The organism is Blautia sp. MSK17_66, assembly GCF_020538025.1.
Taxonomy (GTDB): Bacteria; Bacillota; Clostridia; order Lachnospirales; family Lachnospiraceae; genus Blautia_A.
In genome coordinates this window covers 1-115,343 of record NZ_JAJBNQ010000001.1, presented here as the reverse complement: position 1 = coordinate 115,343, position 115,343 = coordinate 1, and the positions used below count along the sequence as shown (strand labels likewise).

The window sequence follows — 115,343 nt, the reverse complement described above, 5'->3', positions numbered from 1 at the left end:
TGGCTCAGACGTGCTGATAACACGATGCAGCAGCTTACAGATTTTGGTTATGCAGATTTTAAAGAAAGACTTGGAAGTCGCAAATAGCGACTTCCTTTTTTGGTGGAATACATGTATATAGTTCATTACAAATCTCATAAAGTATTATAAGAGCAGAGTAGAAAATCTTCCGTTTTATAGGCAGAGAGGACGCAGATGGTTACAATCAGTCTTTGCATGATCGTAAAAAATGAGGAGAGAGTGCTTGGTAGATGTCTGGAATCTGTGCAGGAGATTGCAGATGAGATTATCATAGTTGATACGGGTTCTGAAGACCGGACGAAAGAGATCGCAGAAAAATATCATGCCAGAGTATTTGAACAGGAATGGCAGGATGATTTTTCAAGAGCAAGGAACTATTCATTTTCTCAGGCAGAGATGGACTACTGTATGTGGCTTGATGCAGATGATATTATTACGAAAAGTGAAGTGCTGAAACTGAAGCGATGGAAAGAAAAAACAGACGGATCATCAGATGTGATAATGATCCGATATGTGGCAGGCTTTGATGAAAAAAGAAATCCGACATTAGTCTATTATCGTGAAAGAATAGTAAAAAGAAATAAGGATTTTCAGTGGCAGGGACGGGTGCATGAGACGTTAGCCGTCAGAGGCAGGACGGAATACCTGGACTGTGAGATAGAGCATCACAGCATAAAAACGGAATACTCAAGAAGAAATCTCGAGATATATCAAAAGATGGAATCAGATGGAGAAGTGTTATCGGCAAGAGACAGATTCTATTATGGACGAGAGTTGTTTTATCACAGGGAGTATGTGGAGGCGGTGGATAACCTCCTGAAATTTCTGCAATTACCGGAGGGCTTTGTGGAAAACCAGGCGGAGGCATGCAGAGTGGCAGCACGATGCTGTTATGAACTGAAACAAAATGGAATGGCACTGGAGTTTCTGTACAGGGGACTGACATACCGGACACCGTCGGGAGAACTATGCTGTGATATAGGCAAACATTTCTTTGACAGAAAGAAATGGGAACAGGCGGCATTCTGGTACAGAAATGCACTGCAGGTATCTGAAAATGCAAAGACAGGAGGTTTTGTGGAAAAAGAGTGCTATGGCTATATTCCATGCATTCAGCTGAGTGTCTGCTGGTATTATCTTGGCGATATTGAAAAAGCGTTTCAGTATCATTGTCAGGCGGGCACGTATAAACCTTACGGGAGAGAATTTCTGAAAAATCAGCAGTATTTTATCTCAGTCAAACAGTAAATACAGATTACCGATGTACATCTGACTATTGTTGTCTGAAGTAAAGGGAACAGGAAAGACTGACTGCGCATATCCTAAAGAGAGAAATATTTTAGCAGGGAGCAACAGATGGATTTTTTCAGAAAAAACAGAGAAGCTGACTGTCAGAGTCAGGGCTGCTGCAACTGTGGATGTCCAGGTCCGACCGGTCCTATGGGACCAAGAGGATGTCCTGGTGCAACTGGTCCCCAGGGACCACAGGGATTACAGGGAATCCAGGGACCAACCGGAGCAATCGGACCAACCGGAGCAACTGGAGCCACCGGATTGCAGGGACCACAGGGAATTCAGGGTCCGGCCGGAGTCCAGGGAGCAACAGGACCGCAGGGAATCCAGGGACCAATTGGTGTGACGGGAGCAACAGGCCCAGCCGGGCCACAGGGGATTCCAGGTCCAACCGGTCCGGTGGGTGCAGATGGACCAGTAGGAGCAACCGGTCCAACCGGCCCTGCAGGTACCATAACTCCTGCGGCAGCGGTCGCAAATGCGACAAGTGCGGAAGATGTGGTAAATCAGTTTAATCTTCTGCTTGCAAATATGCGGGCGGCAGGATTACTGGCAGAATAGGACAGAGTAACGTAACTGTCCACAGTAACTAAAAAACATGGTATGACAGAGTATTTCTGTTGTACTGTGTTTTTTTCTTTATAAAGATATATATATATGGAATATGTCTGGCATAAAAAGGAATAGATTAATATCCCCCCACAGGGCTTATAGAAGACAGCCCGTTTTGGTATCATTGAGTAAGTTACCAAATGAAAAAAAGCGAGGGAACAGAAGAATGAAAAAGGGACTTTTAACAATGGCCGGAATGCTTCTGACTGTATCACTGGTCAGCGCCGGAACCACAGTGCCTGTACTGGCAGACGAAGAAACAACACTGGTATATGGAAGCGGAGATTATACCAGAATCAACCCGGCTATGGACGAACATGGCGAGATCAATATTCTGATCTTCAACGGATTAACTGCACATGACGGAGACAATCAGGTAGTTCCGGGACTGGCAGAAAGCTGGGATTTTGATGATGCAACAAACACCTACACATTCCATATGGCAGAAGATGCTAAGTGGCAGGATGGCGAACCTGTTACAGCAGACGATGTTAAATTTACCATCGAGGCTATCATGGATCCGGAAAATGCTTCTGAGAATGCACCGAACTACGAGGACGTAGAAGAGATCAATGTGATTGATGACCATACAGTTGCATTCAAAATTGAGGACAAGAACGTTGCATTCCTTGACTATATGACAATGGCAGTTCTTCCTAAGCATCTGCTTGAGGGAGAGGATATGCAGACTTCTGATTTCTTCCGTAACCCGGTAGGAACAGGCCCATACAAAATTGAATCCTGGGATGAAGGACAGGCTATCACACTGGTTAAAAATGAAGATTATTTCAAAGGTGAGCCTTCCATCGACAAAATCGTATTCAAGATTGTACCGGATGATAATGCAAAAGCTCTTCAGTTAAAATCCGGAGAACTGGATATGGCTCTTCTGACACCGAAGGATGCAGTTTCTTTTGCTGATGATGACGCATACACATGTTATGATATGAAGACAGCTGATTATCGTGGAATCATGTTCAACTTTGGAAACGAATACTGGCAGAAAAACCGTGATCTGATCCCGGCAGTATGCTACGGACTTGACCGTCAGGCAATCATTGATGCAGTTATCCTGGGACAGGGAATGCCTGCTTATGGTCCTCTTCAGAGAAATATTTACAACTGTGAAGATGTTGAACACTATGATTACAATCCGGAAAAATCAAAAGAGATCCTTGAAGCAGCCGGATGTGAAATGGGTGATGACGGATTCTACTACCGCGATGGCGAAAAAGTTGGTTTTGTTATCAGCGTAAGTGCCGGAGATCAGGTACGTATTGATATGGCTCAGATCGCAGCACAGGAACTGAAAGAAATCGGCATGGATGTATCTGTGGATATTCCCGCACAGACAGACTGGGCCGGACAGATGGCATTCCTGATCGGATGGGGAAGCCCGTTTGATGCTGACGACCACACATACAAAGTATTCGGAACAGATAAGGGAGCAAACTACTCCAGTTACTCTAATGAAGAAGTAGACAAGTATCTGACAGAAGCAAGACAGTCAGCTGATCCGGAAGTTCGTAAAGAAGCTTATGCTAATTTCCAGAAAGTTCTGGCAGAAGATCCGGCTTATGCAATGATCTGCTATATCGATGCTAACTACGTAGCTGACAGTAACATTAAGGGAATCGATCCTGATACCATTATGGGACATCACGGAGTAGGTATTTTCTGGAATGTTGCAGACTGGACAATCGAATAATAAGAAATGGGTTGTGATGGGGGCACTCGGAGTGCCCCCATTTTTACACGAGCGGAAAAAGGGTTAAAAATGGAACATTTATTAGAGGTCAAAAATCTTTCGGTTACTATAGATGGTTTCTCGGGAGAGGTTCAGGCAGTGAGAGACGTCTCTTTTTCATTAAAGAAGGGAGAAGTGCTGGCTATAGTTGGAGAATCCGGATGTGGAAAGAGTGTGCTCTGCAAAAGTATCATGAAGCTTTTGCCGCCAAGCGCAAAGATAAAAGAGGGCAGTATCTGTGTTAATGGACAGGACATTACCTGTTACAGGGAGAAGGAGATGCAAAAACTGCGTGGAAAAGTTTTTTCCATGATTTTTCAGGATCCTATGACTTCTCTGAATCCAACTATTAAAATTGGAAAACAAATCGCGGAAGCAGTGATCATTCACAATAAGAATTATACAAAAGATCAGGTAGATCAGAAGGTACTTGAACTTATGGAACTGGTTGGTATTTCGCATCCTAAGGAACGCTATCATCAGTATCCCTGGCAGTTCTCCGGTGGGATGCGCCAGAGATGCGTTATGGCGATCGCACTTGCATCAGATCCGGATATTTTATTTGCAGATGAGCCGACGACTGCACTGGATGTGACCATACAGGCACAGATTCTGGATCTTCTGCGCGAAATACAGATGAAACTGGGAACAGCTACCATACTGGTATCCCATGATCTGGGAGTTGTTGCCCGGGTAGCGGATCGGGTAGCGGTAATGTATGCGGGCAAGATTGTAGAGATCGGTACAGCTGAGGAAGTCTATTATGATCCGAGGCATCCATATACATGGGGGTTGATGAGATCACTTCCGGCATTTGCGAACGGAAAAGAAAGTCTGTATACGATTCCGGGTATGCCGCCGACTTTGATCGATCCACCAAAGGGTGATGCTTTTGCATGTCGAAATGAATATGCCTTAAATATTGACTATGAAGAAATGCCGCCTATGTTTAAGATCACAGATACGCATTATGCGGCAACCTGGCTGCTAGATCCAAGGGCTCCACAGATCAAATCACCTATGGGAGGTCAGCACAGTGAGTAAAGAAGTATTATTAGATGTCAGGCATCTGACCCAGCAGTTTCATCTGACAAAAGAGATCAAAGTAAAGGCTGTGGATGATGTATCATTTCAGATCCATAAAGGTGAGATCTTTGGTCTGGTAGGAGAATCTGGCTCCGGAAAATCCACAGTAGCCAGATGTCTGATGAATATTTATCAGCCTGCACAGGGCGAAATCTGGTACAAGGGTGTCAATATCTGTGACAAAAAGGAATTCAAAAAGTATAAAAAGATGCTGCAGACCAGACGCCAGATGATCTTTCAGGATTCCGCATCCAGTCTGAATCAGAAAATGAAAGTATCCGATATCATTACGGAACCTATGAGGATCCAGCATATCACATCTCCGAGAGGAAGCTTTGTGAAAGAAGCAGCCTTTCAGATGGAGTATGTAGGACTTGAGAAGAGTTTCCTGGATCGTTATCCGTCCGAGTTATCCGGCGGGCAGAGACAGAGAGTGGCAATAGCCAGATCTCTTTGTATGGAACCGGAATTTCTGGTTGCGGATGAACCGATCGCTTCTCTGGATGTGTCTATACAGGCACAGATCGTGAATCTGTTCCGACATTTGCAGGAGGATCATGGATTTACATTTTTATTTATCGCTCATGACCTGGCCATGGTCGAGTATCTTTGTGACCGTGTCGGAGTCATGTATCATGGAAAACTGGTAGAACTGGCACCGTCAGAAGAACTGTATTCTAATCCGGTGCACCCTTATACAAAAACATTGCTGTCTGCGATTCCTGTTCCGGATCCCATCAGAGAAAGACAAAGAGTACTTAAATATTATGATGGTGAAGGAATGGAAAACAGTGTGTGGACAGAAGTGTCACCGGGACATTTTGCGATGCTTCCAGATGGCAGAAAGGGGTGCAGCATATAATGAGACAAAAAAAGTTAGTCTACTATGGTAAAAAATGCCTGATATTTCTGATTTCAGTATTTATATTGTCTGTTGTAGTATTTTATGTAGCACGTCTGGCACCGGGCGATCCGTTGATTTCCTATTATGGTGATCGTACAGAGAAGATGAGTCCGGAAGAACGTGAATGGGCTATGGAAAAACTGGGTCTGAATGAACCGATTTCTGTACAGTATGTGAAGTGGGTAAAAAATGCTTTTCATGGAGAGTTTGGTATTTCATTTAAATACAAACAGGATGTATTAGAAGTGATCGGTGGCCGTATCGGCAATACACTTCTGCTGGGAGGAATCGGATTTATCATTATGTTCGCGGGAGCATTGCTTCTGGGAATCCTATGTGCCTGGTACGAAAACCGGCTGGCAGATCGGATTTTATGTAAATTGGGTACGATATCCAGCTGTATTCCTGAGTTCTGGATGGCGTTGGTGCTGATCCTTATTTTCTCCGTAAATCTCAAGATCCTGCCAAGTAGTGGTGCTTACAGTACCGGAAAGGCAGGAGATGTTGGAGACAGGGTGATTCATCTGATCATGCCATTGACGATCGTAGTTCTTGAGCATCTGTGGTACTATGCTTACATGATCCGAAATAAAATCCTTGAAGAAGTTCGTGCAGATTACGTGCTTCTGGCGAAGGCCAAGGGACTGGATAAGAAAAAGCTTATGTTCAGACATTGCGTTCGAAACGTGATGCCTGCTTACTTAAGTATCATGGCTATTGCAGTTCCTCATGTACTTGGTGGAACCTATGTTGTAGAAAGTGTATTCTCGTATCCTGGAATTGGAGCTCTGTCTTATGAGAGTGCCAGATATCATGATTACAATCTGCTGATGTTGCTTTGTATGATGTCAGGAATCCTGGTTATTTTCTGTAATATCGTCAGCCAGACTATCAATGAACAGATTGATCCTCGTATGAAGGATGAAGTAATAACCGAGAAATCGGAGGTAGTAGAAGGATGACAAATCATTTATTTGAACTGGCAGGAAACAGAAAGACAGAGACAGTAGTTCCGAGAGCAAAGAAAAAATGGTACGAGGGTAAACCGATAGTTTCTGCTATCATATTGATTCTTATTGTTCTTGGATGTTTGTGTGCAGAACTGATCATGACAAAGGATCCTGCATACATGGATCTGCTGAACTATAACAAAGCACCGGATAAGGAGTTCCTCTTTGGTACGGATACTATGGGAAGAGACATTTTTTCCATGATATGGTATGGAGGAAGAATTTCACTTCTGATCGGTGGATTAGCTACGGTCATTTCTACTTTTATTGCAGTGGTAGTTGGCGCATTCAGTGGTGTGGCACCGGCATGGCTTGATGAACTGATCATGAGATTTACAGAAGTTTTTCTGAGCATACCAACCTTGCTTCTTATTATTTTGCTTCAGGCTATTCTGGGAAATGCAAATATCCTCAGTCTGTCGTTCGTAATTGGCGTGACCAGCTGGACCAGTATTGCGAAAGTGGTACGTACCGAGGTTCGACAGATCCGAAACAGTGAGTACATCATCGCAGCAAAATGTATGGGAGCAGGTTTCTTCCGCGTTTTGTGGAAGCATCTGGTGCCGAACTTTTTCTCATCCATTATGTTTATGGTGGTCATGAATGTGCGAACAGCAATGATTTCTGAGGCTACTCTGAGTTTTATGGGAATTGGTCTTCCGATAGAGGTCATCACATGGGGAAGTATGTTATCACTGTCAGATAAAGCTCTGATGACAGGATCCTGGTGGATCATTCTGATCCCGGGTCTTTTTCTGATCGCTACAGTACTTTGCCTGACCAATATAGGAAATGCCTGCAGAGAGCAGACAAACAGAAAAGAAAGTAACTTTTAGGATAATGAGGTCGCGGATCGCGGCCTTATTTTTGTGAAAAAACTGTTTGAGGTTTGAGACAGAGGGAAAGGAGTATACTTGCCTGGAAAGGGATATATTGATATAATGTAACTATTGTTCTCTGAAAATTCTGACGATGATTTTTTCAGAACAAAAAAGGTAACTGTAAATGCAGCTATCAAAGGAGGAAAAAGTAAATGAAAAAAGGAAAGGCAAAAGTATTCCTGACATTTCTGGTAATTCTGATCGCAGGTATCTATTATTATGTGACGATACCGGCGATCAACATTCATGCTTCCGGTTTCTGGACATTTATTCTGAGCGTGATCGTTTTATTATTGGCAGCTTACGGGATAAAGATGCGGTTCACCAGCTTTCAGGAAGCAAAAAGAAGCAAGGTGTTCAGAATCGGCGGCATTCTGTTTGTAGCATTGGTGATTGTTTTTGCAGTGGGAAGTATTTTATCCTCACCAATTGTAAATGCAAAAAAATATCGAAATCTTCTTACAATTGAGGAACGTGATTTTTCAAAAGATATCCAGCCGGTGAATTTCAGTCAGATTCCATTGCTGGATAAAGACAGTGCAGCGATTCTGGGAAACAGAAAGATGGGCAGCATGGTTGATATGGTGTCTCAGTTTGAGGTCAGCGATCTGTATTCCCAGATCAATTATCAGGAAAAACCGATCCGTGTCACTCCATTGGTGTATGCGAGTCCGGTGAAATGGCTGACAAACCAGTCGCAGGGAATTCCGGCATATATTATGATCGATATGACAACTCAGGATACCAGTCTTGTAAAACTGGATAAACCGATTCGATATTCTGAGGCGGAATACCTGAACAGAAATATTTACCGTCACTTACGTTTCAAGTATCCGACATATATTTTTGACCAGCTGAGCTTTGAAATTGATGATGAAGGAGTTCCTTACTGGATCTGTCCGGTACGGGATTATACCATCGGTTTATTTGGCGGTGCGACCATAGGAAGAGTTGTCATTTGCAATGCACAGACAGGAGAATGTCAGGATTATGCGCTGAAAGACTGTCCGGAATGGGTGGACCGTGCCAATCCGGCTGATCTTTTGATCCAGCAGTATAATTATTATGGAACTCTGGTAAATGGATATATCAACAGTATTTTTGGACAGAAGGGATGTCTGAAGTCCACAGATGGATATAATTATATGGCTATGGAAGATGATGTGTGGGTATATACCGGCGTGACTTCTGTAAGTGGGGATCAGTCTAATGTAGGATTTGTTCTGATGAATCAGAGAACCCGGGAAACCCGCTACTATAAAGTAAATGGTGCAGAAGAATATTCAGCTATGGGATCTGCAGAAGGACAGGTACAGAACCTCGGATATCAGGCTACTTTCCCGATTCTTTTGAATATTTCAAATGAACCGACATACTTTATGGCATTAAAGGACAGTGCAGGACTTGTAAAAAAATATGCGATGGTCAATATTCAGAAATATCAGAATGTTGCGATCGGAGATACGGTATCAGCCTGCCAGGATGCATATATAAAACTGTTGAATACCAGTGGTATTACATCAGGGAATACAGGTGATTCCAAAAAGATGACAGGTACGATCCGGAGAATCGCACAGAGTGTTCTCGATGGAAACTCTCATTTCTATCTGGTGCTGAATGATCATGAAGAAATTTTTGATGTGCCGGTTCAGGACTTCCTTCAGGTGGTAACACTTCAGGAAGGTGACAAGGTCACGGTTGAATATCTGGAAGGTACACCAGTGTGTACGGTTTTGAATATTGAGTAATAGAAGAAAAAGATCTGACTTCATCAGAAGTCAGATCTTTTTTGGTCCGGCAGTACTGTTGCGTTCTATGATATCATAAGGGAATAATATCTTTACATGTTTTGAATGGCCGCCTTCGATGCGGTCGATCAGTATTTTGGCTGCCATCTGCCCCATTTCATCAAGAGGAATATGTGTAGTTGTTAATGAAGGAGTCAGGTACTGCGCGGTATCAATATCATCAATGCTGGCAACTGATACGTCTTCGGGAATGCGAAGACCATGTTCTTTGATTGCCTTCATTGCACCGATAGCGGTTATATCATCAGCACAGAAGAAAGCGGTTGCGTCACAGCCGTTGGCAAGAAGAGCACGGACGCCGTTATATCCTTCTTCTGTGGATTGAACAATATTCGTAACATATTCCGGATTAATGGAAATGCCGGCTTTTTCCAGAGCAGAGCAATATCCGATATAACGATTCTCGTTTTGCGATTCGCCGATGTAGGCGATCTTGTTATGTCCCTGTTCTATAAGACGAGAGACCACAGCATGACTGATCTCTGCACCATCGCATATGATCTGGTCATATTTTGCATCCAGATTATTCAATCCTGAGTAGACAACATACTGGAAATGTTTCTTCAGAAATTTCAGAAGATCCTTATCACAGCGTCCAAGAACAGCAATGCCGTCAATATCATTAGTGGCAATCAACTGTAAAGTAGAGGGATCATCAATATCAAAGGCAGAAAATGTATATTTCAAAATATAGTTGTGACGAAATGCTTCCTGTTCAATGCTTTTGGCGAGCGTAGAGAAAAAATAATCAGATGCACCATCCGGAACTCTTGCAAAAAGACAGGCAATAGAATGTAATTGTTTTGCAGGAGATGAGTCGGATGCTTCAGCAGTACCTTTTTTTGCATGTTTTGGAACATAATTGGTACGTTTTGCTATTTCCAGTATACGCTCCTTAACCTCTTTACTGACAGGACTGTTGGCATTTTGGTTGATCACACGTGAAACTGTTGAAATCGATACACCTGCTTCTGCTGCAATTTCTTTCAGTGTCATGGGAGAACTCCTTTCCTGTTGCGGGATTTGTGACGGCACAGGAGTGCCGTTTTGTTACATTATTTTACTGAAATCAGTATAACTGATTTGTATGCAAAAAAACAGATATAATATAGGAAATATAAAGAAATATAGAGCAAACGTTTGCTGATAAACAGAATGATTTTTTTATGGTACATGATAAGATAAAATCAGAGATTAAAATATATTGGAAATGGGGGAAGCAAAATGAAAGAAGAACCAAAAAGTAAAGGATATGTACTGCGAAAGTTGTTTTTTGCATGTTTGTATCTTAGTACATTTACTTTTGGCGGCGGTTATGTGATCGTTACTTTGCTAAAAGAAAAATTCGTAGATCAATATCATTGGATTGAAGAAGATGAAATGCTGGATCTGGTTGCAATTGCTCAGTCTTCACCGGGAGCAATCGCAGTAAACGGAGCTATCATTGTCGGATATAAGCTTGCAGGAATACCTGGAATGCTGGTATCTGTTATAGGGGCAATCATCCCTCCGATGGTAATTTTATCAGTTATTTCTGTATTTTATGATGCATTTTGTTCTAATTATTACATTGCGGCATTATTAAAAGGCATGACTGCAGGGGTTGGAGCTGTTATTATGTCTGTAGTGTATGATATGGGAAAAAATGTTGTAAAATCAAAAGACTGGATTAATGTAGTAATTATGATCATTAGTTTTTGTCTCAGTTATTTCCTGAATATTAATATCATCTATATAATACTCTCAGTTGCCGCATTTGGAATGGTACGGACAATAGTAAAAGGAGGCAGGGAAAAATGATATATATTCAGCTCTTTTTAAGTTTTCTTCAGGTTGGAGCATTGAGTTTTGGTGGGGGATACGCCGCAATGCCGTTGATACAGGAACAGGTGGTGAATTTACATGGATGGCTTTCCATGAGCGAATTTACAAACCTGATTACGATTGCTGAAATGACACCGGGACCGATCGCCGTAAATTCAGCAACTTTTGTGGGAATGCAGATATCTGGTATTTTGGGTGCTGTAATTGCCACACTGGGATGTATTCTTCCATCCTGCATTATTGTAACCCTGCTTGCATATGTCTATATGAAATATCGGAATATGTCATTACTTCAGGGTACATTGTCATCACTTCGTCCGGCAGTTGTGGCCATGATCGCCAAAGCCGGAGTGACGATTCTGATTTCAGCATTTTTCCTGGACGGAACAGTCAATCTTATCCGCCAGAATGTATGTGCACAGATGATCGTATTCTTTGTGATCGCGATGGTACTGCTTCGTAAATTTAAATTGAATCCTATACTGGCAATGGTTCTGTGTGGTGTGGCAAATGTGATTCTGAGTGCTGTGCAGAGAGCATAGCCGCAGGAATGCCGGGGCATTTTGTAATGTCAAGACAAAAGCAAACGTTTGAGTAATCTTAAATTGCAAATACATAAAAAAATGATTATTATAGGCTCAAACAAAATAATAGCAATGACCAACAACGAGGTTGAAAAGATTAAATTCTTTTTGACCTCTTTTTTTTCTTTCTATCTTGTAAAAATACACAAAAAACAAAGGGATAAATTATACAAAATATATAGACAACGTTTTCATTAATTGTGCTTTTGTTTTTGCGTCAATATGTTAAGATAAGACTACAAAGTAAAAAGTGAATAAAACACATTCATGAAAAACAAAAAGTTTATTGTAAAATGCACAATAGACAACAGAAAGGAAAGCGGAATATGTCACAAAATGTATTAGTGGTACATGGTGGTGGACCTACAGCAGTCATTAATGCATCCCTTTATGGTGTGATTGAAGAAGCGAAACGAAATCCGGAGGTTGGAAAGGTTTACGGTGCTATTGGAGGAACCGGAGCAATTTTTTCAGAAACTTTCATTGATTTAACTTCGTTTAATGATGAAAAATTAAAGCTTCTTTTGCATACACCTGCTTCGGCAATTGGCTCTTCAAGATATCCTTTGTATGAAAAAGATTATGAAAAGATGGTGGATATCTTTAAGAAGCATGATATTAAATATGTCCTTCTGAATGGTGGAAACGGAACCATGGATGCATGCGGTCATATTTATGAAGTCTGTAAGGATCAGGATATCAAAGTGGTGGGAATTCCAAAGACTATTGACAATGATATCGCGATGACAGACCACTCGCCGGGATATGGAAGTGCAGCAAGATTCATTGCAGCTTCTACCCAGGAGGTTGGCGAAGATGTAAAATCTCTTCCTATCCATGTATGTATTATGGAAGCCATGGGAAGAAATGCCGGATGGATCACAGCAGCGTCTGCACTGGCAAGAAGAAAACAGGGAGATGCTCCTCATCTGATCTATCTGCCGGAACGAAATTTCAACGAAGATGAGTTCCTTGAAGATGTGGCAGCACTTCAGAAAAAACAAGGCGGAGTGGTAGTTCTGGTAACTGAAGGACTTCATGATAAAAATGGAGAATCTATCGTTCCTCCGATCTTCAAATCAGAAAGAGCTGTCTACTATGGAGATGTAAGTTCTCATCTGGCGAACCTGGTAGTCAAGAAACTTGGAATTAAGGCAAGAAGTGAGAAACCTGGTCTTTGCGGAAGAGCTTCTGTAGCACTTCAGTCGTCAGTGGACAGAGAAGAGGCAAGACAGGCAGGTGCAGCTGCATTAAAAAGTGCAGTAGAAGGACACAGCGGAGTGATGGTTGGATTTGAAAGAGTTCCGGGAACTGTGTACCAGATGAAAACCAAACTTGTTCCTATCAAAGAGGTTATGCTTTATGAGAGAAAGATGCCTGACAGTTTCATAAATGAAAGAGGTAATGATGTGACACAGGAATTTGTAGACTGGTGTCGTCCGCTGATCGGAGAGCCGCTTCCGGAATTCCTGAATTTCAAGGATTACCTTTAAAAACGAAATAAAAATGAATATGTTCCATTGAAAGGAGAGTAACTATGGACAAAAAGAAAAAAGGAGCACTGCAGTCTATCCCGGGATGGACATGGGTACTGATTTCCCTTGCAGTAGCTGTTCTGTTATGGTTTGCATTATCTATCAACCCGAAGACAGCACGAAGCTTCCCATTTATCCCGGCAATTCTTGAGGCGGCCAAAAAAATGGTCGATAACGGTGCACTTGCACAGGACTTCTGCAGTTCTATGATTTCAATTCTGGCTGGTTTTGCACTTGGATTTGTGACAGCAGTTCCGGTCGCATTCCTGATGGCATGGTATTTACCGGTAAGAGGAATCCTGGAACCATGGATCCAGTTTATTCGTAACATCCCGCCTCTTGCTTATGTACCGCTGGTTGTTATCACAGCAGGTGTCGGAAGAAAACCACAGATCATCGTTATCTGGATTGCAACATTCCTGATTATGACAGTTACAATCTATCAGGGTGTAAGAAACATTGATAACACACTTGTAAAAGCAGCCAAAGTTCTTGGTGCAAAAGACAGAGATATCTTTGTTAAAGTAATTTTCCCGGCTACAACACCTTTTATTTTAACTGCCGTACGTCTTGGTATTTCTGTTGCGCTGACAACACTGATCGCAGCAGAAACAACAGGAGCAACTGCTGGTCTGGGAATGAGAATCCGTTCTCTGGCAAACAGTTTTGAGACAGCAGGTATGCTGATGTACATCATCATCATCGGTATCATTGGTCTGGTTATGGAAAAAATCATTAAATACTTAGAAAGAAGGGTAACAGGATGGCAGGAGAAGAGAGATTGACAAAACTTAAGATTGATAACGTTAAAAAGGTTTATCAGACCCGTAATGGTGAGATGACTGCATTAAACGGAGTAAATCTTGATATTAAAGAAAATGAGTTTATCTGTGTGGTAGGACCTTCTGGATGTGGTAAATCTACATTACTGAACATTATTGCCGGTCTGGATACCCCAACCAGTGGAGCTGTTTATATTGATGGCAAGAAAATTGAAGGAACCGGTACAGAGAGAGGCGTTGTATTCCAGCAGTATGCACTGTTCCCATGGCTGACAGTTCTGAAGAATGTTATGTTTGGACTGAAGTTGCAGGGAAAAAGCGATGCAGAAGCAAAAGAGATAGCAATGAAATATATCAAGATGGTACAGCTTGAAGATTTCGTAAATCATTATCCGAAGGAACTTTCCGGTGGTATGAAACAGCGTGTTGCTATTGCAAGAGCCTATGCAGTAAAACCTGAAGTTCTTCTTATGGATGAACCGTTTGGTGCGCTGGATGCCCAGACAAGAACTCAGCTTCAGACAGAACTTCTGAAAACCTGGGAAAGTGAAAGAAAAACATGCTTCTTTATCACACATGATGTTGATGAGGCTATTATTCTGGCTCAGAAAGTTATCGTTATGAGTGCAAGACCGGGACGTATTAAAGAAATCGTAGATATTGATATTCCGTATCCGCGTGATCAGGAAACAAAAATGAGCCCAAGATTTATGGAGCTTAAGAATCATATCTGGAGTCAGGTATATCAGGAATATCTGGAAGTAAGAAAATAATAAATTTTGACCGTTTTCAATCCGGAACGGTTCGGAATAAACGTAATCACTAAATACTACCCAAAAAAGAAAGGAAGTAAGAAAATGAAGAAAACATGGAAGAAGTTAGCAGCAATAGCAGTAACCGCATCTATGGCAATCTGTGGCGGAGTAATGAGCGTAAGTGCAGCAGCGGAAGAAACACCGGAAAAAGTAACGGTAAACGTAGCTTACATGCCTGACTATGCGAGCTTAAATGGTCTGATCTCAGCAGTTGAGCTTGGATATTTTGAAGATGAGAACATTGATGTGCAGCTTACAGAATTCGCAGATGGCCCGACAATCATTCAGGCTATGGAGTCCGGCTCTATCGATGTTGGTTATATCGGACAGGGTGCTCACAAACTCTGCATCAATGGTAAAGCAGATATCTTTGCACTTGCACACGTATCCAACGGTGATGCTGTGATCGGAAGCAAAGAAAAAGGAACAGATACAATTGAAGGCTTAAAAGGAAAAACAATCGCATATTCTTCAGGAACATCCAGTGAAGATATCCTGAAAAAGACCCTTGCAAAAGGTGATATGACAATGGACGATATCACAGCAATGGATATGGATGCAACAAACATTGTAACAGCGATGCTTTCCGGAAGTGTTGATGCCTGCGCAACATGGGTACCGAACTCTCTGAAGGTTCTTCAGGAACTTGGCGATGATGGTGTACAGCTGACAGATAACAAGACATTTATTGATCAGACTGTATCTCTTGCAAGCTGGATCGCAATGCCGAAATATGCAGAAGAAAACCATGACGTACTCGTAAGATTTGCAAAAGCTCTTTACAAAGGATTTGACTATCGTGCAGATCACAGCCATGATGACGAAGTTTGCGGATGGATCGCTGACAAGATCAAACTTGACAAACAGACTCTTCTTGATCAGGTAAATGTAGCTGACTGGACAACAAGTGAATTCGTAAGAAACAATATGGATGATATCAAAGGCTACTATGAACTGCAGCAGAAAACATTCATTGAAAGCGGTGACTGTGAAGAAACACCAGTTGACGATTATGTTCTCTTCGATGTAATGGAAGAAGCATGTGCTGAATAATTAATATAACCTTCAGATTACACAGGCAGTAATGTCTGTGTAATCTTTAAAAAGAATATACACACGTGTGTACACAGGGAGGAAGAAATGAAAAACACATGGAAAAAATTAGCGGTAATGGTAGTGACCGCATCTATGGTAATCTGTGGCGGAGCAATGAGTGTAAGTGCAGCAGCAGAAACACCGGAAAAAGTAACGGTAAATGTAGCTTATATGCCGGATTATTCAAGCTTGAATGGTCTGATCTCAGCAGTTGAACTGGGTTACTTTGAAGATGAAAATATTGATGTAGAACTTACAGAATTTGCAGATGGCCCTACTGTTATTCAGGCTATGGAGTCCGGCTCTATTGATATTGGATATATCGGACAGGGCGCTCATAAACTCTGCATCAATGGCAGAGCAGATATCTTTGCACTTGCACACGTATCCAACAGTGATGGTGTGATCGGAAGCAAAGAAAAAGGAACAGATACGATCGAAGGCCTGAAAGGTAAAAAAATTGCATATTCTTCAGGAACATCCAGTGAAGATATCCTGAAAAAGACCCTTGCCAAGGGTGGTATGACAATGGATGATATTACGGCTATTGATATGGATGCAACTAATATTGTAACAGCAATGATTTCAGGAAGTGTTGATGCCTGTGCAACATGGGTACCAAACTCTTTGAAGGTTCTTCAGGAAGTGGATGATGCTATACAGCTGACAGACAACAAAACATTCCGTGCAGATACAGTATCTCTTGACAGCTGGATCGTAATGAAAAAATATTCAGAGGAAAATCGAGACCTGCTTGTAAGATTTGCAAGAGCTCTTTACAAGGGATTTGACTATCGAGCAGACCACAGTCATGACGATGAAGTCTGCGGATGGATCGCAGATAAGATCAAACTTGACAAACAGACTCTTCTTGAGCAGGTAAATGTAGCTGACTGGACAACAAGTGACTTTATAAGAAATCATCTGGATGAAGTTAAAGGATATTATGAACTGCAGCAGAAATCTTTCGTTGAAAGTGGTGACTGTGAAGAGACTCCGGTTGAGGATTATGTTCTCCTGGATGTAATGAAAGAAGCCTGCGCTGAATAACTAATATGGCTGTTTGATTACACAGGCAGTAATGTCTGTGTAATCTTTAAAAAGGCATTCTTGAATCGTGTGTATGCTGAAAAAGGAAAGTACCGGGAAAGGAACAAAACAGTGTATAACGGACGACAGAAAGTAACGAGAAAAGATGTGGCGAGGGAAGCCGGGGTATCAGAAACGATCGTTTCCTATGTGCTTAACAAAAACCGTTATGTAAAAGAAGAGAAAAGACAGCGCGTTCTTGAGGCTGTGGAAAAACTTCAGTATCAGCCTAATAATATAGCAAGGGCACTTCATGGAAAAGGCAGCCGGCAGATTCTTTTTATAGCAGAAGAACTGAGTAGTGGTTATTTTCCTGAACTGGTAAGCCAGATGAGCCGCGACGTTTACAAGCAGGGATATATGATCTCTCTTTGCGAAAGCAGAGGGGAGGAAGAATTTGTAAGTCAGATTTTAAGCAGACAGTTCGATGGTTTATTTGTCAGTGCATCGGGGGTGACGGACAGGGAACTGAAGCTTCTGGCGAAGTCGGGAGTTCCGATGGTGGTATTTTTGAACCGGGAAATAGAAAGCGACTTTCAGAATACTGTTTTGGTGGACACAGGACTTTATGAAGGGAGCAGGGAGTGCGTAAAACATCTTGTAAAAAACGGATGCAGGAATCTGATTTATCTGGATAAAACAGGAAGGCCCTGTGACAGGGATATCCATCTGAAGGGATTTCTGGATCAGATAAAAGAATCAGGTCTTGTTTTTGAACCGGAACAGAGAATTTCCGGGTGCGAAGATATAAAAGAACTGGAGGAGAGACTTCAGTTGATGCTGGAAAAAAATCCTTCAGTTGATGCAATAGTAGCAAGATATGATGAGCTGGCTGCAGTGGCACTTTCGGTGGCGCGAAGAATAGGAAGAAAAGTTCCGGATGATCTGGTGGTGACAGGCTTTGATAATGATTTTATAAGTAATTATGTAAGTCCGGCCCTTACTACAGTGGAGATTCGGAAAGAGGAAGTGGCAAAATCTGCAATGGAAGCACTTCTTGCGCTGATCCGAAATGAAAAAACGGATAAAAACATAAGTATTACAGCCAGACTGATCATTCGGGACAGTACAAAACAATAAATAGAACCTGCCGGGAGCAGGAGAAAGAAGTGAAAATATGTTAGTTACAAGTAAGGAAATGCTGGAAAAGGCACGCAGAGAACATTATGCAGTACCGGCAATGAATACACAGGGTGGAAACTATGATATTATCTGGGCAATCTGCAGAGCAGCGGAAGAAATGCATTCACCTGCAATTCTGGCTCATTATGTGGCTACCGGAGCGTATTCAGGAGATGACTGGTTTGTGGAAGTATGCAAATGGTGTGCAAACAAAGTAAGTGTACCGATCGCAATCCATCTGGATCATGGTGATAGTTTTGATATCTGTATGAAATCATTAAAGAACGGTTTTACTTCCCTGATGATCGACGGCTCCACAAAACCGATCGAAGAAAATGCCAGACTTACAAATGAAGTGATCAAAGTAGCAAAATGTTTCAATGTTCCGGTAGAAGCAGAGATTGGAGAACTTTTAAGATTAGATGAAGCCGGTACTCAGATGGAGAACAAAAATGTGGCAAATCCGGAACAGGTTCGTCAGTTCCTGGATCTGTGCCAGCCGGATTCTCTGGCTATCGGAATCGGAAATGCACATGGATATTATAAAGGTGAGCCGGATATCAAGCTGGAAGTTCTGGAAGAGGTAGGAAAATTTACAGATGTTCCATTTGTTCTTCACGGATGTACGGGTATGAGAGAAGACATCATCAAAGAAGCTATTAAACTTGGTGTTGCGAAAATTAATTTTGGTACAGAGATCCGTTATAAATATGTAGAACATTATGAAGAAGCATTAAAGACAAATCATCAGGGCCATTCCTGGAAACTTTCACAGATGGCAAATGATGCACTGACAGAAGATATCAAAAAGATTATTCGTCTTGCAGGCTCAGAAGGAAAAGCCTGAGATTAATAACAGTAAGGATAATAAATTTTGGAGGATATATAAAAATGAAAAAAAACAGTGAACTGACTTATAAAGAAATGTATCAGCAGCCAGCTTCTTTCCAGGCTGTAAATGATACCCTGGAGGATATTTTCAAAACTCTGGACAAGGTATTTTTTGGTGAAAAAAAATATGATGAACTGATCTTCACAGGATGTGGAACATCTCTTTACCTGGCACAGGCTTCTGCAGCAGCATTTTCTACATATACAGGAATTCCATCTAAAGGTGTTCCGTGCTCAGAACTGTATTATTTCCCGGAAACTTATGTAAAAGAAGGCAGAAACGTACTGATTCTTCCAATTACCAGAAAAAGCTATACCACAGAAGTAAGAATGGCTATTGATAAAGTTCGTACCTATCCTCAGGTTACTACTTTAGCTATCACCTGTGATAAAGACAGTGAAAAATATAATGACTATTACATCCTTTCACCGGATACAGCGGAAGACAGTGTTATTATGACGCGTTCCTTCACAAGTATGTTATATATGGCTGTTATCATGGCTATGTATGTAGGTGGCAAGAAGGATGAGATTGCTGCAATGAAAGATTATGCTCCATATGCTGAGAAGGTTCTGAAAGAAATGGATGAGCTGTCTGCAAAACTTATGAATGAGCATAAAAATCTGAATCTCTATATTATTCTTGGACAGGGTATTTATTATGGTGTTGCCAATGAGTGCATGAATAAGATGAAAGAAATGGGACTCAGCAATTCTGAGGGATACTATGATCTGGAATACCGTCACGGACCAATGAGTCTTGTGGATGAAAATACGTTGATCGTATGCCTGAGCAACAAAGCCTGCAGAGATGGTGACAAGGCACTTATGGAACAGATGAAGAGCTATGGTGCGACAGTTGCAGTCCTTGGAGGAGAACTGGGTGATACTTTTGATCAGATTGCTGATTATGTATACTCTATGGATAAAGGCTGGAATGATATGCAGTACAGTGCGATCATCGGATTTATCGGACAGCTGCTGGGATATTATATTGCAGAGAGCAAAAATCTGGATGCAGATTCCCCGAGACATCTGACCCAGGCTATTGTATTAAAATAAATTACAAAAAGGATCCCCGTCAGGAATTTCCTGGCGGGGATCCTTTTTGCATTATTGCGGAATCAGATCAGCGAAAGTTTTTCGTTTCCGGCTGAGTTTTCCACAGCTGTCTCTCTTGGCAATATAGAATGGCAGTGTGATACGCATAGGAAGACGATGGCCTCCATTAATGCGGTCGATAAGGGTTCTGGCTGTCACTCGTCCAAGTTCTTCCAGCGGAATGTGGATCGTGGTCAACATAGGAGAAAGATACTGAGCGGTCTCAATATCATCTACACTGATAACAGAAATATCTTCAGGTATTCTGAGATTCTGCTCTTTTAATGCGTGGATGACGCCGATTGCAGTGGTATCATTTGCACAGAAAATTGCGGAAATATCAGCTTTATTGTGCATCAGAATATTGGCACCCTTATAGCCGCCATCGGCAGAAAGATGGACGTTTGCAGTATTTTTCTGCAAAAACGGAAGTCCAAGCTTGGTCAATGCTTCCTTGTAGCCGCTGAAACGTACTTCGTTATTCTGCTCACCTATGTATCCAATCTTTGTGTGTCCAAGCTCTACGAGATAGGAAAGGGCATTATAGGAAATATCACTTCCATCGCATACCACCTGGTCATACTGATCTCCTATCGGGTTCAGACCGGTATAGATCACGTTTTTGTAATTCTGAGTAAAAAAGCGCAGAAGCTGCTTCTCATATCGACCAAGGATCACAATACCGTCTACCGGAAACTGAGAGAGCTGTCTGGCTATGTCCGGATTGGCAATATCCATGGCTGTAAATGAGTGACGGATAAAATAGTTGCTTTTGAAAGCTTCCTGTTCGATCGCTTTTGCAATCTGGGAAAAGAACGGATCAGAAACGGCTGAATTGCTTCTTGCATAAATGCAGGCAATGGATTTTGGGGTTATGTTCTGGATCTGAGCTTTCTGTCCCAATTTCAGGCTTCGGGCTGTGGCATTGGGAGTATAACCGCTTTTGCGTACAATTTCCCAGATGCGTTCCTGAACTTCAGGACTTGCCGCCTTTGTGTTTTTCTGGTTTATTACTCTGGAAACCGTAGAAACAGAGACGTTTGCCTGTCTGGCAATTTCTTTTAATGTCATAATGACCTCCACGTTTTTAATCTCTGACAAGATTAGAGTACCGGTAAGCATCCAGGAATTTACAGGTCCGCGAAAACTTCTGAATGGATACCGGCATTTATTTATGATTGTATAGATAATTATACAATAAGTCAGAAAAAAAACAATAAAAGTAAGCCGAAAAAACAATAAAAGTACGTTAAAAATCAACGAAACAAGGAAAACGTTTGCGTGTTTTTTCAGAGAAGTTGCTTGTAAATTCTTGATAAAAAGAATAAAAACTAATATAATTTTTATAAGCTAAGAAACGAAAGAAGATGAAGTGGAGGGACTTAAATTATGGGAAAAACTTTATATCTGGAGTGTTATTCCGGGATCAGTGGTGATATGACAGTTGCAGCACTTCTTGATCTGGGAGCAGATCAGGCAGTTCTGGACAGTGCACTGAAAAGCCTTCCGGTATCAGGCTTTCAGACAAAAATCAGCAGGGTCGTAAAAGGTGGTATTGATGCCTGTGATTTTGATGTCATGCTGGATAAAAAACATGAAAACCATGATCATGATATGGAATATCTTCACGGACATCATCATGAAAATACAGAGGCAGACACCCATCACCATACACATGAGAATGGTACAGATGAGATGCATATGCATTCTCATACACAGGAACACACACATGCTCATGACACAGAATCTGCACATGGACATCATCATCATGAGCATCGGGGGCTGAAAGAAATCGCACATATGATAGAGCACAGTGATATGACAGAGAATGCAAAAAAGACTGCACTGAGAATCTTTGGAATTCTTGCAGCGGCAGAAGGTAAAGCTCATAATGTACCGGCAGATCAGGTTCATTTTCATGAAGTTGGAGCGGTTGATTCTATTGTAGATATCGTGTCAGCTGCGGTTTGTCTGGATAATCTGGAAATTACAGATGTCATTGTTCCGGTCCTTCATGAGGGCTGTGGTACTGTCCGGTGTCAGCATGGAATCCTTCCGGTACCTGTTCCGGCAGTTGTGAATGTGGTAAATGAAAATCATCTGAATATGAAAATAACAGATGTTGAGGGTGAACTTGTAACACCTACAGGAGCAGCTATTGCGGCAGCAATAAAAACAAAAGACCAGCTTCCGAAGGAATTTGTGATCCAGAAAACCGGGGTTGGTGCCGGAAAACGTCAGTATGAATGCCCCGGAATCCTTAGGGCAATGTTTATTTCATAGAGTATATATGGTCATTGTATAGGAACTGTATAGTAATCAAACGTTTGTGTACTTTCAGATCAAATTTGCATTGTATTTGTTGATTAAAAAAAAGATATCAACTATAATTGAATTAACAATAAATGCAGCGAAATAAAGAAGAAATGAAAGGAAGGAAAGCGATATGGGACATAGTTATTATAACTATACGAAGGAAGAACTGGTGGGAAATGATCCGAAACTTCCGGTCATTGTTATGGAGGATAATGCAGCGGTATTTCACTCTATGGCAGTTGAAATGGTGGACGAGATTAAGATGCATAATGCAAAGGGAGAGAAGACAGTATTTATCTGTCCGGTAGGCCCTGTAGGACAGTATCCGTATTTTGTGGATATGGTTAATGAGCAGAATATCAGTTTGAAAGATGTGTGGTTTATCAATATGGATGAATATCTGGACGATGAAAAACAGTGGGTTTCCAAAGATCATCCGTTGAGTTTCAGAGGATTTATGCAGCGTACGGTTTATGATAAAATCCGTCCGGAACTGGTAATGCCGGAAGATCACAGAGTATTTCCTGATCCGATTCATCCGGAATATGTTCCTGAACTGATCGAAAAACTGGGTGGCGTTGATATCTGTTTTGGCGGAATAGGAATTAATGGACATGTGGCATTTAATGAGGCAGACCCGTCACTTACAAATGAAGAATTTCTTGCACAGAAAACCCGTGTGCTGGAGATTACGAAGGAGACAAGAACAGCGAATGCGATCGGTGATTTTAACGGAGCACTGGAAGATATGCCTCATTACTGTGTGACTATTGGAATCTATGAGATTTCTCATGCAAGGAAGATCCGTCTGGGATGCTTCAGAAACTGGCACAGAGCAGTTGTGAGAAGAACCGCATATGGAGAGGCAACTTCTGATTTCCCTGTTTCTCTTCTCACATCACATCCGGATATTAATCTGAAGATCACAGAATTTGTTGCAGCACTTGACTGAGAAGCACAGTAGCGGATAACAGAAAGAAGGAAAAATATGAGCGTTCGGATCATAAATGGAAAGGTATATAAGAATGGAACTTTTTCAGAAGAAGAACTTGTTCTGAAAGAGGGAAAGATTATTTCTGCCGAAGATGGGAACGTGGATGAAATCTATGATGCAAAAGGAAATTATGTAGTGCCGGGTTTTATAGATGTGCATACTCATGGTGGCGCCGGAGTAGATGTAAATGCGGCAGACCAGCAGGGCTTTGAAAAGATCGGACATTTTTTTGCAACACAGGGAACTACATCATGGCTCTCATCTATATTGACGGACTCAAAAGAGCAGACCTTAAAGACTATAAAGGAAGCGGTGAAGCATCAGGAAGCACAGAAGGACGGACATGAAAACTGTGCAGATCTTCTTGGAATCCATCTGGAAGGACCGTTTCTTTCACCAGAGTATAAAGGGGCTATGCCGGAGCATTTACTGATCTCTCCCGACCTGGAACTTCTGAAGGAATATCAGGAGGCAGCAGGTGGAAATATTCGTTATATCACGGTTTCACCGGAAGTAAAAGGTGTACCGGAAGCAATTAAAGGAATGATCGATCTTGGCATGAAGGTTGCAATCGGACATTCGGGTGCAGATTATGAAACTGCATGGAAATGTATCAATGAGGGTGCTGTGGCAGCTACACATACTTTTAATGCAATGAAACTTCTGCATCAGCATTTTCCGGCCATTATGGGAGCTGTTCTGGAATCAGATATTTACTGTGAGACCATCTGTGACGGACGACATCTGCATCCTGGAACGGTTCGTTTCCTGCTGAAGATGAAAGGGCTGGATAAAGTAATTGCTATAACAGATTCTATTATGGCAGCCGGACTTCCGGATGGAGAATACATGCTGGGGGTTAATCCGGTTGTTGTAAAGGATGGAGATGCAAAACTGAAATATGGAGATTCCAGAGCCGGAAGCACACTGACAACAGGATGTGCCCTTAAGAATCTGATTAAATTTACAGGAAGATCTCTGGAAGAGATATTGCCGCTTCTTACCTGCAACCCGGCCAGAATGCTGGGTGTATATGACAGGATCGGAAGCCTTGATGCAGGCAAAGATGCGGATGTAGTAATTTTGGATAAAGAGTATTCTGTCGTTAATACATTTGTAAAAGGTAAAAAAATAGAAGTATAAGGAGAATAGATTATGCCGTTAATACCATTAAGACCATTACTGGAAACTGTAGATAAATATCATTTTGCTCAGGGTGCATTTAATGTGAATGCAGTAGCTCAGGCAAAAGCAGCGATTGAAGTTCATGAAATGTTCCGTTCCGCAGCAATCCTTCAGGGAGCAGACCTTGCAAATGGATTTATGGGTGGAAGAACAGACTTCCAGAATGCTACTCTGGAAGACAAAAAAATCGGTGCAAAGAATATTGCAGATGCTGTTAAGAAATATGCAGAAAATTCACCGATTCCGGTTGTTCTTCATCTGGATCACGGTAAGAACTTTGATTCCTGTAAAGCAGCGATCGAAGGCGGATATACATCTGTTATGATCGATGGATCCAGTCTTCCGTTTGATGAAAATGTGGAGCTGACCCGCGAAGTTGTTAAGTATGCACATGAAAGAGGCGTTTCTGTAGAAGGTGAACTTGGTGTTCTGGCTGGTGTTGAGGATCATGTGTTCTCAGCTACTTCTACATATACCAATCCTTTAAAAGCAGTTGAATTCTTTAAGAAAACAGGTGTCGATGCACTGGCTATCTCTTATGGAACCATGCATGGTGCTTCCAAAGGAAAGAATGTTAAGTTAAGAAAAGAAATTGCGATTGCTATTAAAGAATGTATGATGCATGAGGGCATCTTTGGTGTACTGGTATCTCATGGATCATCAACTGTACCGAGATATATCGTAGATGAGATCAATGCACTGGGCGGAAATATCCAGAATGCTTATGGAATTTCCATTGAGGAACTGAAAGCTGCAATTCCATGTGGTATTGGCAAGATCAATGTAGATACCGATATTCGTCTTGCAGTTACAAGAAATATGAAAGAATTCTTTGCAAATCATCCGGAGAAGAGAGAAAGCCAGTCTATCGGTGAAGTATATCGTCTTCTGGAAGCAAAGAAAGAGCAGTTTGATCCACGTGCATTCCTGACACCTATTATGGATACAGTTATGTATGGAATTGTTCCGGATGAAGATGTTGCCGCTCTTATGGCTGTTGTTGAGAAGGGGGTAAAAGAAGCCATCGGTACTCTGATCGTAGAGTTTGGTTCTTATGGAAAAGCGCCGCTGGTAGAAATGGCAAGTCTGGAAGAGATGGCAGAGCGCTATCGTAAAGGACTTTGATCTATATACTGATCTGTTAATATTGTTAAGAGAAAGGTAAGAATCTTATGAAACATATTTATCTGAATTTAAAAAGATTTGATGTTCCAGTGGAATTCGGAGGCGTAAACCGTCTTGCTCCAGTTGCTGACTGGGCATCCTGTATTGTAAAGAATACGCAGGAAGAATTAAAAAAATATGATCCTTCAGAAGTGGAATTTGGCATGTATTTTCCGGAGGTGCATCTTCTGAATGCGGCTGCAGCCAAAACAGAAGGAAGCCCTGTTCAGATCGGATGTCAGAGTGTGTTCAGAGCAGACACCGCAGTTGGCGGAAACTTTGGTGCGTTTACCTCAAACAGACCGGCTTCTGCTATGGTGGCTGCAGGATGTGAGACTACGATCATCGGACACTGCGAAGAAAGAAATGATAAGGCAGGAATTCTTGCAGAAGCAGGCGTTACAGATACAGATGCTGTAAATCGTCTTCTGAACCAGGAAATCAAATGTGCGATTGCACGAGGAATGAAGGTTCTTTACTGTATCGGTGAAAAGAGCGAAGAGCAGGAGCAGTGGCAGGAAGTACTTGGAAGACAGCTTGAGATCGGACTTAAAGATGTAGATACCTCAAAGGTTGTTATCGCATATGAACCAATTTGGTCTATTGGACCTGGAAAAACACCAGCCGGCAAAGAATACATTACCAAGATTGCAAAATTTGTAAAAGAAAAGACAAATGGCATGGACATTGTATATGGCGGCGGCCTAAAACAGGATAATGCAGAAATGCTTGCTTCTATTGATGAAATCGATGGTGGACTGATCGCTCTGACAAGATTCCAGGGTGAGATTGGATACTATCCGGAAGAGTATCTTGAAATTATCCGTCTTTATATGGGAAAGTAAATAACAAAACTAAATATAATGAAGGGAGATTTACTATGAAACTTGATTTTGAGTATGGACAGGGAACCATGGCAGCAGAACTGCCGGATAATACTGATATTTTTATCCCGGGAGAAACAGTAAAGGATCCGGCTTGTATTCCGGAAGATCAGCTGGAGGCTGCTTATCTGGAAAGTCTGGCGCATCCGATTGGAATGCCTACTTTAACAGAACTGGCAGGACCTGGCAAAACAGTTACCTTTATTGTTCCGGACCGTGTAAAGGGTGGAGAACAGGCTACCAGTCACAGAAAATTAAGTATTAAATATATTTTAAGAGAATTATATGCTGCCGGTGTTGAGAAGAAAGATATTATGTTCATTATTTCCAACGGACTGCACCCGAGAAGCAAAGAATCTGATGCCAAAGCAATCTTTGGAGAGGAATTATTCAATGAATTCTGGCATACAGGACAGATCATCAGCCATGACAGCGAAGATCAGGAACATATGGTATATCTTGGAACCACTCACAGAGGTGATCCGGTATACATGAATAAATATGTATTTGACTGTGATATTCCGATTCTGATCGGTCATGTACAAGGAAATCCTTATGGCGGATATTCAGGTGGATACAAACACAGTGCAACAGGTATTACAAACTGGAGATGCATTGCAAGCCATCATGTACCGTCTGTTATGCACAGAGATGATTTTACACCGGTTAACGGCGGAAGCCTTATGCGTAATAAATTTGATGAGATCAGTATGCATATGGAAGAAAAGATGGGACATCCTTTCTTCTGCTGTGATGCAGTGCTGGATACACAGTCCAGACAGATTGCAATTTATTCCGGCTATGCAAAAGAAATGATGCCGATCAGCTGGAAGCTTGCAGACAAGAGAACTTACGTACACTGGGCAGAAAAAAAATATGATGTTCTTGTATTTGGTATGCCGCAGAAATTCCACTATGGTGATGGAATGGGAACCAACCCGATTATGATGATGCAGGCTCTGAGTGCTCAGGTACTTCGATTCAAGAGAGTCATGAGCGATAACTGTGTGATCATCTGTGCATCTACATGTAATGGATATTTCCATGATGAGCGCTGGCCATATTTAAGAGAATTATATGACCTGTTCCAGCACGATCATATGAATACCCTGCCGGATATGAATCGTCTTGGAGAGTATTTTGCAACAAATGAAGAATATATCCGTAAATATCGTTTTACAAATGCATTCCATCCATTCCATGGCTTCTCTATGATGTCCTGCGGACACATTGCAGAAATGAACACCAGCGCAATTTATATTGTAGGTGCTGAAGAACCGGGATATGCAAGAGGAATGGGATTAAAAACAAGAGCTACATTTGAAGAAGCACTGGAAGATGCCAAGAAGAAATTTGTTGGTCAGGAACCAAACATTCTGGCACTGCCAATGACGTTCAAAAAAGCAGCTGTACATCTCTGTATGAAAGATCCTGCACAGGACTGCATGGATGAATACGGACATCGTCATCCTTGCTGCTGTTAATTTAAAACATCCCTGTCCAGAGTCATTTATATGTTTTGGACAGGGATGTTTTTTCTTAAAAAATAAAGGAGACTGGCTTATGAAGGAAAACACAGGTTTAAGAAAAACAACTTTGGCAGCATTGTTTCTTGCGATCGGACTGATTCTTCCGTTTATTACGATGCAGATACCGGCAGTTGGAAAAATGCTTTGTCCAATGCATATACCGGTATTGTTATGCGGTTATGTCTGCGGATGGCCATACGGACTGATCGTTGGGATCATCACACCTCTTTTGAGAGGAGTTTTGTTTGGGATGCCGGCAATTTTTCCAAATGCAGTATGCATGGCATTTGAACTTGCCACATATGGCTTTGTAGCAGGAATTTTATCGGAAAAAATGAACAGAGATATAAAATCACTGTATGTATCACTGATAACAGCAATGCTGTGTGGAAGAATCGTATGGGGACTGGCTTCGGCAGCAATTTATGCACTTACAGGCGGGATTTTTACCTGGAAACTGTTTCTGATGGGGGGATTTGTTAATGCTCTGCCTGGAATTATGATTCAGCTTATGCTGATCCCTGTGCTGGTAGAACGTCTGTATTGTATGGAAGGAACCTTAGAATGGAATTAAAGAGCCATTGCCGGGAAAGATTTGAGCCGGCAGTTGATGCCATCAGACAGCTTCTGGAAGAGAAGAAGGGTTCAGATGAACCGTTGCTGGCTGCGATTGACGGAAGATGCGGAAGTGGAAAAACCACACTGGGGGAATATCTGAAACAGATTTTTGACTGCAATCTGTTTCGGATGGATGATTTTTTTCTGCGGATGGAACAGAGGACTCCGGAGCGCTTAAGAGAGGTCGGAGGAAATGTAGATTATGAACGGTTTGAGGAGACGGTCTTAAGACCGCTTCTTCAGAAAGAGCAGGTATGCTATCAGCCATTCAGCTGTCAGAAATGGGGACTGCTAAAAGCATATCCAATCCCCTATAAGAGACTGAATATAATAGAGGGTTCCTACAGTATGCATCCATACTTTAAGAACCCTTATCATGTCCGTATCTTTATGAATATTTCTCCTGAAGATCAGATTGCCAATATAAAAAGACGTAATGGTCTTGAAAAAGCAAAACAATTTCAGAATATATGGATTCCAAAAGAGGAAGCCTATTTTGAAAAATTCCATGTAATGGAGGGTGCGATCCAGATCATGTGGAATCTGAAAACGGAAGAATAGAGGCTATTCTATCAGGGAAATCTCCAGGTGATAGGTTGCTTCTTTTCCTGCCTCCAGTGCAATAATGCCATACTTGTGAGCAAAAACATCATCATCCTGATGGAAGATGGCAGAACCGTTCCAGGGCTCCAGACAGAGAAATGGAGCCTTTCCTCCGGCAGGTGTCCAAATTGCGAGAGATTCAAAATCAGGGTAATACACGGACACACCTTTCTCTGTAACTGTATTTAAGAAAGAAACGCGATGTGAGTTTGTCTTTTCAAAGAAAACAGCATCCTGATCAAACATTGGAATTGTGAGCGGAAGGGTATTGCCTTCTGCTTTTTGCTGTACCTTGTGTTTAAAATTAAATTCCAGATTCTTAATGTCATATTCGTAGGAGATAAAATTTTCTTCTTTTTCAAATCTCAGAATACAATTTTCAATAGTTTCCCCAGGATTGACCGGGCACATAAAACCAGGATGTGCACCAATGTGGTAGTACATAGTTTCAGAATCCTTGTTTGTGACTCTATAATCCATAGACAGAGTGCTGCCATTCAGATGATAAGCCAAACGAAGTTCAAAATGATAAGGATAGTGTTTTTGTGTCTCTTCATTTGCTTTCAGCAGAAAAGTGATGGAATTCTCGGTTTGTTCTGTTACTTCAAATTCAGATTCCTTGCAAAAACCATGCTTGGGCATCTGATATATATGATCTTTGATAACAGTTTCTCCGTTTCGGACATTTCCCACAGCAGGAAAAAGAAGCGGAGAAGAGCGGAGCCAGTAGGTCGGATCAGAGTTCCATATATACTCTTTTCCCTCTGGGCTGGAATAGGAATTTAACTCGGCACCAAGTGTGTTTACAAGTACGTGATAATCATTGGATTGTAATTTAATCTGCATAATAAACCCCCTTACAATAAATAAAAGATATATAGTAATTGCCGTATCTTAAGCGTACCATAAAAACGCTGTAATGGAAGTAAAAGTTGGACAATCGTTTGTCGGCTGTTATCAGAAAAAATCATCCGGTTCCGAATCGGTGATGGCTTTGTTACCCGTATGTTGCGGGATATTATCTGTGAACAGTTTACAGTATTTTGGAGAATGTGTATAATAAAAGAATAGGAAACACAGGAAAACGGTAATAATATAAATACAGTAGAAAGCGGAAGGAAAACAGGCAGGATGAACGAAAACTTTTTGCATGCTCTTCTTGGCAGTATTTCAGTGTCCGGATATGAAGAACCGGTACAGGATATTGTAGAAGAAGAGATGAAAGACTATGTGGATGAGATCCGCCGGGATGAAATGCAGAATCTGGTCTGCGTTTTGAATCCGGACAGTGATGTGAAGATCATGCTTTCGGCACATGCAGATGAAATCGGTCTTATGATATCCAATATCAGAGAAGACGGAAGGCTGCAGGTGATCGACAGAGGCGGAATTGTTCCGGCAACTTATCCGGGGCAGCAGGTAAGGATCCGGACTTCCAATGGTGAAGTTTACGGTGTGGTTGAGGCATATCGAAATCTGTTTAAAGAAGAGAAACTTGAGACTAGACATTTCCTGATCGATATCGGAGCAAAAGACAGGGAGGATGCACTGAAATATGTAAATCTCGGAGATCCGATCGTTCGGGATACACACATCCGTAAGCTCGCGAACGGGAAATTTACGGCCCGTGCTCTTGACGACAGACTTGGTGTTTACATCATCATGGAAGCAATGAAGAGGGCAAAAGAACGAGGATGTAAGGCAGGTGTTTACGGTGCTTCAACAACAGGAGAAGAAACAACGAAGACGGGGGCTTACTGGACAAGCACACGGATCAATCCGACAATGGCAATCGTTGTCGATGTGACTTATGCAAGTGATTACAATGGAATGGATCCGGCTGAAACGGGAACTGTTCTTCTGGGAGAAGGTCCGGTTCTGTGCAACAGTCCTATTGTAGTAAAAGCCTTGAATGCAAAAATGGAAGAATGTGCAAAAGAAGCCGGAATTCCGGTTCAGAGAGAAGCTGCAAGCAGACTTACTTACACAGATGGTGATAAAATCCATTTTTCCAATCAGGGGGTACCGATGGTACTGGTATCCATCCCTCTGCGCTATATGCACATGCCGGCAGAAGTGGCAGATGAAAAAGATGTGGAAGGCTGCATAGAATTGATTGCAGAATTCCTTGTAAAGTGTGTATAATAGGGGTGGAAACCAGTAAAAAGTGTAACAATAGAAACGTAGAAGGGAGTATTTTTATGGCAAAAATCTTAATCAGCCCTTCCAAATATGTTCAGGGCTCAGGAGAAATGAAAAACATCGGCAAATATGCCGCAGCAGCAGGAAAAAAAGCACTGGTTCTGATCAGCCAGGGTGGTTATAAGAGAATCGGCAAAATGATCGAAGATAGTTTTGCTGAAAATAACTGTGAACTTGTTTTTGATTATTTCAATGGTGAATGCAGCACCAATGAAATCGACAGACTGCTGAAAGTAGTTAAAGACAACGGCTGTGATCTTACAATTGGTATTGGCGGCGGCAAGATTTTTGATACAGCGAAAGCTGTTGCGCATTATGCCGGAACACAGGTGTTCATCTGTCCGACGATCGCGTCCACAGATGCTCCTTGCAGTGCTTTGTCTGTAATCTATACGGATGAGGGCGTTTTTGAAAAATATTTATTCCTTCCGGCTAATCCAAATCTTGTTATGATGGATACAGAGATCATTGCAAAATCTCCTGTCAGACTTACTGTAGCAGGTATGGGTGATGCGCTTGCAACTTATTTTGAGGCAAGAGCATGCCAGAGAAGTGAAGCAACTTCCTGCGCAGGCGGAAACACAACAGGTGCTGCTATGGCACTTGCAGAGCTTTGCTTTGATACCCTGATGGAAGAAGGCGTAAAGGCTAAAATTGCTTTGGAAGCAGGCGTATGTACTCCGGCAGTGGAAAAGATTATTGAGGCAAATACTCTGCTTTCCGGAATTGGATTTGAAAGTGCAGGACTTGCAGGAGCTCATGCAATCCACAATGGTCTGACAGTACTGGAAGAATGCCATCATATGTATCATGGTGAAAAGGTTGCATTTGGAACCCTGGCACAGCTGGTACTGGAAAATGTCCCACATGAAGAATTGGAAGAAATTATTATGTGGTGCATAGAAGTGGGACTTCCGGTCACACTTGAAGAACTTGGAGCAGGTAATGTAACAGATGAGCAGCTTATGGAAGTTGCAAAGGCTGCAAGTGCAGAAGGTGATACTCTTCAGAATATGCCATTCACAGTTACACCGGAGAGTGTATTTGCAGCGATCAAGGCAGCAGATGCATATGGCAGATATTATCTTGGAGAGGAATAAGCAGAGTATAATGTTTTTTGTACAAAAGTGACTTTACAAATCCATCCGGAAAAGGTAAGATTCTTTTATAAAATACTTTACAAAAGGAATCTTTGAGATGGCTGGAACGGAAAAGAAAAACAGTACAAAATGTCAAATTATTAATTATATTATAAATCAAAAAGCAACATCTAAAGTAGAATTATCCAGGAATCTGAATCTCAGCATGCCGACAGTTTTGTCTAATGTAAATGAACTGCTGGCCAGTGGAATTGCAGTTGAAATGGGAGAATATGAGTCTACCGGCGGACGAAAAGCGAAAATGATCAGTATTAATCCTGCATATCGCTGCGCAGTTGGAATTAGAATTACTGCAAAACATGTAGGGTTTGTACTTGTAAATCTGAAATCCGAAATTGAAAAGTATGAAAGAATCCGGATGGAATTTTCAACAGAAGCTTCTTACTATTCGCAGATCAGGGATGAACTGAAACGTTTTTTGATAGATGTAGAAAATCAGGACAGAATTCTTGGAATCGGTATCTCTGTTCCAGGAATTATAAGGTCAGGAGAGAGAATGCTGATCAAGTCACATGCACTTCAACTAGAGAATTACAGTCTCAGTTTCCTGGAACAGGCATTTTCACTGCCAGTATACTTTGAAAACGATGCTAATGCAGCAATGATGGCAGAAGACTTAGACAGATATAAAAATGCATTGTACCTGTCACTGAATAATACTCTTGGTGGAGCATTTTGTATTGATGGAAAATTAATACTGGGAGAGAATCAGAAGGCTGGAGAATTTGGGCATATGATCCTGGTTCCGGGAGGAAAGAAATGTTATTGCGGAAAGCTGGGATGTGCAGATGCTTATTGTGCAGCAAGTGTGTTAACAGATGAAACACACCAGACATTAGAACAGTTTATGGCACATTTAGAAGAAAAGGAAGCAAGTGCAGAAGAGATTTGGCAGGAGTATCTGAAAAATCTGGCGATTTTGATATCGAATTTGCGAATGGCATACGATATGGATATTATTCTTGGAGGTGAAGTCGGAGGATATCTGTCAGAGTATATGATACCATTGGGAGAGAAAGTAATGGAATACAATGGATTTGATCATGATGTGAGATATCTGAAAACCTGTTCTTACAAGAAAGAGGCCTCTGCAGTGGGGGTGGCGAAATATTTTCTGCAGGAGTTTATAAAAAAAATATAATTATGATCTTAGTATCAAGAGCTTATAATCCAGAGAGGAAACACGGAAAAATGTTTTCTCTCTGGATTTTTTGTTGTCAAAATGCATAAATTCATTTAAATAATCTTGTGCAATAGGCAGAAGTTAACAAAGATATATTGACAAATTGAGTTTGATGGATAATAATGTAATCACTTTGATAAAACATTTAATAAAAGATGATAAATAAAGGAGGAACTTATTATGTTACAGCAGGTAATGACAAATCCAGGAGAGATTATTTTCAGAGAAGTACCGGTTCCGGAAATAAAAGATGATCAGGTACTGGTTAAAATCATGAACATTGGAATCTGTGGATCCGATATTCATGTATACCATGGAAAACATCCATTTACCAAATATCCGGTTACACAGGGACATGAAGTATCAGGAGAAATTGTGAAGGTAGGAAAAGATACTTCAGGATTCCATACAGGACAGAAAGTAACAATTGAACCGCAGGTTTATTGCGGACACTGTTATCCATGTCGTCATGGAAAATACAATCTCTGTGAAGAACTGAAGGTTATGGGATTCCAGACAACAGGAACTGCTTCTGAGTATTTTGCAGTAGATGCATCTAAAGTAACACCGATTCCGGAAGAGATGTCTTATGAAGAAGGTGCAATGATCGAGCCTCTTGCCGTAGCAGTACATGCTGTGAAACAGATGGGCGATGTAAAGGGAATGAATATTGCAGTTCTCGGAGCAGGTCCAATTGGAAATCTGGTGGCTCAGTCAGCGAAAGGAATGGGGGCAGCAAACGTTATGATCACAGATGTCAGTGATCTTCGTCTGGATAAAGCAAAAGAGTGTGGAATTGATGTATGCGTAAATACAAAAGAAAAAGATTTTGGAGAGGCAATGATTGAAGCGTTTGGCCCTGATAAAGCAGATGTGATCTATGATTGTGCAGGAAATAATATTACAATGGGGCAGGCAATCAAGTATGCAAGAAAAGGAAGCGTAATCGTTCTGGTAGCTGTATTTGCTGGTATGGCATCGATTGATCTTGCAGTTGCCAATGATCATGAATTGGATATCAAGAGTACGATGATGTACCGACATGATGATTATATCGATGGAATTACACTTGTAAATGATGGAAAGGTACATCTAAGACCTTTGATTTCCAAAACATTTGCATTTAAGGATTATCTGAAAGCATATCAGTATATTGATGACAACCGCGAGACAACCATGAAAGTAATCATTAATGTTCAGGAAAAATAGAATTCCAGCAATATTCTGATAGGGGAGAAAAATATGGGGAACGAAAGTAATAATGGAAAAGTACCGCTGATCAGTAAGATCGCATATGGGTTTGGAGATGTGGGATGTAATTTCAGCTGGATGTTTGTCAGTAATTTTCTGATGATTTTTTATACAGATGTGTTTGGAATCAGTATGGCAGCGGTATCAGCTTTGATGCTTTTTTCAAGATTCTGGGATGCAATCAATGATCCGATCGTAGGTGGTCTGACAGATAAGACTCATACAAGATGGGGAAGATATCGTCCGTGGCTTCTTATAGCTGCTCCAATTACAGCAATTCTTCTCGTCCTTTCTTTTTGGGCACATCCGGACTGGTCAAATACAGCGAAGATTATTTATATGGTAATAACATATTGCCTTCTCGTGTTAGGATACACCTGTGTAAATATTCCATATGGAACACTCTGCGGTGCTATGACACAGGATATTGATGAGCGTGCCAAAATTAATACCTCGCGATCGGTGTCAGCCATGATCGCGATTGGAATTATTAATATTGTGACAGTTCCGCTGATCAGCAAGCTGGGAAGCAGCAGTGCAAAGAATGGATATTTGTTCGTTGCAATCATTTATGGATGCATCTTTGCTGCCTGTCATTTCTTCTGTTTTGCAAAGACAAAAGAACAGGTAGTAATTCCTGAGAAAGAAAAAATTTCAATTAAAGTACAGCTGAAAGCAGTTATGCAGAATAAACCATATCTTCTGGCACTGGTTGGTCAGGTGTTGTTTGGGTTTACATTATATGGAAGAAATGCAGATATCTTATATTATTTTACTTATGTAGAGGGAAATGCATCCTATTATACAACATATTCGATGTGTATTATCATTCCGTCCATTATTGGTGCGGCATGCTTTCAGCCAGTATTTCGGAAGCTGAATAATAAAGGAAGAACGGCATCTATCTTTGCCTTGTTTACTGGTATCGCAATGCTGGCAATGTATTTCTTTAACGTTAAAGAATCGCCGGTTGTATTTTATACTCTTGCCGGAATCACGCAGTTCTTTTTTTCTGGATTTAATACGGCAATTTACGCAATTATTCCAGACTGTGTGGAATATGGTGAATGGAAGACTGGACTTAGAAATGATGGATTTCAGTATGCTTTTGTTTCTCTTGGAAATAAAATCGGAATGGCAGTTGGAACAGCACTTCTTGCAGCACTGCTTGGAAAATATGGATATGCAGCAAATCAGACACAGAATTCGGCAGTAATTGCAATCATGAAGCATGCATTTTCGACAATTCCGGGAATCCTGTGGATTGTTACGGCAATTGTTTTGTTCTTTTATCGATTAAACAAAAAACGTTATAATGAAATCGTAGAGGATCTGAAAAGAGGAAAGACCACTGATTTGCGAAATGTACAAAAAATGTAAAACCCATACAAAAAAATTGTTGGATTTATGGATTTACAGGCAGGAATCTGTTTGTTATAGTTTCGCCATAAGTTGCAACGGAGCAAACTCATTAAGTAGTTTGCTCCGTTTTTTCTATCACGCAGAAAGGGCTGCCGTAAGGCGGCTCTTTTTGCTTTATTAAAGCCGGAAATACTCCGATTTACGCAGCAAGCACAGACACAGACAAAACTGCTGCAGTGGATTGGGAGAACGGTGACAACATCAAAGCCATTAAGGAAAAAGGTGTGATCACCGTAGCCACCGGTACCTATGTACCATTTGAATATCGTGATGATGATAATAATATCGTAGGCTTTGACATTGATCTGGCTCAGTACATTGCAGATAAGCTGGGAGTCGACATGGAAGTGACAGACATGGAATTTCAGTCAATTGTTCCATCTATCCAGAATGGTGAATATGATTTTTCCATCGCAGCAATGTATAAGACAGACGAGAGATGTGAGGTTGTAGACATGTCAAAATCCTACTGCGACAGTGGTATGATTCTTGCTGTAAAAGAGGATTCCAAGTATGCAGACACAATTAAGAGTCTGGCTGACTGCGATGGTTTGAAGGTTGCTGTAAAAGAGGGTGCAACTTCCTACAATGTGGCACAGAGTTTTCTGGATGAAAATCCGGATGTTTCTTATGAGATTGTTCAGTATAAAGATACAGTTGGCTGTGTTTCCGATCTTCTGGCAGGTCGTGTGGATGTAGTAGTAAACGACCTTCTGAACCAGAAGATCCTTTCCAAGGAATATGATGGAACCAAGATTGTATGTGACCCATTTACTCATGCAGAGAACGCCATCGCAGTTCAGAAAGGCAAAGATGACCTGCTGGCATTTATCAATCAGTGCATTGATGAGTATTATGAAGACGGAACCTACGATGCACTTTGGAAAAAATGGATCGATGCTTCCGGTGAAGGGGAAGAAGCGGCAGCAGAAGAAGATATAGCAGCAGAAGATGCAAAGGCTGCTGAATAAAACAGAGATGCAGAAATACTTCTATTCAGGAAACGAGTTGCTGTGAACAAGGTGAACAGTAACCGGAAAAGTAAGGAAGAAAGGATAAACCGGCGATAATTACTGGTCACAGGGAAAATAGTATGGTAACATTAAAATGGTCACTTGTATTTGACAAAATACCGTCACTGCTCCATGGATGTGCGGTGACGATGGAAATATCGGTTCTGACACTTATATTTGGTACGATTCTGGGAGTGATACTTGCACTGATGAGGGACAGTCACATAAAAGTGATTGCAAGGCTCGCTCAGTTGTATATCTGGATCTGGAGAGGAACCCCACTGATGGTACAGGCATTTCTGATCTACTTCGGATTGCCAAATCTGGGTATTACCCTCAGTGCTATGACGGCGGGTACACTTTCCATGTCATTGAATACAGGTGCAATATATTGCAGAGATAGTACGTTCCGGTATCCATGCTATTGACCCGGGCCAGAGAGGTAGCAGACCGGATTTTGTTTATGGAAGATGGAGTTATTGTGGAGGATGCGCCTCCGGAAGAATTTTTTGAGCATCCGAAAAACGAGCGCATTCGCCAGTTTATCAGGAAAGTTGAGAAAAGATAATACAGAATGGATTACATTATTAAAGACGGATGGATTGTAAATGGAAAAAAGGAGAAACCTTTTTATGGCGATCTGGTAATAAAAAATGGAAAAGTTGCGGAAGTGGGAACACATATTGAGATTCCCGGGAACTTTCCGAAAGAGAATATTCTGAATGCGGCCGGTGGTTATATAACTCCCGGCTTCATTGACATTCACAGGCATGGAGACTGGCAGGCCTTTGGGAATGGGGATGACCAGCTTCTGAACAGGCAGGGACTGACGACTGTGGTAAATGGAAACTGTGGGCTTTCGGTGGCTCCGGCCGGAGAAAAGTTCGAGAAAGAAATCGCGGGATTTCTCAGTAGTGTGACAGGGGATTCAAGAAACAGAGGAGCTGAGATTATGTCAACCATGTCTTCCTATATGTCCGCTTTAGAGAAAGAAGGGCGAAGCGTCAATACGGGAATGCTTGCAGGAAATGGCACAATCCGTGCCGGAGTAAAGGGATATGCATCCGGAAAGCTATCAAAAGAGGAGGTACACCAGGTCTGGGATGCCGTGGAGGAATCTCTGGCAGCCGGAGTCCTTGGAATCAGCCTTGGAATTGCTTATGCTCCGGAATTTGAATATGACAGGGATGGGCTGGTAGAAGCACTGCAGCCCCTGAAAGGAACGGATATTCCTGTAACTGTTCATATCCGAAATGAAGGTGATGGGATTCTTCTGGCTCTGCAGGAGGTAATCTCTGTGGCAGAGGAACTTAAGATACCACTGCATATAAGCCATCTGAAATGCATTGGAAAGAAAAACTGGGGTGAGACACCAGTGAGAATACTGCAGCTTTTTGATCAGGCAGCAACGAGAGGTGTGAAAGTAGATTTTGACCTGTATCCTTATCTTACAGGTTCCACCCAGCTGGTACATCTTCTTCCGCCACAGTTCCAGGAGGGCGGCACAGATGCGATTTGTGCCAGACTGGCTGACCAATCCTGCAGAGGAAAAATTACAAAGGTGCTGAAGCAGCCCTCAGACATTTTTGAAAATATTGTGGAACTGGCTGGATTTGATATGATTTATGCCAGTACTTTGCATACAGAGAAATTCAGAAGCTATGCAGGACAGTCCATTGCAAAAATCGCAGAACAATTTAAACAGGATCCATATGATACTTTGTACGACATTTTGCTTGCAGAACGATGCCAGGTTACCATGCTGGATACCATTGCTTCTGAAGAGGATATGCTGCATTTTCTGAAGGATAGCCGGGCAAATCTGATCTCGGATGCAATCTATCCGGCTGGTGGAAAATATCATCCCAGAGTATATGGTGCATTTCCCAAGCTGTTGACGGATTATGTGCGGGATAAAAAGGTGTTTTCCATTGAAGATGCAATATATAAAATGACAGCGAAACCGGCAAGGGTTCTGGGAATAAACAGGGGAATCCTGGAAAAAGGAATGCCGGCGGATATCAATATATTCCATTTGGATAAACTGAAGGTTCATGCTGACTTTGAGAACCCGGATCAGTACTGCACGGGATTTGATTATGTGCTGGTGGGCGGCGAGATTGCAGTAAAACAGGACGAGTACAGGAACCCTCAAAGCGGCAGGATAGTGCGGGGATGTAACAAATAAATGTTTGAGAGAATTTTGTGAAATCAAAAAAGGAAGGAACGCCATGAAGTTAACAGAAGAAAGAAAAGCAGAGGTTCTTGCCCTCTGCAAAAAGCTGGTTTCCAACAGAAGTTATTCCGGTGAGGAGAATGCAGTAGCCGATGTTCTGAAATGTTTTATGCGTCAGAAGCAATTTGATGATTTTTGCACAGATAAATATGGTAATGTGATCGGAAAGATCAAAGGCGACAGGACTGGAAACAAGGTTCTGTTTGACGGGCATATGGATACTGTTCCGGCAGATAACAAAGAAGCCTGGAAACATGATCCCTTTGTACCGGTAGTGGAAGATGGTAAATTATACGGTCGGGGAACATCAGATATGAAAGGGGCAGTGGCTGCATTTTTCTGTGCAGCAGCTTACTTTATGGAAGACCATGGGAAAGATTTTGCCGGAGAAATTTATACGGCAGGAGTGGTTCATGAGGAATGTTTCGAGGGCGTGGCTGCCAGAAGCATCAGTGAGCTGGTGAATCCGGATTATGTGGTGATTGGTGAAGCATCTGAACTGAATATCAAAACCGGACAACGTGGACGTGCGGAGATTATTCTGGAAACCTTCGGAAAAGCAGCTCATTCCGCCAATCCAGAGAAGGGTATCAACGCGGTAAAAAAGATGTGTAAGCTGCTTGACGAAATCGACAGGATCCAGCCGCCGGTTCATGAGCAGCTGGGAAAGGGAATTCTGGAAGTTACAGATATTATTTCTTCCCCATATCCCGGAGCCTCCGTAGTTCCTGAATACTGCCGGGCAACTCTGGATCGAAGACTTCTTACCGGAGAAACCAGGGAGAGTGTTCTGGCCCCTGTTCAAAAGCTGATCGATTCACTGGAAAAAGAAGATCCGGGATTTTCAGCGAAGGCCTCTTTTTCCGTAGGCAGTGAGAGGTGTTACACAGGTGCTGAAATTCAGGGCGAGCGATTTTTCCCGGGATGGTACTATGCCCCGGAAGAGAAGTATGTTCAGCAAATTCTCCAGAAAATCCGGGAAGCAGGCTACGATCCTGAACTGACCCAATACAGCTTTTGTACCAACGGCAGTCACTATGCCGGTGAAAAAGGAATTCCAACCATTGGTCTTGGTCCATCCAGAGAAGATCTGGCACATATGGTGGATGAGTATGTGGAACTTACACAGCTTTATGGGGCAGTGGAATGTTATTATGCGGTGATGGAGGCTTTGGTGTTGTAGAAGAGAATAGCGTGAGTTACACATGACGAGCAAATATCCAGATAAAAAGAGCAATCCTGAATTGCATGGATAAGCGAAATAACAGAAGAACCGGAATGTAGAAAGTGGAGGATGGTAAATGGAAATGAAAGGTGCAATTTTTGATATGGATGGTCTGTTGTTTGATACAGAGAACATCTATCAGGAAACATGGAACGAGCTGGCAGCAGAGAATGGTGTGACTCTTGGAATAGATTTTGTTGGTGATATTTGTGGAACCAGCGGTGCACATATGTGCAGAGTGATTGAGAAGCATTATGGAGTTGCAGATGGAAGCGTTATCATGGAAGAGTGCATGAAGCGGGTGCGACAGAAACTTAAGGTTCATGTGCCAAAGAAATCAGGAGCAGAGCGGATTGTAAAGACTTTTTTTGATAAAGGCATACGTCTTGCAGTAGCAAGTAGCAGTTATCCGGAGCAGATAGAAAGTAATCTGAAACTGGCGGGAATGAGAGAATATTTTGATGCAGTTGTCAGCGGCAAAGAGGTTAAACATGGTAAACCGGCACCGGATATTTTTCTTCTCGCAGCAGAGAGAATCCATTGTACACCGGAAACCTGCTATGTCTTTGAGGACAGTGAGAATGGTATCCGTGCCGGAAAAGCAGCAGGATGTACTGCAATTATGATACCGGATGTTCTGGCACCGTCAGAGGAGATAAAAAAGTTTGTTGATGGAATCTATGAGAGCCTGGATGAATTTACAGAAGAAGTATTGGAAAAGTGATGCAGACGGTAATGCTGGAATAGAAGACGGAAGTTTGCGTACATGTAAACTCATGGTAATAATGACTAAAAACAGAAGGTGCTTTTTTAGTAAAAACTGCTTTTGCAACCAGAATAAAATAGTTTTATAATAAAGATAGCGGCGAGTGGCGTAATCATGCAGAAAAGCAAAATATACGTTACTCGCCTTTATAAAATTAATTTCAGGAGGAAGCACATATGCATGAGTATGAAATTTTTATTGAGGATATAAATCCATGTGGAGGAGAACAATACAGTAAAAAAACATTGATAGAGGCAGAAGCAGCCAGCCCGGAGGCTTATGTAAAAGAAAATGGAAGATTCCCAATTCTGGAAACTACAAGCAATGAGAGTGGAGATGTTGTAATTGTAACAGGAGATAATAACGGCTCTTTTGTACGATATACTTTTACGGAATAAAAGGACCGGTCAGTAAGGAGAGAATTTTGTGAAATATGAAATTGGAGATTTTGTCAGTAAACCAGTTACAGGTATCTGTAAAATAGAAGATATTTTATATTTGACTCCTCAGGACGAAAAAAACAATAAATTATATTATCTGATGAAGCCAATAGAAGATGAAAAGGATAAAATATATGTTCCAGTTTCAAATTCAGATTCAAGATTGAGATTATGTCTGACAAAAGAAGAAGCATGGAATCTGATCAAACGAATTCCGGAGATTCCGACAGCATGGATAAACAATGAAAAACTGAGAGAGCAAAATTATAAAGAAGCAGTAAAAGCGAATGATCCGGAAGCATTAGTTGCGATCATAAAAATGATTTATCAGCGAAAACAGAAAAGACTTGCACAGGGGAAAAAGTGTACTGCAACGGATGCAAGGTATTTCCAGATAGCAGAAAATCTGTTATATATGGAACTGGGAGTTGCTATTGGAAAACCCAAAAAAGAAGTATGTGAGACGATTATTGAGTACATTACAGACAACTGCTAATAAAACTTTGTTTGACTTTTTGAATAACAGGGAATATAATTGTAACGAACGAGTAGCAAGTAAGCGTAAATCCAGTTTACCTGCTGCTCGTTTTTATTTTATTAAAATACAATATCGTCATGAAAAAGTGTGTAGCCTGTCAGCGTAAGTCCAGCTAATAAGACAGGGTGTGCACTTTTTTTGTGCAGAAAAGAGAGGAGTTAAAACACAATGGCGGAAAGCAACAAGATGAAGGATATGCCGGTGAATAAGCTGATGATCCAGATGGGGATTCCGATGATTTTATCCATGGCATTGCAGGCAGTCTATAACATTGTAGACAGTGCATTTGTAGGAAATATGAGAGTGGGAAGTGAAGCGGCATTAAATGCTTTGACACTGGTATTTCCGGTTCAGATGCTTATGGTAGCAGTTGGAATCGGAACCGGTGTTGGAACGAATGCACTTCTTGCAAGGACACTTGGACAGGGTAATAGTAAAAAAGCTGCAAAAGTAGCAGGTAACAGTCTGTTCCTGGGCGTGATCATTTATGTGGTCTGCTTATTATTTGGTATCTTTGGGGTGAAAGCATATATTTCATCACAGACAGTAGATGCAGAAGTACTGGAGATGGGAGTCAGCTATCTGCAGATATGCTGTGTGATTTCTTTTGGAATTATTTTCTTTTCTCTATTTGAAAAGTTACTCCAGGCAACAGGTCGTTCTCTTTATTCTACAATTGGTCAGGTAGTAGGTGCGGTTGTAAATATTATCCTTGATCCGATCATGATCTATGGTATTGGACCCTGCCCTGAAATGGGCGTGAAGGGTGCAGCCTACGCAACCGTAATTGGTCAGGTAGCATCAGCAGTTTTATTATTCATTTTCCATATGAAATTGAATAAAGAATTTGAGCATGGGGCGAAGTACATGAAACCAGATAGCGGAATTATCAAGGAAATTTATGCAATCGGACTTCCGGCAATTATCGCTCAGGCTCTGATGTCTATTATGGTTTATGTGATGAACCTGATCCTGAAGTTCAATCCATCAGCACAGACAGCATATGGATTGTTCTATAAGGTACAGCAGTTTGTTCTCTTCCTTGCATTTGGTCTGCGAGATGCAATCACCCCGATCCTTGCGTTTGCTTATGGAATGAGAAGCAAAAAGAGAATCCAGGATGGAATCAAATATGGTCTGATTTATACAATTGTATTAATGATTCTGGGAATTGCAATCACAGAGATTTTCCCTGGAGCATTTGCTACTCTGTTTAATGCGGGACAGTCAAGAGAATATTTTATCGGTGCGATGAGAGTGATCTCAGTAAGCTTCTTATTTGCCGGAATCAATGTTGCTTATCAGGGCATTTATCAGGCACTGGATGGAGGTATGGAATCGCTGGTTATTTCACTTTTGAGACAGCTTGTGATTATTTTACCATTGGCGGGAATTTTTTCTATATTTGTAAGAAATGGTCAGATGGGAGTTTCGCTGATCTGGTGGGCATTTCCGATTACTGAAATAATTTCATGCTTTGTAGGATATATGTTCTTAAAGAAAATCAGAAAAAATAAGGTTAATGCCTTGCGTTAAGGAGGATTCAGAGATGGCGAAAAGAATTATTACGATCAGCAGAGAATTTGGAAGCGGTGGACGTTTTATAGGAGAAGAAGTTGCAAAAAAACTTGGAATTGCTTATTATGACAAAAATATCATCAGCGAGATTGCAGAAAAGTCTGGTTTATCTCCGGAATATATTCAGGAAAATGCAGAGTTATCTCCGAAGAAAGGTTTACTTGCATATGCACTTGCCGGACGTGACATCACAGGGAAATCTGTAGAAGATATGGTATATGAGGCACAGAGAAAAGTTATCTTAGATCTGGCTGAGAAGGGACCCTGTGTGATCATTGGAAGAAATACAGATTACATCCTGAAGGACAGGGATGATGTGCTGAATGTATTTATCCATGGGGATATGCCAGAGAAAACGCAGCGTATCATTCGCTTATATAATGTAGAAGAGAAGGAAGCTGTCAAAATGATGGCAGATACAGATAAAAGACGTATGACAAATTACAACTTTTACACGGATCAGAAATGGGGAAAAGCCAGCAACTATACGTTGTGTCTGAACAGTTCACAGCTTGGATATGACAGATGTGAGAAGATAATAGTGGAATGTAGCAAATAACCGAGGCGTGAGTCATAGTCAAGTTGCTGTGAACGGAGTGAATAGTAATATTAAAGGAAGCGTGTCGAAAGTATAAAAATATAGATATTGACAAGAGATAAAAAATAATTTAATGTTTGATTGTTGTAAATAATATAATTACAATTATAATGGGGATTAAAGGAAAAGTCAACACAGTAATGAAACTTACAGAGGATTGTATCATATGCTATTTATACACCAGAATCAAAAAACATATGACTAAAAAAATGTATCACCTTTATTATCGTGAAAACAGGGAAAAGATTATGAAACTATGACTGAGGTAATGGATGAAAGAGGATCCGGACAAAGTTAGATTTATGAGAACACAAAAATCCTTGTATAAACATTGATTATTATATGATACTATAAATGTTCACAAAGGAGAGTTTATGGAATACAAAAATCAAACAGAAAATCGTGCATTTCAGGAAATGTTGCAGGCAGCAGTAAAACGGCTGCAAAATCGTTCCGGAGAGGATCTTGCAGCAAAAAGTGGGGCTGTTTTTCATAGCAGCCGAAATGTGCTTGAAGTACTGAGTTTTTATGAAACGATTGAAATTCAACTCCCTGAGTTTCGTATTAACTCAAAAATGGACGAATGGCATTATCTGATATTGCTGCATTATCTGGATATGGCAGATGGAACAGAAAGCTCACGAAATCTTATTACTTTTGGTAATCTGAAAGACGGATTGATCCGAGGAACCAAGTTTGACCGGACAGCAGAGCAGAAACTGGAAAAACTTTTGCAGGACAAAGATCCGGAGAAAATTCAGAAAGCATGTAAAAATCTGGGTGCAGAATTCACTGAAACAAAGGCAGATCTGTGTGCTGTTTTTCCAGTTCTGCCACGATATCCGGTAACTTTAAAGATATGGTTTGCAGATGAAGAATTTCCTGTATCTGGTAAAATATTTCTTCAGGATCATGCTGATCATTATCTAAGTGTAGAAGATGCGGTAACAGTTGGAGAAATTTTGCTGCAAAAATTATCAGAAGCACTTTCTTCCCTTTGATCATGAACCAGAAAACTTTCCAGTCCGGCTTTGATGAAAGCATCAATGGTTGTTTGAATCTGTTTCCAGTCATTGCAGTGATTTCTAAGCATCAGTCTGTTTATGGAAAGGCATCCATTCATCTGAAAATAAAAGACAGACTCTGCCTGTTCAAAGGTCAGGAGGCTGTGTGACATAAGCCAGGTCACATAGCCTTCTTTTGTATTTTCTGCTATTTTTTCCAGAAGGATGGGAGCTATCGTGTCATCCAGGAACAGTGCCCTGTACTGTGATTCCATTTGAATTTTCTGACAGAATGGATAAGAACAGCTTTTTTTATTAGGACAGAATAAATGATCTACAGTTGTTAACATATCCTGAGTCATATCATCAAAAATATCTGTTAATACATCATGGATATCGTAGTAATGAAGATAAAAAGTGCCACGGTTGATTTCAGCATTTTTGCAGATCTCAGTAACTGTAATTTTTGTAAAACTTTTCTGCTTTAACAATTCTAAGAACGTATCTTTTATGGTTTGCCTGGTATAGCGGGTACGGCGATCTTGTTTTCTCGTTTTTTCTGACATTATATCCTCCTGTATTATTTGGTATCATATGATTTTTCAACAATTTTTTTGATGTGTTGAGTAGCTATACAAATCTCACAGATTGATTATTGTAATTTATATAGTAACAACTATAATGAGATTTAAAGAAAAAGTCAACAGGTTGTTCAGAATTTTAGGAGGAAAAATATGGGACATGTAATTGCGATATCAGGAAAAGGCGGCGTAGGAAAAACTACACTTTGTGGATTATTGATCCAGTATTTGTGTGAAAGTGGGAAACGTCCGGTTCTGGCCGTGGATGCAGATGCGAATGCCAATTTAAATGAAGTGCTTGGTGTGGAGCCGGAGCTCACACTTGGAGAGCTGAGAGAAGAAATTGAGCGGGCAGGCGTAGACCCACGATATCAGATTCCATCCGGTATGACGAAGCAGGCATATCTGGAAATGCGTCTTTCTGATGCGATTGTGGAAGAAGATGATTATGATCTGATGGTAATGGGGCGAACCCAGGGACAGGGCTGCTATTGTTTTGTAAATGGTCTTGTACAGACCCAGGTTCAGAAACTGCAAAGCCATTATCCATATATTGTGGTTGATAACGAAGCGGGTATGGAACACATCAGCAGAGGAATCCTGCCAATGATGGAAGTTGCGATTCTTGTGAGTGACTGTTCCAGAAGAGGTGTTCAGGCAGCCGGACGTATTGCAAAGCTGATGAATGAATTAAACTTTAAACCACAGAAAACTGGATTAATCGTGAATCGTGTTCCAGAAGGAAAACTGGATGCCGGAACTCTGGAAGAAATCCGAAATCAGGGGTTGGAACTGTTAGGCGTTGTACCACATGATGACCAGGTATATCAGTATGACTGTGATGGAAAGCCGATCATACGGCTTCCGAAAGATTCTCCTGTAAGAAGTGCACTGGGAGAAATTGTAAAGAAGTTAGGATTGTGAGTTGGAGGATTGAAAGTTTGAAGATTGAGTAAGCAGAAATATCATCTGATTTGGTATAACCAATTGCAAAGAAAGGAAAATCTTCATGAGAAATCATTGGACAGAAATAGAAAAATATTTAGAAGACCAGAAGATAGCGCAGGAATTGATTGGAGAACTGAGAGATTTTCACATGCGTTATGAGGTAGAGAATCAGGTAAAAGAACGGGTAGAAAAACCGGATATCCTATTTTATGGGAAAAAGATTCTGGAAATGTCAATAGCAGCGCTTCTTCAGGGAGATAACCTGTTACTTTCCGGTGCGAAAGCTACAGGAAAAAATGTACTATGTGAGACACTGGCATGGATATTCGGAAGACCGGAATACGACATTTCTTTTCATGTAAATACGGACAGTGCCGATCTGGTTGGAACGGATACCTTTATAAATAATGAGGTTCGCCTTCGGAAAGGCCCCATCTACCAATGCGCGGAATTTGGAGGATTTGGAATCCTGGACGAAATCAATATGGCAAAAAATGATGCGGTTTCTGTACTGCATGCCACACTGGATCATCGGCGCAGAATCGATATTCCAGGATATAACAGGATTTTACTTCATCCGGCAACACGATTTATCGGCACGATGAATTATGGTTACGCAGGTACCAGAGAGCTAAATGAAGCATTGGTTTCAAGGTTTATGGTAATTGATATGCCTGAAATGGATGAGGATAGTGTCCTTTTTGTATTAAGACAACATTTTCCAGATGGGGAAAAAAGTGCACTGAAAGCTTTTGCAGGACTGTTTCTGGATTTGCAGATCAAAGCTTATCATGGAGAAATCTCAACAAAATCTCTTGACCTGAGAGGATTGGTTTCTGCTGTAAAAGCAACAAGAAGCGGACTTTCTCCAATTGATGCAGTCCGGATGGGGATCATAAATAAAAGTTTTGATGTATTTGAAAAAGAAATCGTAGAAGATGTGGTTTCTACAAGAATCCCATCTTCCTGGACCGGAAAAGACATATGGGGGTAAACTTGTATGAAGGATGTCAGATGGCCGGCGGAACAACTGGAAGAACATCGTCTGGAGATCAGCAATCGTATCAGAAATCTTTTTTGGACAGTCAGTGGTGATTATGATACGGAATTTGAACCGGACACAGAAAAATATGTTTATTCAAAACAAACGGTTCTGTATGAGGCAGTGAAGCAGGGTGCCTTTGCACGATATTTTGATCAGAAAAAACTTGGCATGTATTTGATGAAAAAATTACATTTTTCTGCTGGAGAAGATATGCTGTTGTCTCTTGCTGGATTATGCATGGATGCTGCAGTGAATCGTTTTATCATTCGAGAACGTTTGGGAACAAAGGAAATCAGAGAACAGGCGTTCAGAGAATTGGAAAAGGCCGAGGAAGAGCAGGTATCAGACAAGGCTGGAACAGACCTGATTCACAGGATTAGGCTTCTGTATATAAGGCATGTTCTGGAGAACACAGACGATAAGGGAATGGATCCACAGGCAGAGATTGCATTGTACAAGATTCTTTCTCTGAAGGATGCGGAAAATACGGAAGATGTCATAAACGTGATAGATGAGATTTATAATCATGTTCTGGATCCCTCTTTTGAAAAAAGAAATGGAAATCTGGAGAAGATTCTGAATTTACCGAATATGGCATTGGCCAATGACGCGTGGCAGGAATGCATGACGGATGAACAGATGGAAGACATCATTCAAAAATATCTTTCTAATCTCAAAAAAAAGATGATGAGTCTGGATATCAGAAACAAAAAGAAAAAAAGATTTTATTTCTCGCCGGAAAATGAAGAAGTTCCGAAAAGCTCGGAGAATATAAATCCACAGGCAGTGCGACGGATACGGGAATATGTGGAACTGAATTACGGAAAATCGTATCTAAGTGAATCGGAGCAGGCCAGAGTCAACCGGAAAATTTGTACAGGAATCCACAAAAACTGTATCCTGTATCTTACAGATGGAATTTTACAGAGCCCTGTGATAAAAAATAATCAATACCGTTTTTCTCAGCTGCAGTTTGAAAAAAATAAAGCCTATTATGGAAATAATCACTGGATCATCAAAAGAAATATTTCTGTGTTGGCAGAGTCACTGAAACGGGCATTTATAATCCGAAAGGATGATTTTGTCAGCAGATCTGATGCAGGGCAGCTTGTTCCTGAGAGGTTATGGAAAATTGGAAGAACAGACGATGACAAGTTATTTAATAGAAAAAAGAGATCTGAAGATTCTGAGTTTGTAATAGACGTCCTGATTGATTCCAGTGGTTCCCAAGCAGGCAGACAGGCTCAGGTAGCGGCGCAGGGATATATTATCAGTGAAGCATTAAGCCAGGCAGGAATTCCTCATCGGGTGACAGGATACTGTGCTTTCTGGGGATATACAGTACTTCAGAGATTTCGGGATTATGAAGATCCAAGGGAAACAAATGAAAGAATCTTTCAATTTCGGGCATATGCCAATAACAGAGATGGGCTTGCACTGAAAACAGTCTGTTCTTCTCTCATGGAGCGACCGGAAAAAAATAAGATTTTAATCGTATTAAGTGATGGAAAACCCTGTGATATGAGTATACAACGACCAGGAACCCGCCAGCCCAAGATCTATGACGGAGAAGGAGCTATGAAAGATACTGCATCTGAGGTGCGTCGGGCCAGAAATCAGGGAATTTTCGTAATTGGTATTTTTGTAGGGAATGAAGAAGAACTTTCCGTGGAAAAGAGAATCTATGGAAAAGACTTCGCCTATATTCGTAATATCAGCAATTTTTCTCGTATGGTAGGAACTTTTTTGCGAAGACAAATTGATATGGAATGAAAATGGAGGAATCACTATGGGTAAAATTAAATTTTCCAATTGCCAGGATGTAAGAAATCAGAAAAAGATACAGGAATTAGACTGTCCACGCTGTCATGAACTGGGAGGCATTGAAGCCTTTGTGAAAGACGGGATACTTGCAGAGGACGGAGTATGTGATAACTGCGGATATATTCTTCCAGAAGGAACAGAACTGGAGGAAGTGGAGTAAGAAGCATTTAAGGAGATAAGAGATGAAAATAGCAGTTTGCGGAAAAGGTGGATGTGGAAAAAGTACAGTAACCAGTCTTTTGGCTAAGGCTTTAGCCAGACGAGGAAAAGAAATTTTGGTAATTGATTCCGATGAATCTAATTATGGTCTACACCGACAGCTAGGTATGAAGCTTCCCAGAGATTTTACAGATTATTTCGGTGGAAAGCAAAATGTTTTAAATGATATGACGTTATCAAAATTTACTCATCAGTTTTTTGAGAAAACCTGGACTATAGATGATATACCGGAAGATTATTATAGTCTGAAGGACGGTGTAAAACTGATGAGCAGTGGAAAAATTCATCAAGCAAATGAAGGGTGTTCATGTGCTATGGGAACTGTTATGACTCAATTTATCCAAAATCTTAGGCTTACAGAAGACCAATTTGCATTAATGGATATGGAGGCTGGTATTGAACACTTTGGACGTGGAATTGATAACGGTGTAGATTTGATATTGATAATCATAGATCCATCCTATGAATCCTTACAGCTTTCCAAAAAAATCGGGGAATTATCGGAAAGTATTCGAAAACCATTTTATTACGTTTTCAATAAAGTAACAAAAGAGAATCAGGAAATGATGTATGAAGCTGTATGGAATTCAAGTCGAGTCGCTGTATCTCTTAGTGCGGATCCTAGTATTATGGGAGAGGGACTGATGGGGAAAGAACTATCAGAAAAACCAGATGCTATTGAAAACTTAACAGAATTTCTACTTTCTATTTAATATGGATATATGATAAAAGATAACCAGATTATACAGCTGTAATTTGTAAAATTAGATCCGCTTGATGCAAGAAAGAAGCAGTGATATACTGAAACAAAAGGTATTTATAAAATAATAAAAACCTGGAATTGTATTGTGTGATTGAACAGTTACAAAGAATGCAATTCTTGTGGAGGGTATAGGATGATACAGATTGCAATTGTGGAAGATGAAGAAATTTACGTAAAACAATTAACAGAGTATATCCGGAAATATCAAAAGGAAAGGGGAAGATCAATAAAGGTTACGGTATTTGGTGATGGAGAAGATATCATTGAGAATTACAGTGGTGGTTTTGACATTATTCTGATGGATATTCAGATGCGGTTCATGGACGGTATGACAACTGCAGAAAAAATCCGTCAGATGGATCAGAAAGTAATTATTATGTTTATTACAAATATGATTCAATATGCAGTACGTGGATATGAAGTTGATGCAATGGATTATGTAGTAAAACCAGTTGAGTATTTTTCTTTTTCGCAGAAACTGGATAAAGCAATTGGACGTATTCGTTCTGAAGCAAAGGAATTTCTTATGATTACGATTGGAGAAGGAATCGTAAAAACAGATATAGCAGATATCTATTTTATTGAAGGACAGGGACATAATGCAGTTTTTCATACTTTAAGAGGGGATTACAGTTCCAGAGTTACGTTAAAGGAACTGGAAGAAAAATTGATAGTTCATAATTTCTTCCGGTGCGCCAAGGGGTATCTGGTAAACATGAATCATGTAGAAGGCATTGTTGGTTCTGACTGTGTGATTCATAGTGTACATATACCAGTCAGCAGAACTAGAAAAAAGGAATTTATGAATAAACTTTTGCAAAATCTGAACATGGATTAATTTTGTTGGGCGGATAACGGAGGAAGTTATGTTATACCAGGATATTCCAAGAATTTATACAGCAATTGCGGAGTGGGGAGCGTGTCTGGTTTATCTCTATATGTTGAAAAGAGAAAAAATGAAATCTGCACATTTTCTTATTGGTGTGTTGCTTATGCTGGCATTGCAGTGTGCTTTTCTGGTTGCGACAGGTAATGTATCAGAGGTTTTATGGATTCCCTGTATGATTATTGCTGTTGCTATAATGTATGTATTTCTTATGGTTGGAGGAAGCATGAAACCTCTTGGGGCAGGATATTGCTGTGCCAGAGCATTTGTGTTGGCAGAGTTTGTTGCTTCTCTGCAGTGGCAGATTGTATCTATTGTACAGGTGAGAGGAATTCAAAGTTTCTGGACTGAAATTTTGATTACGATTATAATTTTCGGTGGTTGTTTTGTCATTGATATTTATCTGGAAAGGGATTATCTGAAACAGGATTATCTTCAGCAGATGACTGTAAAAGAAGTTGTAGCAGCAGCAATCATGGCAGTTACAATCTTTGCGTTCAGTAATCTGAGTTTTTTGAGTAAAAATGTACCATTTGCAAGCAAAGAACGTGCAGACATTTTTTCTATGAGAACCCTGATTGATTTTGGAGGAATTGCAATCCTGCATGCTTATCAGAGCAGGATTAGTGAGTATATTGCCGAAAAAGAACTTTCAGCAATGAATGTGATCCTGAAAAGTCAATATGAGCAGTATCGAAATTATCAGGACAGTCTGAATCTCATACAGATGAAATATCATGACTTGAAGCATCAGATCACAGCACTTCGTACAGAATCAGACGAAGAAAAACGTAAAAAATGGATTGATGCAATGGAGGAAGAAGTCTCTGCCTTTGAAAATATGAGCAAAACAGGTAATCAGGTGCTGGATACAATTCTTGCAGCTAAAATTTTTCATTGTCGAAAAAATTACATACAGATTACCTGTGTAGCGGATGGTAAGTTACTGGATTTTATACATGTAACAGATTTGTGTTCCATTTTTGGAAATGCATTGGATAATGCAATTGAACATGTAATTATGATACCGGAAGTGGAAAAAAGACTGATTCATCTGACGGTATCTGCAAAAAAGAGTTTTGTTTTTATTAAAATAGAAAATTATTGTGAAGATAAAATTCAGAAAAATGAAAATGATCTGATTACAACAACAAAAGTAGATCGACAAAACCATGGATTTGGATTAAAAAGCATTCGTACTGCTGTGGAGAAATATAATGGTTCTGTGGATTTTGGAGTGGATCAGAACTGGTTTGAATTAAAGATTCTTTTACCCAGAGTAATGTAAAGCTCTGGGTGTTTTTTTGCATTTCATGCCATATTTTTGCATGTTGTGCCAAAACCGGCACGATGAAAAAGATATGATATAGTAAGGTCAACAGGAAACAGTTCCTGAAATTACAGGACAGATAAAAAGGAGGAGAAGAGAATGATCAGTGTTGAAATGGAAGATGTTCTGGCGGTATTACAATTATGCAAACCGTATATTATCGGTATTATTGCTGCACTTGTAATTGGAATCGTAATTATGACCGCATGCCGCAGGATGTCCAGGGACAAAAGATTTCTGATAAGAAGGGAAGCTGCGATCGCAATGGTTCTTGCAGTTGTTGTCTGCGTGAATATGATCTGTTTTGGACCAATGGCTACGTTGATTGGACTTGCAACGGGAAATGGAACTTTAAGCGATGAAACAAATGAAGAAGCTGCGGAAGTGGCAGAAGAGATTATGGAAAACGGAATTGTTCTTCTGAAGAATGAAAGCCTGCTTCCTTTAAATGAAACAAATAAACTGAATATTTTTGGCTGGGAATCTATCAATCCGGCTTACGGAGGAGCTGGTTCCGGTGGAATTAATGATCTGTATGATATTGTCAGTCTGAATCAGGGACTTGAAAATGCCGGATTTTCTATTAACCAGGAACTGGTTGATTTTTATAACAATTATGGTGCAGATAATCCGGAAATGTCTATCCAGAAACAGAGCTGGACATTACCGGAGCCACCTGTAGATACGTATAGTGATGAGCTTATTAAAGGTGCAAAAGAGTATTCTGATGTGGCAGTTGTGGTTCTTTCCAGAAAAGCAGGTGAAGGTCATAATGATATTCCTATGGATGTAAAAAAAGCAGCCTATGATAATAATTCAGATGAATATGATGATTTTCCTGAGGGAGAGCATTATTTACAGCTTTCACAAACTGAGAGAGATATGGTGGATATGGTTTGCTCAAACTTTGATAATGTGATTGTGATTTATAATGGAGCAAATCAGTTTGAACTTGGTTTCGTAGATGAATATCCACAGATTAAATCTGTTGTATGGTGTCCCGGAACTGGAAATGTGGGATTTGATGCACTTGGTAAAGTTTTTTCAGGAGAAGTCAATCCTTCCGGAAAAACACCGGATACATTTATTTATGATATGACGACTGCTCCGTGGTGGAATAATGCAGAAAAAATCGAGTATACAAATCTGGCAGATATGGCAGTTGAGGGAATGAATGCAGGAACTGCTCAGGTGTATGCTCCAGCATTTACCAATTATGTGGAAGGTATTTATGTAGGATATAAATACTATGAAACAGCTGCACAGGAAGGTGCGATTGATTACGACAAGACTGTACAGTATCCATTTGGATATGGTCTGAGTTACACAGAATTTGAACAGAAAATGGGCGAACTGGAGGAAAAAGACGGACAGATTTCTGTAGATGTGGAAGTAACCAACACCGGAGATGTTGCCGGAAAAGATGTAGTAGAAGTGTATTATAATCCACCATATACAAATGGCGGAATTGAGAAATCTTCTGCAAATCTGATCGAGTTTGCAAAAACAGAGCTGCTTCAGCCGGGAAAATCTCAGACCGTTACAGTTACATTTAGTATAGAAGATATGGCCTCTTATGATGAGAATAATGCAAAAGCGTATGTTCTTGAACAAGGCGATTATGTGATCTCTATCAACAGCGATTCACACACTGTGCTGGATCAGAAAACTTATACTGCAGATGCTGATGTAGTATATGAGGGAGAAAATAAAAGAGCATCAGATAATACTGCAGCAACAAATGTATTTGAAGATGCAAAAGGAGATATAACATATCTGTCACGTGCAGATCATTTTGCAAATTATGAAGAGGCTACAGCAGCACCGGCATCTGCAGAGCTGAGTGAGCCATATGTTTCTGAATATCATCTAAACAGCAACTTTGACAAGACTACATACCTCAATGATGAGGATGTAATGCCGACAACGGGAGCAGATAATGGACTTACATTAGCTGATATGCGTGATGCTGATTATGACGATCCTCGTTGGGAAAAACTTCTGGATCAGCTTACTGTTGATGAAATGGAAAATATGATTGCAATGGCTGGTTATCAGACAGCAGCCATGGATTCTGTGGGAAAAGTGGCTACACTTGATTTCGATGGACCAGCAGCAATTAATAACAACTTTACAGGAGTTGGTTCTATTGGATTTCCAATTGAAGTTGTGGTTGCTTCCACATGGAATAAGGAACTTGCACAGTCCTGGGGCGAATGCATGGGCAAGATCAGTCAGGAAATGGGTGCAGAGGGTTGGTATGCACCAGGTATGAATACTCATAGAACCGCATTTGGAGCAAGAAACTATGAATATTTTTCAGAAGATGGAGTTCTTGCAGGAAATATGGGGGCAAATGCAGTAGAAGGTGCAAGAAAATATGGAGTTTATTCTTACATTAAGCATTTTGCACTGTATGAAGGAAATGCAAAGATGGTAAGTGTCTGGTCAAATGAGCAGGCAATCCGTGAAACTTATCTGAAACCATTTGAAATTTCTGTAAAACAGGGAAGCGCAAATGCGGTTATGGTTTCCTGGAGTTTCCTTGGAGATAAATGGACTGGAGAAAGCAGTAACCTTATGAATACAGTTCTCAGAGATGAATGGGGATTCAGGGGAATGGCACTTACAGACTTCTTCCGAAACAATGGTCATGGATTTATGAATGCAGATGCAGCTTTGGCGAATGGAGTAGATGCAATGTTGTCCACATTCAACGGAGAAGAGAACAATGTAGCCAATCCGGAGCATCCAACATCTGTACTTCAGATGAGAAATGCCTGCAAAAATGTCATGTATACAGTTGTAAGCAGCTGGGCTTATGATGGAGAACACGAAGAAACAGGTATGGAAAACTGGAAGAAAGCAGGAATTGGTATCGACATTGTAATAGCACTTTTCATGGCAGGAATGGAAGTACTGGTAATCAGAGGATATAAGAAAAGAAAGAATGCTGAATAAGGATGAAAGTGGGATGGAAAACAGTTATGAAACAGCAAAAATTGGTTGAAAAGATGACAATAGAAGAAAAGGCAGCGATACTCAGTGGAAAAACTGTCTGGCAGACCAGAGAAATTGACAGGCTTTCCATCCCGTCCATCTTTCTTTCAGATGGACCGCATGGAATCAGAAAACAGGCAGGAGCAGGAGACCATCTGGGACTGAATGCATCCTTGAATGCAACTTGTTTTCCCACAGCAGCGACGATAGCAAACAGCTGGAATCAGGATCTGGGGGAAGAGATCGGACAGGCTCTTGGAGAAGAAGCAGCAAGTATGGATGTAAATATCCTGCTTGGTCCGGGATTAAATATTAAAAGAAGCCCATTATGTGGAAGAAATTTTGAATATTTTTCAGAAGATCCATATCTTTCCGGGAAGATGGCAGCGTCATATATTCGTGGAATACAGAGTAAAGGCGTTTATGCCTGCCCGAAGCATCTGGCGGTTAACAGTCAGGAACTTAGGAGAATGGCAATGGACGCAGTTGTTGACGAACGGACATTAAGAGAAATATACCTGACCGGTTTTGAGATAGCTGTTAAAGAAGGACACGCAAAAGCAATCATGAGCAGTTACAACCAGATTAATGGGATTTATGCTAATGAGGACAAACATCTTTTGACAGACATCTTGCGCAAAGACTGGGGATTTGATGGAATTGTAGTAACAGACTGGGGCGGAAGCAATGACCATGTGAAAGGTGTTGCTGCCGGCTCAAATCTGGAGATGCCGTCCTGTGGGTATGATTCTGCAAGAGAAGTGATTGCTGCTGTCCGAAATGGAAAGCTGAAGGAAGCGGATTTGGATGAAAGAGTTGGAGAACTGGTGGATGCAGTGCTGGAACTGACATCAGGGAAGAAGCTTTCAGATAAAAACTTTGACAAAAACGCACATCATCAACTGGCAAGGAAAGCAGCAGCAGAAAGCATGATTCTTCTGAAAAATGAAAAACAGATTCTTCCGCTGGATACAAAAAAATCCATCGCTGTTATTGGAGATTTTGCTTTTTCACCCAGATATCAGGGGGCAGGATCTTCTATGGTCAATCCAACAAAAGTAGAAGATATGTCATCAATTTTGCAACAATATGATCTGAATATTCTGGGAATGACAAGAGGCTATCAGAGAAATGGAGATGTAGATGAGAATGATAGAAAGTTTGCATTAAATTTATCTATGAACGCGGATATTGTGATTTTCTGCTTTGGTCTTGATGAGATCAGTGAATCAGAAGGACTGGACAGAACCCATATGCGTATTCCGCAGGATCAGATAGATCTTTTGCAGGATATCAGCAAAGTGAATGAAAATATTATTGGAATACTGAGTGCAGGATCTGCGATAGAAATGCCATGGTACACCTGCTGCAAAGCGATTTTGCATGGCTATCTGAATGGACAGGCAGGTGCTTCTGCAACATTGGATATTCTGACCGGAAAAGTGAATCCATCAGGAAGACTGGCAGAAACATATCCCATATCTTATGAACAGACACCGGCATTCCGATATTATCCAAGTAATGAGAAAACATCGGAATACCGCGAGAGTGTTTATGTGGGATATCGCTATTATGATACTTCAAAAGTCCGGGTGCAATATCCATTTGGCTTTGGGCTTTCCTATACGGAATTTACATATTCTGATCTTATCATAGAAGAGGATGGAATCAAAGTTTCGGTTACCAATACAGGTGACAGAGACGGAGCTGAGGTTGTTCAGATGTATGTAGGACTTCCTAATGCAATCGTGTTCCGACCGGAAAAAGAACTGAAAGGTTTTGCAAAAGTTTATCTAAAGGCAGGAGAAAGCAGACAGCTCAGGATTTCGTTTGATGATAAGACATTCCGTTATTGGAATATAAAAACGGGACAGTGGGAAATAGAAACAGGAACTTATCAGATTATGGTAGGAGCCAGTGTTGCAGATATTCGTTTAACAGGTATGACTGAGAGAACAGGAAATAGTAAAGGATATCCGTATAATCCGGCAAAAATGCCTTACTATTATACAGGAATCGTGCAGAAAATATCAGATGAGGAATTTCGTGAACTTCTTGGCCATGAGATACCGGACAGAAGATGGAGTGGAAATCTGGAAATCAATGATGCAATTTGTCAGATGTATTATGCAAAAAGCCGACTTGCGAGACTGATATATAGATGTCTCACAAAAATGAAAAAGAAGAGTGAGGCACAGGGAAAGCCGGATCTGAATATTCTTTTTATTTACAACATGCCATTTAGAGGTATTGCCAAGATGACCGGCGGGGCAGTCAGTATGGAAATGGTATATGGAATTGTCGATGCTGTGAATGGACACTTTATGCGTGGAGTAAAAAAAGTAATTGGCGGATATTTCAGAAACAGAAGAAATAATAAGAAATATGAAAAATTATTAAAAGGAGCCGGAGGGAAGTGCAGATGAATCATATAAAAAATATATGGAAATGTTTTGAAGAGAAACATTCTGCTATTGCAAAATGGCTTTATCAGATATTCTATTTTGTTATATTCAGTATGGGCGTGACAGTATTCCAGTATCTTGTATTTACATTTTTACCAGGGATTTTGGGAATTGGTCTGGCTGGTACAGAATTTATGTGGCCAAAGGTTTCCATAAATCTGTTTGGAGTAAAATTTACATGGAGTTTGCTGGGGTATAATGTATTGCGTGATGCAACGGGAAATATACTGATCGGTGGTGGACTTGGCTATTTTATCAGTTATGAATTGGGGTCATTTCTTGCACAGTGTATCAATTTTCCGCTTCAGAGAAATATTACTTTTAAAAGCCATGGAAATCCTGTATATCAGGCAATCTGGTATTTTGTTGCATGGGTGGTAATTTCACTGATTTGTAATGGATTTAATAATCTATGGATGCCAGTTGCAGCTGCATATGTGGCACCGGCAGTCTATAACATGCTTGTGACAATTATCACAGGTGGAGTTTCCATGGTGATTTTTTTCTTTGTGTTTAAAATTATTTTCCCAGAGGGGAAGGCTGAATAGAAGAAATTAGCAAGTATGCCTGAAATCTAATAATAAAAGAGATGAGGAGTAGTAAGAAAATCAGACAAATATATTTTTCCAAGAATTTGTCGTAAAAATGTGGTCAAACCAAGAAAATCGAGTGCGAAAGAGAATGTTACGCCATGCACAGCTCGGGAAAGAGTTCCCTCGCTGTAGGGCTGTCGCCCTATAAAATAGCAAAAAAAGATGCCTTTGCAAGTAAACTAGCAGGGCGTCTTTTTTCACCATTTTGCATGGCTTGTAGCGTTCACAAATTCTTCACAAAAAATTAGCACTCACCTCTTGACAGTGCTAATAATAAGTGTTATATTACAACTAGAACAAAGGAAGAGGGATATGAGATAAAAAGATTGAAAGAAAATCTTCTGAATATCCTTCATACCAACCGAGTTCAGAACTTAAAACTTATTTCAAGATAGATCATAAAAGAAAAGGGAGAGATGACTTATGTTAATGCCTAGTATTTTTGGAGAAAACTTATTTGATGATTTCTTTACACCGTTCTATTACGATGATAAAGATGAGAAGAAAGCAGAGAAGAAGCTGTACGGACACAGAGCACAGAATCTTCTGAAGACCGATATTAAAGAAACCAAGGAAGGTTATGAACTTGTAATTGATGTTCCTGGATTCAAGAAAGATGAAGTTAAGGTAGCACTGAAAGATGGTTATCTGACAGTCAGTGCAGCTAAAGGCCTTGATGAGGAAGAGGATGACAAGAAGACAGGACGTTACATCAGACGTGAACGTTACGCAGGAGCCTGCGAGAGAAGCTTCTATGTAGGTGAAGATGTTACACAGGAAGACATCAAGGGCGAGTATAAACACGGTATCCTGAAACTGTTTGTTCCGAAGAAAGAAGCAAAACCGGTTTCCAACGATCCGAAATATATCACCATTGAATGATTGAGAAGTTGATTCATTTCCGTCAGGTAATGTATGATCGTTAAAGACTCGTGATACTGCCCGGAGACTTCGGGCGGTATCCTTAAAATAGATTAGTAAGTAACAGTCGAAAGACTTAAAAATAGATTTGTTTGTCATGAAAAGGAGCGATGACTTATGTTGATGCCTAGTATTTTTGGAGAAAACTTATTTGATGATGACTGGATGGACTTCCCGTTTAAAGATGAGTTCTGGGGCAAGAAGAATCCGCTTTATGGTAAACATGCGCAGAACATGATGAAAACGGATATCCGTGAAACTGATGGCAGTTATGAACTGGATGTGGATCTTCCGGGATTTAAGAAAGACGAGATCAAGGTTCAGCTGAAGGATGGTTATCTGACACTGTCAGCAGCCAAAGGTCTTGATAAAGATGAACAGGATAAGAAGGGCAACTACATCAGACGTGAACGTTATGCTGGTACTTTAAGTAGAAGTTTCTATGTTGGTGATGCAGTCAGTGAAGAAGATATCCATGCGAAATATGAAGACGGTATTCTGAAACTTTCTGTTCCGAAGAAAGCACCGAAAGCCGTTGAAGAAAAAGATGGTTACATCGCAATCGAAGGTTAACTTCCATTGCTTATTCTCCCCCCATATATAGCCGGGATCCGAAAGGATCCCGGCCTTTTTTACATGAGAAATAAATTATTCTGTTGTATTGCGGCGAATTAATATAGGTGTAATCTGTTTATGGATGGGTTCACCCAATGGTTTGGGAACACGCTTTTTCTGTTCCTCCATCTGCTGGACCAGAAGATCCATGGCAGTTTTTGCAATCACATCGATCTGCTGTCCGATGGTTGTGATCGGAAGGATTGCCTCGCTGGCAATCGGAGAATTGTCAAATCCAACAATCTCGTAAGTGGAAGGAAATGTCCCGTATTTTTGGAAAATTAAATTAAGAAACATATTAGCATAGGTATCGTTCGCAAGAAAGATACCTTTTTTTTGATCGGGGTATTTTGATTCTATCTTATTGAAAATCTCTCGGATTACATCTAAAAGCTCATGATAAGAATCACCTTTTACACTCAAATCTATATCATATGGCACATGATATTCTTCACAAGTTGCCTGAAAGGCCCGGATTCGGTCATAAGCCGGGGCGGATTTATTCACATTGACATTTATGTGAATTAATATATCACATTTATCTCGAATCAACAGAGAAGTAGCCTGAAGTGCTCCCATATAGTTGTCAGTATTGACGCTGCTGATATGCTCTGCTTCGCGTTCAATTGCGATGACAGGAATCTGGTAGGAAGCGAGTTTCTCAGATGGAAGAGTGTGACTTAAAACAATCAGTCCTTCAATCTGATAAGACAGAAGTTCTTCAATATACTGTTGTTCTTCTTCTGCGCCATGTTCGCTGACGAAAACAAGAAACTTATAATGATAATCACGGTAGCTGGAAAGGAGTTGTGTCAGCATCTCAGAATAATAGTGCAGGTAAAGATTCGGAACAATGATTCCAATAAATTCACTTTTTCCATTTGCCAGAACTTTTGCCAGCTTATTCTTTTTATATCCAAGTGTGTCAAGAGCCTGTGAAATCTTTTCCTGGTTTTCTAATGTAAGAGAATCAGGATGATTGAAGTATCTTGATATTGTAGTTTTTGAAAAATTGGTGTATTCCGCAATATCTGCAAAAGTTACCTGTTTCTTTTTACTCATAAAAGTTGAATCTCCTTCAATATGATGGCTGACGGTTAATAATATTTTTCAGTATAGCAATTTTGATGGAAAAACGCAACGATAAAATAACTGATTACGTAACCGGTTCTCATAAAATCAATGGAATGGAGGAAGAAGTGCATGAAAAGAATGCAAAATCAAGCAAAGTCCGTAAGCAAGCGAACGTGGAGAGAGAAGATGACTTATGTGAAGAAAAACTGGCAGTTATATCTTTTTTTCCTGGTGCCAGGACTTTTACTGACAATTATTTTTAAGTATCTCCCGATGGGAGGTCTTCTGATTGCTTTTGAAGATTACAATGTAATAAAAGGAGTTCTTGGTAGTCCCTGGGTAGGGCTTGAGTATTTCAGACGATTCTTATCTTCACCAGATTTCATGAACTATCTGATGAATACGTTGAAATTGAGTATCTATGGATTACTGTGGGGATTTCCGGTTCCAATCATTCTTGCATTGCTTCTGAATCGCATTCGTAAGACCGGAATTAAGAAGAAAGTGCAGCTTTTGATCTATATGCCAAACTTTATTTCAGTCATCGTGCTTTGTGGTATGGTTCGTATGCTTTTATCTCCTGTAGGCCCACTGAATAAAGTATTAGGAATCAGTACAAACTGGATGACAATGCCTTCTGCATTCCGGACAATTTACATTGCAAGTGGAATCTGGCAGACCGCAGGATGGGCATCTATCATGTACACAGCAGCACTGGCGAATGCCAGCAAGGAGCTGGAAGAAGCAGCCATCATGGATGGAGCGAATCTTCTGCAGCAGATCTGGTATGTAGAATTGCCGGCAATTAAGAATATCATTGTAATTCAGTTTATTTTGCAGGCTGGAAATATCATGAGTATTGGTTTCGAAAAAGCTTATGCTTTACAGACAGATATGAACCTTCCGGCATCAGAAATCCTGTCTACATATGTATACCGTATTGGACTTCTGAATGGAGACTATGGATATTCGACAGCAGTAGGTCTTTTCAATTCAGTTGTAAATGTTATCTTGCTGATCTTTGTGAACTGGGTTGTTAAGAAACTGAATGATGGAGAAGGATTATAGAAAAGAGGGAGAAGAGATGGAGAAAAAAAAGAGAAAATATTCAAGGACAGACAAAGTAATCCTTGGAATCGGATTTACTATTCTTGGTTTATTCGTCCTTTCTATAGCGATACCGATTATTTATGTAGTACTCGCATCCTTTATGGATCCTACTGTTTTGAATAACCAGGGATTGAGTTTTAACACTAAGGACTGGACATTAGACGCATATCGAAGAGTATTAGAGAACGAAATGATCTGGCGTGGATTTTTGAATTCCTTCCTGTATTCACTTGCATTTGCAGTAATTTCTGTTTTTGTGACATTACTGGCTGCGTATCCACTGTCAAAGAAGGAATTTGTAGGAAGAGACTTTTTCAATGTTATTTTCCTGATCACAATGTTCTTTGGTGGTGGAATGATTCCTACATTTATCCTGATCAATCAGCTGCACATGGTTAATACAGTGTGGGCAATCCTGATTCCAGGAGCATTTAATGTATGGAATATGATTCTTGCCAGAACTTATTATCAGTCAATCCCGACAGAATTAAGAGAAGCATCTGCGATTGACGGTGCAAATGAGATCCAGCATTTCTTTAAAATCATGCTTCCGGTATGTAAGCCAATCATCGCAGTACTGGCACTCTGGTCTTTTGTTGGAATGTGGAACAGTTATTTCGATGCAATGATTTATCTGAATGATGCAAATCTTCAGCCATTACAGCTGGTACTCCGTTCCATCCTGGTACAGAATACACCACAGCCTGGAATGATCGCTGATATTCAGAGTACAGCAGAAATGGCAAAAGTAGCAGAACAGCTGAAATATGCAACGATCGTAGTATCAAGTTTACCACTGTTAGTAATGTACCCATTCTTCCAGAAATACTTTGATGAAGGAATTATGGTCGGATCGGTAAAAGGCTAATAAGAAAGGAACGATACAGATATGAAGAAAAGAAAAGTAAATGCATTGCTTGCAATTGTACTGTCCCTGACGATGATGGTGGGAGTTGCAGGATGTGGAAAAAAGCAGCAGCTTGAGGCTGAAATTGATCCGGGTACACCTGTATCAGAGGTGCAGTTTCCATTAAAGGAAACTGCAGAGCTTTCCTTTATTACAAATGCACCGGCTACATCAACACAGGACCCGAATGAACGAGTAATTTTTCAGCGAATGGAAGAGCAGACCAATGTTCATATTGACTGGACTTGTTTTGTATCGGATCAGTTCTCTGATAAGAAGAATCTGGCGCTTGCACAATTTGGAAATTTGCCAGATGGATTATTCAATGCTGGAATGAGCGATTATGATCTGCTGCGTTATGCAAAACAGGGAATCATCATTCCACTGGAAAATCTGATAGATAAATATATGCCGAATTTACAGGCAGTGTTTGAAAAATATCCAGAATACAGGACAATGTGTACAGCACCGGATGGACATATTTATTCCTTCCCATGGATTGAACAGCTTGGTTCTGGAAAAGAAGCCATTCAGGCAATCGGAGACATTCCGTATATTAATAAAAAATGGCTGGATTATCTAGGACTTGAGATCCCGACAACAACAGATGAACTGGAACAGGTATTGATTCAATTCCGTGATCATGCAGAAGAGCTTGAAAAAGAATTTTCAATTGAAGGTGCTGTGATTCCAATGTCATTTATCATCAATAATGGTGACCAGGATCCGGCAATTCTGCTCAATGGATTTGGAGAAGGCTATGGAGATACAGGAGATCATTTCGCTGTAACGGATGAAGGAAAAGTTATTTATACAACCGTTCAGGAAGGATACAAAGAAGGAATTGAGTGGTTACATAAACTTGTAACAGAGGATCTGGTTGACCCGGAAGCATTTACACAAGAGTGGTCTACTTATGTCGCCAAAGGAAAGAATCACCGCTATGGTCTCTGCTTTACATGGGATATCGCCAATATTGATAATAATGAAGATTATGTTATGCTGCCGGCTCTGACAGGACCAGATGGTATGCGGAATATTACAAGACAGAACAACAGTGAAACAAGTGGATATGATCGTGGAAGATGTGTTCTTACATCCAGCTGCCGTAACACAGCACTTGCTGCTGCATGGATCGATCAGATGTATGCACCACTTCAGTCACCACAGAATAACTGGGGAACTTATGGAGAGAAGGATTCCTTTAACATTTTTGAACTGTCTACAAATAAAGAGGGTGGAGAAATGCTGAAACATATGGATCTGGGGGATCAGTCTCCGGTAGAAGTACGTGAAGCACAATCTGTAAATGGTCCTCTTGCAGTTCTGAATGAATATTATGACGTCTATGTAACACAGCCAGAGGATGCAAAATGGCGTCTGGACAATATGCATGAAACTTATTTACAGGATATGAACAGTAAATATGTTTATCCAAACGTATTCATGAGCATTGATGACACCAATAAAGTATCTCAGTATGATACAGATATCAAAAAATATGCAGAACAGAAGAAAGCAGACTGGATCCTGAATGGCGGAATTGAAAAAGAGTGGGATTCTTATCTGAAGAAAATGGAACAGTATGGACTTTCTGATTATATTTCAATTAAACAGAAATACTTTGATGAGTATCAGAAGTCGTTGAGTGAAGAAAAATAACGATACAAACAACAGGAGAATTTGCATGAGTGAGATGTTAGAAAAGGCTAGAAAATATGAAGTTGAACAGGGGCTGCAGATAAAAGCAGAGGATCGACCGGCTTTTCATGTGAGTCCATATGTTGGATGGATGAATGATCCAAATGGTTTTTCCTGTTATCAGGGAGAGTATCATTTGTTTTATCAGTATAATCCATATGATACACACTGGAACAGTATGCACTGGGGACATGTGGTAAGTAAAGATCTGCTCCACTGGGAATATCTTCCGGCAGCTCTGGCACCGGATGAAGATTATGATAAGATAGGATGTTTTTCAGGAAGTGCAATAGAACTGGACGACGGCAGACAGCTGCTGATTTATACTGCTGTAGATCAGGAGACGCTTGAAGATGGAACGGCAAGGGATATTCAGACACAGGCAGTGGCTGTTGGAGATGGAAAAAATTATAAGAAATATGAAAAGAATCCGGTTCTGACAGCCAAAGATCTGCCAGAAGGTGCAAGTAAAGTGGATTTTCGGGATCCAAAGATCTGGAAAGAAAAAGATGGCTACTTCTATTGTGTGATCGGAAGCCGTCCGGCAGATGGAAGTGGACAGATTCTTCTTTATAAAAGTGCAGATGGATTTGAATGGGAATTTGTCAGTGTACTGGCAGAAAATAAAAAACGTTATGGAAAGATGTGGGAGTGTCCGGACTTTTTTGAATTAGATGGAAAACATGTTCTTCTGACAAGTCCACAGGACATGTTGCCGGAAGGACTGGAGTTCCATAATGGAAATGGGACCTTATGTATCATCGGAGAGATGGATCCGGAGACACATACCTTAAAAGAAGAGACAGTACAAAGCGTCGATTATGGAATGGATTATTATGCAATGCAGACTTTGCTTGCACCGGATGGCCGTAGAATTATGATTGCCTGGATGCAGAACTGGGATACGACTGCCCATCGTTGTAATGACTCAAAATGGTTTGCGCAAATGAGTCTGCCGAGAGAAGTGTCTGTGAAAAACGGAAGACTTTATCAGACTCCGATCAAAGAACTCGATGCAATGCGTAAAGACAGAGTTGAGTACAACGATGTAGTAATAGATAATGATGCGATCACATTAGACAAAATCGAAGGACGAACTATAGATATGCAACTTGTGATACGTCCGGAAGATAAAGAAAATGTGTATAAGAAATTTGTATTACGTTTTGCACAAAATGAGAAGTTTTATACAGAATTAAGTTTCCGCCCGGATGAGTCTGTCCTGAAAATTGACAGAAAATTTTCAGGAACCGAACGAGCATTAGTTCATCAGAGAAGGTGTCTGGTAAATGGCGATGCCAATGAATTAAAGCTTCGTGTGATCTTGGATAGATTCAGTGCTGAAATATTTATTAATGACGGTGAGCAGGTTATGTCTGCTGTTATATTTACAGAACAAGAGGCAAAAGGAATTTCATTCTTTGCTGAAGGTGCAGCTAAAATCGATATAGTGAAATATAATTTGGTTTAGGACAAAAATTATATTGAAATTGAAGATGACATTCTGAAACTTTCTGTTCCGAAGAAAGCACCGAAAGTCGTTGAAGAAAAAGATGGTTATATCGCAATTGAAGGTTAACTTCCATTGCTTATTTTCCCCATATATATAGCCGGGATCCTTTCGGATCCCGGCCTTTTTGTGTGAAGAATTATGACTGGGCCAGTTCTCTGTCTTTGCCGATAAAGAAAAGGGCAATTGTATCAGGACCAACATGACTTCCGGTGCAGAAGTCGTAAGATGTGTTGATAAAATCACGTACGTTGATTTTTTCTCTTATTTTATCCATGATATAAAGAGAATCTTCGTAAGCGTCGGCATGTGCAATACCGATGATCTGTTCTTCAGGTTTTATAATATTATCACAAACCAGATTGATCAGAGTATTCAGGGCTGCTTTACGTCCACGGACATTTTTATAAGTTACAATATAGCCATCTTTGTTTCCTCTGAGAATAGGCTTGATTTTGAGAACATTTCCGATAGTGGCTATACTTCCCTTGATACGTCCGGTGCGGGAAAGGTATTTAAGATCTCCGACAGTAAAGACACCATTCATCTTGCCGACAAGGGGTTCTATAGAATCGGCGACTTCATCGACGGACATGCCTTTGTCACGCATGATACTTGCATAGATGGCAAGAAGTCCCTGAGCAAGAGATGCGTTGAGAGAATCTATCAGTCGTATTTTGCGGCCGGTTGTGTTCTGGCTTAATAATTCCTCAGCCGCTAATCTTGCAGAATTGAAATTTCCACTGATATTTTTGCTTAAGGACAAATACAGGACATCCTGATCAGCATCGAAGGCTTTCTGGAATTTTTCTTCAAAGGTCGCAGTGCTTATCAGACCTGTCTTGATCTCACAGCCTTTGCGCATGGCATCATAATATTCTTTGCCTTTTTCGCGTTCTTCTTCAGGTGAAAGATCAGGGTTGTAGCAGGTAACTTCTTTTCCGGAAATCAGATTCACAAAAGAAATTACATGAATATTATATTTTTTAGCGGTCACAGCCGGAAGATTGGCTGCGGAGTCAACAAAAATCTGAAACATGGTATATTTGATCCTTTCTGTGATATTCTATCTGAAACTGATACCAATGCCTACAGCACCGGGATCGGTATGGACGCTGACACTGGCAGAAATCGTTTTTTCTTCGGCTTTTTTAATAATGATCGTCTCCTAAAATATTAATTGATAACCGTGAAATGTTTGATTGTAAATAAAATGCTTTATAATAATGTGACAAATTGTAACACCAAATTTAAAATATTTCAATAGCTTATGCTGACCAGAATCACGTATCAAATCTTTACGTGCGTTCGACTTGAATTTATGCTAAAATAAGAGAATAAATAAGAATCAGGAGCAATAAGAAATGAACCAGAAAGATTTTAAAAACAAAAGTGAGATGCAGATATTCCTGTCATATTTTAAACCACACAGGAAGCTGTTTTTGCTGGATATGGTATGTGCTCTGGCAATAGCAGTAATAGATCTGGCATTTCCGTTTATTTCCAGGTGGTGTATGTACAAGCTGCTGCCGGATAATGCGTGGAGGACATTCTGGACGGTAATGGTCGTTGTGTTCTGTGCGTATATCCTGCGGTCAGTTTTTACCTATCTTATTACTTACTGGGGACATACGTTTGGTGTGCGGGTGGAGACGGATTTCCGGCATGATCTGTTTCAGCACATTCAGGAACTGAGTTATGCATATTTTGACAATGCCCGTGTGGGGCAGCTGATGAGTCAGCTCACATCGGAGCTTTTTGACATTACGGAATTTGCACATCACGCACCGGAGGATATTTTTATATCGACAGTGACGATCATTGGTGCGCTGATCATTATGTTTACGATTCAGTGGAAACTGGCACTGGTGATCGCAGTGACGATTCCGATTTTTTTGCTGGTTGTGTGGAAATGTCGTTTCTCTATGCAGAATGCTTCGCGTAATGTCAAAAAAGAGATGGCATCTATCAATACAGATTTTGAATCCGGACTTTCCGGACTTCGTACAGCGAAGGCTTTTGCAAACGAGGAAAAGGAACTTAATAAATTCGACTCCGCGAATCTGAGTTATCGTGATTCCAAGGCGGATTTTTACAGGGCAATGGCACTTTTTAATTCGGTGATGGAATTTTTTATGTGCATTCTTTCTGTGATCGTGATTGCAGTTGGCGGTGCACTGATCATGTCAGAGCAGCTGAATATCATTGATCTGATCACATTCAGCCTGTATGTTTCTACATTTGTGAATCCGGTAAGGAAGCTTTCGACAACGGTGGAACTGATTGCAAACGGAACGGCCAGTCTTCACAGATTTGTGCAGCTGATGCGTACAGAACCGGCTTTGAAGGATGATCCGGATGCAGATGAGCTTCAGAATGTGGAGGGAAGAATTGATATTGAACATGTCGGGTTTGCCTATGAAGGAGATCAGGATGTGCTTCAGGATGTTTCTCTTCATATTAAACCAGGTGAAACGATTGCTTTTGTCGGCTCATCAGGCGGAGGAAAGACAACACTCAGTCAGCTGATCCCGAGATTCTATGATGTTACAGAGGGCAGTATTTCAATTGATGGTATGGATGTAAGGAAAGCAACGCAGGAATCTCTGCACAGAAACATTGGTGTTGTGCAGCAGGAGGTATTTCTTTTTGCGGACAGTATTGCAGAAAATATCCGATATGGAAAGCTGGATGCAACGATGGATGAGATCATCAGAGCCGCAAAGATGGCAGAAATCTACGATGACATCATGGAGATGCCAAAAGGGTTTGATACGAATGTCGGAGAGAGAGGAGCACTCCTTTCCGGAGGGCAGAAACAGAGGATTTCAATTGCACGTATTTTTCTCAAAAATCCGCCGGTGCTTATTCTTGATGAGGCAACCTCAGCACTTGACAGTGTGACAGAGGCAAAGATTCAGGAAACCTTCGAAAAGCTTGCGGTCGGAAGGACAACGATCATTATTGCTCACAGACTTTCTACAGTAAAAAATGCGGATAAGATTGTGGTGATCGAGCAGGGTCAGATCGTGGAAAAAGGAACACATGAGGAGCTGATGAGGGAGGCTGGTATCTATGCTTCTCTGGTCCATACACAGGAGTTAAAAGAATAAACAATATATATAAATACAAAAATATAAAAAATTTTAAAAATCTGCTTGCATTTTCTGGAAAATATGATATTATAGTAAATGCATTACAGATGCGGGTGTAGTTCAATGGTAGAACACCAGCCTTCCAAGCTGGATACGTGGGTTCGATTCCCATCACCCGCTTTTTTGCTACAATAAAATACTCCCTGACGATTCAGAACCTTATTTTTCATAAAAGGAACTGAAATGCCAGGGAGTTTTTTGGTTAAAAATGGAATTAGAAAAATTATCCTTCAATCACTTCTTTAATTGCATTGTAGAGTTCGTCATATGTATCATATGCCGGGATTTCCGGATATTCGGATTTGATGGCATCTGTGCTCTTGAACAGGAATCCTGCCTTGCTTGCCTGGATCATGCCGAGGTCGTTGTGGCTGTCACCGCTGGCGATGGTGTCATATCCGATAGACTGCAGAGCTTTGACGGTTGTGTATTTGGATTTTTCGCAGCGCATCTTGAAATCGGTGATTTCACCGTTATCTGCGACAACAAGGGAATTGCAGAAGATTGTCGGATAGCCGAGTTTCTTCATCAGAGGACCTGCAAACTGAGAGAAGGTATCACTGATGATGATTACCTGTGTTAATTCTCTGAGTTTGTCGAGGAATTCTTTTGCACCCGGAAGCGGATCAATCCTGGAAATTGTTTCCTGAATTTCTTTCAGTCCAAGATTGTGCTCTTTCAAAATGTTGAGACGGTATTTCATTAATTTATCGTAATCCGGCTCATCTCTTGTTGTTCTCTTCAGTTCCGGAATACCGGTTTCTTCTGCGAATGCAATCCAGATTTCAGGTACCAGTACGCCTTCAAGGTCTAAACAAACAATTTCCATAATAATCCTCCGTTCTGAAACGACTTTAGTATTGTAATACGTTGACGCGTTTCTCTAAGTGTGTATTCAGGTATTATTATAACGGAAAGATCTCAAAACTTCTATATTAAATTTAGCGAAATGATAAAATAAAAAAACAGTCAGAATCACTATTGTATCTGAAAGTAAATCGGTGGTATGATAAACAGAAAATATCAGGCAATGAGTTATCCTCATTGCATCAGAGAAAGTTGGTAATTTGAAATGAAACAGGAAAATTATATAAAAGGAATGACGATGATCATTTTGTCAGCGTTTTTCTTTGCATGTATGAATGTAAGTGTGCGTCTGGCAGGGGATCTTCCATCTGTACAGAAGAGTTTTTTCCGTAATCTGGTGGCTGCTGTTTTTGCGGCAGCGATTCTGACCAGAAATCATATTGTACCAAGGGTGCAGAAGCAGTATCTGGGAATACTTTTTCTTCGATGTGCGTTTGGTACACTTGGAATACTCTGTAACTTTTATGCGATCGATCATTTGCTGGTAGCGGATGCCTCCATTCTGAATAAACTGTCTCCGTTTTTTGCCATCATTTTTTCGTTTCTGATCTTGAAGGAAAAAATCACACCGGTGCAGGGAGCCTGTGTATTCCTGGCATTTATCGGATGTCTGTTTGTTGTAAAACCAGGATTCCAGGATGCGGCACTGATCCCGGCACTTATTGGTGTCTGTGGAGGACTTGGAGCAGGAATTGCCTATACAATGGTGCGGGTACTTGGAACACATGGAATTAAGGGGCCTGTTATTGTGTTTTATTTTTCTGTGTTTTCCTGTCTGTTTGTACTGCCATATATGATTTTTCATTATGTGTCGATGACCTGGACCCAGATCGGAACGCTTCTGATGGCAGGTGCTTTTGCGGCAGGCGGACAATTTACGATCACGGCAGCGTATACATATGCGCCGGCAGGCAAGATATCGATCTTTGATTATTCGCAGATTATATTTGCAACACTTCTTGGATTTTTCCTTTTTGGAGAGATTCCGGATAAATACAGTTTCATAGGATACGGACTAATCATTCTGGCATCACTTGGAATGTTCCTTTATAACATGAAAGCAGCAGAGAAAAATTGATTCTCTGCTGCTTTTGCGTTATATGATCCTTGTGCAAAAGAATTATTGTTTTTCGCTGCGTAATTTCTCAATAAATCGCTGAAGATGTGACATTGCCAGTTTAAGATTCTCCAGAGAGTAAGCATACGAGATACGGATAAATCCTTCGCCGCATTTGCCGAAGGCAGAACCTGGAATGACAGCGACATGCTCTTCACGAAGGAGTCGTTCTGCGAATTCATCAGAAGTCAGGCCGAATTCTTTGATTGACGGAAAAACATAGAAGGCACCGAATGGCTCGAAGCATTCCAGACCCATTTCTTTGAAAGCATGCATCAGATAGCGGCGTCGTCCGTTGTAGGCTTCACGCATTTCCTGAACAGCTGTCTCACCGTTTCGAAGAGCCTCAATCGCTGCATACTGACTTGTAGTCGGTGCGGACATGATACCAAACTGATGGAGTTTAGTCATCTGTTTGATGAGCTCGGCAGGTCCGCAGGCATAACCAAGACGCCATCCTGTCATGGCGAAGGTCTTGGAAAATCCGTTCAGAAGAAGCGTACGCTCCTGCATTCCGGGAAGACTTGCGATGGATACATGTGGTTCATCATAGTAGGTAAGCTCTGCATAAATCTCGTCAGATACTACAATAAGATCATTTTCGATTATAACCTGAGCAATTTCTTCGAGATCCCTGCGCGACATGATGGAGCCGGTGGGATTGTTTGGAAATGGCAAGACAAGGATCTTGGTGCGCTCCGTGATTGCAGCACGCAGGTCATCAGCGGTCAGACGGAATTCATTCTCGGCTTTGAGATCGATGAATTTTGGTACGCCGTCTGCCATAATTGCACAAGGTTCATAGGCAACGAAAGATGGCTGAGGAATCAGAACCTCATCACCAGGCTCGAGCATGGCACGCATGGAAAGGTCAATCGCCTCGCTGCCGCCTACAGTTACAAGAATCTCTGTTTTTGGATCATAGGAAACATGATATTTATTCTGTACATATTTGCTGATCTCCTGGCGGAGTTCCAGAAGACCTGCGTTTGAAGTGTAATAGGTACGGCCCTTTTCCAGGCTGTAGATTCCCTCATCGCGGATATGCCAGGGAGTATTAAAATCCGGTTCACCGACGCCGAGAGAGATAACGTCATCCATTTCGCTTACGATGTCAAAAAATTTCCTTATTCCAGATGGCTGGATGGCTGCCACCTTGTCTGCGATAAGTTTTCTCAAGGTGTCACCAGCATCCTTTCGTCTTTGATTTTCTGATCAAAGATTGTACCATGATCTTTGTATTTCTTCAGAATGAAGTGAGTAGCGGTACTTAAGACAGAGTCCAGGGTGGAAAGTTTGTCCGTTACAAACTGGGAAACTTCTTTGAGAGTTTTGCCTTCCAGAATGACCATAAGGTCATAGCCGCCGGAGATCAGGTATACGGAACGGACTTCCGGATACTTGTAAATACGCTCGGCGATGGAATCAAATCCCTGACCGCGCTGTGGTGTTACGCGTACTTCAATCAAAGCAGTGACCATTTCGGAACTGGTCTTGTCCCAGTCAATCATGGTATGGTAGCCGCAGATAATCTTTTCCTCTTCCATTTTGCGGATCTCGTTTTCGACAACATCGGGTTCTGTACCAAGCAGAATGGCAATTTCTCTGGGATCCATTTTGCTGTTTTTTTCAAGATAGCTTAATATTTGTTTTCTCAAGATTATATCCTCCAAATTTAAGTCAGTAATCTGTGCCGGAGTGTTTCCGGAGATTAGTTCTATCATACCACGTTTGATAAAATTTTTACAGTAAAAACAAAAGGATATGCAAAATGATAAAAGTGGATTAAAACAGTAAAGTATATATTCTAAAATGATTGATTTCCATAAAAAGGATGATATAATAAGAGAAGCGTAACTGTTTACATAGTGAACGGTAACAGAGAAAAAGTCAGGAAATGATAAAGCTCAGGGAGGCAGAAGCAGAATGCAGATTACAAATGATATTTTATATGTAGGCGTAAATGACCACAAAGTAGATTTGTTCGAGGGTCAGTATGTTGTACCAAATGGAATGGCATACAACTCTTATGTGATCCGAGATGAGAAGACCGCAGTTATGGATACAGTAGATGCAGGATTTACGAAGGAGTGGCTGGACAATATCGCAGCAGTTCTCGGTGATGCGAAGCCGGATTATCTGGTAGTTCAGCATATGGAACCAGATCATGCGGCAAATATTGAGAACTTTATGAAGGTATATCCGGAGACAACAATTGTTGCAAACACCAAGACTTTTGGAATGATGAAGAATTTCTTCAGAGATATGGATCTTGAGGGAAGAACCCTGGAAGTTGGAAATGGTGAGTCTCTGACGCTTGGTAAACATGTTCTTACTTTTGTATTTGCACCGATGGTACACTGGCCGGAGGTTATGGTGACTTATGACAGTACAGACAAGGTACTGTTCTCCGCTGACGGATTTGGTAAATTCGGAGCTCTTGATGTAGAAGAGGACTGGGACTGCGAGGCTCGTCGTTATTATATCGGTATTGTTGGAAAATATGGACCGCAGGTACAGAAACTTCTCAAAGCAGCAGCAACTCTGGATATCCAGATTATCTGCCCTCTGCATGGACCGGTTCTGACTGAGAACCTGGGACATTATCTGGAGAAATATGATATCTGGTCCTCTTATAAAGTTGAGAGCGAGGGCGTTGTGATCGCATACTCATCTGTATATGGAAATACAAAGAAAGCAGTTGAAGTTCTGGCACAGAAGCTGGAAGAAAAGGGATGCCCGAAGGTTACAGTATTTGATCTTGCAAGAGATGATATGGCAGAGGCAGTAGCAGATGCCTTCCGTTATGGAAAGCTGGTTCTTGCATCCGTTACCTACAATGCAGATATTTTCCCGTTTATGAAGTTTTATATTGACCATCTGACCGAGAGAAATTATCAGAACCGTACAATCGGTCTGATCGAGAATGGAAGCTGGGCACCGAATGCAGCAAAGGTTATGGCTTCTAAATTTGAGAAGAGCAAAAATATCACATGGCTTGATACAACTGTAAAGATCATGTCTTCTTTAAGTGACGAAAATATTGAAGAACTGGATAAGATGGCAGAAGAACTCTGTAAATAAAATTATATAACAGCAACAGCCCCTGCGAGGATGGAGTCGCAGGGGCTGTTGCTGTCTGGAACGAAACGTTGCTGTGAACAGTTACAACGAAACTACAATATTTTGACTTTTTACAGAATAACTATTGACAAATATTCTCAATTATCATAGGGTTAGTTCATACGTACTGAGAAAAAATATCAATAGACACAAGAAGAAAGAAGGAAGCAGATTATGACATCATTAAGAGAACTGCCCATCGGAAAAACTGCAACAATTCGTTCCGTTGGCGGTGAAGGAGCATTAAGGCAGCACTTCCTGGATATGGGTCTGATTCCAAAGGGAGATGTGACCATGGTGAAATATGCACCGATGGGAGACCCGATGGAGCTTCGTATCCATAGTTATGAACTGACACTGCGCCTTGCAGACGCCGAAAAGATAGAGATAGAGAATATTCGGGATGAAGTGAAGCCGTATGAGGGGAAGGCTGTGCACAAGAAAGATATTACCAAAGCGATTCCTCATCCGGGCCTGGGCGAGGGCGGTAAATATCATGAAAAGGAAAATGAACATCCATTGCCGGACAGTGAACTGCTTACATTTGCTCTTGCAGGCAATCAGAACTGCGGTAAGACAACATTGTTTAACCAGCTTACAGGTTCAAGTCAGCATGTGGGAAATTTTCCGGGGGTTACTGTAGACCGAAAAGACGGGATGATCAGAGGAAGAAACAATACACTTGTTACAGATCTTCCCGGAATCTATTCGATGTCACCGTATTCCAGTGAGGAGATCGTGACGAGGAATTTTGTTCTGGATGAACATCCGAAGGGAATTATTAATATTGTAGATGCTACAAATATAGAGAGAAACCTTTATCTGACCATGCAGCTGATGGAACTTGATATTCCGATGGTGCTTGCACTGAATATGATGGATGAGGTGAGAGAGAATGGAGGTTCCATTCTTGTCAACCGCATGGAGAAAATGCTGGGAATACCGGTTGTACCGATTTCAGCGGCCAAGAATGAAGGAATTGACGAACTGGTAGCCCATGCACTCCATGTTGCAAAATATCAGGAGAAGCCACAGAATATAGATTTCTGTGATGCGAATGAAGATGGTGGTGCAGTCCACAGATGCCTCCATGCAATCATGCATCTGATCGAAGACCATGCCCAGGCAGCAGAGATTCCGGTTCGCTTTGCGGCAGCGAAGCTGGCAGAGGGAGATCAGCTGATCATGGACAGTCTGAAGCTTGATCAGAATGAAAAGGAAATGTTGGAACATATTATTCAGCAGATGGAAAAAGAGCGAGGACTTGACAGAGCAGCGGCAATTGCCCACATGCGTTTTGATTTCATTGAAAGAGTCTGTGATGAAACTGTCGTGAAACCAAAAGAAAGTAAGGAACATCTTCGCAGTGTAAAGATTGACAGGATCCTCACGGGAAAATATACAGCAATTCCATGTTTTGTCGGAATCATGGGACTTGTATTTTTCCTTACTTTCAGTGTGATCGGTGCATTTTTCCAAAATCTGCTGGAGATGGGAATCACGGCACTTGGAAATTTTGTTGACAACTGGATGACATCGGCCGGGGTGAATGATGTACTGCATTCACTGGTGATCGACGGTGTGTTTAATGGTGTGGGAAGCGTGCTGAGTTTTCTGCCGGTCATCGTAACATTGTTTTTCTTCCTTTCTTTGCTGGAGGACAGTGGATATATGGCGCGAGTTGCATTTGTGATGGACAAACTGCTTCGTAAGATTGGGCTTTCCGGCAGAAGTATTGTACCGATGCTGGTAGGCTTTGGCTGTACTGTACCAGGTGTTATGGCAAGCCGTACACTTCCGTCAGAGAGAGACCGTAAGATGACAATTATGCTGACACCGTTTATGAGCTGTTCTGCGAAGCTCCCTATTTACGCATTTTTTGCAGCTGCATTTTTCCCTGGTCATGGCGCCATCGTGATGATCGCCTTATATTTTGGTGGAATCATAATGGGAATTCTGATGGCACTTCTGATGAGAAAAACTTTATTCAGCGGCGAGGCAGTTCCTTTTGTCATGGAGCTTCCAAACTACCGTATGCCGGGAGCAAAGAATGTAGGTCATCTGCTCTGGGATAAGGCAAAGGATTTCCTGCAGAGGGCATTTACAGTTATTTTTATGGCTACACTTGTTATCTGGTTTTTGCAGACCTTCAACACACATCTGAGTATTGTGACAGATTCGAAAGACAGCATTCTTGCTATGCTGGCAAGTGTTGTGGCACCGATATTCAAGCCGATGGGATTTGGTGACTGGAGGATTTCAACAGCACTGATTACAGGATTTATGGCAAAGGAAAGTGTCGTTTCCACCTTGTCTATTCTGTTTGGAAATACAGCAGTACTGCTAGATAGCATTACACCACTTTCGGCAGCGAGTCTTCTGGCTTTTTGTCTGCTATATACACCGTGTGTGGCAGCTATTGCTTCTATCAAGAGAGAACTTGGCAGTAAATGGGCGGCAGGTGTTGTGATCGGACAATGCGTGATCGCATGGCTGGCAGCATTGGTGGTTTATCTTGTGGGAGGATTGATTTTCTAACAGACAGTAGTTGTTTATTTTTGGAAACATTATTTCCGACAGCGGCTGACATTTAGAGCGAGCCCCATTTCACCGAGCAGGAAGACGATGGAAGTGCCACCGTAGCTTATAAAGGGCAGGGTGATTCCGGTGTTGGGTATTGTGTTGGTGACAACAGCGATATTCAGTATGACCTGGATTGCCAGATGTCCCATGATCCCGGCAGACAGAAGGGCTCCGGAAAGATCTGTGCTGTGCATGGAGATGACACAGAGCCTCCAGAGCAGCAGACCAAAAATAAATAGCAGAAGAATGGCTCCGATGAGTCCGAATTCTTCGCAGATAATAGAATAGATCATGTCATTCTGGGCTTCGGGTACGAAGCCCAGTTTTTGTATACTGTTTCCCAGTCCCCGTCCAAGAAGTCCACCGCTTCCAATCGCATAGAGTCCCTGGATAGTCTGAAATCCTTTTTCATATTTTTCTGGATTTCTCCAGATTGCCAGACGTTCAAGGCGATAGCTTTCGGCAGCCAGAAAAATGGTGATGAATCCAATGCCGGCACTGCCAAGAGCAAGAAACTGGAGATAGTGAGGTGAGGAAACAAATATCAGAATAACACCGATTCCAAGAATGATGATTGCTGTACTCAGGTTATTGGAGCCAACCAGACCGACGATAGGAAGAAGCGTAAACATAGTCCGAAACATAAACCAGAACCCGTCGATCTTTTTTCGAGAATTGTCAATCTGCCAGGTCAGAAAAAGAACAACAGCTACTTTGGCAAATTCTGATGGCTGGAAAGATAACGGTCCAAGGTTCAGCCATCGTTTTGAGCCATTGATCTCCTGCCCGAAAAGGAGTACAGCAGTTGATAACAGCATAGACAGGAAATATGCCGCCGGGGCAAGACGCACAAAGAAACGGTAACTTATATTTGAAACAAAGTACATCACGCCAAGTCCGAGTGAGGAGGCAAATAATTGTTTTTTGAAATAATAGGCAGAGTCATGAAATCGGACTCTGCCATTATATTCACTGGCACTGAAAAGAATAACAAGGCCCAAAACAGTAAGAAGCACTACCAGTGTCAGCAGGGTCATATCTGCCTGGAAAGAAGATTTTTCTCTGTTTTTTGACATGGCAGACTCCGAGATGGATTTTATTTAAAGTTATGGAAAAAATACAAAAAATATGCCTGCGGGATTACCGCAGGCTTTTTAGATAGATTTTCTGTTCTGGTGAGATCCGGTAGCTTTCAACGGCTTTTTGAATCGTTTTTCTGTGTACCCATTCTGAGAGTCGTCGTTCTTCCAGATATGGAATTGTTGCAGTCCATTGCTTTGCAAGAGCTGTTGCCAGATACCAGGCAATCATCATATTTACATAATATTCCTCTGAGGTTATATTGGCTGCCATTTCAAGATATTCCGGCTGAAAAGCATCATCCAGATAAAGTCTCATCAGCATACCGATTCCGTATCTAACAGTGTAAGTTTCACCAGATACGATCCAGTTCTGTATTTCCGACAGAAGTTCTCCGAGATGTTTTGCAAAACATTTCGGAGCAGGAAAATCACAGGTTGCCCAGTTATTTATGTATGGAAGAAATCTTTGGATCTCAGCAAGACAGGTCTCATAATCAGAAATAGAAGTAATGATCATCATATGCATATTATTTTCTTCATAGTATCGGTGCGGAAGCTGGGTAAGAAATTCCTCTGCACCTGGTGTTCTGGCAAATTCTTTTGTGAATTTGCGGAGAATCGGTGTCCGTATTCCTATGATGGTTTCTTTATCAATCCCCGGCATAAGTCTGCTGTGAAAATCCCGATACTTCAGATCCTGCATTTCAAATAATTGTTTTTCTAATTCTGTGATGCTCAGCATTTTTAGTCTTCAACAACCTCAAGTACGTCCATTGGGCATGCTTTTGCACAGATTCCGCATGCAATACATTTGGATGCCGGGTTCCCCTCAGTCTTAACGATCAGACCAAATGGACATGCTTCCGCACATTTGCCGCAGCCGGTACATTTCTTCTTGTTGATCATGTATACACCTTTTGCGTTCTGTGTGATAGCTCCTTCCGGACATGCTTCTGCACATTTACCGCACTGTGGGCAGGTCATTGGACGAATAGATTTCTTTTCTACAATCTCCAGACATGCAAGCTCCGGGTTGAAGGTTTTGTAGAATGCCTGAGAACAGGCATCAACACAGGCAAGACATGCCATACAGGTACTTCCTTTTTTTACTTTAAGTTTTTTCATTTGAATTCCCTCCGCGTGTTTTTTTCTTTTATTGTAACATTATTGATAATTTTACTCAATAAATTTTGTTTTTTTTATATATGAAATAATTTCTTGCCCCATATGTCTCGGGATTTTGTCATATCCATGACAAAACACCTCGCGGGATATTATTTGTGAACAGTAACTCTTGACTTCAAGTGCACTTCAAGTGATAATCTTGTATAAAAGAAAGTTGTAACTGTGAAGGTACTGAACCGTTACAGGAATACAAAAAAACACAGCGGGAGGAAAAGATATGTACACTGCATCAAAGGACAGATATACAACGATGGAATACAGCCACTGTGGAAACAGTGGACTGATGCTTCCAAAAGTATCGCTGGGATTATGGCATAATTTCGGTGACACTGCGAATTTTGAAAATATGAAGAAGCTTTGTTTTACAGCTTTTGATAATGGAATCACGCAGTTTGATCTGGCTAATAATTATGGACCGGAACCGGGAAGTGCCGAAAAAAACTTTGGCAGAATCCTGAAAGAAGATCTGGGTGTTTACCGTGATGAGCTGATCATCACTACAAAAGCAGGATATGAGATGTGGGATGGTCCTTATGGAAACTGGGGCAGTCGTAAATATCTTCTTGCGAGTCTTGATCAGAGTCTGAAACGTATGGGACTGGAGTACGTAGATATCTTTTATCATCACAGAATGGATCCGGATACTCCGCTGGAAGAGACGATGGGGGCACTGGCAAGTGCTGTGCAAAGTGGAAAGGCTCTGTATGTCGGACTTTCCAACTATGATGGAAAGACATTAAGTGAAGCAGCCGCAATCCTTAAAGACCTTCATTGTCCGTTTGTGATCAACCAGAACCGTTATTCTATCTTTGACAGAACTGTAGAGAAAAATGGCCTCAAAAAAACAACGGGTATTCTGAAGAAAGGATTGATTACATTCAGTCCTCTTGCACAGGGACAGTTGACGGATCGTTATCTGAATGGTATTCCAAAAGACAGTCGTATCAGGACAGACGGAAGATTTCTGAAAGAAAGCATTCTCGATGAGCACAGAATGGATCAGATCCGTAAGCTGAATGAACTGGCAGCACAGCGTGGAGAGAAACTTGCGGATATGGCTCTTGGATGGCTTCTTCAGAAGGAAGAGGTAACAAGTGTACTGATCGGTGCTTCAAAGCCTCAGCAGATTCTTGATAATATAAAGGCAGTCAGCTGTGCTCCGTTTACGAAGGAAGAACTGAAACAGATTGATGAAATCTCATTGAACTAAAATAAAAGAGTATAGTTTGAAATTAGAGGGAATGTTTGTAAGAATCCCCTGCATACACTGTAAAAACGGTGTCTTCGGGGGATTTTCCTTTGAAAGATTATATTGAAGAGCGGGCGGTGGAAGTTGCGTGTTACATAATTGAAACCCGTGCCACAGTGCGCCAGGCGGCAAAGAAATTTGGGATAAGCAAGAGTACGGTACATAAAGACTGTGCGGAACGATTGCGGACGATTAATCCTTCTCTGGCAGCAGAAGTGCGGAAGATCCTGGATGTGAATAAGCAGGAACGGCATATCCGGGGCGGACTGGCTACGAAAGAAAAGTATCTTCATATGGCGAGATGAAAAAAGCAGCTGGATTACAGCTGCTTTAATACATTGAGTAAACGGGCGTTGTCCTCTGGCATCATGATGCAGAAACGGATAAATTCTCCTTCCAGACACTGGAAAGAAGCACAGTCACGAATCATAAGTCCCTGTTTGATGCAGGCTTCGAAGACATCGAAAGAGGTCAGTCCCGGTTTCTGGATCTTGAGCAGGATGAAGTTGGCATAAGCCGGATAAACCTTATAGGTTGAAATCTCTTTTAGTTCCCTGTAAAGTTTTTCCCTTTCGGAAAGAATAAGATTTCTGGTAGCCTGAATATATTCCTGATCTTTGAGCATCAGTTCACCGGCATAGGCACCAAGGCTGTTTAAGGACCATGGAGTTTGTTTTTCTTTCATTTTGGAAAGGAAATCCATATTTCCGGTAATGCCATATCCGAGACGCATACCCGGGGCAGCATAAAATTTGGAAACACCACGCAATACCATGAGATTGGAAAATTCTCTGGTAAGCGGAACCGCGGTGATTTTGTCAATTTCCGGTGCGAATTCAACATAGGTCTCATCGATCATTACAAAAATATCATGATTGCTGCAGAAAGTGAGCAGTTTTCTGAGCTCTTCCTGAAAAATTGCAGAGGAGGTTGGGTTGTTGGGATTGCAGAGGATAAGAAAATCATAATTGTCAGCAAGTGTTTGGCAGAGATCATCAACATCCAGACAGAAATCCTGTTCCTCCCGCAGATGATAATATTCCTGCGTGCTTCCGGAGAAAGAAAGTTCGCGGGAGTATTCAGAATAAGTAGGTCCAAGAATCAGGGTATGCTTAGGTGCTTTTTCCTGAATCAACAGAGAAATCAGTTCGCTGGATCCATTTCCAGGAAGGATAAAATCAGCTGGAATATGGCAGTATTCTGAGATCGTATTACGAAGAGTTGTATAGTTTCGATCCGGATACGAAGAAAACAGATCAATATGAGAAGCAAGCGCTTCTCTGACATTGGATGAAAGGCCAAGGGGATTGACATTGGCTCCGAATTTTATGATATCTTCTTTATTTAAATGATAATAACTGCAGATTTTTTCTATATCACTTCCGTGGAAAACCATTTTGGTAGTCATAGTTGCATACTTCCTTACATTTTTTAGTTTAGTACTATCATAAAGCATTGAAGATATATCCGCAAGTAGATAAACTTGCTTTTCCGATGGATTTTGCATATAATAGATTTCATATTATCATAAAAGTAAAAAGACAGAGTGAGAAAACTCTGTCTTTTATTCAGCTAAATGGGGGATAGATATGCGATTAGAAAAAGTACAGGATGCGTTAAGAGCCAAAAATATTAAATACGAATATACAGAGGAAGACGGATGTGGAAGTCTGGATTTTATGTTTCGTGGTCTGAAATTTCATGTATGGGAATATCATGATGGAGTCTGGGGTGCAGAGACCAATATTTATGAGGCGGGAAGAAGCCAGGATATCGAGGGCGACTATGAAGCTGAGATATCTGCAGAGATTTTTTCCTGGCCGGATATGATAAATAATTAAAAGACAGGAGTAGGAAAACTATGAAACTAATGAATATTGCTGATGAGGGGATGCGGTATAAATCACAGCTATATGAATTGTATGAGATGGCTTTTCCGGAGCAGGAGAAAAAACCGCTTCACGTAATGGAACAGCTTGTAGAAGACGGTAAGATGGAAATGCTTGCAATAGTAGATGGAGATGAGTTTGTAGGACTTGCCATCAATATGCTTAGTGGAAATTGTGCACTGCTTGATTACTATGCAATCATACCGGAAAAACGAAGCGGAGGTTATGGAAGTAAAGGTTTGGAAGTTCTGCTTGTACATTTTAAAAATCAGAAATATATTTTTGAGATAGAAATTCAGGATGAACAGGCAGACAATGCACAGGAACGTAAACGAAGAAAAGCATTTTATCTTCGAAATGGACTGAAAGAGACAGGATTGTTTGCGAATGTGTATGATACGGATTTTGAAATTCTTACACCCGATGGAGAACTTACATTTCAGGAATATGTGGATTTCCTGAGAGAAGTGCTGGGTGAGGAGTATGTGCAGTTCCTGAATCCGACTTTACTTTCAGAAACAAAATAAAACAAAAGATAAAATAAACGGGGAGAATTATGGGAGAACATATAGTTTTAGTGTATCTGGTTGTGTGTCTGTTTGTATTTCTGGCGGGATTTGTAGATTCTATTGCAGGAGGTGGAGGGCTGATCTCTCTGCCGGCATATATGATCGCGGGACTGCCTGCACATACGGCAATTGCGACAAATAAGATCAGCAGTGCCATGGGAACGACGGTTTCCACTTTCTATTATCTGCGTCAGGGATTTATGAAATGGAAAATCTGCGTACCGGCCATTGTAGCTGCAATCGCGGGCTCTTCACTGGGTGCGAAGATTACTCTGATGATAGATGAGAAAGTTTTAAAGATAGCCATGCTGGTCGTACTTCCGGTCATTTTATTTTATGTGCTGAGAAGCAAAGCACTTCAGGAAAAGCCGGATTATGAAATAGTAGATAAAGTAACCCGAAATCTGATCATGAAGTGTATAGGAATTGCATTTGTAGTTGGAATATATGACGGAATCTATGGACCGGGAACAGGAACCTTTCTTATGCTGCTGTTTACAGCCTTTTGTCATTTATCACTGAATGATGCGGCAGGAACCACAAAGGCGATTAATCTTACTACAAACATTTCTGCACTTGCAGTATTTTTGTTCAATGGAGCGGCATATATTCCTCTGGGTGTTGCGGCAGGCTGCTGCAACATGGTTGGAAATTATCTGGGAAGTCATTGCTTTACAAGCAATGGAAGTAAAATTGTAAAACCGGTCATGGTGGTTGTGATCGTAATCTTTTTTATAAAAGTAGTGACGGAATTAATTGGATAAACAGAAGAGTAAGACCGGGGTGTTAATAGCCTCGGTCTTTTATAAATTCGTAGGTTCGTCTGCGATTGTTATGGTCATGATAGGCAAAATAGTTTTTCCTCATATCTGCGTACTGCGGCTTTTCTTTGAAACCATTTTTCGCATATTCGGAAATTTTCTGAAGTAGAGCTGTTCTTGTCGTGCAGCGTTCACCAAAAAGATCCTTCTCCATATCGATATAGCTTCCGCAGGTTTCGTTGTATTTCTCCAGATCAAACTGATAAAAGAGAATTGGTTTGCCCAGATAATATGCATCCCATGACACACTGGAGTAGTCCGTGATCAACATGGAGCATTTCATGATAAGCTGATTAAGCGGTACACTTCCAAATGGGATCAGCCTGATCTGAGAATCTTCTGTATGGAAAGAGGAGATATATTCCCGGAGTTTAGGATGAATATAAAAGATCAGTTCCGTATGGGAACTGTGCAAAAACTTCTGAAGCTCCGGATCGTTGAGAAGAGCTGTATATTCCTGGTAATATTGGCTCTGACAGAAAAATTCATCACTCTGGTCCTCCAGCCAGCTTCTCCATGTAGGCATGACAAGGATGGAGGGATGTGCAGGATCTGATTTATCTTTTAAAACATCCCAGCGGCTGAGTCCGGTTACAGGAATCTGTTCGGGCTTATAACCGAAATTCTCTTCAATGATGGATTTTTCCATTTCGGAAGAAGCAGTAAAATATGTCATGGAACTTGCACCTTTAGCTCCAAAAAGATTTTCCACCCGTTTCAGTGCCAGCACACCATGCTGGAGGAAATAGATATCGTGTTTATTGATCTCCCGGGAAATCAGATTTGGCATAGGTTTCCAGACGAATGCATGAAGCCGGCTATCTGATGCAACATATAATTCGGATGTGATCAGATACAGAAGGTGTCGGAAACTTAAAAAAGGAATAACATTGGAATGATATTTACGGGTATCCTTCCATTGAGGAGAAGATTTATCCAGTATGAAGAAAATGTTTTTTCGTTCTTTCTCTGGAAGGTATTTCATACAGTACTGAAAAAAATAAAAGCCGTTATCCTGAGCGGAGACACAGTATTTTTCATAAATAAGCCAGATATGGCGCTTTTTCCAGAATGGATGCAGCAATTTGCCAAGCCCGAAAGCCAGAAGTTCTTTAAAATGAAAACTCGGGCTGTCACAGGAGCGCAGAGGACGGCTTCGAAGGATGAAACGATGTCCTGTGCTTCCCATAGGGAAAAACAGACAGCCATTTTGGGAAATACAATAGTTTCCGAGGATGAGCTGTGTACGCAGTCTGGCACCGAGAATTACCGTCCAGGATTCTGAAGTCTTATCGGAACGAATCAGCAGATCCCAGTCATTTTCACCATTTTCCAGAACAGAAACATCCATCTGGAAAATCAGTTTCTGGGAAGTCCTGGAAATACACCTGAGAGGATGATGGAAATCCTGTGAAGAATTCTGATAATAAAGTTCTGCCCGAAGTTTCAGGTCAGGTTTTGGAAGCTGAATCGTAAGATATAGCTGAGTTTTATTTATTTTAATATGAGTGACATATAATATGTGTTCCATGAAAAAACTCCCTGTCATGTGAATTTTAATTGAAAAAAATTAGTAACTATTCAGAAGGTAGTATTCCGCGAGGTGTTTTGGAATGCATTTTGACTCGTGACTGTGAGGGTACTGAACAGTTACAAAAATTATACAAAACAGACGGTTAATTTGCAAGACAGTACCTTCCATTGACAATGGATAAGAAAGTGAGATAGAATGATATTCAGTGATAACAGAAAAATGATGAGGAAGAACAGATGGAGAGAAAATTAAAGTTTACCAAAGCAAATACGGCTGCGGTGAAAGGAATTGCAATTATATTTCTGATTTTATATCATGGATTTTCAATAAAAAGCAGGCTCTATGGCTATCCGGTAAGCTTCTGGCCATTGTCAGAGACAACTGCCATGGCAATCTGCCGTGTGATGGTCCAATGTGTGGGAATTTTTGCTTTTATGTCGGTATATGGTCTTACTTTGTCAATGAAAGCTCAGTATCAGGATTATGAATTTACAGGGCATGAGGCAACTTTGTTTGTGCTGAAACGTTATGTGAAGCTTGTCCTCTCTTTTACCATACCGTTTTTGTTCTGTATGGGAGTCACATATTTGACGAATACTTCTCGTTACAGCGATGGCTTTTCAATCAATCTGATCAATGCAGGAATGGATTTTCTTGGTCTGAGCCATCTTTTTGGAACACAGATGCAGATCAATACCTGGTGGTATTTAAGTCTTGAGATTCTGCTGATTTTCTTTATGCCGTTTCTGGTCAGATTTTATAAAAGATATGGATGGCTGATGGTTTTTATGTTTCTGCTTGTCGGAAGCTTTATGCTGGAGAAGCACGTACATCTCACAAAATATTTATTTGTAGCTCCGCTGGCAGTCTGCTTTGCAGATCAGAACGTTCTGGAACGGCTCAAGGGATTTCGCATTGTAAAGAACAGATTCTTGAATAAAATTCTGAAGCTTATTTTGTGTACGGGTATATTATATGTCCTTTGTAAGATGTTTAATATGAAATGGGGAACGGATCATTTTGAGTTCGTACTTAATGGTACGATACCGGTGCTGATCGTTTATATGTCATATGAGTTTGTGATTGAGATTCCTGGGATCCGCCAGATCTTGGAGTTTATAGGAAAACATTCTGCGAACATTTTTTATATCCATACGTTTATAAGAGCAGTATGGTGTAAGGATTTCACATATTCACTTGGACATGTGGCAGTTATATGGCTGTTTATACTGCTGAGCAGTCTTGCAATTTCAGTCATGCTTGGCTTTGTGCAGAAGTTAATACATTTTGATCAGTTTTCTGCATGGATTACAAAGAGGATTCTTGGTTTTGCAGATCGGAATTTATAAGAAAAACGCAGTACGGAATCTGAGGCAGATCAGATTTCATACTGCGTTTTATTAATTTCAATGAAATTTTTTCTTGATTTCTTCACAGATATGTTTACTGTGGCTGTTATCCTTGAACTGTAGATATTCCCTGCGCATTTTTTCATATTTTGGCTTCAGGTGGAAATCGTTCTGCACAGTTTCTTCCAGAAGATCCAGAAGCTGTGCTTCCGTTGAAGCCCTGTCGCCGAAGAGTTCTGTCTCCATATCGATATAGCTTCCATGAGCTTCATTGTATTTCTCAATATCAAACTGATAGAAAATACTTGGTTTATCCTGATACAAAATGTCCCAGCATACACTGGAATAATCTGTGATAAGCATACGACATCGCATCAGCATTTCATTTACAGCAACTTCGCCAAAGGAGATCAGATGTATGCGGCGGCTGATAGATTTAAAGTTGTCTGCGTATTCCTGAAATTTTGCATGCAGGTAAAAATTGATCTCAAGGTCATATTTTTCCAGGATATTATTCAGACGGACGGAATTCAGAAGTCCCATATAGTGGCGGAAATAGTCACTTTCTTCAAAATCTTTATCTGGTACAGAATCGAGCCAGTTTCTCCAGGTAGGCATGATCAGAATCTCACGTTTTCCCTGAGACTTATCCTTAAGTACATCCCAGCGAGGGAGACCAGTATTGATAACTTCGTCCGGTTCATATTCAAAATTGTCGATAATGGTCTGTTTTTCTTTGTTCGTAGAGACAACAAAGAGATTACAGCCACCTTTTTTGCCTTTCCCATAGAAATTGTCAACGCGTTTCAGGGCAATGACACCATGCTGGAGGAACACAAATGGTATTTTTTTGATATAGCGGTTAAAAATACTGTGTCGGGACTGCATGGCATACGTATGGTATCTGGAATCGGAGCTTACAATAAGGTCGGCTGCAAGCAGGTAGATCATGTGCCGGATGGACATGAAATTCAGAAGTCGGTTCTTATAAGGCTCTACTTTGGAACGATCCGGAGAATCTTTGGTTATAATATAGTAGATTTTTTTATTAAGAAAAGCTTCTTCGTTTTGTTCCATGCAGTGTTTAAAGAAATAATATCCGTTATCCTGTGCCATGGAAGAGAATTTCTCACAGACCAGACAGATATGTTTACGTTTCCAGTAAGGTTTGGCGATCCGATAAAGAAAAACAGACAAAAATTCCTTAAAGACAATGTCCATTCCATCGTATTTTTCCCGCTGGCGATTAGTAAATGCAAGAGTACGTTTGCTTGTATAGTATGGGAAGAAATAAAAGTTATCAGCTGTCTTGTAAGAGAGAGTGGAAAGAAATTTTTGCTGTATTCTTTGCCATGCAGTCATATAAATCGGAATTTGAGAAATTTTCCCGGTGTCTGCATTTTGAACCAGGACGAAAATATCCCAGTACAGACTTTTCCATTCAACAGAACGCAGGTCGAGAGAAATACTTATTCGCTGAAGGTTCTGATGAGATTTTATATTTTCGGTGGTAAAATCGTAAACTGCAGCGTCTTCTGCAAGCTTACTGCGGAAAAAAAGTCCGGTTTTTATATATTTGTGTCTGCTCTGTTCAAGATCAAAAGATACTTTGAGGATTCCGTGGGTGATCTTGAGTTTATGATAGGCACAGATCAGAAGATTTTCCATAAAAAATTTTCGTGAGCATAACCTTATAATAAGAAGATTGTCGAATCCTGCGGTAAGTATGCCGATATATTCATTAGGTTCGGGAGAAGTATCCTCCGGGAAATAAATATCGTTGATGAAAATATGATAGTCCATATTTAAATTTCTGTCAGGATGCAGAGAATATAAAAGTTTTTGATTGTCGGAAGTTATGCAGTTTAAGGTGAGAATAAGTGTATGATTCTTTTTAAAACAAATAAATTCATGAAAAACGGACAGATTTAGCCGGAAAGTATCAGGACTAAGCTGGATAAAAGGAACGGAAACTTCTTCTTTGGTTTCAGGATCACGTGCAAGGAAACTGAAAGAAGAAAAAGCGGTTACAGAAAAATCACTGAACTTTAAAACAATCTCTGCAGATGAAAGATCGGAAACGCTGACAGAGATGCTGTTCTTGATCCAGGAAAAAGATGAATCGGATGTATGTGATTTAAGTTTCATAATTCCTCCATATAAAATAGCTCCGGCTACACTTTCAAATACAGGGCAGACGGAAGCAGTGTTGTTTTTTTTTTGTAAGTAACATAATCATAACATAAAATTAATAAAAATTAAACATTTTTTGAAAGACAAAATATTAAAAAAACACTTGACATATAAAAAATGATATGATATTCTCTTACAGAACGCTGCCGAAGACAGTAGGTGCCGTAAGGCATAAGGATTAAAACGCCTACCGAGGACTTAGTATTCTATATAAGATTACATGAGACCTTACTGTCGTTATGCAGTAAGGCTTTTTTTATGACGCGGCGGTATATCAAAATCTATAAGGAGGTGTACCATTTATGGCAAAAGTAGAACTGAAACAACCAATCGTAGAAGAAATCGCAAACAGCATTAAAGACGCACAGGCAGTAGTTCTTGTTAACTACAGTGGTCTTACAGTTGAACAGGATACAATTCTGCGTAAGGAATTAAGAGAAGCTGGTGTTCATTACAAAGTTTACAAAAACACTATGATGAACCGTGCTTTTGCAGGAACAGCATGTGAAAGCCTTTGCCCACATCTGGAAGGAACAAACGCTCTGGCTATTTCCGATACAGATGCTACAGCACCGGCAAGAATCCTTGCTAAATATGCAAAACAGTTCCCGGCTCTTGAACTGATCGCAGGTGTAGTTGAAGGAAACTACAACGATCAGGCTGGAATCCAGGCTCTGTCCCAGGTTCCGTCCAGAGAAGAACTTCTTGGAAAACTTCTTGGAAGCATCCAGTCTCCTATCACAAACTTCGCTCGTGTGCTTAACCAGATCGCAGAGGCACAGGGTGGTGCTGATACAGAGGCAGCAGCAGAGTAAATCTGAATTCATCAGATTTACGGTACGCAGACGAAGCGTAGCGTAATTCGCAGTATACAGAAACTGCGAATCCTAAAATAATAAAATCTAATAAATGGAGGAAATTAAAATGGCAAAATTAACAACAGAAGAATTTATTGCAGCAATCAAAGAATTATCTGTATTAGAATTAAATGAACTCGTAAAAGCTTGCGAAGAAGAATTCGGTGTATCCGCAGCAGCAGGTGTTGTAGTAGCAGCAGCTGGAGCAGGTGCTGAAGCAGCAGAAGAGAAAGATGAGTTCGACGTAGAACTGACAGAAGTTGGACCGAACAAAGTTAAAGTTATCAAAGTTGTTCGTGAAGTTACCGGACTTGGACTGAAAGAAGCTAAAGCAGTAGTTGACGGTGCTCCGAAAGCTCTTAAAGAAGGCGCATCTAAAGCAGAAGCTGAAGACATCAAAGCAAAACTTGAAGCAGAAGGTGCTAAGGTTACTCTTAAATAATTCTGTTAAAGAAATAAGTGATGCGGGGACACCTGATGGTGTCCCTAAATTTTTGTGTAAAAAATTAAAAAAGTTGTTGACAGCATAAAATTGCTATGCTATAGTGAAGAATGCTATATTATGGCAAGATATGCCTGTTTATCTCAAACCGTAAACAGGGTCGTGTTATAAAATAAATAAAAAAACAGGGGTGAAACGTCAATGGAAAAAAACAGAATTCGTTCTGTAAAAACTGGAAAAAGCATGCGCATGAGCTACCAGAGACAAAAAGAAGTTCTGGAAATGCCGAATTTGATTGAAGTCCAGAAAGATTCCTATAAGTGGTTTCTCGATGAGGGCCTCAAAGAAGTGTTTGATGATATTTCTCCGATCGCGGATTATGGCGGAAAGTTCAGCCTGGAATTCATCGATTTCACGTACGATGCAAAAGATGCGAAATATAACATTGAGCAGTGCAAAGAACGTGACGTAACTTACGCGGCACCTTTGAAGGTTCGCGTACGACTGATAAATAAAGAAACAGAGGAAATCAACGAACACGAGATCTTCATGGGAGATCTTCCGTTAATGACAGAGACAGGTACTTTCGTTATTAATGGTGCAGAACGTGTTATTGTCAGCCAGTTGGTGCGTTCCCCTGGTATCTATTATGCAATTGCACATGATAAGATCGGTAAGAGACTGTTTTCCAGTACCGTTATCCCCAACAGAGGAGCATGGCTGGAATATGAAACGGATTCCAACGATATCTTCTATGTGCGTGTGGACAGGACCAGAAAGGTTCCGATCACTGTGCTGATTCGTGCCCTTGGTGTCGGCAGCAATGCAGAAATCGTTGATTTGTTTGGTGAAGAGCCAAAGATCCTTGCAAGCTTTGCAAAGGATACTTCCACAAACTATCAGGAAGGTCTTCTGGAACTCTATAAGAAGATCCGTCCAGGCGAGCCGCTGGCAGTAGACAGTGCAGAGAGCCTTATCATGGCTATGTTCTTTGACCCTAGAAGATATGATCTTGCCAAGGTCGGACGTTATAAATTTAATAAGAAACTTCATTTTAATAAGCGTATTGCAGGTCACAAGCTGGCAGAGGCTGTTGTAGATCCGTCTACAGGAGAGATTCTGGCAGAAGAAGGTGCCAACATTACAATTGAACTTGCAGATCAGATTCAGAACGCTGCCGTTCCATATGTATGGATTCAGGGAGAAGAACGTAAGATCAAAGTTCTTTCTAATATGATGGTAGATCTTGCAGCGTATGTTGACTGTGATCCAAAGGAACTGGGTGTTACAGAATTAGTATACTATCCTGTTCTTGAGAAAATTCTGGAAGAGAATGATAATCTTGAGGATATCAAGGCTGCAATTGTCAGAGATATCCATGATCTTATTCCGAAGCATATCACAAAAGAAGATATCTTTGCATCTATCAACTATAATATGCATCTGGAATATGGAATCGGTAACGATGATGATATCGATCATCTGGGCAACCGTCGTATCCGTTCTGTAGGAGAACTTCTTCAGAACCAGTATCGTATCGGTCTTTCCAGACTGGAAAGAGTTGTACGTGAGCGTATGACAACTCAGGACACAGAGAATATTTCTCCACAGTCCCTGATCAATATTAAACCTGTAACTGCAGCGGTTAAGGAGTTCTTTGGATCTTCTCAGCTGTCACAGTTCATGGATCAGAACAACCCTCTTGGTGAGCTGACACATAAGAGACGTCTTTCTGCACTGGGACCTGGCGGTCTGTCACGAGACAGAGCCGGATTCGAGGTACGAGATGTCCATTATTCTCACTATGGCCGTATGTGCCCAATCGAGACTCCTGAAGGTCCTAACATCGGTCTGATCAACTCTCTTGCATCTTATGCAAGAATCAATCAGTATGGTTTCATTGAGGCACCATACCGCAGAATTGACAAAACAAATCCGGCCGAGCCGGTCGTAACAGATGATGTTGTTTATATGACAGCAGATGAAGAAGATAATTACCATGTAGCACAGGCGAATGAGCCGCTGGATGAAGAAGGTCACTTCATTCACAGAAATGTGTCCGGTCGTTTCCGTGAAGAAACGCAGGAATATGAGAGACATATGTTTGATTACATGGACGTATCTCCTAAGATGGTATTCTCCGTCGCTACTGCACTGATTCCTTTCCTGCAGAACGACGATGCTAACCGTGCGCTGATGGGATCAAACATGCAGCGTCAGGCCGTTCCGCTTCTTACAACAGAGGCACCTGTTGTTGGAACTGGTATGGAAACCAAAACTGCTGTTGACTCTGGTGTTTGTGTTGTAGCTAAGAAGTCCGGTACTGTTCTTCGTTCTACCTCTACAGATATCAGTATCAAGAATGATGATGGAACAAAAGATGATTATCATCTTACCAAATTCCTTCGCAGTAACCAGAGTAACTGCTATAATCAGAAACCAATCGTATTCCAGGGTGAGCATGTAGAGGCAGGACAGGTTATCGCTGATGGTCCTTCTACTGCAAACGGTGAACTGGCTCTCGGTAAAAACCCGCTGATCGGTTTCATGACCTGGGAAGGTTATAACTACGAGGATGCCGTTCTGTTAAGTGAGAGACTGGTACAGAACGATGTATATACTTCTATTCATATGGAAGAGTATGAAGCAGAAGCAAGAGATACCAAACTGGGACCGGAAGAGATCACAAGAGATGTTCCGGGTGTCGGTGATGATGCACTGAAAGATCTGGATGAACGTGGTATTATCCGTATCGGTGCAGAAGTTCGTGCCGGTGATATCCTGGTTGGTAAAGTTACTCCTAAGGGAGAAACGGAACTGACTGCAGAAGAACGTCTTCTGCGTGCAATTTTCGGTGAGAAAGCAAGAGAAGTTCGTGATACTTCCCTCAAGGTTCCTCATGGAGAATATGGTATTGTTGTAGATGCCAAAGTATTTACAAGAGAGAACGGTGATGAACTGTCTCCAGGAGTAAATCAGTCAGTTCGTATTTATATTGCTCAGAAACGTAAGATTTCTGTTGGGGATAAAATGGCTGGTCGTCATGGTAACAAGGGTGTTGTTTCCCGTGTACTTCCGGTTGAGGATATGCCATTCCTTCCAAACGGACGTCCGCTGGATATCGTACTGAACCCTCTGGGCGTACCTTCACGTATGAATATCGGACAGGTCCTGGAAATCCACTTAAGTCTTGCAGCCAGAGCACTCGGATTTAATGTTGCAACACCTGTATTTGACGGTGCGAGCGAAATTGATATTCAGGATACTCTGGAACTGGCAAACGATTATGTAAATATTGAAGATTTCGAAGAATTCCGTGCAAAATATCAGGATACACTTGCTCCTGATGTTATGGAATATCTTGATGAACACAAAGATCACAGAGATCTGTGGAAAGGTGTTCCGATTTCCAGAGATGGTAAGGTTCAGCTTCGTGATGGACGTACCGGTGAGTACTTCGACGGACGCGTAACAATCGGTCACATGCACTATCTGAAACTGCACCATCTGGTAGATGATAAGATTCATGCACGTTCAACAGGTCCATACTCTCTCGTAACACAGCAGCCTCTGGGTGGTAAAGCTCAGTTCGGTGGACAGCGTTTTGGAGAGATGGAGGTTTGGGCTCTGGAGGCATATGGTGCTTCTTACACACTTCAGGAGATTCTGACAGTGAAGTCCGATGATGTTGTAGGACGTGTGAAGACCTATGAAGCAATTATCAAGGGAGACAACATCCCTGAGCCGGGTATTCCGGAATCCTTCAAGGTACTTCTTAAAGAACTTCAGTCTCTGGGTCTTGATGTCAAAGTTCTTAAAGATGACAATACAGAAGTACACCTTCTGGAAACTGTAGATTATGGTGATACAGATCTTCGTTCTGTAATTGAAGGCGACAGCAGACATCGCAGAGAAGAGGAATCCTTTGGTAAACATGGTTATACCAAACAGGAATTCGAAGGCGAAGAACTTGTAGATGTAGAAGAGGATGAGGACGAAGAAGAGTTTCTTGACTTCGACGATTCCTACGATGATGATGACGACAAGTAAGAAAGGGGAAAGAATACATGGCAGAAACAACAGCTACCAATGAAACATATCAGCCAATGACTTTCGATGCCATCAAGATTGGACTGGCGTCCCCTGAGAAGATCAGAGAATGGTCCAGAGGTGAGGTAACAAAACCTGAGACTATCAACTATCGTACTCTGAAACCAGAGAAAGATGGTCTTTTCTGTGAAAGAATTTTCGGACCAAGCAAGGACTGGGAGTGCCATTGTGGTAAATACAAAAAAATTCGCTATAAAGGCGTTGTCTGCGATCGATGTGGCGTAGAAGTTACGAAATCTTCTGTCCGAAGAGAGCGTATGGGACATATTGAGCTTGCAGCTCCGGTATCCCATATCTGGTATTTCAAGGGTATTCCGTCCCGTATGGGACTGATCCTTGATCTGTCTCCGAGAACATTGGAAAAAGTTTTATATTTTGCTAACTATATTGTACTGGATCCGGCAGATTCCAAGCTGCAGTACAAACAGGTCCTCACTGAGAAAGAATATCAGGATGCCCGTGAAGCATATGGATATAATTTCCGTGTTGGAATGGGTGCAGAATCCATCATGGAACTTCTGAAAGCAATTGATCTTGAGAAAGATGCTGAGGAACTCAAAACAGAACTGGTAGATGCAACTGGACAGAAACGTGCCAGAATCATCAAAAGACTGGAAGTTGTAGAATCTTTCCGTGAGTCTGGAAACCGTCCGGAATGGATGATCATGACTGCAATCCCGGTTATTCCTCCAGATCTGCGTCCTATGGTACAGCTGGATGGGGGTCGTTTTGCAACTTCTGACCTTAACGATCTGTACAGAAGAATTATCAACCGTAATAACCGTCTGAAACGTCTTCTTGAGCTGGGAGCACCGGACATTATCGTTCGTAATGAGAAGCGTATGCTCCAGGAAGCTGTAGATGCACTGATCGACAATGGTCGTCGTGGCCGTCCGGTAACAGGACCTGGAAACAGAGCCCTTAAATCCCTCTCTGATATGCTGAAAGGTAAATCCGGACGTTTTCGTCAGAACCTCCTTGGTAAACGAGTTGACTATTCAGGACGTTCTGTTATCGTCGTTGGACCGGAACTGAAGATTTATCAGTGTGGTCTTCCGAAAGAGATGGCAATTGAGCTTTTCAAACCTTTCGTTATGAAAGAACTGGTTGCAAACGGAACTTCTCACAACATCAAAAATGCCAAGAAAATGGTAGAGAAACTTCAGCCAGAGGTATGGGATGTACTGGAAGAGGTTATCAAAGAGCATCCGGTTATGCTGAACCGTGCACCTACACTGCATCGTCTGGGTATCCAGGCATTTGAGCCGATCCTTGTAGAAGGTAAAGCTATCAAACTTCATCCACTCGTTTGTACCGCGTTCAACGCAGACTTCGATGGTGACCAGATGGCTGTTCATCTTCCGCTTTCTCAGGAAGCTCAGGCAGAGTGCCGTTTCCTCCTGCTTTCACCAAACAACCTTCTGAAACCTTCAGATGGTGGTCCGGTAGCCGTTCCTTCACAGGATATGGTCCTTGGTATCTACTATCTGACACAGGAGAGACCGGGAAATCCAGGAGAAGGCAAATTCTTCAAGAGCATAAATGAAGCAATTCTTGCTTATGAGAATAAAGTTATCACCTTACAGTCCAGAATCCATGTGCGCTGCACAAAAACAATGCCGGATGGAAGCGAACTGACAGGAACTGTAGAATCTACACTTGGACGTTTCCTGTTCAACGAGATCATTCCGCAGGATCTTGGATATGTAAACAGAAGTATTCCGGGCAATGAACTTCTTCCGGAAGTTGATTTCCTGGTAGGTAAAAAACAGCTGAAACAGATCCTTGAAAAAGTCATCAACACTCACGGAGCTACCAAGACTGCTGAGGTTCTTGACGCTATCAAGGCAATGGGTTATAAATATTCTACCCGTGCAGCTATGACAGTATCCATTTCTGATATGACTGTGCCGCCTCAGAAGCCTGAGATGATCCAGAATGCACAGGATATCGTTGACAAGATCACAAAGAACTATAAGCGTGGTCTTATTACAGAAGAAGAGCGTTACAAAGAAGTTGTTGAGACATGGAAGAAGACAGATGATGAGCTTACCAAAGCACTTCTGAATGGTCTCGATAAATACAACAACATCTTTATGATGGCTGACTCTGGTGCCCGTGGTTCCGATAAACAGATCAAACAGCTTGCAGGTATGCGAGGTCTGATGGCGGATACAACCGGTCACACTATCGAGCTCCCGATCAAGTCAAACTTCCGTGAAGGTCTTGAAGTACTGGAATACTTCATGTCCGCACATGGAGCTCGTAAAGGTATGTCCGATACCGCTCTTCGTACCGCTGACTCTGGTTATCTGACCAGACGAATGGTTGACGTATCTCAGGAACTTATCGTTCGTGAAACAGACTGCTGTGAGAATCGAGAAGAAATCTCCGGTATGTATGTCAAAGGATTCATGGATGGTAAAGAAGAGATCGAAAATCTTCAGGAACGTATTACAGGACGTTTCTCCTGTGAGACCATCACAAACAAAGATGGAGAAGTTCTTGTTAAGGCAAACCATATGATCACACCAAAACGTGCTGCCCGTATCATGAGTGAAGGCGTAAATGCAGCCGGTGACCCGATTGAAGAAGTTAAGATCCGTACGATCCTTAGCTGTAAGTGCAAGGTTGGTGTCTGCGCTAAATGTTATGGTGCAAACATGGCAACTGGTGAAGCTGTTCAGGTTGGTGAATCTGTTGGTATTATTGCAGCACAGTCTATCGGTGAGCCTGGTACACAGCTTACCATGCGTACATTCCATAGTGGTGGTGTAGCCGGTGGAGATATCACACAGGGTCTTCCTCGAGTTGAGGAGCTTTTTGAGGCAAGAAAACCGAAAGGTCTTGCTATCATTACAGAGATCCCTGGTGTTGCAGTTATCAATGATACCAAGAAAAAACGTGAGATCATTGTTACCAATCCGGAGGACGGAGATTCCAAGACTTATCTGATTCCTTATGGATCTCGTATCAAGATTACAGACGGACAGGTACTGGAGGCCGGTGATGAACTGACAGAAGGTAGTGTAAATCCACATGATATCCTGAGAATCAAGGGTGTTCGTGCGGTTCAGGATTATATGCTCCGTGAGGTTCAGCGAGTATATCGTCTCCAGGGTGTAGAAATCAGTGATAAGCATATCGAGGTGCTGGTTCGCCAGATGCTGAAGAAGATTCGTATCGAAGAAAACGGAGATACAGAATTCCTTCCAGGTACACTTGTTGATGTCCTTGAATTTGAAGAAGTTAATGAAAAACTTGAAAAAGAAGGCAAGACACCGGCAGAAGGAAAGCAGATCATGCTTGGTATTACCAAAGCATCTCTGGCAACAGATTCCTTCCTGTCAGCAGCATCTTTCCAGGAAACAACAAAAGTCCTGACAGAAGCTGCTATCAAAGGTAAGGTTGACCACCTGGTAGGTCTGAAGGAAAATGTTATCATTGGTAAACTGATTCCTGCAGGTACAGGTCTGAAACGTTACAGAGATATCCAGCTGGATACCGGAATGCCGGAGGAAACTCCTGTTGCAGAAGAAGAGCCGGCAGATGAACTTCCAGAGGATGAAGAAATGCTGACTATGGAAGAAGAAGCAGATGAGGATGTTTCTGATGATGAAATCCTGTTTGATGACACAGACTCTACAGAAAAATAAATAAAAAACAAAAGAAGTTCCAGATTTATGACAGAAGTAAATCTGGGGCTTCTTTTTTTAAATATAAAGATTATATGAAAAAAGAAGAAAGAAAAGCGAAAACTACAGACATACACGAGTGGACATGCTATACTAATAGCACTTCCTGAGGGAAGTTTTAAAAAATAGACTTTTTGATTGAAATAAAGTAACTGTTCAGCAGCCACTAAGAAGGTATTGGAGAGTTACAAATTAAATTTGAAATTACATTGCAGATAAATATAGATTATATATAACTGTTCAGAAGGCAGTATCTCGCGAGATGACTTGGAATGCATTTTGACTCGTAACCGTGAGGGTACTGAACAGTTAAGAATGTATTACGAAAGGAGAGGAGGGGAGGATAGATGGACAAACAACTTCCGGTTTCTGCATGGCCGGAATGGAAGATCGTAGAGAAGATCGGAGAGGGCTCTTTCGGAAAGGTGTATAAAGCCAGACGTACAGAGCAGGGAAAAACCTTTTATTCTGCGATCAAAGTTATTACAATTCCTTCGAATGCCGGAGAATTGAGCAGTGTTCGCTCGGAAAATCCGGATGAGCAGTCGGTGAAGGAATATTTTTACAGCCTCGTAGAAGAATGTATTCAGGAAGTGAATACAATGGAATATTTTCGTGGCAATTCTCATGTGGTTTCTGTGGAAGATTATAAAGTAATGGAATATCTGGATGATATAGGATGGGATATTTATATCCGTATGGAATATCTTACCAGTTTTCTGGACTATTGTGCGGGACGTGCATTGACAGAAGAAGACGTGATACATTTAGGAATTGATTTGTGTAAGGCACTGGAATACTGCCAGTGTCAGAATATCATTCACAGAGATATTAAGCCAGAGAATATTTTTGTCTCCCGATTTGGGGAGTTTAAATTGGGAGATTTTGGAATTGCCAGAGAACTGGATCGGACAATGAGTGGGTTATCGAAGAAGGGTACATTTTCTTATATGGCACCGGAGATGTACAGGGGAGAGGCGTATGACGCACGAGTAGATATATATTCTCTTGGAATTGTACTTTATAAATTAAGAAATCATAATCGGCTTCCTTTTATCAGCCTTAAGAAGCAGCTGATAACTTACAGAGACAAGGAAGAGGCACTAAATAGAAGGATGGCAGGAGAAAAACTGCCTGTGCCGGCAGAAGCAGGGGAGGCTTTTGCAGAAGTAATTCTTAAAGCCTGCGCGTATGATCGTCATGATCGTTATGAAAGTGCGGAAGAATTTCGAATGGCATTGGAGCAGATTTTGTATCCGGGACAACCGGAAATGCAGGAAATCCGAAAGCCTGCGATTACACCGGATTTTGAAGGATCCGGGAAAATTTTTCCGGAACAGGAAGAAGAACCGGAGGGTACGAGAGTACTAAAACGAACAGATCCGAAAGCAAGGATACATGGGGAGTATTCTTCAAAAAACAGGAAATCGACCAAAAGAAAGAAGAAGTTTGAGCCACTTTTTGCGGCTGCCGTCATTATGGTGATAGCAGTCTGTATTGTTGTGAGCGTTTTTATCTGGCTTCTGAAAGAAAATGCGGAACTGCAGAAATTAAAACAGTCGGTTACAGAGACTGTGCAGAGTGCAGAAAATAAGCAGTTACAGGAAACATTGGAAAAAATTCAGTCACAGGCAACAGAAATCAGCGATAATCTGAATGATTACAGCTGGATCGGATCAGAAGACGAGGGAAAAATCAGTTATTTGCGGCAGAAGGATGATGGAAGCTGGCAGGTAATGAAGATTCTGATCTATCCATCTTTATCACAGGATGGATATTACCAGGAATATTATTACTGGAATAATGAATTGTTTTTTGCCTACATATGGGCAGACAATAATACGATGAGTGACCTGAAGGACGGAGAGCAGAAAATAGACAGATATTATTATGAGGATGGTAAACTGATTCGATGGATCGATGATAAAAACCGTTGTCATGATAACGAGACAGACAGTGAGGAGTATGTAACACGAGGAGAGAAATACTGGGATTATGCAGATGAGTATAAAACCCAACTGAATCTTTCTGACGACAGTACATCTGCATCCTGAGAAAGGAAGGACTATGGCGTATCAGATTGAATATGCATATACGTGCCATATTGGTAAGGTACGTAATAATAATGAGGACAATTTCTGGTGCTGTGGTGAAAGCCTTGATTCAGAAAATAAGGGAATGAGTCATGTCTGCAGCGGGCATATAAAACAGGCAGACTTACCGCTCCTGGCCGTATTTGACGGGATGGGCGGAGAGAGCTGTGGTGAAATGGCGGCATTTCTTGCTGCAGAAAGCTGTGGACAGTATTATAAAGAAAAAAAGAAGGAACTTTCAGAAGATCCGGAACAGTTTATGAACGGACTATGCAGTATAATGAACCATGCAGTATGTCATTATGGGAAGGAAAACAAGATAAACAGCATGGGGACTACAGCGGCTATGCTGGCCTTTGGGAAAGAGAATGTATACTCATGTAATCTGGGGGACAGCCGTATTTATAAGATTTCGCCAGAGGGAAAACTGGGGCAGCTTTCGCTCGATCATGTGCTTGGGGGCGGAAGGTTTGGAAAGCCCCCGTTGACGCAGTATCTTGGTATTCCGGAAGAAAGCATGGGACTTGAACCAACGATTGTGCCGCAAAAAGCAGAAATAGGGACGCGTTATCTGATCTGTTCAGATGGTATCACGGATATGCTTTCGGATGGGGAGATTGCAGACATTCTTACCAGAGAAATTTCCGTATCTGAAACAGTAGAGCTTCTTGTTGAAAGGGCTCTTATAAAAGGCGGCAGAGATAATATTACAGTGATACTCTGTGAACTTGTGGAACAGGAAAAAAGCCTGTTTGGAAAATTATTGAATTATTTTTTATAATTATGAAGGTGACAGACTATGAAAAATCGTATGCAGGATCTGGATTTTGAGCAGACAGTTGCTTTTGATTCGGTCAAAGACTTTGAATTTACACGAAAAGCTGCACAGCGATTCCGACAGGTGGTCAGTCTGGATGGCTTTGAGGATGAGGATGCAGATGTTATTTTCCATTATCTTTATAAAGAAATGGAGCTGGTATCTTTTGGGGATCATCTGAAACGTTATATTTACGAACGTTCAGGACTGGAAGAGCCTTATAATGAAGTAACGCAAGAGATATACAGGGATATTGTGATTGAATCCTTTCATGAAACCTGCACGCCGAAATCAATGAATCCAATTTCTACGAAGTTGACCTCTCTTGTGAATAACTGGCTGACACAGGCTTCTGTCAAGAGAGAAACTGTATTTCTGCTGGGATTTGGACTTCGCATGAGTGCCGAGGATGTCTCTGATTTTCTGACAAGAGTGCTGAGAGAGCAGGATTTTGATTTCCATAATCCGGATGAGGTGATCTACTGGTATTGCTATACCATGCAGCTTGGATACCATAAAGCAGAGGAATTTAAGAAAGCTTATGAGAGACTGGAACCTGATCCGGATTATACGGATGCATCCAATGTATACTCAGGTACACTGATATTGGACAACGAGGAAAAGCTTCTGAAGTATCTGGCATATGTAAAGGTCGGAGCAGATGATCCAATGTCAGAGAAAAGTCAGGCCTTCCAGGAATTTGTACGTCTTCTGACCCATGCCAAGGAAATCATTGCCAGAATGTATCAGGGCGATGAGGCGGAGAAAGATCGCAATAAAGTGTGGAATATTTCTGATATTACAGACTCTGATGTGGAAAAAGTTATCTGCAGCGGAATTCCGGTAAATAAAATGGGAAACCTAAAAAAGATGTCGGCTTCCATTCTGGCAAAACATTTCAGCCAGAAAAGATTCAGCCGTCAGAGAATAAACAGTATCATGAATCATAAATTTCCGGTTGAACGTTTTGATCTGATAACACTTGAGTTTTTTATTGTATCGCAGGAGATGCAGGATGATGATCCATACAACAGATATCATCATTTTCTGGAGGAGATACAGAAGATTCTTCACAAGTGTGGAATGAGTGAGATTTATATTGTAAATCCATACGAATGCTTTCTTCTAATGTGTCTTCTGACAGATTGTCCGCTGGCAGTTTTTGCTGACATTTGGGAGATGTCCTATGAGGATAAGGACGGAGAGAATTTGTAAAAAGTAATAATCAGAAATTCATAAATAAAAAGAAAAAATCATGTAAAATACCTTGACAGCCGTATTTTTACAGGATATAATGAGCAAGCGTGCAATAAGAACGCTGTTTTTTTGTTGCCGTAGCATATTCAGGAAATTGCCAGTGGCAGATCCTGAAGATTGATTTATTAATTTGACAATAGCAACCGCGCTACCCCATGGCAAACCATGGAGAAAATAATCGGGAGGTGAAATGGAATGCCAACATTCAACCAGTTAGTAAGAAAAGGACGTCAGACATCTGTAAAGAAATCTACAGCACCGGCTCTGCAGAGAACATTCAACTCTTTAAGAAAGAAAGCTGTTGAGCAGTCTGCACCACAGAAACGTGGAGTTTGTACAGCAGTTAAAACTGCAACACCTAAGAAACCTAACTCAGCTCTTAGAAAGATCGCCAGAGTTCGTCTTTCCAACGGTATCGAAGTAACAAGCTATATCCCAGGAGAAGGACACAACCTTCAGGAGCATAGCGTTGTTCTTATCCGTGGTGGACGTGTTAAGGACTTACCTGGTACCAGATACCACATCATCAGAGGTACACTGGATACTGCAGGTGTAGCCAACAGAAAACAGGCCCGCTCCAAATATGGTGCTAAGAGACCTAAAAAGAAATAAAGTTAATTTTGCGTAAGTAAATTAACGATACTTCTTGAATGCAAAGCATTTAAGAAGGTTCCCGTTTGAAGGGAAAATAAATTAGACAAGTAATCAATCGAAGATTCACTTATAGCTATAAATATTGTACGGTATTCCATATACCCTGTCGGTTGCGGGTTAAATATAGGACTTTACCAGTGCGAACACCTTAGTTTTAATAGTGAGTACCGATGATTTAATCATTTTGATTAAGGAGGGAAGTAACGTGCCACGTAAAGGACATACTCAGAAAAGAGACGTTCTGGCAGACCCGATGTACAACAACAAAGTGGTTACCAAACTTATCAACAACATCATGTTAGATGGTAAGAAAGGTGTCGCTCAGAAGATTGTATACGGCGCTTTCGCTAGAATTGAAGAAAAAGCTGGCAAACCAGCTATCGAAGTATTTGAAGAGGCTATGAACAACATCATGCCACTTCTCGAAGTAAAAGCAAGACGTATCGGTGGTGCTACTTATCAGGTTCCGATCGAGGTAAGAGCAGACAGACGTCAGGCACTGGCTCTTCGCTGGCTCACCACATATTCTCGTAAAAGAGGCGAGAAGACCATGGAGGAGAGACTTGCAAACGAGCTTCTGGATGCAATGAACAACACAGGCGCATCTGTTAAGAAGAAAGAAGATATGCACAAGATGGCTGAAGCAAATAAAGCATTTGCTCACTATCGTTTCTAATCAAGGAGGAAATCCAATTGGCTGGAAAAGAAGGTAGAGAATACCCGCTTGAGCGTACCAGAAACATTGGTATCATGGCTCATATCGATGCAGGTAAGACAACTCTTACAGAACGTATCCTTTATTATACAGGTGTCAACTACAAAATCGGTGATACTCATGAAGGTACCGCAACAATGGACTGGATGGAGCAGGAGCAGGAGAGAGGTATCACAATTACTTCCGCTGCTACCACATGTCACTGGACTCTGCAGGAACACTGCAAGAAGAAACCAGGTGCTCTGGAACATCGTATCAACATCATTGATACACCAGGACACGTAGACTTCACCGTAGAGGTTGAGCGTTCACTCCGTGTACTTGACGGCGCTGTCGGTGTCTTCTGTGCAAAAGGTGGTGTAGAACCTCAGTCCGAAAACGTATGGCGTCAGGCTGACACTTACAATGTACCGCGTATGGCATTCATCAACAAGATGGATATTCTCGGTGCAAACTTCTACAACGCTGTAGATCAGATCAAGACTCGTCTTGGTAAAAACGCTATCTGCTTACAGCTTCCAATCGGAAAAGAAGATGAATTCAAAGGAATCATCGACCTTTTCGAAATGCAGGCTTATATCTACAATGATGAGAAAGGTGAAGACATTTCCATCACAGATATTCCGGAAGACATGCAGGAAGAAGCAGAACTTTATCATACAGAACTCGTAGAGAAAATCTGCGAACTGGATGACGATTTAATGATGGAATATCTGGAAGGTGAAGAACCGTCTAATGATAAATTAAAAGCAGTTCTTCGTAAAGCTACTTGCGAATGTACAGCTGTACCGGTATGCTGCGGTACTGCATACAGAAACAAGGGTGTTCAGAAACTTCTGGATGCAATCATTGAATTCATGCCTGCTCCTACAGACATTCCTCCAATCGAGGGTGTTGACCTGGAAGGCAACCCGATCGTGAGACATTCTTCTGATGAAGAGCCGTTCTCCGCCCTGGCATTCAAGATTATGACAGACCCATTTGTTGGTAAACTGGCATACTTCCGTGTATACTCCGGTACTATGAATTCTGGTTCTTATGTACTCAACGCTACTAAGGACAAGAAAGAACGTGTTGGCCGTATCCTTCAGATGCACGCTAACAAACGTATGGAACTGGATAAAGTATATTCAGGAGATATCGCTGCAGCAATCGGTTTCAAATTCACCACAACTGGTGATACAATCTGTGATGACCAGCATCCGGTAATCCTTGAATCCATGGAATTCCCGGAACCGGTTATTGAGCTTGCAATCGAGCCTAAGACAAAAGCTGGACAGGGTAAACTTGGTGAAGCTCTTGCAAAACTGGCAGAAGAAGACCCGACATTCCGTGCACATACAAATCAGGAAACAGGTCAGACAATCATCGCTGGTATGGGTGAGTTGCATCTGGAAATCATCGTTGACCGTCTGCTTCGTGAATTCAAAGTAGAGGCTAACGTTGGTGCACCTCAGGTTGCATATAAAGAAACAATTACTAAATCAGTAGACGTTGACAGCAAATATGCTAAACAGTCTGGTGGTCGTGGACAGTATGGTCACTGTAAAGTTAAATTCGAGCCTATGGATGCCAACGGAGAAGAACTGTACAAGTTCGAATCCACAGTTGTTGGTGGTGCTATTCCGAAGGAATACATCCCGGCAGTTGGTGAAGGTATTGAAGAAGCTATGAAAGCTGGTATTCTGGGTGGATTCCCAGTAGTCGGCGTTCATGCAAACGTATACGACGGTTCTTATCATGAAGTCGATTCCTCTGAAATGGCATTCCACATTGCAGGTTCCCTTGCATTCAAGGATGCTATGCAGAAAGCAGCTCCGATTCTTCTTGAGCCTATCATGAGAGTCGAAGTTACTACTCCGGAAGATTACATGGGTGATGTTATCGGTGATATCAACTCCCGTCGTGGTCGTATCGAAGGTATGGATGATATCGGCGGAGGTAAGATGATCCGTGGATTCGTTCCGCTTTCTGAAATGTTCGGATACGCAACAGACCTTCGTTCAAGAACTCAGGGACGTGGTAACTACTCCATGTTCTTCGAGAAATACGAACAGGTTCCGAAGTCCGTACAGGAAAAGATTCTTTCCAAGAAAGACTGATAATATAAAAAAGCTTGCAAATATCCTTGATTTGCAATATAATCAAGGATAGCAAGTCAAAAACTGATAAAAACGCTCTGAAAGAAAGAGCATAGTTTTTAAGGAGGACATTTTAAAATGGCAAAGGCTAAGTTTGAGAGAACAAAACCGCATTGTAACATTGGTACCATCGGACACGTTGACCATGGTAAAACAACTTTAACAGCAGCTATCACAAAAGTTCTGGCTGAAAGAGTTCCAGGAAACACAGTTGAAAACTTCGAAGATATCGATAAAGCTCCAGAAGAAAGAGAGCGTGGTATCACAATTTCTACAGCACATGTTGAGTATCAGACAGAGCATAGACATTATGCACACGTTGACTGCCCAGGACATGCTGACTACGTTAAGAACATGATCACAGGTGCAGCTCAGATGGATGGTGCTATCCTCGTAGTTGCTGCTACAGATGGTGTTATGGCTCAGACAAAAGAGCACGTTCTTCTTGCTCGTCAGGTTGGTGTTCCGTACATCGTTGTATTCATGAACAAATGTGATATGGTAGATGATGACGAACTTCTTGAACTGGTTGAGATGGAAATTCGTGAACTTCTTTCCGAGTATGACTTCCCAGGAGATGACATTCCGGTTATCCAGGGATCTGCTCTTAAAGCTCTTGAAGATCCGGCTGGCCCATGGGGAGACAAGATTATGGAACTCATGAACGCAGTTGATGAGTACATTCCGGACCCACAGCGTGACACAGACAAACCGTTCGTTATGCCTGTAGAGGATGTATTCTCTATCACAGGACGTGGAACAGTTGCTACTGGTAGAGTAGAAGCTGGTGTTCTTCACGTATCTGAAGAAGTTGAAATCGTTGGTATCAAAGAAGAAACACGTAAAGTTGTTGTTACAGGAATCGAAATGTTCCGTAAACTTCTTGACGAAGCTCAGGCTGGTGATAACATCGGTGCTCTTCTTCGTGGTGTTCAGAGAAACGAAATCGAGCGTGGACAGGTTCTTGCTAAACCAGGAACACTTACATGCCATACAAAATTCACAGCTCAGGTTTACGTTCTGACAAAAGATGAAGGTGGACGTCATACTCCATTCTTCAACAACTATCGTCCACAGTTCTACTTCAGAACAACAGACGTAACAGGTGTTTGCAACCTTCCAGAAGGAACAGAAATGTGCATGCCTGGAGATAACATCGAAATGACAATCGAACTGATCCACCCAATCGCTATGAGCCAGGGTCTTACTTTCGCTATCCGTGAAGGTGGACGTACTGTAGGATCAGGACGTGTTGCTACAATCATCGAGTAATCACTGACTAATATATATTGAGTACCGCAAGGTACATGTGTCCAAACGTAAGATACCCCGGAACCGTAAGGTTTCCGGGGTTTTTCTGTTGAGTAAAAAGTTTAAAATAAGGCTGTAAAGAATAGCGAATAAATTGAAAACAGGCAGGTATGGGAAGAAAATGAAAATCTTCGCATATCTGCCTGTGATACTGTTATGATACTATTTCTGTTCGTTATTGGAAAATTTCTGTGTTAAAAGTTCATCTCGTTTACGGATTCGTGTCTCAAAATCCAGTTCTTCAATTTCTTTATGGGTGACAGGTTTGGAAGTGTAGTATTCCAACGTCTGCTTTTTCCACATATCAAACATATCTTTGCCTGTGAAATAAGATTCCAGGCTTTCTCTGTTCTCCTGCAGATCAGCAAGAAAATTACACATATCTGCGTTTAAAGAATGTTCAGGATCATTTCCATAAAAGCGAAGTCCGGCATACCATTTCTGTGTTTCTGTTTCTATATCACCGGGAAGTTTATTATTTATATCCAGTTCATACCGGAGTTCATTGGATTCATTCATCTGCAGTAAAACCCAAAGAATATCGCTGAGAGTAGAAATCTGTACTTTATTTTCAGATAATCCAAATAACCAGTCCAGTGAGACATGAAATTTCTGAGCAATAGTCAATAACACATCATTGGAGGGAGTAACCACACCATTTTCATAACTGGATAAAGTTGACTGACGTATACCAATAGCTGCGGAAAAGTTTTTTTGATTCATCTTCAGATCAGTTCGCAGCTCTTTTATTTTTTCTGAAATAGATGATTCCTGCATATTATCCACCTCCTTAAAAGCTATGATTAGTATATCACAAATGATAAAAATCAACAATATAGAAAAATATCATTCATGATGATAAAAATTATTGACAATGATTATTTAAAATGATATAGTATCAGTGAAAATGATAATTATAGACAAGGAGGAAATGATATGCAGAGACAGAACTATATGATTACAGCGGAAGAAGTTGCAGAGAGCATGGGGATTTCACTTGGATATGCTTACAAGCTGCTTCGCAAACTGAACAAAGAGCTTGCAGATCAGGGATATGTAACCGTTGCGGGCAAGATACCGAGGGCATTCTGGGAAAAGAAATTTTATGGATATTCCCAGATTGCAATGTAAGGGGGTGAGAAAGTATGGCAGCATACAAAGATGAAGAAAGAGGAACCTGGTATGTTTCATTTTATTATGAGGACTGGACAGGAGCCAAAAAGCGAAAAGTAAAAAGAGGATTCCGTACTAAGAAAGAAGCATTAAATTTTGAAGCGGAGTATAAAAGAACAGCGAAAGCAGACATGGATATGACAATGGGAGAGTTTGTAGAAGTCTACTTCCGAGACAAGTCTCAGTCATTGAAGGACAGGAGTATCAAGAACAAAAGAGATACGATGAATGCTCAACTGTTACCGTATTTTAAGGACAGACCGATGAACAGTATCACACCAGCAGAGATTATCCAGTGGCAGAATACGATTATTGAAAAAGGATATTCAGATGATTATCTGAAAACAATACAGAATCAGATGACGGCATTGTTTAATCATGCGAAGAATATCTACAATCTGGCAGATAATCCTTGTGACAAAGTAAAACGTATGGGAAAGACTTCAAAAAAGAAAATGAAGTTTTGGACAATTGAAGAATATCGGCAGTTTATGACCGGAATAGAACCGGGAAGCAAATATTATGTGCTGTTTGAATTATTATTCTGGACAGGAGCGAGAGAAGGCGAAGCACTCAGCATTACACCTGCTGACATTGATTTTGAAAAGAATCTACTTCATATCAATAAAACTTACTACCGTATGCATGGAGAGGACGTGATTACATCTCCCAAAACAGAAGAATCGAACCGTACGATTTCCATACCGGAATTTCTGAAAAAAGAGATTCAGGACTATATTAGCAGACTGTATGAGTTGCCCGAAGATGAACGGATTTTTCCAATGGTTCATGAAGCGGTACAGCATAAGTTAAAACAGGTGGTTCAAAAGACCGGAGTAAAAAAGATAAGAGTACACGACATTCGTCACAGTCATGCGGCATTTCTGATCAATAAGGGAGTGCAACCATTGATGATTAAAGAAAGGTTTGGACATACGGACATTCGCATTACATTGAATACTTATGGGCACTTATATCCAGATCAGCAGAAAGTGGTGGCAGATATGCTGGATGATGAAAATATAAAAAGCTCCGGAAGTACGAACAACCGGAGCAATGTGACAAATGGGGACGAATCCACAAATGTCAACCCTAGACAAGTTGATTATATCAGGGATTCTTCCAGAGAACAACAGATAATTGGCGAGAATAGTTTGAAAAATGGAGGAATTTATGGAACAGAGAAATGAGAATAAAACAGAATTGAAAATGATAAAGATGTCAGATGTCCAGTCCCAGACAGTGGACTGGCTCTGGTATCCATTTATCCCTTATGGGAAATTAACGATCATTCAGGGTGATCCGGGCGATGGAAAAACTACGCTGATATTAAATATTGCAGCGAGATTGTCTAAAGGAGAAGGTCTGGATAACGATATGAAAGTAACAGAACCAGTAAAGATTATTTATCAGACAGCGGAAGATGGGCTGGCAGATACGGTAAAACCCAGACTGGAGCTGGCAGAAGCGGTCTGTGAAAGAATCATGGTTATAGATGAAACAGAAAAATCACTTTCCATGATAGATGAGAGACTGGAAACTGCTATCAAACGGACTGGTGCGAGAGTGCTTATTTTAGATCCGATTCAGGCATACCTTGGAGGAACAATGGATATGAACCGGGCAAATGAAGCAAGGGATATGACAAAAAGATTGAGCTTGCTGGCAGAAAAGTATAAATGTGCAATTTTATTAATCGGACATATGAATAAAGCTGGTGGAAATAAAGCTGCATATAGAGGAATGGGTTCGATTGACTTTTTTGCAGTAGCCAGAAGCGTATTACTGGTAGGAAGAATAGAGGGAGAACCGGACTTAAGAGCAGTGGTTCAGATTAAAAATAATCTGGCTGCATTTGGACATTCCAAAGCATTTCGCCTGACAGAAACCGGATTTGAGTGGATAGGTGACTATGAAATCACAGCAGATGAGGTGCTTGGTGGAATTGCTCCAAAGGTAAATAAACTGGAACAGGCAAAAAAGATGCTGAGGGAACTGGCAGAAACATCAACTTCTGTGCAAAGCAGTGAAATCTTTGATATGGCAGAAGATTTGAATATTTCTAAAAGAACACTGGAAAATGCAAAAAAGGAACTTGGAATTAAGGCAAGACGAATCGGTAATTCCTGGTATTGGGATTTAAATAAAGTTAAGCCGGAATAAATTAAGGGTGCAACATTGCAGAGTATATAGAAAATGCGGAATTAAAATGCAAGGTTGCAATCTGTAAAGACATTGCAGTGTTGCGTCCTTACATAAATTGTAAGAAGGTGAGAACTTGAAAAACGTTATGATTCCAGAGGAGTTATTTGGAAAGATTATAAAATATCATTTACTGGATCAGGAACAGGAAGCAGATGATATAAGAAAAGGTCTGGAAAAAAAGCTGGATGCAATGGTAAATCGTGAGGCATACAGTAAATTCAAAACTGCGCCAACAGAAGAAGAACGGGAAAAGTTCCGGCAGGAGTATCTGGACAGAAAAGGAATGCAAGAGAGCTTTCGATGGTAACAGTTCGTGTTGATTACCTTTTTACAGGAGCGTGTCACGCCCCTGTGAGAAGTAAACAAGAAGAAAGTTGGTAAGGCGCATACGGAAAGCTGAGGCTGGACGGTGAGGTTGCTGTAAATTTGATAGTTGTGAAGAAGGGAGAACGATTCGATGAAGCAGGGAAGATTAGGATATAACAGTAGCAATGACAAATATGGGTTATTAGCCTCGGACTTATGGATTGATACGGGATTTCACTGTGGAGAAGGTCTTGAGGTGCTGGTCGATGATAAGTGGGTAAGGACAAGAATGGAGATGAATCCAGCAAGAGAATGGTATCTGGTTGGAACGCCATACTGTGGAGATCTGGAATATGTGCAGGCAAGAATACCGGAATAATTTAGTCGAGAGAGTAACGAAAGAGATAAAATAGCCCCCGGCAGGGCGCAAGGGTACTTTTGATGGACGGAACGGCTGTCGAAAGTGCTTTTGCGTTACTTTTGACAAAAGTAACAAAACCGCCGTATCCGGCGAAGATTTCTTTTTATACTATAGCTGGTAAAGATACAAATTTATGTGCCATGTCTGGCACTGGTTTTAGAAAGTGGGGTGACGAACATGACGCTGAAACGAACAATTAGTGGTATGATCGGGACAGGTTCTCTGGCTCATAACAGAAGGGAATTTATAGCAGAAAATGTTGATTCAGACAGAGTGCAACTAAATATTTGCTATCAGAATGAGAATTTAAAAGAAGTTTATAAAGAACTGTTTGATGAAGCTGTAGAACGATATAATATCGGGAAAAGAAAAGATAGACAGATTACAAATTACTATGAAAAAATCCGGCAGGGAAAACAAGAGAAGTTGTTCCACGAAGTAATTTTTCAAATTGGAAATCGAGAAGATATGGCTGTCGGAACAGCAGAAGGAGATCTGGCTGTAAAAATACTGGATGAATATGTAAAGGACTTCCAGAAGCGGAATGCAACGTTACGGGTATTTGGGTGTTATCTACATCAGGATGAGTCTACTCCACATTTACATATTGATTTTATTCCTTATGTGACTGATTGGAAAGGAAAAGGAATGGACACCAGAGTTTCGTTGAAACAGGCATTAAAAAGTCTTGGATTTCAAGGTGGAAATAAGCATGATACAGAGTTGAACCAGTGGATGAACCATGAAAAAAAGGTCCTGGCAGAGATTGCAAAACAGCATGGCATTGAATGGGAACAGAAAGGTACTCATGAGGAACATTTGGATGTTTATAACTTCAAGAAGAAAGAGCGAAAAAAGGAAGTACAGGAGCTGGAGCAGGAGAAAGAGTATCTAACTGCAGAAAACGAAGAACTGACAGCACAAATTGCGGAATTCAGAGCAGATATCCAGATTTTAAAAGACGATAAGGAACAGGCAAGCAGGGAGAAACAAGAAGCAGAACAAAGGGCAGAGGACGCAGAAAAAGAAGTAAAAAGTCTGGAAGAGCGTCGAGATGTGCTGCAGCCGATTATGGATAATGCCAGTAAAGAAATAAAAGAATATGGAATGATTAAGACGTTTTTACCGGAGGCAGGAACATTTGAACGTGCAGTACCTTACAGAGAAAATAAAATCAAGCCATTGTTTATCAAGATGAAGAATCAGATTGCTGCATTAGCTGGAAAGGTTGTAGAACTTAACAAAACGATAGAAAGCTGGAAAAACAAATATCAAAAATCTACGGAGAAATGTGATGATATCCAAACGCAGTTAGATGATGTGCGTAAAGAAAATGGAAAATTATCAAATGATAATCAACGTTTACAAGAGATTTCGGACAGATATGACAGAGTGGTGCGTATTCTGGGAATGGAAACTGTAGAGGATGTGGTGCAGCAGGACATTAAAGAACAAAGGGCACTGGAAGAAAAACGGCGAATGGAGCAAATGCCAAAGGGAAGCGTTCTGAAACAGTTGGAATGGGCAACTCAAAAGAGCCAGATTGAAAACCAACAACGTAAGAAAAATAAAACAAAATACAAAGGATTGGAGATTTAGACTATGAAAAAACAGATTTATGATGAGAAAAATGGAATGAGCTATACGTTGCATGGAGATTACTATTTGCCGGATCTGGTTTTAAGAGAAGAAGAACCTACATATGGAAAATATGGAATGTTACGAAAGCAGTTCTTAAAAGAACACAGATCAGCAAGATATCAATACATGTTATTGACCGGAAAATTGAATGAACATCTGAATCAGATCGATCAGGAAGTCAGAGAACAGGTGGAAACGCTTATGGAACAGATGACAGAAAAACAGGGTGTAACTGAAGAATTAAAGGCACAGGATCAGATGAAGTGGGTTAGGTTAATGAATAATATAAAAGCCAGTGCAGAAGAGATTATATTGAAAAACATGGTATATGTGTGAGATCGTTCTTTTACACTTTTGTATATATTAGAATAGCACTTTAGAAAGCACTATGGTAAAATAAAGTGAAGGTAAATCGGAATTTGGAGGATTGAATTATGTGGAATGAATTAGGTATAAGTGGAGGAACCGCAATTGTTATTTTGATTGCGCTGTATTTCGTTATCAAATGGGCAGTGAAAAATGGCATCAAAGAAGCCTACAGTGCAATCACTGGAAAGAAAACTGTTGAAGATATCCAAAACGAAAAAGAGCTGAAAGAACTTGGATTGGATTCAGAAGATCAATAACTTCAAGTTTGTGGAATCGACTGAAAGGAAGCATTATATGTTCTATATTTATATTATTTTTGATTTTGCAATGGCAGTAATTATGCTTTTATTTGGAATATGGTTTTATAGGTCAAAAGGACAAGCATCCAACTTCTTGTCTGGTTATAATATGAAATCTGCAGAAGAACGAAAAAAATATGATGAAAATGCTATGTGTAAGGCATATGGGAAGAGAATGATGCTTATGTCACTTCCTTTTATTGCTGGAATGATTATAGATATTTGGTATATAGGAACTGGTTGTTTAATTGCATGGGCGATATGGTTTGTTATGTTTATTCTGTTGCTTATAGATAGACATAAAAGAGAAAGTTAATTTATAGAAAAATAGAATGTTTTCGGGTGAAAATACCGTTTATTTGTTTTAGACATATGATGTCCGATTGAAAATTAGCGGATTCTCGTTTTATGTCGTGGTAATTTTGCTATATATTGGTAAGCTGTAAGTGGAAGAGAGGTAGAGACATGGATACAAAAAAGATTGGAGCTTTTTTAAAGCAATGTCGTAAAGAAAAGAATC

Annotated in this window: 103 protein-coding genes, 1 tRNA gene, 2 pseudogenes and 1 other annotated feature (1 of these 107 running past the window's edge); of the genes and pseudogenes, 90 read left to right on the top strand and 16 right to left on the bottom strand. The window is 41.0% G+C overall.

Annotation, left to right across the window (positions count from 1 at the left end; all coding sequences use genetic code 11):
* The 9 genes from LIR34_RS00530 to LIR34_RS00490 form a co-directional block, all read left to right on the top strand.
* Positions 1 to 87 carry the 3' portion of a carboxynorspermidine decarboxylase gene (locus LIR34_RS00530; RefSeq protein ID WP_173901587.1) on the top strand. The gene continues 1,128 nt to the left of window position 1, outside the view, so the window shows 87 of its 1,215 coding nt (coding positions 1,129-1,215); the start codon falls outside the window, past its left edge; it ends in the stop codon at positions 85 to 87.
* A 108-nt stretch (positions 88 to 195) separates the two neighbouring features.
* The gene (locus LIR34_RS00525) at positions 196 to 1,269 is read left to right on the top strand and encodes a glycosyltransferase family 2 protein (RefSeq protein WP_173901588.1); all 1,074 of its coding nucleotides are present in this window, start codon (positions 196 to 198) and stop codon (positions 1,267 to 1,269) included.
* 108 nt (positions 1,270 to 1,377) lie between these two features.
* Positions 1,378 to 1,875 carry a collagen-like protein gene (locus LIR34_RS17740; RefSeq protein WP_173901589.1) on the top strand — a complete coding sequence of 166 codons (498 nt, stop codon included), beginning with the start codon at positions 1,378 to 1,380 and terminating at the stop codon, positions 1,873 to 1,875.
* Between the two features lie 217 nt (positions 1,876 to 2,092).
* Entirely contained in the window at positions 2,093 to 3,634 is a 1,542-nt protein-coding gene (locus tag LIR34_RS00515) for an ABC transporter substrate-binding protein (RefSeq protein WP_173901590.1), read from the top strand.
* A 69-nt stretch (positions 3,635 to 3,703) separates the two neighbouring features.
* A complete protein-coding gene (locus tag LIR34_RS00510) occupies positions 3,704 to 4,717 on the top strand; it encodes an ABC transporter ATP-binding protein (RefSeq protein WP_161285083.1) in 1,014 nt (337 codons plus the stop codon).
* Positions 4,710 to 5,621, top strand: coding sequence for an ATP-binding cassette domain-containing protein (locus LIR34_RS00505; protein WP_173901591.1), 912 nt, complete (start codon positions 4,710 to 4,712; stop codon positions 5,619 to 5,621). Before LIR34_RS00510 ends, LIR34_RS00505 begins: the two co-directional genes overlap by 8 nt.
* Complete coding sequence (locus LIR34_RS00500; protein ID WP_173901592.1) at positions 5,621 to 6,625, top strand: ABC transporter permease; 1,005 nt, start codon at positions 5,621 to 5,623, stop codon at positions 6,623 to 6,625. Before LIR34_RS00505 ends, LIR34_RS00500 begins: the two co-directional genes overlap by 1 nt.
* On the top strand, positions 6,622 to 7,509 hold the full coding sequence (locus LIR34_RS00495; RefSeq protein ID WP_161285086.1) for an ABC transporter permease: 888 nt from the start codon (positions 6,622 to 6,624) through the stop codon (positions 7,507 to 7,509). The genes LIR34_RS00500 and LIR34_RS00495 overlap by 4 nt, the downstream gene beginning before the upstream one ends.
* 197 nt (positions 7,510 to 7,706) lie before the next feature.
* Positions 7,707 to 9,302, top strand: coding sequence for a CvpA family protein (locus LIR34_RS00490; protein ID WP_161285087.1), 1,596 nt, complete (start codon positions 7,707 to 7,709; stop codon positions 9,300 to 9,302).
* Between the two features lie 30 nt (positions 9,303 to 9,332).
* Here LIR34_RS00490 and LIR34_RS00485 read toward each other — a convergent pair whose 3' ends face one another.
* On the bottom strand, positions 9,333 to 10,358 hold the full coding sequence (locus tag LIR34_RS00485; protein WP_161285088.1) for a LacI family DNA-binding transcriptional regulator: 1,026 nt from the start codon (positions 10,356 to 10,358) through the stop codon (positions 9,333 to 9,335).
* A 228-nt stretch (positions 10,359 to 10,586) separates the two neighbouring features.
* Between LIR34_RS00485 and LIR34_RS00480 the strand changes: the two genes are divergently transcribed.
* The 10 genes from LIR34_RS00480 (at position 10,587) to LIR34_RS00435 (ending at position 20,161) form a co-directional block, all read left to right on the top strand.
* Positions 10,587 to 11,162 carry a chromate transporter gene (locus LIR34_RS00480; protein WP_161285089.1) on the top strand — a complete coding sequence of 192 codons (576 nt, stop codon included), beginning with the start codon at positions 10,587 to 10,589 and terminating at the stop codon, positions 11,160 to 11,162.
* A complete protein-coding gene (locus tag LIR34_RS00475; RefSeq protein ID WP_161285090.1) occupies positions 11,159 to 11,728 on the top strand; it encodes a chromate transporter in 570 nt (189 codons plus the stop codon). Before LIR34_RS00480 ends, LIR34_RS00475 begins: the two co-directional genes overlap by 4 nt.
* 368 nt (positions 11,729 to 12,096) lie before the next feature.
* Complete coding sequence (locus LIR34_RS00470; RefSeq protein ID WP_173901593.1) at positions 12,097 to 13,263, top strand: diphosphate--fructose-6-phosphate 1-phosphotransferase; 1,167 nt, start codon at positions 12,097 to 12,099, stop codon at positions 13,261 to 13,263.
* A 44-nt stretch (positions 13,264 to 13,307) separates the two neighbouring features.
* On the top strand, positions 13,308 to 14,090 hold the full coding sequence (locus LIR34_RS00465; RefSeq protein ID WP_161285092.1) for an ABC transporter permease: 783 nt from the start codon (positions 13,308 to 13,310) through the stop codon (positions 14,088 to 14,090).
* Positions 14,069 to 14,860: an ABC transporter ATP-binding protein gene (locus tag LIR34_RS00460; RefSeq protein ID WP_161285093.1), complete on the top strand. Its 792-nt coding sequence runs from the start codon at positions 14,069 to 14,071 to the stop codon at positions 14,858 to 14,860. The genes LIR34_RS00465 and LIR34_RS00460 overlap by 22 nt, the downstream gene beginning before the upstream one ends.
* 84 nt (positions 14,861 to 14,944) lie before the next feature.
* The gene (locus LIR34_RS00455; RefSeq protein ID WP_161285094.1) at positions 14,945 to 15,955 is read left to right on the top strand and encodes an ABC transporter substrate-binding protein; all 1,011 of its coding nucleotides are present in this window, start codon (positions 14,945 to 14,947) and stop codon (positions 15,953 to 15,955) included.
* Positions 15,956 to 16,042: 87 nt separating this feature from the next.
* Positions 16,043 to 17,047: an ABC transporter substrate-binding protein gene (locus LIR34_RS00450; protein ID WP_161285095.1), complete on the top strand. Its 1,005-nt coding sequence runs from the start codon at positions 16,043 to 16,045 to the stop codon at positions 17,045 to 17,047.
* Between the two features lie 111 nt (positions 17,048 to 17,158).
* Positions 17,159 to 18,166, top strand: a complete 1,008-nt coding sequence (locus LIR34_RS00445) for a LacI family DNA-binding transcriptional regulator (RefSeq protein ID WP_161285096.1) — start codon at positions 17,159 to 17,161, stop codon at positions 18,164 to 18,166.
* 37 nt (positions 18,167 to 18,203) lie between these two features.
* On the top strand, positions 18,204 to 19,055 hold the full coding sequence (locus tag LIR34_RS00440; protein WP_173901595.1) for a class II fructose-bisphosphate aldolase: 852 nt from the start codon (positions 18,204 to 18,206) through the stop codon (positions 19,053 to 19,055).
* A gap of 44 nt (positions 19,056 to 19,099) precedes the next feature.
* Positions 19,100 to 20,161: an SIS domain-containing protein gene (locus tag LIR34_RS00435; RefSeq protein ID WP_161285098.1), complete on the top strand. Its 1,062-nt coding sequence runs from the start codon at positions 19,100 to 19,102 to the stop codon at positions 20,159 to 20,161.
* 51 nt (positions 20,162 to 20,212) lie between these two features.
* On the opposite strand, the gene LIR34_RS00430 is transcribed toward LIR34_RS00435, so the two are convergent.
* Entirely contained in the window at positions 20,213 to 21,271 is a 1,059-nt protein-coding gene (locus LIR34_RS00430) for a LacI family DNA-binding transcriptional regulator (RefSeq protein WP_161285099.1), read from the bottom strand.
* A gap of 318 nt (positions 21,272 to 21,589) precedes the next feature.
* On the opposite strand from LIR34_RS00430, the pseudogene LIR34_RS00425 reads away from it, so the two are divergent.
* The 8 genes and pseudogenes from LIR34_RS00425 to LIR34_RS00390 form a co-directional block, all read left to right on the top strand.
* Positions 21,590 to 22,477, top strand: a pseudogene (locus tag LIR34_RS00425) (LarC family nickel insertion protein); the annotation flags it as partial.
* Between the two features lie 169 nt (positions 22,478 to 22,646).
* Entirely contained in the window at positions 22,647 to 23,468 is an 822-nt protein-coding gene (locus tag LIR34_RS00420) for a glucosamine-6-phosphate isomerase (RefSeq protein WP_161285101.1), read from the top strand.
* A gap of 36 nt (positions 23,469 to 23,504) precedes the next feature.
* Positions 23,505 to 24,653 (top strand): N-acetylglucosamine-6-phosphate deacetylase, encoded by a 1,149-nt coding sequence (gene nagA / locus LIR34_RS00415; RefSeq protein WP_173901596.1) that lies wholly within the window; start codon positions 23,505 to 23,507, stop codon positions 24,651 to 24,653.
* A 12-nt stretch (positions 24,654 to 24,665) separates the two neighbouring features.
* Positions 24,666 to 25,820 carry a class II fructose-bisphosphate aldolase gene (locus LIR34_RS00410; protein WP_161285103.1) on the top strand — a complete coding sequence of 385 codons (1,155 nt, stop codon included), beginning with the start codon at positions 24,666 to 24,668 and terminating at the stop codon, positions 25,818 to 25,820.
* A gap of 47 nt (positions 25,821 to 25,867) precedes the next feature.
* Entirely contained in the window at positions 25,868 to 26,704 is an 837-nt protein-coding gene (locus LIR34_RS00405; protein ID WP_161285104.1) for a triose-phosphate isomerase family protein, read from the top strand.
* Positions 26,705 to 26,739: 35 nt separating this feature from the next.
* Complete coding sequence (locus LIR34_RS00400; RefSeq protein WP_161285105.1) at positions 26,740 to 28,227, top strand: lactate racemase domain-containing protein; 1,488 nt, start codon at positions 26,740 to 26,742, stop codon at positions 28,225 to 28,227.
* Positions 28,228 to 28,306: 79 nt separating this feature from the next.
* Positions 28,307 to 28,846 carry an ECF transporter S component gene (locus LIR34_RS00395; protein WP_161285106.1) on the top strand — a complete coding sequence of 180 codons (540 nt, stop codon included), beginning with the start codon at positions 28,307 to 28,309 and terminating at the stop codon, positions 28,844 to 28,846.
* Positions 28,837 to 29,451 (top strand): hypothetical protein, encoded by a 615-nt coding sequence (locus LIR34_RS00390; protein WP_161285107.1) that lies wholly within the window; start codon positions 28,837 to 28,839, stop codon positions 29,449 to 29,451. Before LIR34_RS00395 ends, LIR34_RS00390 begins: the two co-directional genes overlap by 10 nt.
* 3 nt (positions 29,452 to 29,454) lie before the next feature.
* Here LIR34_RS00390 and LIR34_RS00385 read toward each other — a convergent pair whose 3' ends face one another.
* On the bottom strand, positions 29,455 to 30,339 hold the full coding sequence (locus LIR34_RS00385; protein ID WP_161285108.1) for an aldose 1-epimerase family protein: 885 nt from the start codon (positions 30,337 to 30,339) through the stop codon (positions 29,455 to 29,457).
* A gap of 285 nt (positions 30,340 to 30,624) precedes the next feature.
* On the opposite strand from LIR34_RS00385, the gene LIR34_RS00380 reads away from it, so the two are divergent.
* From LIR34_RS00380 to LIR34_RS00305, 16 genes are all read left to right on the top strand, one after another.
* A complete protein-coding gene (locus LIR34_RS00380) occupies positions 30,625 to 31,638 on the top strand; it encodes a M20/M25/M40 family metallo-hydrolase (protein WP_173901597.1) in 1,014 nt (337 codons plus the stop codon).
* A 56-nt stretch (positions 31,639 to 31,694) separates the two neighbouring features.
* On the top strand, positions 31,695 to 32,795 hold the full coding sequence (locus LIR34_RS00375) for a glycerol dehydrogenase (protein ID WP_173901598.1): 1,101 nt from the start codon (positions 31,695 to 31,697) through the stop codon (positions 32,793 to 32,795).
* 97 nt (positions 32,796 to 32,892) lie between these two features.
* Positions 32,893 to 33,996, top strand: coding sequence for an ROK family transcriptional regulator (locus LIR34_RS00370; protein ID WP_173901599.1), 1,104 nt, complete (start codon positions 32,893 to 32,895; stop codon positions 33,994 to 33,996).
* Positions 33,997 to 34,218: 222 nt separating this feature from the next.
* Complete coding sequence (locus LIR34_RS00365) at positions 34,219 to 35,247, top strand: zinc-dependent alcohol dehydrogenase (RefSeq protein ID WP_173901600.1); 1,029 nt, start codon at positions 34,219 to 34,221, stop codon at positions 35,245 to 35,247.
* Positions 35,248 to 35,280: 33 nt separating this feature from the next.
* Positions 35,281 to 36,669 (top strand): MFS transporter, encoded by a 1,389-nt coding sequence (locus LIR34_RS00360; RefSeq protein WP_173901601.1) that lies wholly within the window; start codon positions 35,281 to 35,283, stop codon positions 36,667 to 36,669.
* A 218-nt stretch (positions 36,670 to 36,887) separates the two neighbouring features.
* On the top strand, positions 36,888 to 37,682 hold the full coding sequence (locus LIR34_RS00355) for an ABC transporter substrate-binding protein (protein ID WP_173901602.1): 795 nt from the start codon (positions 36,888 to 36,890) through the stop codon (positions 37,680 to 37,682).
* A 122-nt stretch (positions 37,683 to 37,804) separates the two neighbouring features.
* On the top strand, positions 37,805 to 38,152 hold the full coding sequence (locus LIR34_RS00350) for an ABC transporter permease subunit (RefSeq protein ID WP_161285115.1): 348 nt from the start codon (positions 37,805 to 37,807) through the stop codon (positions 38,150 to 38,152).
* Positions 38,143 to 38,292, top strand: a complete 150-nt coding sequence (locus tag LIR34_RS00345) for a hypothetical protein (RefSeq protein ID WP_207718741.1) — start codon at positions 38,143 to 38,145, stop codon at positions 38,290 to 38,292. Before LIR34_RS00350 ends, LIR34_RS00345 begins: the two co-directional genes overlap by 10 nt.
* 6 nt (positions 38,293 to 38,298) lie before the next feature.
* A complete protein-coding gene (locus LIR34_RS00340; protein ID WP_173901603.1) occupies positions 38,299 to 39,912 on the top strand; it encodes an N-acyl-D-amino-acid deacylase family protein in 1,614 nt (537 codons plus the stop codon).
* A 43-nt stretch (positions 39,913 to 39,955) separates the two neighbouring features.
* Positions 39,956 to 41,143, top strand: coding sequence for a YgeY family selenium metabolism-linked hydrolase (locus LIR34_RS00335; protein WP_173901604.1), 1,188 nt, complete (start codon positions 39,956 to 39,958; stop codon positions 41,141 to 41,143).
* Between the two features lie 118 nt (positions 41,144 to 41,261).
* Positions 41,262 to 41,909, top strand: coding sequence for an HAD family hydrolase (locus LIR34_RS00330; RefSeq protein WP_173901605.1), 648 nt, complete (start codon positions 41,262 to 41,264; stop codon positions 41,907 to 41,909).
* A 218-nt stretch (positions 41,910 to 42,127) separates the two neighbouring features.
* Entirely contained in the window at positions 42,128 to 42,349 is a 222-nt protein-coding gene (locus LIR34_RS00325) for a hypothetical protein (RefSeq protein ID WP_117639141.1), read from the top strand.
* 28 nt (positions 42,350 to 42,377) lie between these two features.
* A complete protein-coding gene (locus LIR34_RS00320) occupies positions 42,378 to 42,887 on the top strand; it encodes a CarD family transcriptional regulator (RefSeq protein ID WP_173901606.1) in 510 nt (169 codons plus the stop codon).
* A 210-nt stretch (positions 42,888 to 43,097) separates the two neighbouring features.
* Positions 43,098 to 44,465: an MATE family efflux transporter gene (locus LIR34_RS00315; RefSeq protein WP_173901607.1), complete on the top strand. Its 1,368-nt coding sequence runs from the start codon at positions 43,098 to 43,100 to the stop codon at positions 44,463 to 44,465.
* Positions 44,466 to 44,478: 13 nt separating this feature from the next.
* A complete protein-coding gene (locus LIR34_RS00310; RefSeq protein WP_161285121.1) occupies positions 44,479 to 45,066 on the top strand; it encodes a cytidylate kinase-like family protein in 588 nt (195 codons plus the stop codon).
* A 413-nt stretch (positions 45,067 to 45,479) separates the two neighbouring features.
* Entirely contained in the window at positions 45,480 to 46,106 is a 627-nt protein-coding gene (locus LIR34_RS00305) for a DUF3786 domain-containing protein (RefSeq protein ID WP_173901608.1), read from the top strand.
* On the opposite strand, the gene LIR34_RS00300 is transcribed toward LIR34_RS00305, so the two are convergent.
* Positions 46,028 to 46,675, bottom strand: a complete 648-nt coding sequence (locus LIR34_RS00300) for a TetR/AcrR family transcriptional regulator (RefSeq protein ID WP_173901609.1) — start codon at positions 46,673 to 46,675, stop codon at positions 46,028 to 46,030. The two genes, LIR34_RS00305 and LIR34_RS00300, sit on opposite strands and share 79 nt — an antisense overlap.
* A gap of 168 nt (positions 46,676 to 46,843) precedes the next feature.
* Here LIR34_RS00300 and LIR34_RS00295 point away from each other — a divergent pair, with 168 nt between their 5' ends.
* The 12 genes from LIR34_RS00295 to LIR34_RS00240 all read left to right on the top strand — a co-directional run bounded on the left by LIR34_RS00295 (position 46,844) and on the right by LIR34_RS00240 (position 61,257).
* Positions 46,844 to 47,614 carry an ATP-binding protein gene (locus LIR34_RS00295; protein WP_173901610.1) on the top strand — a complete coding sequence of 257 codons (771 nt, stop codon included), beginning with the start codon at positions 46,844 to 46,846 and terminating at the stop codon, positions 47,612 to 47,614.
* Between the two features lie 85 nt (positions 47,615 to 47,699).
* On the top strand, positions 47,700 to 48,632 hold the full coding sequence (locus LIR34_RS00290) for an AAA family ATPase (RefSeq protein WP_173901611.1): 933 nt from the start codon (positions 47,700 to 47,702) through the stop codon (positions 48,630 to 48,632).
* 6 nt (positions 48,633 to 48,638) lie between these two features.
* Complete coding sequence (locus LIR34_RS00285; protein ID WP_173901612.1) at positions 48,639 to 50,456, top strand: cobaltochelatase CobT-related protein; 1,818 nt, start codon at positions 48,639 to 48,641, stop codon at positions 50,454 to 50,456.
* 16 nt (positions 50,457 to 50,472) lie between these two features.
* Positions 50,473 to 50,667: a hypothetical protein gene (locus LIR34_RS00280; protein WP_173901613.1), complete on the top strand. Its 195-nt coding sequence runs from the start codon at positions 50,473 to 50,475 to the stop codon at positions 50,665 to 50,667.
* A gap of 22 nt (positions 50,668 to 50,689) precedes the next feature.
* Complete coding sequence (locus tag LIR34_RS00275) at positions 50,690 to 51,439, top strand: ATP-binding protein (protein ID WP_173901614.1); 750 nt, start codon at positions 50,690 to 50,692, stop codon at positions 51,437 to 51,439.
* Positions 51,440 to 51,622: 183 nt separating this feature from the next.
* Positions 51,623 to 52,327: a LytR/AlgR family response regulator transcription factor gene (locus LIR34_RS00270; RefSeq protein WP_173901615.1), complete on the top strand. Its 705-nt coding sequence runs from the start codon at positions 51,623 to 51,625 to the stop codon at positions 52,325 to 52,327.
* Between the two features lie 28 nt (positions 52,328 to 52,355).
* The gene (locus LIR34_RS00265) at positions 52,356 to 53,663 is read left to right on the top strand and encodes an ATP-binding protein (protein ID WP_173901616.1); all 1,308 of its coding nucleotides are present in this window, start codon (positions 52,356 to 52,358) and stop codon (positions 53,661 to 53,663) included.
* Between the two features lie 141 nt (positions 53,664 to 53,804).
* On the top strand, positions 53,805 to 56,666 hold the full coding sequence (locus LIR34_RS00260) for a glycoside hydrolase family 3 C-terminal domain-containing protein (RefSeq protein WP_173901617.1): 2,862 nt from the start codon (positions 53,805 to 53,807) through the stop codon (positions 56,664 to 56,666).
* 26 nt (positions 56,667 to 56,692) lie between these two features.
* Positions 56,693 to 59,131, top strand: coding sequence for a glycoside hydrolase family 3 C-terminal domain-containing protein (locus tag LIR34_RS00255; RefSeq protein ID WP_173901618.1), 2,439 nt, complete (start codon positions 56,693 to 56,695; stop codon positions 59,129 to 59,131).
* The gene (locus tag LIR34_RS00250; RefSeq protein ID WP_173901619.1) at positions 59,128 to 59,718 is read left to right on the top strand and encodes a hypothetical protein; all 591 of its coding nucleotides are present in this window, start codon (positions 59,128 to 59,130) and stop codon (positions 59,716 to 59,718) included. Before LIR34_RS00255 ends, LIR34_RS00250 begins: the two co-directional genes overlap by 4 nt.
* Before the next feature lie 468 nt (positions 59,719 to 60,186).
* The gene (locus LIR34_RS00245) at positions 60,187 to 60,645 is read left to right on the top strand and encodes an Hsp20/alpha crystallin family protein (RefSeq protein ID WP_015541701.1); all 459 of its coding nucleotides are present in this window, start codon (positions 60,187 to 60,189) and stop codon (positions 60,643 to 60,645) included.
* A 156-nt stretch (positions 60,646 to 60,801) separates the two neighbouring features.
* On the top strand, positions 60,802 to 61,257 hold the full coding sequence (locus tag LIR34_RS00240) for an Hsp20/alpha crystallin family protein (RefSeq protein ID WP_118750212.1): 456 nt from the start codon (positions 60,802 to 60,804) through the stop codon (positions 61,255 to 61,257).
* 75 nt (positions 61,258 to 61,332) lie between these two features.
* Here the strand turns inward: LIR34_RS00240 and LIR34_RS00235 are convergent, their stop codons facing one another.
* Positions 61,333 to 62,361 carry a LacI family DNA-binding transcriptional regulator gene (locus tag LIR34_RS00235; protein ID WP_161285626.1) on the bottom strand — a complete coding sequence of 343 codons (1,029 nt, stop codon included), beginning with the start codon at positions 62,359 to 62,361 and terminating at the stop codon, positions 61,333 to 61,335.
* 141 nt (positions 62,362 to 62,502) lie between these two features.
* On the opposite strand from LIR34_RS00235, the gene LIR34_RS00230 reads away from it, so the two are divergent.
* The 4 genes from LIR34_RS00230 to LIR34_RS00215 are packed head-to-tail and all read left to right on the top strand — an operon-like array spanning position 62,503 to position 67,562.
* Positions 62,503 to 63,441: an ABC transporter permease gene (locus tag LIR34_RS00230; RefSeq protein ID WP_161285625.1), complete on the top strand. Its 939-nt coding sequence runs from the start codon at positions 62,503 to 62,505 to the stop codon at positions 63,439 to 63,441.
* Between the two features lie 16 nt (positions 63,442 to 63,457).
* Complete coding sequence (locus LIR34_RS00225) at positions 63,458 to 64,351, top strand: carbohydrate ABC transporter permease (protein ID WP_118697337.1); 894 nt, start codon at positions 63,458 to 63,460, stop codon at positions 64,349 to 64,351.
* Between the two features lie 21 nt (positions 64,352 to 64,372).
* Positions 64,373 to 66,052 carry an ABC transporter substrate-binding protein gene (locus LIR34_RS00220; RefSeq protein ID WP_161285624.1) on the top strand — a complete coding sequence of 560 codons (1,680 nt, stop codon included), beginning with the start codon at positions 64,373 to 64,375 and terminating at the stop codon, positions 66,050 to 66,052.
* Between the two features lie 25 nt (positions 66,053 to 66,077).
* A complete protein-coding gene (locus LIR34_RS00215; protein WP_173901620.1) occupies positions 66,078 to 67,562 on the top strand; it encodes a glycoside hydrolase family 32 protein in 1,485 nt (494 codons plus the stop codon).
* 178 nt (positions 67,563 to 67,740) lie between these two features.
* Here LIR34_RS00215 and LIR34_RS00210 read toward each other — a convergent pair whose 3' ends face one another.
* Positions 67,741 to 68,640, bottom strand: a complete 900-nt coding sequence (locus tag LIR34_RS00210) for a DegV family protein (protein WP_161285622.1) — start codon at positions 68,638 to 68,640, stop codon at positions 67,741 to 67,743.
* Between the two features lie 325 nt (positions 68,641 to 68,965).
* Here LIR34_RS00210 and LIR34_RS00205 point away from each other — a divergent pair, with 325 nt between their 5' ends.
* Positions 68,966 to 70,714: an ABC transporter ATP-binding protein gene (locus LIR34_RS00205; protein WP_173901621.1), complete on the top strand. Its 1,749-nt coding sequence runs from the start codon at positions 68,966 to 68,968 to the stop codon at positions 70,712 to 70,714.
* A gap of 91 nt (positions 70,715 to 70,805) precedes the next feature.
* Positions 70,806 to 70,876 (top strand) — tRNA-Gly (locus LIR34_RS00200).
* Between the two features lie 103 nt (positions 70,877 to 70,979).
* Here LIR34_RS00200 and thrH read toward each other — a convergent pair.
* A complete protein-coding gene (gene thrH, locus LIR34_RS00195; protein WP_173901622.1) occupies positions 70,980 to 71,585 on the bottom strand; it encodes a bifunctional phosphoserine phosphatase/homoserine phosphotransferase ThrH in 606 nt (201 codons plus the stop codon).
* 243 nt (positions 71,586 to 71,828) lie between these two features.
* Here thrH and LIR34_RS00190 point away from each other — a divergent pair, with 243 nt between their 5' ends.
* On the top strand, positions 71,829 to 72,701 hold the full coding sequence (locus LIR34_RS00190; RefSeq protein ID WP_161285619.1) for a DMT family transporter: 873 nt from the start codon (positions 71,829 to 71,831) through the stop codon (positions 72,699 to 72,701).
* A 42-nt stretch (positions 72,702 to 72,743) separates the two neighbouring features.
* Here the strand turns inward: LIR34_RS00190 and LIR34_RS00185 are convergent, their stop codons facing one another.
* Positions 72,744 to 73,919: an aminotransferase class I/II-fold pyridoxal phosphate-dependent enzyme gene (locus LIR34_RS00185; RefSeq protein WP_161285618.1), complete on the bottom strand. Its 1,176-nt coding sequence runs from the start codon at positions 73,917 to 73,919 to the stop codon at positions 72,744 to 72,746.
* The gene (locus tag LIR34_RS00180) at positions 73,916 to 74,398 is read right to left on the bottom strand and encodes an Lrp/AsnC family transcriptional regulator (RefSeq protein WP_227240237.1); all 483 of its coding nucleotides are present in this window, start codon (positions 74,396 to 74,398) and stop codon (positions 73,916 to 73,918) included. The genes LIR34_RS00185 and LIR34_RS00180 overlap by 4 nt, the downstream gene beginning before the upstream one ends.
* 268 nt (positions 74,399 to 74,666) lie before the next feature.
* On the opposite strand from LIR34_RS00180, the pseudogene LIR34_RS00175 reads away from it, so the two are divergent.
* Both LIR34_RS00175 and feoB read left to right on the top strand, forming a co-directional pair.
* Positions 74,667 to 75,821: pseudogene (locus tag LIR34_RS00175) on the top strand (FprA family A-type flavoprotein); the annotation flags it as partial.
* 216 nt (positions 75,822 to 76,037) lie between these two features.
* Complete coding sequence (feoB, locus tag LIR34_RS00170; RefSeq protein WP_161285616.1) at positions 76,038 to 78,401, top strand: ferrous iron transport protein B; 2,364 nt, start codon at positions 76,038 to 76,040, stop codon at positions 78,399 to 78,401.
* Positions 78,402 to 78,430: 29 nt separating this feature from the next.
* Here feoB and LIR34_RS00165 read toward each other — a convergent pair whose 3' ends face one another.
* From LIR34_RS00165 to LIR34_RS00155, 3 genes are all read right to left on the bottom strand, one after another.
* The gene (locus LIR34_RS00165) at positions 78,431 to 79,522 is read right to left on the bottom strand and encodes an FtsW/RodA/SpoVE family cell cycle protein (RefSeq protein WP_161285615.1); all 1,092 of its coding nucleotides are present in this window, start codon (positions 79,520 to 79,522) and stop codon (positions 78,431 to 78,433) included.
* Positions 79,523 to 79,586: 64 nt separating this feature from the next.
* On the bottom strand, positions 79,587 to 80,270 hold the full coding sequence (locus LIR34_RS00160) for a DNA alkylation repair protein (RefSeq protein WP_173901624.1): 684 nt from the start codon (positions 80,268 to 80,270) through the stop codon (positions 79,587 to 79,589).
* A gap of 2 nt (positions 80,271 to 80,272) precedes the next feature.
* A complete protein-coding gene (locus tag LIR34_RS00155; RefSeq protein WP_161285614.1) occupies positions 80,273 to 80,653 on the bottom strand; it encodes a 4Fe-4S binding protein in 381 nt (126 codons plus the stop codon).
* 277 nt (positions 80,654 to 80,930) lie between these two features.
* Here LIR34_RS00155 and LIR34_RS00150 point away from each other — a divergent pair, with 277 nt between their 5' ends.
* Together LIR34_RS00150 and spoIIID are read left to right on the top strand one after the other, a co-directional pair.
* Positions 80,931 to 81,923, top strand: coding sequence for an aldo/keto reductase (locus LIR34_RS00150; protein ID WP_161285613.1), 993 nt, complete (start codon positions 80,931 to 80,933; stop codon positions 81,921 to 81,923).
* An 89-nt stretch (positions 81,924 to 82,012) separates the two neighbouring features.
* Positions 82,013 to 82,267 (top strand): sporulation transcriptional regulator SpoIIID, encoded by a 255-nt coding sequence (gene spoIIID / locus LIR34_RS00145; RefSeq protein WP_161285612.1) that lies wholly within the window; start codon positions 82,013 to 82,015, stop codon positions 82,265 to 82,267.
* 14 nt (positions 82,268 to 82,281) lie between these two features.
* Here the strand turns inward: spoIIID and LIR34_RS00140 are convergent, their stop codons facing one another.
* The gene (locus tag LIR34_RS00140) at positions 82,282 to 83,370 is read right to left on the bottom strand and encodes a pyridoxal phosphate-dependent aminotransferase (protein WP_173901625.1); all 1,089 of its coding nucleotides are present in this window, start codon (positions 83,368 to 83,370) and stop codon (positions 82,282 to 82,284) included.
* Between the two features lie 181 nt (positions 83,371 to 83,551).
* Between LIR34_RS00140 and LIR34_RS00135 the strand changes: the two genes are divergently transcribed.
* The 3 genes from LIR34_RS00135 to LIR34_RS00125 are packed head-to-tail and all read left to right on the top strand — an operon-like array spanning position 83,552 to position 85,184.
* Positions 83,552 to 83,803, top strand: a complete 252-nt coding sequence (locus tag LIR34_RS00135; RefSeq protein ID WP_161285610.1) for a kinase — start codon at positions 83,552 to 83,554, stop codon at positions 83,801 to 83,803.
* Positions 83,804 to 83,823: 20 nt separating this feature from the next.
* Positions 83,824 to 84,378: a GNAT family N-acetyltransferase gene (locus tag LIR34_RS00130; protein WP_161285609.1), complete on the top strand. Its 555-nt coding sequence runs from the start codon at positions 83,824 to 83,826 to the stop codon at positions 84,376 to 84,378.
* 29 nt (positions 84,379 to 84,407) lie between these two features.
* Positions 84,408 to 85,184, top strand: a complete 777-nt coding sequence (locus tag LIR34_RS00125; protein WP_161285608.1) for a sulfite exporter TauE/SafE family protein — start codon at positions 84,408 to 84,410, stop codon at positions 85,182 to 85,184.
* Between the two features lie 22 nt (positions 85,185 to 85,206).
* Here the strand turns inward: LIR34_RS00125 and LIR34_RS00120 are convergent, their stop codons facing one another.
* Positions 85,207 to 86,772, bottom strand: coding sequence for a CDP-glycerol glycerophosphotransferase family protein (locus LIR34_RS00120; protein ID WP_173901626.1), 1,566 nt, complete (start codon positions 86,770 to 86,772; stop codon positions 85,207 to 85,209).
* A gap of 239 nt (positions 86,773 to 87,011) precedes the next feature.
* Here LIR34_RS00120 and LIR34_RS00115 point away from each other — a divergent pair, with 239 nt between their 5' ends.
* Positions 87,012 to 88,124 carry an acyltransferase family protein gene (locus LIR34_RS00115; protein WP_173901627.1) on the top strand — a complete coding sequence of 371 codons (1,113 nt, stop codon included), beginning with the start codon at positions 87,012 to 87,014 and terminating at the stop codon, positions 88,122 to 88,124.
* Between the two features lie 57 nt (positions 88,125 to 88,181).
* Here the strand turns inward: LIR34_RS00115 and LIR34_RS00110 are convergent, their stop codons facing one another.
* On the bottom strand, positions 88,182 to 89,927 hold the full coding sequence (locus tag LIR34_RS00110) for a CDP-glycerol glycerophosphotransferase family protein (protein WP_244092135.1): 1,746 nt from the start codon (positions 89,925 to 89,927) through the stop codon (positions 88,182 to 88,184).
* A gap of 518 nt (positions 89,928 to 90,445) precedes the next feature.
* Positions 90,446 to 90,583, top strand: a sequence feature (ribosomal protein L10 leader region).
* A 36-nt stretch (positions 90,584 to 90,619) separates the two neighbouring features.
* Between LIR34_RS00110 and rplJ the strand changes: the two genes are divergently transcribed.
* The 11 genes from rplJ to tuf all read left to right on the top strand — a co-directional run bounded on the left by rplJ (position 90,620) and on the right by tuf (position 108,370).
* A complete protein-coding gene (rplJ, locus tag LIR34_RS00105; RefSeq protein ID WP_161285604.1) occupies positions 90,620 to 91,132 on the top strand; it encodes a 50S ribosomal protein L10 in 513 nt (170 codons plus the stop codon).
* Between the two features lie 109 nt (positions 91,133 to 91,241).
* A complete protein-coding gene (gene rplL, locus LIR34_RS00100; protein ID WP_161285603.1) occupies positions 91,242 to 91,616 on the top strand; it encodes a 50S ribosomal protein L7/L12 in 375 nt (124 codons plus the stop codon).
* A 201-nt stretch (positions 91,617 to 91,817) separates the two neighbouring features.
* Positions 91,818 to 95,666 (top strand): DNA-directed RNA polymerase subunit beta, encoded by a 3,849-nt coding sequence (gene rpoB / locus LIR34_RS00095; RefSeq protein WP_161285602.1) that lies wholly within the window; start codon positions 91,818 to 91,820, stop codon positions 95,664 to 95,666.
* 17 nt (positions 95,667 to 95,683) lie between these two features.
* Positions 95,684 to 99,382, top strand: a complete 3,699-nt coding sequence (gene rpoC, locus LIR34_RS00090) for a DNA-directed RNA polymerase subunit beta' (protein ID WP_173901629.1) — start codon at positions 95,684 to 95,686, stop codon at positions 99,380 to 99,382.
* A gap of 386 nt (positions 99,383 to 99,768) precedes the next feature.
* Complete coding sequence (locus LIR34_RS00085) at positions 99,769 to 101,475, top strand: serine/threonine protein kinase (RefSeq protein WP_173901630.1); 1,707 nt, start codon at positions 99,769 to 99,771, stop codon at positions 101,473 to 101,475.
* Positions 101,476 to 101,488: 13 nt separating this feature from the next.
* Positions 101,489 to 102,295: a PP2C family protein-serine/threonine phosphatase gene (locus tag LIR34_RS00080; protein WP_161285599.1), complete on the top strand. Its 807-nt coding sequence runs from the start codon at positions 101,489 to 101,491 to the stop codon at positions 102,293 to 102,295.
* 18 nt (positions 102,296 to 102,313) lie between these two features.
* Positions 102,314 to 103,546 (top strand): hypothetical protein, encoded by a 1,233-nt coding sequence (locus LIR34_RS00075; RefSeq protein WP_173901631.1) that lies wholly within the window; start codon positions 102,314 to 102,316, stop codon positions 103,544 to 103,546.
* 237 nt (positions 103,547 to 103,783) lie between these two features.
* Entirely contained in the window at positions 103,784 to 104,200 is a 417-nt protein-coding gene (rpsL, locus tag LIR34_RS00070) for a 30S ribosomal protein S12 (RefSeq protein ID WP_161285597.1), read from the top strand.
* 247 nt (positions 104,201 to 104,447) lie between these two features.
* On the top strand, positions 104,448 to 104,918 hold the full coding sequence (gene rpsG, locus LIR34_RS00065) for a 30S ribosomal protein S7 (RefSeq protein ID WP_044925146.1): 471 nt from the start codon (positions 104,448 to 104,450) through the stop codon (positions 104,916 to 104,918).
* A gap of 17 nt (positions 104,919 to 104,935) precedes the next feature.
* Positions 104,936 to 107,059, top strand: a complete 2,124-nt coding sequence (gene fusA / locus LIR34_RS00060) for an elongation factor G (RefSeq protein WP_227240529.1) — start codon at positions 104,936 to 104,938, stop codon at positions 107,057 to 107,059.
* Between the two features lie 117 nt (positions 107,060 to 107,176).
* Positions 107,177 to 108,370 carry an elongation factor Tu gene (tuf, locus tag LIR34_RS00055; protein ID WP_005423313.1) on the top strand — a complete coding sequence of 398 codons (1,194 nt, stop codon included), beginning with the start codon at positions 107,177 to 107,179 and terminating at the stop codon, positions 108,368 to 108,370.
* Between the two features lie 201 nt (positions 108,371 to 108,571).
* On the opposite strand, the gene LIR34_RS00050 is transcribed toward tuf, so the two are convergent.
* Complete coding sequence (locus LIR34_RS00050) at positions 108,572 to 109,186, bottom strand: helix-turn-helix domain-containing protein (protein ID WP_070100139.1); 615 nt, start codon at positions 109,184 to 109,186, stop codon at positions 108,572 to 108,574.
* Between the two features lie 159 nt (positions 109,187 to 109,345).
* Here LIR34_RS00050 and LIR34_RS00045 point away from each other — a divergent pair, with 159 nt between their 5' ends.
* The 9 genes from LIR34_RS00045 (at position 109,346) to LIR34_RS00005 (ending at position 115,139) form a co-directional block, all read left to right on the top strand.
* Entirely contained in the window at positions 109,346 to 109,540 is a 195-nt protein-coding gene (locus LIR34_RS00045; RefSeq protein ID WP_055053915.1) for a hypothetical protein, read from the top strand.
* Positions 109,541 to 109,554: 14 nt separating this feature from the next.
* Positions 109,555 to 110,772 carry a site-specific integrase gene (locus LIR34_RS00040; RefSeq protein ID WP_117468400.1) on the top strand — a complete coding sequence of 406 codons (1,218 nt, stop codon included), beginning with the start codon at positions 109,555 to 109,557 and terminating at the stop codon, positions 110,770 to 110,772.
* Entirely contained in the window at positions 110,744 to 111,745 is a 1,002-nt protein-coding gene (locus LIR34_RS00035) for an AAA family ATPase (protein ID WP_173770107.1), read from the top strand. Before LIR34_RS00040 ends, LIR34_RS00035 begins: the two co-directional genes overlap by 29 nt.
* Positions 111,746 to 111,872: 127 nt before the next feature.
* Positions 111,873 to 112,094: a complexin-2 gene (locus LIR34_RS00030; RefSeq protein ID WP_117468423.1), complete on the top strand. Its 222-nt coding sequence runs from the start codon at positions 111,873 to 111,875 to the stop codon at positions 112,092 to 112,094.
* 150 nt (positions 112,095 to 112,244) lie between these two features.
* Positions 112,245 to 112,472: a DUF5348 domain-containing protein gene (locus LIR34_RS00025; protein WP_173901632.1), complete on the top strand. Its 228-nt coding sequence runs from the start codon at positions 112,245 to 112,247 to the stop codon at positions 112,470 to 112,472.
* 219 nt (positions 112,473 to 112,691) lie between these two features.
* On the top strand, positions 112,692 to 114,113 hold the full coding sequence (locus LIR34_RS00020) for a plasmid recombination protein (RefSeq protein ID WP_118224604.1): 1,422 nt from the start codon (positions 112,692 to 112,694) through the stop codon (positions 114,111 to 114,113).
* A gap of 3 nt (positions 114,114 to 114,116) precedes the next feature.
* Positions 114,117 to 114,491 carry a TnpV protein gene (locus LIR34_RS00015; protein WP_117754057.1) on the top strand — a complete coding sequence of 125 codons (375 nt, stop codon included), beginning with the start codon at positions 114,117 to 114,119 and terminating at the stop codon, positions 114,489 to 114,491.
* Positions 114,492 to 114,589: 98 nt separating this feature from the next.
* Positions 114,590 to 114,781, top strand: a complete 192-nt coding sequence (locus tag LIR34_RS00010; RefSeq protein ID WP_008373533.1) for a DUF6019 family protein — start codon at positions 114,590 to 114,592, stop codon at positions 114,779 to 114,781.
* Between the two features lie 37 nt (positions 114,782 to 114,818).
* Positions 114,819 to 115,139, top strand: coding sequence for a DUF3784 domain-containing protein (locus tag LIR34_RS00005; protein WP_008373534.1), 321 nt, complete (start codon positions 114,819 to 114,821; stop codon positions 115,137 to 115,139).
* The last annotated feature ends 204 nt before the right edge of the window (positions 115,140 to 115,343 follow it).

Coding starts and splice junctions, on each gene's coding strand:
- LIR34_RS00525 (WP_173901588.1), top strand. CDS start 196: ATGGTTACAATCAGTCTTTGCATGATCGTAAAAAATGAGGAGAGAGTG.
- LIR34_RS17740 (WP_173901589.1), top strand. CDS start 1,378: ATGGATTTTTTCAGAAAAAACAGAGAAGCTGACTGTCAGAGTCAGGGC.
- LIR34_RS00515 (WP_173901590.1), top strand. CDS start 2,093: ATGAAAAAGGGACTTTTAACAATGGCCGGAATGCTTCTGACTGTATCA.
- LIR34_RS00510 (WP_161285083.1), top strand. CDS start 3,704: ATGGAACATTTATTAGAGGTCAAAAATCTTTCGGTTACTATAGATGGT.
- LIR34_RS00500 (WP_173901592.1), top strand. CDS start 5,621: ATGAGACAAAAAAAGTTAGTCTACTATGGTAAAAAATGCCTGATATTT.
- LIR34_RS00495 (WP_161285086.1), top strand. CDS start 6,622: ATGACAAATCATTTATTTGAACTGGCAGGAAACAGAAAGACAGAGACA.
- LIR34_RS00490 (WP_161285087.1), top strand. CDS start 7,707: ATGAAAAAAGGAAAGGCAAAAGTATTCCTGACATTTCTGGTAATTCTG.
- LIR34_RS00485 (WP_161285088.1), bottom strand. CDS start 10,358: ATGACACTGAAAGAAATTGCAGCAGAAGCAGGTGTATCGATTTCAACA.
- LIR34_RS00480 (WP_161285089.1), top strand. CDS start 10,587: ATGAAAGAAGAACCAAAAAGTAAAGGATATGTACTGCGAAAGTTGTTT.
- LIR34_RS00475 (WP_161285090.1), top strand. CDS start 11,159: ATGATATATATTCAGCTCTTTTTAAGTTTTCTTCAGGTTGGAGCATTG.
- LIR34_RS00470 (WP_173901593.1), top strand. CDS start 12,097: ATGTCACAAAATGTATTAGTGGTACATGGTGGTGGACCTACAGCAGTC.
- LIR34_RS00465 (WP_161285092.1), top strand. CDS start 13,308: ATGGACAAAAAGAAAAAAGGAGCACTGCAGTCTATCCCGGGATGGACA.
- LIR34_RS00460 (WP_161285093.1), top strand. CDS start 14,069: ATGGCAGGAGAAGAGAGATTGACAAAACTTAAGATTGATAACGTTAAA.
- LIR34_RS00455 (WP_161285094.1), top strand. CDS start 14,945: ATGAAGAAAACATGGAAGAAGTTAGCAGCAATAGCAGTAACCGCATCT.
- LIR34_RS00450 (WP_161285095.1), top strand. CDS start 16,043: ATGAAAAACACATGGAAAAAATTAGCGGTAATGGTAGTGACCGCATCT.
- LIR34_RS00440 (WP_173901595.1), top strand. CDS start 18,204: ATGTTAGTTACAAGTAAGGAAATGCTGGAAAAGGCACGCAGAGAACAT.
- LIR34_RS00435 (WP_161285098.1), top strand. CDS start 19,100: ATGAAAAAAAACAGTGAACTGACTTATAAAGAAATGTATCAGCAGCCA.
- LIR34_RS00430 (WP_161285099.1), bottom strand. CDS start 21,271: ATGACATTAAAAGAAATTGCCAGACAGGCAAACGTCTCTGTTTCTACG.
- LIR34_RS00420 (WP_161285101.1), top strand. CDS start 22,647: ATGGGACATAGTTATTATAACTATACGAAGGAAGAACTGGTGGGAAAT.
- nagA (WP_173901596.1), top strand. CDS start 23,505: ATGAGCGTTCGGATCATAAATGGAAAGGTATATAAGAATGGAACTTTT.
- LIR34_RS00410 (WP_161285103.1), top strand. CDS start 24,666: ATGCCGTTAATACCATTAAGACCATTACTGGAAACTGTAGATAAATAT.
- LIR34_RS00405 (WP_161285104.1), top strand. CDS start 25,868: ATGAAACATATTTATCTGAATTTAAAAAGATTTGATGTTCCAGTGGAA.
- LIR34_RS00400 (WP_161285105.1), top strand. CDS start 26,740: ATGAAACTTGATTTTGAGTATGGACAGGGAACCATGGCAGCAGAACTG.
- LIR34_RS00395 (WP_161285106.1), top strand. CDS start 28,307: ATGAAGGAAAACACAGGTTTAAGAAAAACAACTTTGGCAGCATTGTTT.
- LIR34_RS00390 (WP_161285107.1), top strand. CDS start 28,837: ATGGAATTAAAGAGCCATTGCCGGGAAAGATTTGAGCCGGCAGTTGAT.
- LIR34_RS00385 (WP_161285108.1), bottom strand. CDS start 30,339: ATGCAGATTAAATTACAATCCAATGATTATCACGTACTTGTAAACACA.
- LIR34_RS00380 (WP_173901597.1), top strand. CDS start 30,625: ATGAACGAAAACTTTTTGCATGCTCTTCTTGGCAGTATTTCAGTGTCC.
- LIR34_RS00375 (WP_173901598.1), top strand. CDS start 31,695: ATGGCAAAAATCTTAATCAGCCCTTCCAAATATGTTCAGGGCTCAGGA.
- LIR34_RS00370 (WP_173901599.1), top strand. CDS start 32,893: ATGGCTGGAACGGAAAAGAAAAACAGTACAAAATGTCAAATTATTAAT.
- LIR34_RS00365 (WP_173901600.1), top strand. CDS start 34,219: ATGTTACAGCAGGTAATGACAAATCCAGGAGAGATTATTTTCAGAGAA.
- LIR34_RS00360 (WP_173901601.1), top strand. CDS start 35,281: ATGGGGAACGAAAGTAATAATGGAAAAGTACCGCTGATCAGTAAGATC.
- LIR34_RS00350 (WP_161285115.1), top strand. CDS start 37,805: ATGGTAACATTAAAATGGTCACTTGTATTTGACAAAATACCGTCACTG.
- LIR34_RS00345 (WP_207718741.1), top strand. CDS start 38,143: ATGCTATTGACCCGGGCCAGAGAGGTAGCAGACCGGATTTTGTTTATG.
- LIR34_RS00340 (WP_173901603.1), top strand. CDS start 38,299: ATGGATTACATTATTAAAGACGGATGGATTGTAAATGGAAAAAAGGAG.
- LIR34_RS00335 (WP_173901604.1), top strand. CDS start 39,956: ATGAAGTTAACAGAAGAAAGAAAAGCAGAGGTTCTTGCCCTCTGCAAA.
- LIR34_RS00330 (WP_173901605.1), top strand. CDS start 41,262: ATGGAAATGAAAGGTGCAATTTTTGATATGGATGGTCTGTTGTTTGAT.
- LIR34_RS00325 (WP_117639141.1), top strand. CDS start 42,128: ATGCATGAGTATGAAATTTTTATTGAGGATATAAATCCATGTGGAGGA.
- LIR34_RS00315 (WP_173901607.1), top strand. CDS start 43,098: ATGGCGGAAAGCAACAAGATGAAGGATATGCCGGTGAATAAGCTGATG.
- LIR34_RS00310 (WP_161285121.1), top strand. CDS start 44,479: ATGGCGAAAAGAATTATTACGATCAGCAGAGAATTTGGAAGCGGTGGA.
- LIR34_RS00305 (WP_173901608.1), top strand. CDS start 45,480: ATGGAATACAAAAATCAAACAGAAAATCGTGCATTTCAGGAAATGTTG.
- LIR34_RS00300 (WP_173901609.1), bottom strand. CDS start 46,675: ATGTCAGAAAAAACGAGAAAACAAGATCGCCGTACCCGCTATACCAGG.
- LIR34_RS00295 (WP_173901610.1), top strand. CDS start 46,844: ATGGGACATGTAATTGCGATATCAGGAAAAGGCGGCGTAGGAAAAACT.
- LIR34_RS00290 (WP_173901611.1), top strand. CDS start 47,700: ATGAGAAATCATTGGACAGAAATAGAAAAATATTTAGAAGACCAGAAG.
- LIR34_RS00285 (WP_173901612.1), top strand. CDS start 48,639: ATGAAGGATGTCAGATGGCCGGCGGAACAACTGGAAGAACATCGTCTG.
- LIR34_RS00280 (WP_173901613.1), top strand. CDS start 50,473: ATGGGTAAAATTAAATTTTCCAATTGCCAGGATGTAAGAAATCAGAAA.
- LIR34_RS00275 (WP_173901614.1), top strand. CDS start 50,690: ATGAAAATAGCAGTTTGCGGAAAAGGTGGATGTGGAAAAAGTACAGTA.
- LIR34_RS00270 (WP_173901615.1), top strand. CDS start 51,623: ATGATACAGATTGCAATTGTGGAAGATGAAGAAATTTACGTAAAACAA.
- LIR34_RS00265 (WP_173901616.1), top strand. CDS start 52,356: ATGTTATACCAGGATATTCCAAGAATTTATACAGCAATTGCGGAGTGG.
- LIR34_RS00260 (WP_173901617.1), top strand. CDS start 53,805: ATGATCAGTGTTGAAATGGAAGATGTTCTGGCGGTATTACAATTATGC.
- LIR34_RS00255 (WP_173901618.1), top strand. CDS start 56,693: ATGAAACAGCAAAAATTGGTTGAAAAGATGACAATAGAAGAAAAGGCA.
- LIR34_RS00250 (WP_173901619.1), top strand. CDS start 59,128: ATGAATCATATAAAAAATATATGGAAATGTTTTGAAGAGAAACATTCT.
- LIR34_RS00245 (WP_015541701.1), top strand. CDS start 60,187: ATGTTAATGCCTAGTATTTTTGGAGAAAACTTATTTGATGATTTCTTT.
- LIR34_RS00240 (WP_118750212.1), top strand. CDS start 60,802: ATGTTGATGCCTAGTATTTTTGGAGAAAACTTATTTGATGATGACTGG.
- LIR34_RS00235 (WP_161285626.1), bottom strand. CDS start 62,361: ATGAGTAAAAAGAAACAGGTAACTTTTGCAGATATTGCGGAATACACC.
- LIR34_RS00230 (WP_161285625.1), top strand. CDS start 62,503: ATGAAAAGAATGCAAAATCAAGCAAAGTCCGTAAGCAAGCGAACGTGG.
- LIR34_RS00225 (WP_118697337.1), top strand. CDS start 63,458: ATGGAGAAAAAAAAGAGAAAATATTCAAGGACAGACAAAGTAATCCTT.
- LIR34_RS00220 (WP_161285624.1), top strand. CDS start 64,373: ATGAAGAAAAGAAAAGTAAATGCATTGCTTGCAATTGTACTGTCCCTG.
- LIR34_RS00215 (WP_173901620.1), top strand. CDS start 66,078: ATGAGTGAGATGTTAGAAAAGGCTAGAAAATATGAAGTTGAACAGGGG.
- LIR34_RS00210 (WP_161285622.1), bottom strand. CDS start 68,640: ATGTTTCAGATTTTTGTTGACTCCGCAGCCAATCTTCCGGCTGTGACC.
- LIR34_RS00205 (WP_173901621.1), top strand. CDS start 68,966: ATGAACCAGAAAGATTTTAAAAACAAAAGTGAGATGCAGATATTCCTG.
- thrH (WP_173901622.1), bottom strand. CDS start 71,585: ATGGAAATTGTTTGTTTAGACCTTGAAGGCGTACTGGTACCTGAAATC.
- LIR34_RS00190 (WP_161285619.1), top strand. CDS start 71,829: ATGAAACAGGAAAATTATATAAAAGGAATGACGATGATCATTTTGTCA.
- feoB (WP_161285616.1), top strand. CDS start 76,038: ATGACATCATTAAGAGAACTGCCCATCGGAAAAACTGCAACAATTCGT.
- LIR34_RS00165 (WP_161285615.1), bottom strand. CDS start 79,522: ATGTCAAAAAACAGAGAAAAATCTTCTTTCCAGGCAGATATGACCCTG.
- LIR34_RS00160 (WP_173901624.1), bottom strand. CDS start 80,270: ATGCTGAGCATCACAGAATTAGAAAAACAATTATTTGAAATGCAGGAT.
- LIR34_RS00155 (WP_161285614.1), bottom strand. CDS start 80,653: ATGAAAAAACTTAAAGTAAAAAAAGGAAGTACCTGTATGGCATGTCTT.
- LIR34_RS00150 (WP_161285613.1), top strand. CDS start 80,931: ATGTACACTGCATCAAAGGACAGATATACAACGATGGAATACAGCCAC.
- LIR34_RS00140 (WP_173901625.1), bottom strand. CDS start 83,370: ATGACTACCAAAATGGTTTTCCACGGAAGTGATATAGAAAAAATCTGC.
- LIR34_RS00135 (WP_161285610.1), top strand. CDS start 83,552: ATGCGATTAGAAAAAGTACAGGATGCGTTAAGAGCCAAAAATATTAAA.
- LIR34_RS00130 (WP_161285609.1), top strand. CDS start 83,824: ATGAAACTAATGAATATTGCTGATGAGGGGATGCGGTATAAATCACAG.
- LIR34_RS00125 (WP_161285608.1), top strand. CDS start 84,408: ATGGGAGAACATATAGTTTTAGTGTATCTGGTTGTGTGTCTGTTTGTA.
- LIR34_RS00120 (WP_173901626.1), bottom strand. CDS start 86,772: ATGGAACACATATTATATGTCACTCATATTAAAATAAATAAAACTCAG.
- LIR34_RS00115 (WP_173901627.1), top strand. CDS start 87,012: ATGGAGAGAAAATTAAAGTTTACCAAAGCAAATACGGCTGCGGTGAAA.
- LIR34_RS00110 (WP_244092135.1), bottom strand. CDS start 89,927: ATGGACTATCATATTTTCATCAACGATATTTATTTCCCGGAGGATACT.
- rplJ (WP_161285604.1), top strand. CDS start 90,620: ATGGCAAAAGTAGAACTGAAACAACCAATCGTAGAAGAAATCGCAAAC.
- rplL (WP_161285603.1), top strand. CDS start 91,242: ATGGCAAAATTAACAACAGAAGAATTTATTGCAGCAATCAAAGAATTA.
- rpoB (WP_161285602.1), top strand. CDS start 91,818: ATGGAAAAAAACAGAATTCGTTCTGTAAAAACTGGAAAAAGCATGCGC.
- rpoC (WP_173901629.1), top strand. CDS start 95,684: ATGGCAGAAACAACAGCTACCAATGAAACATATCAGCCAATGACTTTC.
- LIR34_RS00085 (WP_173901630.1), top strand. CDS start 99,769: ATGGACAAACAACTTCCGGTTTCTGCATGGCCGGAATGGAAGATCGTA.
- LIR34_RS00080 (WP_161285599.1), top strand. CDS start 101,489: ATGGCGTATCAGATTGAATATGCATATACGTGCCATATTGGTAAGGTA.
- LIR34_RS00075 (WP_173901631.1), top strand. CDS start 102,314: ATGAAAAATCGTATGCAGGATCTGGATTTTGAGCAGACAGTTGCTTTT.
- rpsL (WP_161285597.1), top strand. CDS start 103,784: ATGCCAACATTCAACCAGTTAGTAAGAAAAGGACGTCAGACATCTGTA.
- tuf (WP_005423313.1), top strand. CDS start 107,177: ATGGCAAAGGCTAAGTTTGAGAGAACAAAACCGCATTGTAACATTGGT.
- LIR34_RS00050 (WP_070100139.1), bottom strand. CDS start 109,186: ATGCAGGAATCATCTATTTCAGAAAAAATAAAAGAGCTGCGAACTGAT.
- LIR34_RS00045 (WP_055053915.1), top strand. CDS start 109,346: ATGCAGAGACAGAACTATATGATTACAGCGGAAGAAGTTGCAGAGAGC.
- LIR34_RS00040 (WP_117468400.1), top strand. CDS start 109,555: ATGGCAGCATACAAAGATGAAGAAAGAGGAACCTGGTATGTTTCATTT.
- LIR34_RS00035 (WP_173770107.1), top strand. CDS start 110,744: ATGGAGGAATTTATGGAACAGAGAAATGAGAATAAAACAGAATTGAAA.
- LIR34_RS00030 (WP_117468423.1), top strand. CDS start 111,873: ATGATTCCAGAGGAGTTATTTGGAAAGATTATAAAATATCATTTACTG.
- LIR34_RS00025 (WP_173901632.1), top strand. CDS start 112,245: ATGAAGCAGGGAAGATTAGGATATAACAGTAGCAATGACAAATATGGG.
- LIR34_RS00020 (WP_118224604.1), top strand. CDS start 112,692: ATGACGCTGAAACGAACAATTAGTGGTATGATCGGGACAGGTTCTCTG.
- LIR34_RS00015 (WP_117754057.1), top strand. CDS start 114,117: ATGAAAAAACAGATTTATGATGAGAAAAATGGAATGAGCTATACGTTG.
- LIR34_RS00010 (WP_008373533.1), top strand. CDS start 114,590: ATGTGGAATGAATTAGGTATAAGTGGAGGAACCGCAATTGTTATTTTG.
- LIR34_RS00005 (WP_008373534.1), top strand. CDS start 114,819: ATGTTCTATATTTATATTATTTTTGATTTTGCAATGGCAGTAATTATG.